Origin of the sequence: Pseudomonas abyssi, assembly GCF_003444685.1 — a bacterium.
In the GTDB taxonomy this organism is placed as follows: Bacteria; Pseudomonadota; Gammaproteobacteria; order Pseudomonadales; family Pseudomonadaceae; genus Halopseudomonas; species Halopseudomonas abyssi.
On record NZ_LMAZ01000001.1, the window covers coordinates 755,929 to 868,458 of the forward strand.

Sequence of the window (112,530 nt, forward strand, 5' to 3'; positions counted from 1 at the left end):
GCAGCTTGCAGCTGAAACCGGAGATTTCTATGAACGACATTGAACTGGTCAGCGCCAACAAGAGCTTTGGCGGCTGGATGAAGCGCTATCGCCATCGCTCCCAGGTGCTGCACTGCGATATGGTGTTTGGCATCTACCTGCCGCCACAGGCGGATCAGGGCAAGCCGCTGCCCGTGCTGTACTGGCTGTCGGGCCTGACCTGTACGGATGAAAACTTCATGCAGAAGGCCGGTGCGCAGCGCCTGGCGGCCGAGCTGGGTATGGTCATTGTTGCGCCGGACACCAGCCCGCGTGGCGAAGGCGTGCCGGATGACGCTGAGGGTGCCTATGACTTCGGTCTGGGCGCGGGCTTTTACGTCAACGCCACCGAGCAGCCGTGGGCGCAGCACTACCGCATGTACGACTACGTGGTGCAGGAGCTGCCGGGGCTGATCGAGGAGCACTTCCCGGTATCGGATCAGCGTTCGATCAGCGGTCACTCGATGGGCGGCCACGGCGCGCTGATCTGTGCGCTGAAGAATCCTGGTCGTTACCGCTCGGTCTCGGCCTTTGCGCCGATCACCAACCCGAGCGATTGTCCTTGGGGACACAAGGCGCTGGGGCAGTATCTGGGCAATGATAGCGCGGCCTGGAAAGCGTGGGATGCCTGCGAACTGCTGGCGGGGGCAACCGAACGCCTGCCGCTGCTGGTCGATCAGGGCGAATCCGATGACTTCCTGATTGAGCAGCTCAAGCCCGAGGCGCTGGAAGCGGCTGCGGCGGCCGCAGGCCATCCGCTGACGCTGCGTCGTCAGCCCGGCTACGACCACAGCTACTACTTTATCGCCAGCTTTATCGATGACCACCTTCGTCATCATGCGGCGGCGCTGGGTTTGTAGCCTGTTCCCTGTCATGTCGAGGCGGTAGAATCGCCGCCATCGACTGACGGGAGACTCCACATGCGTATTGGTCACGGCTACGACGTTCATCGCTTTGGCGATGGCGATTTCATCACTCTGGGCGGCGTACAGATTGCCCACAACCGTGGACTGGTAGCCCATTCCGATGGCGACGTGCTGCTACATGCGCTGGCCGACGCACTGCTTGGCGCGGCGGCACTGGGTGATATTGGACAACACTTTCCCGACACCGACCCCGAGTTCAAAGGCGCCGACAGCCGCGTGCTGCTGCGTCATGTCATGAGCCTGCTGCGTGAGCGGGGCTGGAAGGTAGGCAATGTGGACGCCACCATCGTTGCCCAGCGGCCGAAGATGGCGCCGCATATTCCGTTGATGCGCGAGCAGGTCGCCGCAGACCTGGGCGTCGCGTTGGATCAGGTCAACGTCAAGGCAACCACCACTGAAAAGCTCGGCTTCACCGGTCGCGAGGAAGGGGTAGCCGTACACGCGGTGGCCCTGTTGCTGGCCGATGTCTGAGACGCTGCTGGGGCCGCGTGCCTGGGGTGAAAGCTGCGGCCGGGCAACGCTGAAGGCAACGTCTGAGGACTTTCGCGTCACCGAAGTGCTGGATATCGCTCTCAGTGGTGCCGGTGAGCATCTCTGGCTGTTGCTGGAGAAGCGCGGTCTTAACACCGAAGAGGTGGCCAGGCAGCTGGCCCGCGCGGCCGGTATTTCGCTGCGCAACGTCAGCTACGCAGGCCTGAAGGACCGTCAGGCGGTGACTCGCCAGTGGTTCAGTTTGCAGCTACCGGGGCGTGCTGATCCGGATTTGAGTGCGCTCTGGAGTGACCAGTTGCACTGCCTGCAGCAGATCCGTCATCAGCGCAAGCTTCAGCGCGGCGCTCACAGTGCTAACGGGTTCTTTATTCGCCTCACTGACCTGGTTGCCGATCAATCGCAGCTGGATGAGCGGCTGCAGATTATCGCCGCTCAGGGTGTACCCAACTATTTCGGCCCGCAGCGCTTCGGCCGCGACGGCAGCAATCTGCACGATGCTCGCCGCTGGGCCGGGCAGGGCGGTTATCCGCCGGCACGCGGGACGCGTTCACGCTTGCTCTCAACCGCCCGCAGTCTGCTGTTCAATCGGATGCTCGCGGCGCGGGTGGCGGATGGCACCTGGAACCGCATTCTGTCCGGTGATTGTTTGGCCTTTACCGATAGTCGCAGTCATTTCCCGGCCAGCGAACTGGCCACCGATGACCCGCGTCCGGCGGCGCTGGATCTGCATCCAACCGCATCGCTCTGGGGAGCGGGGAGGTTGGCCAGCAGTGCGGAAACAGCCCAGTTGGAACAGCAAATCGCCGCCGCCGAGCCGCAGCTTGCCGGCTGGTTGGAAGGGGCGGGGCTGGATCAGGCGAGGCGGATTTTACGCCTCCCCATTCAGGGGCTTACGTGGCATTATCCGTCATCTGATTGTCTCGAACTGGAATTTACCCTGCCTACCGGCTGCTTCGCTACGGCGTTGCTGCATGAGCTGCTGGAGCTCTCCAGTGCCCCCGGTGGCGGGCTGGAAACGGAAAACTGATGCGAATTCTGATTGCCAACGATGATGGTGTGCTGGCGCCGGGCATCAAGGCCCTGCACGGCGCGCTGGCCGATTATGCCGACTGCGTGGTGGTTGCCCCCGCGGAAGACCGCAGCGGTGCGAGCAGCGCCCTGAGTTTGGACCGGCCGCTGCGCCCATTTACGCTGGAAAACGGCTATATCGGGGTCAACGGCACGCCGACCGATTGTGTTCACCTTGGGCTCAATGCGCTGTTTGAGGACAGCGTCGACATGGTGGTGTCGGGTATCAACCTGGGTGCCAACCTGGGTGACGACGTGCTGTATTCCGGCACTGTCGCTGCCGCGCTGGAAGGGCGTTTTCTGTCGCGCCCGGCGATGGCGTTCTCGCTGACCGGCCGTCAGGCCGACAACCTGCCGACCGCTGCGCACTTCGCGCGTCAGATGGTGGAGGCCCACGATAAACTCGATCTGCCGCCGCGTACGGTGCTTAACGTCAACGTACCGAACCTGCCGCTCGAGCACATCAAGGGTGTGCGCCTGACCCGTCTGGGTCATCGCGCGCGCGCAGCCAGGCCGGTGAAATGGGTCGATCCGCGTGGCAAGGAAGGTTACTGGATCTCGGTGGCCGGCGATGCCGAGGATGGCGGCGAAGGGACCGACTTTCACGCCATCATGCAGGGCTTTGTGTCGGTCACGCCGCTGCGCGTGGACAAGACCCTCTACGAGGTATTCGACCACTTGGAAAACTGGCTGGACGGACTGGTTTGAGAATGGCACACGACGACCTTTATCGCGCCGGCATCGGCATGACCTCTCAGCGCACGCGCGAGCGGTTGCTTGAGCGCCTGTTCGAGGAGGGCATCCGCAACCTGCATGTGCTTGAAGCGATCCGTCGAACCCCCCGCCACCTGTTTGTCGATGAAGCGCTGGCCCACCGGGCCTACGAAGATACGGCGCTGCCGATTGGCCATAACCAGACGCTGTCCCAGCCCTACATCGTGGCTCGCATGACCGAGTTGCTGCTGGGCGGCGGGCCGCTCGACAAGGTCATGGAAGTGGGGACCGGCTCGGGCTATCAGACCGCGATCCTCGCCCAGGTGGTTGAGCGCGTGTTCAGTGTCGAGCGCATCTATCCCCTGCAGGAACGGGCCAAGGGCGTGCTGCGCGACATTAATATTCGTAACGTGGTGTTTCGCCATGCCGACGGTAACTGGGGCTGGCCCCAGTACGGACCCTACGACGCCATCCTGGTGACTGCCGCGCCCGCGGAGATCCCGCCGGAGCTGCTTGGTCAATTGGCCGATGGCGGACGCCTGGTGATTCCGGTTGGCGAGCACCAGCAGCACTTGATGCTGGTCGTGCGCCAGGGTGACGAGTTTATCCATCAGCAGGTTGAGCCGGTGCGGTTTGTGCCGCTGCTGGCCGGCGCCATTCACTCCTGATTTTTTCCTGCAAGGACCTTTCGTGAAGGAATACCTGTTGATCTTTCTGCGCGGCGTTGCCATGGGCGCAGCCGATGTGGTGCCCGGCGTATCCGGCGGCACCATTGCCTTTATCTCCGGCATTTACGATCGCCTGCTTGCGGCGATCGCCGCGTGCACGCCGGACAAGCTGATCTGGTTGTTGCGCGGGCGCATCGCCGAGACATGGAGGGCGGTGGACGGCGCGTTTCTGGCGACGCTGCTGGCGGGAATCCTGTGCAGCATTGCCTCCCTGGCACGGCTGATCACCTACCTGCTCGAGCACCACGGAGTACTGCTCTGGTCGTTCTTTTTCGGGCTGATCCTGGTGTCGGTGTATCTGGTCGGGCGGGAGATCAGCCGCTGGAACGCCTGGACCTTGCTGGCGGCGGTTGCCGGTGCGCTGTTTGCCTACGTGATTACCGTTGCCTCACCGCTGGCGCTGAGCGTGACGCCGTTGAACGTCTTCCTGGGTGGTTGCATCGCCATCTGCGCGATGATCCTGCCGGGCATTTCCGGCAGCTTCATTTTGCTGCTGCTGGGGCTGTATAGCGGCGTGCTGCACGCGGTGAAAACGGCTGATCTGGGCCTGCTTGGCTTGTTTGCGCTGGGCTGCGTTGTTGGCCTGCTGAGCTTTTCCCGCTTGCTGTCCTGGCTGCTGTCCCATGCGCGCAACGTGACGCTGGCGTTTCTCACCGGTTTGCTGGTGGGCTCGCTGAACAAGGTGTGGCCCTGGAAGCAGACCCTGACCTGGCGCACTAACAGCCATGGTGAACAGGTACCCTTGACCGAGGCGAATCTGCTGCCGCAACACTACAGCCAGCTTACTGGGGAGGCGTCACTGTGGCAGGCCGGGTTGGCGTTGATGGTGCTCGGCGTGGTATTAGTGTTGTTATTGGAGTGGTGGGGACGGCGATCGGCTGCCTGAGGGCGCGCCGTAGCGAACCCTGCAGGTGATACTGAACGGGAGCCAGCCTGGAATGGGGCGGTGTGTACAAGAAGGGCGTTGGCCTGCTGCACAGGCCAAGGGTCTTACAGCTGTGTGTCTGGCGGTGATACTGACCGCCTGTGCCGGTCCGTCCGGTACCGTGCCTATTGATGAGCGCGGTCGCGGTGGTCAACGCGCTCAGTCGGTTACAACCGGGGCGCACACGGTGCAGCGCGGTGAAACCCTGTATCAGATTGCCTTCCGTTATGGCTGGGACTGGAAAGAACTGGCCAGCAACAACAACCTGCGCGCGCCCTACACTATTTATCCCGGTCAGCGGATTAGTCTGGCCAGAGGCGCCGCTGCGCCGACTCGCGTCGCCACGACGCCGGCGACCACCCCAACCTCGCGTCCTGCCCCGGTGACCAGCGCGCCAGCCGTGACCTCCACCCCGGCCCGCAGCAACACCAGCACTGCGCAGACGGCCCCTGCCACGCGCGCCCCGACCAGCTCCGCCAGTACCAGCAGCACCCCGGCAACGGCTCCGGTTATCGCACCTGGACCGGTCAGTGCCGCGGGCTGGAGCTGGCCCGCGCGCGGCACACTGCTGGCGCGCTTTCAGTCAAACGGCAGTTTGAATAAAGGGATTGATATTGCCGGGCAATTGGGTGAGCCTGTCAAGGCAGCGGCTGATGGCGCAGTGGTGTATGCAGGTCGGGGCCTGATTGGCTATGGTGACATGATCATCATCAAGCACGATGAAACCTTCCTGAGTGCCTATGCACACAACAGCCGGTTGCTGGTGAAGGAGGGCGATCAGGTCAAGGTTGGCCAGGTGATCGCCGAAATGGGCAGTAGCGGCACCGATCGGGTCAAGTTGCACTTCGAGATTAGACGCAAGGGGCAACCTGTCGATCCGTTAACCTATTTGCCGCGAACTTGATGTTAGGGTCTGTTAACGTTTCGTTCGCCCACCTGCCGGAGGCCAATTTTTTTGGCCAGGCAAGGCGGAGGAAGCGCAGTGTAGTTGATCTACATAAGCGACCGACAACGTAGCATGGCCGAAAAATGGTCCCGGCCCTGCGGGTGGGGCCGCCGAGGCTGCACCTGTAAGGCGGGCGAACGAAAGGTCAACAGACCCTAGGGTGTAGTCAGGTCTGACATCTGACTGTCATTTTTGGCAGGCAGTCTGCTGAAAAGGCAGCCGGATGGGTAGTTCATTGCAGTCGCGCAGCGGGTTCACGTTGTTTGCTGCGGCTGTTGAGATACCGCGTTTTACTGACTTGGGGCGCGTATATGGCAGTTGAAAACAAGAAGCGGCCGCTTAAAGGCCCGTCAGCAGGTACCACGTCGTCACAGCGAAACATCATGGAAGATGAGGAGGTGCAAGGTATGCCCGTATCTGTCGAACGTCCCCAGCGCGCTACCCCGCGGAATCACCGCAGGGAGAACGCCTTCGAATTTACCAAAGAGCTGGATGCGACCCAGCTCTACCTCAACGAAATCGGTTTTTCGCCGCTGCTTACACCGGAAGAAGAGGTGCACTTTGCGCGTCTGGCGCAGAAGGGCGATCCGGCTGGTCGCAAGCGGATGATCGAGAGCAATCTGCGGCTGGTGGTCAAGATTGCCCGGCGCTATGTCAATCGCGGGTTGACCTTGCTCGATCTGATCGAGGAAGGCAATTTGGGCCTGATTCGCGCGGTTGAGAAATTTGATCCGGAGCGCGGATTCCGCTTCTCGACCTACGCCACCTGGTGGATTCGCCAGACCATCGAACGGGCGATCATGAATCAGACGCGCACCATTCGATTGCCGATTCATGTAGTGAAGGAGCTGAACGTCTATCTGCGCGCCGCGCGGGAGCTGACGCAAAAGCTCGATCACGAACCCTCCCCGGAAGAAATCGCCCACCTGCTCGACAAGCCTGTCGAAGACGTCAAGCGCATGCTGGGCCTGAACGAGCGCGTGGCGTCCGTCGACATGTCGCTTGGCCCGGATTCGGACAAGACGTTGCTCGACACGCTAACCGATGAGCAAGGTGGCGACCCCTGTGACCTGCTCCAGGATGACGACCTTAACGCCAGCATCGATCAGTGGTTGGGCGAGCTGACCGACAAGCAGTGTGAAGTGGTGACCCGCCGCTTTGGTTTGCGCGGCCACGAGAGCAGTACGCTGGAAGAGGTTGGCCGCGAGATTGGTCTGACCCGTGAGCGGGTTCGGCAAATCCAGGTCGAAGCACTCAAGCGTTTGCGCGATATTCTGGAGCAGCACGGCCTGAGCGGCGAGTCGCTGTTTCAGTAACGTATCAGGAGCCGCCGCCCGGCGGTTCTGGCTTGACCATGCCACAGCGCCCGCGCCCGAGGTTCGGCGGCAATCGGTCGGTGTGGTTGTATGGTATTGATCAACACTTCATTTATAGTGTGCGCTGTGCCTTACGCCGCCAAGGTGCGCTTGCGGGTCTCGTTCATGCAAAGGAGATGGGTTGATGGAACTGACGACAGTCATTGTGCTGGTGGTGTTGGGTGTGGTCCTGCTGTACGCGATCATGCTGTACAACCAGCTGGTCAGTGTTAAGCACGCAGTGAGTCAGGCCTGGTCCAATATCGACGTGTTGCTGCGACAGCGTCACGACGAACTACCCAAGCTGGTTGAGGCCTGTCGCCGCTATATGCAGCATGAAAGCCAGACCCTTGAGCGCGTGATCGCTGCCCGCAGCGCCGTGGCCTCGGCGCGCGCAGATGAGGACGTCAAGGGGGTCGGGCGAGCAGAGAGTGTTCTGCGCGCTGGCTTGGGGCAGCTGTTTGCGCTGGCCGAGAACTACCCCGAGCTCAAGGCCAACGAGTCGTTTCAGCATCTGCATGAGCGCATCAGCGGACTGGAGAACGGCATCGCCGACCGGCGCGAGCTGTATAACGCCGCTGTGAATATCAACAACGTGCGCATTGAACAGTTTCCGGAGGTGTTGCTGGCACGCCTGTTCGGCTTCAAATCGGCCGAGTTGCTGCAGTTCTCCGATGAAGAAAAGGCAGACGTGGATGTGCGGGCGCTGTTTTCGTGATTGATGTTCACGGCGTAATGCTGCTGTCGACGCCGGCTTATTACATTTTCAGTGGCCTTGCTACCCTCGCTGCACTGATGCTGCTGGCGGCGATGTTTCGCAGCTGGCGGCGTGCGCGCTGGCTCGATGATACCCCCACCTCACGTATTCGCTCCGCTGCCCAGGGGCTGGTTGAGCTGCAGGGCAAATTGGATGCTGGCGGGCATCAGCCGTTGATCTCGCCGCTCGGCGAGGTGGACTGCCTCTGGTACCGCTTTACCGTGGAAGAGTACCGGCGCTCCGGCAAGAATAGTGAGTGGCGCACGGTAGAGAAGGGCCAGTCGGAGCGGCCCTTTTTGTTGCGCGATGATACCGGCAGCTGCTGGATTAGCCCCAAGGGAGCCGAGGTGCACCCCCGCCAGCGCCGACGCTGGGAGGGCAGTCAGCGTTGGCCGATGGGAAGCACTGTGCGTACCGGGCTGCTAGCCAGCTTGATTGGCAGCCGCTACCGCTACACCGAGGAGTGGTTCTCCGAGGGTGAGCTGCTTTACGCGCTGGGCTGGTTTGAGAGTCGCGGCGGTGGCCGTGAGGAGATTGATCAGCAGGGTATCGCCCGCCAGGTGATCAGTGACTGGAAGGCCGATTACGATGACCTGCTGGCCCGCTTTGATCGCAATGCAGATGGGCAAATCGATATGCAGGAGTGGCAGCAGGTGCGTGCCGCTGCGGATCGCGAGGCAGCGCGTCTGGCCCGCGTCGAAGGCCGCCAGCCTGTGGTGCATGTGCTGTCGAAGCCGGCTCGACGCGGCTTGCCCTTTATTCTGTCGGATCACCATGAAGAGGACCTGAGTCGCCGGCTCAAGCGCGGGTCCATCTGGTGCATGTTGGGATTCGGCGTTATGGCGCCGCTGGCGTGCTGGTTCTGGCTGGCGTAATCGCTTAGCCGGTTCGCTGATCAGTGCGTTGCCTGCTGCTGTCGTGAGCTGTTGTAGCTGCGAATCCAGTCATCGAAGGCCGAGGCCGACAGTGGCCGGCTGTAGTAGTAGCCCTGGCCCTCGTTACAGCCCAGCGCGGTGATGTAGGCTTCCTGTTCGGCCGACTCGACCCCTTCGGCAATGACCTGCATGTTGAGGCTGCGCCCGAGCTGGATGATGGCGCGGACGATGGTCGCATCGTCTTCGTCCACCAGCACGTCCTGCACGAAGCTGCGGTCGATCTTGATCTTGTCCAGGGGTAGGCCGCGCAGGTAGCTGAGCGACGAGTAGCCGGTGCCGAAGTCGTCAATGGCAATCTGCACCCCGGCTTTCTTCAGGCTGTTCAGGTGCCCGGCTGCCGCCGCGATGTCTTCCATCAGGCCGGTTTCGGTTACTTCCATTTCCAGGCAGCGGGCGGGCAGCTTGTAGCGCTGAATCAGGTTGGTCACCATGCGCGACAGCTCACTATGGTGGAGCTGTACGGTAGACAGGTTGACGGCCATGCGCAGCTCGGTCAGACCTGCATCGTGCCACTGGCGCAACTGGTGGCAAGCCTGGTCCAGCACCCACTCACCGATGCTGATGATGACGCCATTTTGTTCGGCCAGCGGAATGAACAGATCGGGCGGCACCAGCCCGCGTTCGGGGTGGTGCCAGCGCAGCAGGGCTTCAACGCCAACGACGCTGTGATCCTCGAATGACACCTGGGGTTGGTATACCAGATGAAACTCATTGCGCTCCAGCGCGCCGCGCAGCTCCTTGTCCAGCTCCCGGCGTACGCGCATCTCGCTGTCCAGGCTGGCGATATAGAACTGGTAGCGGTTCCGCGAGCGTGCCTTGGCCAGCATCATGGTTTGCTCGGCTTTTTGCAGCAGTTTCTCGGCATCGTCGCCGTCGTCAGGAAACAGGGTGATGCCGATGGTTGCGCGCAGGCTGACTGAATGCTCGCCGATTTCGAATGGGCGGCTCAGGTCATCCAGAATGGTCTGGGCCAGCTCGGCGGCTTCGTATGGTTCGCTGACGCCGGTCTGGACCAGGGCGAACTGGTCGCCGCCCAGACGTGCCAGGCTGCCCAGCCGGCCGCTGTTGGCGCGCAGACGGTCTGCCAGCGTGACCAGCAGGCTGTCGCCGGACTGATAGCTGAACTGTTCGTTGATTTCCTTGAAGTCATCCAGACCGCAGCACAATACCGCAACACCGCGCTGACGGCGTCCGGCGTCGGCAAGAATGCGCGAGAGCTGTTCCTGCAGCATGCTGCGGTTGGGCAGGCCGGTCAGATGGTCGTGCTGGGACATGTGCAACAGGTTTGCCTCTGCCTCGCGCCGCCGGCTGCTGTTGCGTTCGATGGATTCCAGTAACTCGTTGGCCTTGTTGATCCATAGGCCAAGCTCATTCTTCTCCTGCCCGGGCAGCATTGGAATATGCATCTTGCCCGGGTGGTCCGGGTTGATATTGCTGATGCGCTCGATCACCGCTGCCAGGGGTTTGGTCAACAGCAGGTGGTAGAGCAGATAGAGCGCCAGGGCCATGGCCAGTGCCCGCAGCACACCCGAGATCAGAATGATCAGCGAGTCCTGCAGAAAGTCCTGCCCGTAGGGCGCGGTGTCCAGCACGATGCGCAGGTCACCGTAGTATTCGTTGTAGGGTTCACGGCCAAACAGGCCAACGCTGTAGTGTTGCTCCACGCCAAACAGCCAGTCGGTGACGCTGCGCAGGGGCGTAGAGGCGAGGGGGCGCTCGCGGCTGGCCAGTTGGGTTTCGTCGGGGTGACCAATGGAGGCAAAGCGTACTGCGGGGTGCTCGAACAGGCCGCCAATGACTTGCAGCGCCATCTCCCGGTCCAGGCTGTAGACGGCCTGGGTGGCCGGGTCTTCGGACATCGCCAGGATCTGCTCTGCGGTGCTGTCGATCAGCTGGCGTTCCTTGCGCAGATCGAAGCTGATCTGACCGAGGCTCAGTACAACGCCGACCAGCAGTGCCCATAACAGCACCAGGCGTAACAGTTTGACTGAAAGGCTGTGTCTGCGCTCGAGCTTCAAGGTCTTCTTATTCCTGTCCTGAGAATGGGCGCGCTTGAGCAATCATGCAGGGTTTGCGACCTGCTGCGCAATATCTGCTGCAACAGGCGGGTGAACCAAAACGGCAACAGACCCTAGGGCAGCCATGACAGGAAACATTAAGTTGGCGTCAAAGTGCAATCATTTTTTCGGCCAAAACAAAAACACCCCGCCGAGGCGGGGTGTTCCTGGTAAAGCAGGCTGGATCAGGCAGCGAAGTTTTTCGCTACGAAGTCCCAGTTGACCAGATTCCAGAACGCTTCTACGTACTTCGGACGCGCATTGCGGTAGTCGATGTAGTAGGCGTGTTCCCAGACGTCGCAGGTCAGCAGCGGCGTGTCACCGCTGGTCAGCGGGCAGCCGGCGCCGATGGTGCTGGCCAGTGCCAGGGAGCCGTCGGCCTTTTTGACCAGCCAACCCCAACCGGAACCGAAGGTGCCGATGGAGACTTTGCTGAACTCTTCTTTGAATGCGGCGAAGGAACCGAAAGCCTTGTTGATGGCATCAGCCAGCTCGCCAGTCGGCTCGCCGCCGCCGTTCGGGCTCAGGCAGTTCCAGTAGAAAGTGTGGTTCCAGATTTGCGCTGCGTTGTTGAAAACGCCACCGCTGGAGGTCTTGATGATCTCTTCCAGGCTCTTGCCTTCGTACTCGGTGCCCGGAACCATGTTGTTCAGGTTGACCACATAGGTGTTGTGGTGCTTGCCGTAATGGTATTCCAGGGTCTCTGCCGAGATGTGCGGCTCCAGTGCGTTCTTCTCGTAGGGAAGTGCGGGTAGTTCAAAAGCCATGATCTATCTCCATCGTCAGGTATCAGGGTCTGCACCGGTGCGGGTGGGTGTGCCCGGGCACGGATGCTGACTGGGTTGCCGCGCGCACGCGGCGGCGCGGCCAATCTGCTACGCCTCTTGTGGGCAACCGTATGCGGTTGCGCTCTGGGCGCTGCCCGTCTTGAGATCGGGAAGACCCGATCATAGCACCTGAAAGCGTGCCTATCCACGCACCTTCAGTGTGGTTATAGAGGCCTCAAAGGGTCTGCAGCGCGGGTTGGGCCAGAGACCAGGCGACGGTGAGCATCATGCCGGCGACCAGCAGATCGATCAGGCGCCAGGTCAGCGGACGCTGCAATACCGGCGCCAGGCGAGCCGACCCGACGGCCAGCAGGGTGAACCAGAGGATGGATGCGCTGGCGGCGCCCAGTGCGAACACCAGTGGCAGGGAGTGCTGCGCGGCGAGGCTGCCGATCAGCACCATCGTGTCCAGATAGACGTGCGGGTTCAGCAGGGTCACCGCCAGGGTGGTCAACAGCACCGCACGGCGCGAGCGAGCTGGTGCGCGCATGGCTTCCAGTCCGCGCGGTGACAATGCCCGCCAGAGTGCCTGCGAGGCGTACAGCAGAAGAAAGGCGACGCCCGCCCAGCGCGTGATTTCCATCGCCAGCGGATGAGCCTGGAGCAGTGCGGCCAGACCGAAGGTGCCGGCCATGATCAGCACCCCATCACACCCCATGCAGATGAGCGCAACGCTGATGTGATGCTCGCGGCGCAACCCCTGGGCCAGTACAAAGGCGTTTTGCGCACCGATAGCCATGATCAGCCCTGCGGCGGCAATCAGACCGTGGAAATAACTGTAAAACAAGCTGGGCATGACGACTCTCTCCATTGCGATGACGCGAGTGTGCGCTGGACAGGATGATTAGGAAAACAAATAATAATCATGCTGCATTAGGAGAATTGATATGGTCGATTATAAGCTGCTGGCTGCTTTGGCGGCGGTGGTTGAGCACGCCGGTTTTGAGCGCGCAGCGGCGGCCTTGGGGCTTTCCCAGTCAGCGGTGTCCCAGCGTATCAAGCTGCTCGAGGCGCGTCTGGGCACCGCGGTGTTGGTGCGCAGCGCGCCGCCGCAAGCGACGGCCGCCGGGCAGCGCTTGCTGAATCATGTACAGCAGGTGCGGCTGCTGGAGAGGGACTTGCAAGCGGATCTGCCACAGATGGCGGACGCCGCCGGCCGCACGCGCCTGAGGGTGGCGCTGAACGCTGACAGCCTGGCGACCTGGTGGGCAGCGGCTGTCTCAGCCTGGTGCGAGCGAGAGCGGGTGCTGCTGGATCTTCAGGTCGAGGATCAGGACGTGGGGTTGCGGCGGATGCGCAGCGGCGAGGTCGCGGCCTGCCTGTGCGCGGCAGAGCAGCCGGTGGCTGGTGCGCGTAGCCTGCTCCTCGGTCAGATGCCCTATCTGGCGGTGGCCAGTCCGGCGTTTGTGCAGCGGCATTTTCCGCAGGGGGTGATGGCAGCCGATGTGGCGCGGATTCCGGCAGTCGTGTTTGGTCCTGACGATCGCCTGCAACACCGCTTCGTCCAGCAACTTGGGGTGACAGGGGAGTTCGACTACCACTTGTGTCCCTCGTCCGAGGGTTTTGTGCGCATGCTGGAGGCCGGTGTTGGCTGGGGTATGGTGCCGGCGCTACAGGTAACCGACGAGCTGCAGAGCGGACGGTTGCTGCAACTGCTGCCGGGTCAGGCGTTGCAGGTACCGCTGTACTGGCACTATTGGCGCAGCGGCGGACAGTTGCTCGCCGGTCTGACCGACGAGCTGGTGCGCGTGGTGCCAGGCCTGCTGGCGCCCGCGTGAGTTACTCGATCTGCATGCTGCCGGACCCCGGCAGCTTCTCGATACAATCGGTGCCGAGCAAGCGCGATGGCGTGTAGTAGCCGGGTGCGGGCTCCTGTTCCAGCAGGAAATTGACAGCCATCAGGGCGCCCTCGACGGTGACGTCGTAGCCGTTGGCGGTCTCGATGCGGGCCACCACCTTGCGGCCGGCGCGATTTTGCGCCTCACCCCAGACATAGCTGCGGGCCGATTCGCGTTGCTGCGAGTCTGGGCCGATGATGCGCCGTCCGACCAGGTATTTGAGTAGCGCTTGCACCGGCGCCAGGCCCAGCAGGGGGCGTATACGGTCAAGCCGCCGCAGACGAGTCGCGGCGCTGGGGGCCATCGGCAGGAAGACTTCAATATGGTCGATGCCGGTAGAAAACCAGGCCGTGGCGATATCGCCCCAGGGGATGGTGACCGCGTGTTTGGTGCCGTTGCCGAAGTCAATCTCACGGCTTTGGTAGGCCAGCGGGACGCTGACAATACGGTCATCCTTGCGAATGCGACCACCATATTTCAGGCCCTCTACCGAGGTTTTGGCAGTACCGGGAGACAGGGCGCTACGCGAGTCGAACCCCAGGGCCAACCGGTCGGCGTCGGGCAGTTCCTGTTTCAGTCTGGCGGCAATGCAATCGGTGGGGATGACATCAAAACCGACGCCGGGGCAGATCACGATATTGGCCTGTTCGGCGTCGGGCTGTCTGGCCTGGGCTGCGACAAAGGCGTCGATTTCCCCGGTGATATCCAGATAGTGGCAGCCGCTCGCCAGGCAGGCGTCAATCAGCGGCTGGCTGGTGGCGGAGAAGGGACCGGCACAGTTGAGAACGACCTTATGGTCCGCCAGAATGTGCTGCAGGGCTTGCGGGTCGTGGAGATCAAAGCTCTTGTGCGGCAGGCCCAGTGACTCGCCGAGCCGGGTGATGGCGCGCGCATTGCGCCCGGCCAGTACCGGCTTCAGGCCGCGTGCGGCCGCTGCCTGGGCCAACAGTGTGCCGGTATAGCCGTTGGCACCGTAGATCATCCATTGCGACATGCACATGCTCCTCAAGCCTTGGGAGCATTCAGGGTAATGGCGCCGGCGGAGTTGCGCCAGCGCCGAATAGCCAGCGGCAGCGCCTCAGGTGCGAATCACCTGGCCGCGATAGATGCGCACGCTGCCGGTCGGGGGGGTGCCCTGATCGGTGTCTGCTTCCAGGCGGGCGATGTTCTCCTGACGGTGCGAGAACTGCCGCGAGGCGATTGCACCCTGCGCCAGCGGTGACGGCTGGGCGACCGGGCCGGGCGTCTGCACCAGGTCCGCCAGACGTGTCCCCAGCTCGCGTATTTCTTGCAGCTGGCTGTCGCGGCTGAGGTCAATCATGTGTTCGACGGCATCCGGATCACCCAGGCGGACGGTGACGCCGAGCGAGCGCTTGAGCTGACGGCGCAGCGCGGTCATGCAATCGAGTGTGGCGCGGTTGAACTGTGCCTCTGCGATCATGTTCATACCCCCCGTAGGTCATTGGCAATGAGAAGGTGTTATAGCCAAGTGAGGTCTCGGTAAGCAGAATGTGTACCAATACGCGGTACTGCTTGGAGAATGGGGCCTTGCGGGGTCACTGAAGTGGCGTCAGTCGATTGGCGTGCAGCCTGCTGGTGCAGGCTTGCACCGCTCTGGCGCAAGGGTTTGAGTTTGTTCACGTGGGTAGGGTAGAGCAATGAAAGAGCCAGAATTGGGCGAACTGCCGAGCTTGAGTGCAACGCGCGAGCAGTCATCGGCTGACGCTGCCAGCAGCCGGCCGCGCACGCCGATCAACAACCTGCGGGCGGAGCCGCCGGTGCGTAGTGCCGGTGCGGGTAGCGGTGCTTTGTGGGCGCTGTGTGCGGCCTTGAGTCTGGCCCTGCTGGGGCTGGGTTACTGGACCTATCAGCAGCAGAACGCACTGCGCCAGCAGCTGGTATCGACCCAGAACAGCTTCGCCAGGATCAGTGAGGAGGCGTCCGGCCGGATTCAGGACATCACGGGTCAGGTCTCGGCTAGCCAGGACAGCTTTGGCGCAGCCGAGCAGGCCCGTGAAGCCGAGATAAAGCGCCTGCAGGAGCAGCTGGCGGCGCTGACCAAGCGCCAGGCGGAGCAGCAGCAAACGCTTGAGCAACTGGATCAGCGCAGCGAGCGTCGCGGCGAGCAGCTTGTCGCTCAGCAGCAGGCGCTGCAGGTGCTGCGTGAGAGCAGCGAGCAGCAGTTGGCCGAGGCCGAGACACGGGCAGAGCAGCTGGCTGCCCTGCAGACGCAGATGGGGGAGGCCGAGCAGGGACTGGAGCAGGTGCGTGGCGAGCTGGCGGGGCTGGCTGCACTGGAGTTGCAGCTGGGGCAGCAGGGCGAGCGCCTGGAGGAGCAGCAGCGGGCATTGAGCGCGCTGCAGAATCAGGATCAGTCGGCTGAGGTCGATCAGGCCCTGCTGGTCCTGCGCAGCGAGCTAGACCAGCGCCTGGCAGCAACTGATCAGGCGCTGGATGCCATCGACAGCTTCCGCCTGCAGACCAATCGCAGCCTGAGTACCTTGCAGAGCCAGCTGAGTGCGCTGCACAGTCGGGTCGAGGGTAACTGATGAACTTCCTCGCGCATCTGCTGCTTGGCTCGGCCTCGGCCGAGCAGGCGCTGGGCAGCATGCTGGGGGATTTCGTCAAAGGGCCGGTCCACCAGTTGGACCTGCCCGAAGCGGTGCGCGAGGGCGTCTGGCTGCATCGACGCATCGACAGCTACACCGATGCTCATCCGCTGGTGCTGCAGAGCAAGGCGCGGATCAGCGGCGAGCGCAGACGCTTCGCCGGGATTCTGGTCGACATGTTTTACGATCATTTGCTGGCGCGGCACTGGGCACGCTTCACCGATCGTCAGCTCGATGAGTTCAGCCAGGATGTCTACCGTCAATTGCGCGCCCAGCGGGCGTTGATGCCTGAGCGGGCCTGGACGGTAGTGAGCTATATGAGCGAGCAGGACTGGCTGGGTAGCTACGCTGAGCTGAGGCATCTGCACCGGGCGGTCGACAACATGGCGCGCCGCTTTCGCCGCGAGACGGCGCTGCCGGGTGGGGTTGCCGAACTGGAAGCGGCTTATCCGGGGTTTGAGGCCGATTTTCTGGCCTTTATGCCCGAGCTTCAGCGCTTTGCCGAGGATCAGGCTGCGGCCTTGACCTCGGCTGCTTCGCTGGCCGATTTACCGCCATCGAGGCCCAGCGCCTGAGCCACTGACTGATGCGCGCTACGCGCCAGCTGGTTGCGATTCATCGTGGTGCTGTCGAGCACCGGCAGGAAGTGAATCTCCACATCGATATCCCGCGAACTCAGCAGGCGCCAGAGATGCCGAGAAAACTCGTCATCGTCAATGAACGGCGCGAAGGTATCGCGCTGCCCAGCATGGCGGTAAGCAACGGCGATGGGCTGGGCGGGCACCTGCGCCTCAATCGCGGCGGCCAGCAGGCGGCCGTGAAAGGTGCGCACCTTATCGCCGGCGGTGGTCGTGCCCTCGGCAAAAATCACCAGACTGCGGTCTGCTGCCAGGACCTCGGTCAACTGATCCTGCACGGTGCTGGAGGTGCCCTGGCCGCGCTGAATGAAGCAGGTCCCGGCGGCGCCGGCAAGCCAGCCGATGACGGGCCAGTCGCGCACCTCGGCTTTGGACAGGAAGTGTACCGGGGCCTGCGCGCCCAGCACCACGATGTCCAGCCAGGACACGTGATTGCTGACCCACAGGGCGGTGCGCGCGGGTGGTGCGCCGGTCACGCGAACCCGCAGCGGCAGGATGCGAATCAGATTGCGCATCCACCAGCGCGTCAGCTTTTGGCGTTGCCGATCAACCCGGGCTGGGCGCAATCGCTGCATGAGTTGAACCCAGCAGACCAGCAATAGCCCGCAACTGATCCAGCTGATGACGGCGATCAGGCGCACTAGCCGCCGAGGCATGCTGACCAGACGATCGGCCATTTTCAGCTGGCCTTGAAGTGGCGGGCGTAGCGGGGGCACAGTTGTTCGCGGCGCAGCAGAATGAAGACGTCGGCGCAGTTGAACTCCGGGTCCCAGCAGGGCTCGCCGCACACCTTGGCACCCAGGCGCATGTACGCCTTGAGCAGCGGTGGCAACTGCGCGGTGACGTTGTCCGGTAGTGTGCGGTCGGGCAGCGGCAGGCGCGGGATCGCGTTCAGATAGTCGCGGCTCAGGTAGCGTCCGCGCAGGCGCTGCATGATGGCGTGAGCCTGTATGCCGCCGTCATTCATGTCGATGCTGGCACAGCCCATCAGGTAGCCGTATTGACGCTCGTTCATCAATTGCGCCAGGCCTGACCACAGCACCGAAATGGTAGCGCCGTTACGGTAGTCTGCGTGTACGCAGGTACGGCCGATTTCCATGATGTCGCCACGCAGATCGGCAAGACCGACCAGCTGGAACTCGCTTTCGCTGTAGAAGCCACCGGCAGCGCCGGCGCGGCTGCTGTCGAGGATGCGGGTAGTGGCGACGACCTGACCGCTGCGCTGATCGCGCACGATCAGGTGTTCGCAGTGCAGGTCATAGTGGTCCTGATCCAGTCCTTCGTCGGCGCTGTGCAACTGGGCGCCGCACTCCTGTCCGAATACCTGAAAGCGCAAGGCCTGTGCGGCTTGAAGTGTGGCGGCGTCGCTCGCCAGTTCTACGGTCAGGTGACGGTTGCCGGATTCTTCAAGGGCGAAAGCTGCTTGGGTCATGGACACCTCCATCTGGGCATCAGCTGCTGTTGTTCAGGCTGAGCCTATGGCGTTGCGGTGTCAGGTACGTGAATCTGCCGTGACGAAAATGTGACGTCTGCTTCGTTGATGCATGTCAGTGGGCTCGGGCGCCGAGGCAGGTATAAAGCGGCTATTTCCTGCGTCGAGGTAGTAGCAATGGCGAATTCACCCAGAGTGTTGTTTGATAATGGCGTGCACAAGGTGCTCTGCTTTGACCAACTGGTCACCGGTGATGGTGTGCAGTCAAACCAGTTTCTGATCATTGACCATGACCAGCACGCGCTGCTCGATCCGGGCGGTGACCTGACGTATACGCCGTTGTCGATGGCGGTCAGTCGGCACATTCCGCTGCGTGAGCTGACCTACGTGTTCGCGTCACACCAGGACCCGGACATCATTGCCTCGCTCGACAAGTGGTTCCTGCATACCGGCTGCCGGGTGGTGTGCTCCAAGCTCTGGGCGCGTTTTCTGCCGCATCTGAGTGCTGGTTTTCTGACCAAACACACTGGCCTGAGCACCACTGACCGCATGATTGCGGTACCGGACCGCGGTATGGATATCCCGCTCGGGCAGACCCGGATCAAGGTATTGCCGGCGCATTTTCTGCACTCGGTAGGCAATCTGCACTTCTATGATCCGGTCAGCGGTATCCTGTTTTCCGGCGATATGGGCGCATCCATGGTTGATGATGCGGAACCGGTGACCGACTTTGCTGCTCACAGGAGCAGTATGGAAGGTTTTCACCGGCGTTACATGGCCGGCAACAAGGCCTGTCGCCTGTGGGCCAATATGGTCCGTCGGCTGCAGCCGAAGATGATCGTGCCCCAGCATGGCAGCCCCTTTGCCGATGCCGAGACCATCAATGCCTTCCTCGATTGGATCAGCGAGCTGGAGTGTGGCCTCGATTTGCTGACGCAGGAGGACTACCGCATTCCAGTCTGACGGCTTTTGCTGCGCCGAAGCCGCTAGACAGCCTTAAGGATGGAGTATGCAAGCAGCGGTTTACCCATGGCGGGAAGGCAACCAGTACAGGTTGATGATTGACGGCGAGTGCTTCTTCCCGCGCCTGCTGGAAGCTATTGAGCAGGCACGCGAATCGATAGAAATCGAGTTGTATCTCATCGACTCCGGGCTCAGTACGCGGCAGTGGATCGACGCGCTGCTGGCAGCCCGCGAGCGGGGTGTGCGGGTCTATTGTCTGCTCGATGGGGTCGGCACAGACGGCTTCAAAACGGCGGAGCGGCGCGAGTTGGAGCAGGCTGGCGCGGTGCTGCGTTTTTACAACCCACCCAGTGTGCTCAGCGGCTCGCGATTGTTTCATCGTGACCACCGCAAATTGTTTCTGATTGACCGGCGTATCGCCTTTGTCGGCGGCACCGGCATCACTGACGAGTTCTGTCAGCCGGACCCGCAAACCGGCACCGCTACCTGGCATGAGCAGTTGCTGGAAATTGAAGGTCCGGTGGTCGAGGACTGGGTGTCTTTGTTCGAGTACGAATGGCAGCGTGTTGATGAGCGCGCGCGGCCGGGCCTGGCGGCAGTCAGACGTGGCCAGGTTCCACCGTTGCCGAAGGCCAAGAGCGGTCAGGGACGGGTGGCCTACATTGGGGCACGTGAGCAGAAGGAGGTGGTCGCGTCGTTGTTGGCGGCGGTCAAGCGGGCAGAACAGCGGGTCTGGCTGGCAACCCCTTACTTCCTGCCGTCGCGGCGCATTCGCTGGGCGCTGGCCAGGGCTGCTCGCCGCGGGGTGGATGTGCGGCTGCTGCTATGTGGCATGACCATCGACCATCCGCCGGTGCGTTATGCGGGGCAGCGTTATTACACGCGTCTGCTTAAGGCGGGGATCAGGATCTACGAATATCAGCCGCGCTTTACCCACTTGAAAACAGCGCTGGTAGACGATTGGGTATCGTTGGGGTCGTGCAACTTTGACCACTGGACGCTGCACTGGAATCTGGAAGCAAACCAGCAAGCGCTTGACAGTGATCTGGCTGAGGCAGTGGCGCAGAGCTTCGAGAACGACTTTGAGCAAAGCGACCTGTGGACCCTGGCTGAGTGGAAAGAGCTGCCCCGCTCGCACCGTTTCAAGATTCGCTTCTGGGGGCAGATCAACCGCTGGGTAATGTGGCTGTTCGGTATCCCGCGCTAAGGGCTAGCAGGCGGCGCTCGCCGCCTGCCGCCCATCTTCGCGAGCGGCGCCGGTCTTAGTGTTTGTGGCTGGACTCAGTTGAAGACCGGTTTGCGTTTCTCCATGAAGGCGGTCAGCGCCTCCTTGGCCTCGGCGCCGCTCAGCAACTGCGCGAAATGCTCGCCCTCGGTCTCCATGACTTCATCTGCCGTGCGGCTAACACCGTTGCGAATCAGCCGTTTGGTCAGTTGGACTGAGCTTGGTGGCAATTCGGCGATGCGCAGGGCTGCAGCGCGCGCCGCATCCAGAACGGCCTGACCGGCCGGCAGGGCCTGGTTGGCCAGGCCGATGTCGCAGGCGCGGGTACCGCTGATCTCCTCGCCCAGCAACAGCAGTTCGGCGGCACGAGGGTGACCCAGCAGGCGCGGCAGCAGGAAGCTGGAGCCGGCTTCCGGGCACAGGCCCAGATTGACGAAAGGCATTTTCAGCCGCGCGTTTTGCGCCACGTAAATCAGGTCGCAGTGCAGCAGCATGGTCGTACCGATACCCACCGCAGGACCGTTGACCGCAGCGATCAGCGGTTTGCTGGCATGGCAGACGGCCTTGAGGAAACGGTAGACCGGGCTGTCGGTGCCGGTGCGCTCGTTCTTGATGAAGTCACTGACATCGTTGCCACTGGTGAAGCAGTCGGCGCTGCCCTGAATGATGATGGCTCGGATGCTGCCGTCGTTCTCGGCGGCGGCGATGGCGTCGCCCATATCGCCGTACATCTCGCGGGTCAGCGCGTTTTTCTTGTCGGCACGGTTGAGGGTCAGGGTCAGCACGCCCTGGCTACGGTCGATCAGCAGATGGTCGCTCACGGTGTCTCCGGTGTCTGTTGTTGTTCGAGCGGCATGCTCGCACGTCTGGCAGGGTGTGGCAGCAAAGCATGGCCTGTTGAATGAGGGGGCATAACAGGGTCGCATTCAGCGTTTGGCAAACACCTCGTGCAGCACCTGGCCACGGCCCAGGCCAGCCAGAAACAGCGGTTTGCCCAGTTGCTCAACAAAAGCGCTGGCGCCACAGACCAGCGCCAATGCACGACGGGAGGGTGCCTTCAGGCGGCGCAGATCTTCGTCCAGCTGGTGCTGCTGGCGCAGCTGCAGGTGCACGCTGGGGTAGCCCTGCGCCAAGGCGTCGAGCTCCTCCTGCAGGTAGCACGAGGCCTCACCGCGCTGCCAGTGCCAGAGCGTGATACCTGCCTGGTGACCCTGGTGCAGTGCGTCCCTGGCGATGGCCTGCAGTGGTGCCAGGCCGGTGCCGCGTGCCAGCAGCAGCAGCGGGCGGTCCTGCCAGTCAGCTTGGTAATAAAGGTGACCGCTGGCGTTGCCCAGGTGACATGGCGCGCCAACACCCAGCTGCAGCAAGCGTTCACAGAACTGGCTGCCCGCGCGTTGCTGCACATGGAACTCCAGTATCGGGCTGTCGGTTTGGCTGGCGATGGAAAAGGTCCTTGCCGTACCGCAGGGTAGCCAGATGACCAGGTGCTGGCCGGGGTGAAAGCGCAGCGCTCTGGCTGGGCGTACCCGTAGACGCAGGACGCCGGCAGCCAATGCTGTCAGTGCTTCGATCTGCGCAGGAAGGCCGTCTTTGGCAGGATCGTACAGCCTGAGGTGCAAGTCCTGCTGGACCGGGCACTGGCAGGCCAGCAGCCAGCCCTCGGCCTGCAATGCGGGCGACAGGGGAGCCCTGGCCTGGTCCGGCACTGCGTGGTGCTCGGCACGCACAAGGCAGCTCTGGCAGTGGCCGCTGCGGCAGGAGTAGCTGATCGGCAGCCCCGCCTGGAGCAACTGGTCCAGCAGGTTACTGCCAGCCGGTGCGTGAAGGCAGCGGCCGGCGACGTGTATCTCAAACATAGCTGGGTTGATGTAGCTCGCAGCGATTACGGCCGGCATTCTTGGCCTGATACAGAGCCTGGTCGGCGTCGTTCAGACAAACCTCCAGGTCATCCTCCGGGCAGACGCTGGAAAGGCCTGCCGACAGGGTACAGTGCACGCCGTCTGGCAGAGAGTCAAAGTTGAGCGCGGCAAAGGCGGTGCGCAGCCGCTCCATGCAGTTGATCAGCGCCTCAGGGTTGCTGTTGCCAAGCAGGATGACAAACTCTTCGCCGCCAAACCGGGCTACCAGGTCGTCATCGCGCAAGCTGTTGCGAGCCAGCGTGGCAAAGCCTTGCAGCACCTCGTCACCCGCCGCATGGCCGTACAGGTCGTTGATACGCTTGAAGTGATCCAGGTCGATCAGCGCGATGCCCAGTTGCTGGCTCGGGCGCATCAGGGTCATGCGGCGTTGGGCTTCATTGAGAAAGTGACGGCGGTTGGCCAGCCCGGTCAGCGCATCGGTGGTGGCCAGATTCTGTAGCTGGCCCATCATGCCACGCAGGGTTTCCTGATGGGCTTGCAGGGTGTTGTGACGCTGCTGCAGGCGTTCGCGCAGCTCACGTATATAGCTGCCGGTAAGACTCAGACAGAACAGAAAACAGGCCAGCACAAACCACTCGACCAGGCTCAGGGTAAAGCTGCGTGCGCCGGGTTTGAGGTAGTGCTCAAGCGTGATCAGCAGGCCGAAGAGCACCAACGCCAGGCCGGAGTGAATATGGAAGTCGCGTCGCGACAGCTGGAAGATGCCGAACACCAGAATGTTGGCGTAAATCATGATGAGCGTGCCGCGTAGCGGCCCGGCAAAGGCCAGCAGGTAGGTTATCAGCAGCATGGCCACGACAATCTGCGCGTTGGTCATGCTGGGGTCTTTGAGGCGCAGGTTCCAGTCGCTGCGAATCAGCAGCAGGAACACCAGTTGGGTGCCGACCCCCAGCAGAATATGGCTGAGCATCAGCCAGGCAGACCCCTGATAGTGTCCTACGGCCCAGGCGACGCTGATCACCAGGTAGGTAATCAGGTAGTTGACCTGGGCCAGGTAGAAACGTTGCAGCCTTAGTGTCTGAAACTTGGCTGTCTTGGAATCGTTCGCCTCACTCACTCCATGTGTCTCCGAATGATGGCATTATGACGTCAATTTATCGATTATGCGCCGTTTTGCAACTGCTTTTCGTGTCGCAGGTGGCAAATGTGAGAAACGCCCGTCGCCGGGCGACCTTCCTATAGCGGCGAAATCGCCAGATGGCGCTGTCCAGTCCGTGCGGCTCAGGTATACTTGTGCGCGTTTTTTTGGGCCAGTTGACCTGCAGAGTCGGCGGCCCCATCCCGTGAGTCTGGTTTGGCGCGCGCTGTGCCACCAGCAGCCACAATGCAGAGGAGCTGTCCGAGATGGCCGTTATCAAGCAAGACGATCTGATCCAGAGCGTCGCCGACGCGTTGCAGTACATTTCCTACTACCACCCGGTGGACTTCATTCAGGCTGTCCACGAGGCCTACCAGCGCGAAGAGTCGCAGGCCGCCCGTGACGCCATGGCGCAGATCCTGATCAACTCGCGCATGTGCGCCACCGGCCATCGCCCGCTCTGTCAGGACACCGGTATCGTTACCGTGTTTGCCCGCGTGGGTATGGACGTGCGCTGGGATGGCGCCACCATGAGCCTCGATGACATGATCAACGAAGGCGTCCGCCGCGCCTACAATCTGCCCGAGAACGTGCTGCGCGCCTCCATTCTGGCCGATCCGGCGGGCAAGCGTGCCAACACCAAGGACAACACGCCGGCAGTGATTCACTATCAGATCGTGCCGGGCGACAAGGTCGAGATCGACGTTGCGGCCAAGGGCGGCGGATCCGAGAACAAGTCCAAGATGGTCATGCTCAACCCCTCCGACTCCATCGTTGACTGGGTGATCAAGACCGTCCCGACCATGGGCGCTGGCTGGTGCCCGCCGGGCATGCTCGGTATCGGCATCGGCGGCACCGCCGAGAAGGCTGCGGTTCTGGCCAAAGAATCGCTGATGGACTCCATCGACATCCACGAACTGCGTGCCCGTGGCCCGCAGAACCGGGTTGAAGAGCTGCGCCTGGAGATCATGGACAAGGTCAACGCACTGGGCATCGGCGCTCAGGGCCTGGGTGGCCTGACCACTGTGCTTGACGTCAAGATCAAGGATTACCCGACCCACGCAGCCAGCCTGCCGGTCTGCATGATCCCGAACTGCGCCGCCACCCGTCACGCGCACTTTGTGCTCGACGGCAGCGGCCCGGCAGTACTCGAAGCGCCGCCGATGGACGCCTACCCGGAAATCACCTGGGAAGTGGGCTCCAGCGTACGTCGAGTCAATCTCGACACCGTCACGCCGGAAGACGTCTTGAGCTGGAAGAGCGGTGAAACCGTCCTGCTGTCGGGCAAGATGCTGACCGGCCGCGACGCTGCGCACAAACGCATGGTCGATATGCTCAACAAGGGCGAGCAACTGCCGGTTGATCTGAAAGGGCGCTTTATCTACTACGTGGGCCCGGTTGATCCGGTCCGTGACGAAGTCGTCGGCCCCGCCGGCCCGACCACCGCAACCCGCATGGACAAGTTCACCCGTCAGATCCTCGAGCAGACCGGTCTGCTGGGCATGATCGGCAAGTCCGAGCGTGGCCCGATCGCGATCGAAGCGATCAAGGATCACAAGGCGGTGTATCTGATGGCCGTGGGCGGCGCAGCGTATCTGGTTGCCCAGGCAATCAAGAAAGCCGAGGTACTGGCCTTCCCGGAACTGGGCATGGAAGCGATCTACGAGTTCGAGGTCAAGGACATGCCGGTCACCGTGGCGGTAGACACCACCGGTGAGTCAGCGCATATCACTGGCCCGCAGATCTGGCAGAAGAAGATTGCCGAAAGCTTGGCGGTTGAAGTGGAGTAAGCGCTTCGTCGTAAACAAAGCCCCGCTCTGCGGGGCTTTTTTGTGCCTTGGCAGGCCGCCATGCTCTTACGCGACTGCGCGGTAGGGCGGCGAAGGCGCAGCGTCTGCGCGAGGGGGCCTCTGCCTCGTGCAATGCGCCGGTTCAGACGGTCGCGAACCTGCGTCTCAGCCAGTAATCAACACTCACCCAGCGCCCGCCGCCAGTAAAGAACAGGCTCAGCAGCAGAATGAAGTAGGTGGCGGCAAACTCGATACCGTTGTTGAGAATGACCAGGCGTCCGCTGCTGGTCAGCCAGTCGTAATTACCGTGCTCCTGCAGCAGTGCCTTGGCGCGTGCGAGCTTCTCGGCGGAGGCCGCGACGCGTTCGTTTGCAAACAACGAGCTTGGGTCTGCGATGGCTGGCCAGCCGTAGGGCCAATGCACGGCAAAGGCCGCTACCAGCATGGTGATCATCAGCGGGATGCTGATCCAGCGAGTGGCAAAGCCGATCAGCAGGAATACCGCACCTATGATTTCGGTGAGAGTGGCCAGCCAGGCCAGAAACTCGGGGAAGGGCAGGCCGAGGCCGTGTTCAAACCAGCTGATGGTCGAGTCGATATGGGCGAGCTTGCGGGTGCCGGCCATCCACATGATTGGTGCCAGATACAGGCGGATCAGCAATGGGGCGAGAAAGTCGAGGGTTTGGGTGCGGTCCAGCAGGCGCTGGGCCGGCAGCAGGATAGAAAGCATGGCATCGGGTCCTTGGTGGTGACCACCAGAAGACGCCGATGCCAGCGGGTTGTTACACCAGCTCTTCGCCCACGTGCAGCAGCTTCATCGAGTTGGTGCCGCCACGGGAGTTGTAGACATCGCCCTTGGTCAGAATGACCCAATCACCGGGCTGCACATGGCCGGCGGCCAGCAGACGGTTGACCGCTTGCTGATTGATCTCGCTGGAGGGCAGTTCCGCCGGGTTGAACGGGATGGCCTGCACGCCGCGCATCAGCGTGACCCGACCCAGTGTCTGGGCGTTGGGCGACAGCGCGAAGATCGGCAGATGCGAGCGAATGCGCGACATGATCAGTGGGGTATAGCCGCTCTCGGTCAGGGTGATGATGGCGGTGACGCCCGGGAAGTGGTTGCCGGCATACATGGCGGCCAAGGCCACGGTTTCATCACAGCGCTCGAAGGTCTGATACAGGCGATGGCCGGATTTTTTGCTGACCGGCTGCTTTTCTGCACCAACACAGACGCGGCTCATGGCGCGCACGGCCTCAACCGGATAGTCGCCGGCGGCGCTTTCGGCCGACAGCATGACTGCGTCGGTGTAATCCAGCGCGGCGTTGGCAACGTCGGATACCTCGGCCCGGGTCGGCATCGGGCTGGTGATCATTGACTCCATCATCTGGGTGGCGGTGATCACGATCTTGTTCTGCTTGCGGGCGCGGCTGATGATGTGCTTTTGAATGCCGACCAGCTCGGCATCACCAATCTCTACGCCCAGGTCGCCACGGGCAACCATGACGGCATCGCTTGCCTGGATCAGACCATCCAGCGCGGCGTCGTCGGCAACCGCTTCGGCACGTTCGATCTTGGCCACCAGCCAGGCGTCGGACTCGGCATCACGCAACAGCTTGCGCGCCAGCTCCATGTCGGCGGCATCGCGCGGGAAGGAGACGGCGACGTACTCCATCTGCAGCTCGGCTGCGAGGTTGATGTCGGCACGGTCCTTGTCGGTCAGCGCTGCGGCAGACAGCCCGCCACCGCGGCGGTTGATGCCCTTGTTGTTGGACAGCGGGCCGCCGGTGGTCACGCGGCAGCGGACTTCGTCGCGGCCGACACTCTCAACTTGCAGAACCACACGACCGTCATCGAGCAGCAGCTCGTCGCCGGCGCGGCAGTCTTTGACCAGATCCGGATAGTCCAGGCCTACGATGTCCTGGTTGCCGTCTTCCAGCCCGTGGCTGGTGGACAGACGGAAGTGATCGCCGACGTCCAGCGAAATGGGACCGTCGGCGAAGCGACCGATGCGAATCTTGGGGCCTTGCAGGTCGCCGAGCAAGGCAACGTGCTGACCGTTCTCTGCGGCGATCTCGCGGACCAGGCGGGCGCGCTGGCGGTGCTCGTCGGCACTGCCGTGGGAGAAATTCAGTCGTGCCACGTTCATGCCCGCGTTGATCAGCTCGGCGATACGTTCCGGGCTACTGCTGGCGGGGCCGAGGGTGGCGACGATCTTGGTGCGGCGCAGTGACATGCGATGGTCCTTGTGCGGTGGGTTTTTGCTGCGCCATACAATAGACCATAATGGCCCTAGACGGGTAGGTTGACGGCGAATGGAGTGGTAGCGATGCACCCCGAAGTACGAGCGGTAACAGAGCGGTTACGCGAGCGCAGCCGCCTCTCCAGGACAGCGTATCTGGCGCAGATGGCGCAGGCACCGGCCGGGCGCAGCGGTCTGTCGTGCGGCAATCTGGCGCACGGCATGGCGGCCTGCTCTGCGCAGGACAAGCAACGCATCCGCATGATCGACCAGGTCAATATCGGTATGGTCAGCGCCTACAACGACATGCTGTCAGCCCATCAACCCTACGAGCGCTATCCGCAGCTGCTGCGCGACTACCTGCGCAGCATTGGCGCCACCGGCCAGGTGGCGGGCGGGGTGCCAGCCATGTGCGATGGTGTCACCCAGGGCGAGCCGGGCATGGAGCTGTCGTTAGCCAGCCGTGACGTGATTGCCATGGGCACGGCGGTGGCGCTATCGCACAACATGTTCAATGGCGTGCTGTGCTTTGGCATCTGCGACAAGATTGTGCCGGGGTTGTTGCTCGGTGCCCTGCGTTTTGGTCACCTGCCCGTCGTCTTTGTGCCGTCCGGCCCCATGCCCAGCGGCTTGCCAAACAGCGAGAAGGTGCGGGTAAGGCAGTTGTACGCCGAGGGCAAGGTGGATCGCGAGCAACTGCTGGCCGCTGAAAGCGCGTCCTACCACAGCCCCGGCACCTGTACTTTCTATGGCACCGCCAACACCAACCAGATGCTGCTCGAAGCCATGGGATTGCAACTGCCGGGGGCGTCTTTTGTGGCCCCGGATACGCCGTTGCGTGACGCGCTGAGCCAGGCCGCGGCCAAGGCTGCGGTGACTTTGGCCCGGGCCGGGGAGGGTCGCCTGTGTCAGGTGCTGGATGAGCGCGCGCTGATCAACGCCGTGGTCATGCTGCTGGCCACCGGCGGGTCGACCAACCTGACGTTGCATCTGGTTGCCATCGGTCAGGCGGCCGGGTTGCAGTTGCGCTGGGAGGATATGGCTGACCTGTCGCGGGTGGTGCCGACGCTTGCGCACATCTATCCCAGCGGCAAGGCCGACATCAACCAGTTTCAGGCCGCGGGCGGCACGGCCTGGCTGTTCCGCGAGCTGTTGGCGGCGGGCTTGCTGCACGAGGATGTACAGACTGTCGCCGGTAGCGGATTGTCGCGCTACTGCCAGGAGCCGTACCTGCACAATGGCGAGCTTGCCTGGCGCGACGGTCCGCAGGCGAGTCTGGATGGCGACGTGCTGAGGCCGGTTAGCGCACCCTTCGCCGCCGATGGCGGCTTGCGCATGCTCGACGGCGAACTGGGCCGGGGCGTGGTGAAGGTGTCGGCGGTGGCGTCGGCGCATCGGCAGGTGACGGCGCCCTGTCGCGTGTTTGATAGCCAGGAGGGCTTTGTTGCCGCCTTTCAGGCCGGTGAGCTGGCGCGGGATGTAGTCGCCGTAGTGCGCTTTCAGGGGCCGGGAGCCAACGGCATGCCCGAGCTGCATCGCCTGATGCCCTATCTCGGCGTGCTGCAGGATCAAGGGCACCGGGTGGCTCTGGTGACAGACGGCCGTCTGTCCGGCGCCTCGGGCAAGGTGCCCGCGGCCATCCATCTGTGCCCCGAGGCACTGCAGGGCGGCGCGATCGCGCGGCTGCGAGACGGCGACGTGCTGAGCCTGGATGCCGACGCGGGTACGCTGCAGGTACAGGCCGATGGCCCTGACTGGCAGCAGCGCGAGCTGGCTACTTGCCCGCAGACGGTGCGTCGGGGCTGGGGGCGTGAGCTGTTTGCGTTCATGCGCGCACAAGCCAGCTCGGCCGAGCTGGGTGCCAGCGTCTTTACCACCGGTTTGCATGAGGCTGACCAGTGAGCCGCGCATGGCTGGCGGCATTGCGTCAGCGTGGCGTTGCCTGGGTGGAGACCTCGTCCTCGGCGGCGCACGCGCAAGGGTTGGCCGAGACGGTGGCGGCGGCCCTGCGCGAGGCGCTGGTGTTGCGCGGCGAGGCAAAGCTGGCCTTGTCGGGCGGGCGCAGTCCGATCCCTTTTCTGGATGCGTTGGCATGCCAGCTGCTTGACTGGGAGGACATCAAGCTCACCCTGGTCGATGAGCGCTGGGTGGGCAGTGATCAACCTGATAGTAACGAGCGGCTGTTGCGCTCACATCTGCAGCCAGTGTTTGATCGCGTGCACTGGCTGCCGTTGTATCGGGGCCTAAGCCCTGTGCAGGATGCAGCCGTGGCGGGGACGATGCTGCTTGAGTGGCAACCGCTGGATGTGGCGGTACTGGGTATGGGGCTTGATGGCCACACCGCCTCGCTGTTTCCTGGCCAGCCGCGGGTCAGCGAATGGCTGCAACCCGACGTCGGCACGGTGTGCGCGGCGACCTTGGCGGCGGATGAGTCGCCGAGGTTGACCCTCACCGGGCGTGCGTTACACTCCGCGCGCCGCCAGCTACTGGCGATCAGCGGTGAGCAGAAACTGCAGGTGTTGATCGGGGCGCTGGAGCGCGACCCGGCGGATTGCCCGATAGCGGCGTTCTTGCGTGCGCCGCTGGAGATTCACTATTGCTCGGACCAAGCCTGAGGACACTGATGTCGCTGCCCGAAAAGACCCGCCTGCTTGACAGTCTGTTTGCAGACTGCCGCCTGTTGCCGCTGCTTAATATTGAGCGCCTGACGGATGTGCTGCCGTTGGCCGATGCCCTCAGCGCGGGCGGCGTGAACACCCTGGAAATTACCCTGCGTACGCCCCTCGGGATCGACGCTATTGCGCTGCTGCGCGCAGAGCGCCCGACACTGACAATCGGCGCCGGCACGGTGCTGGATGCAAGCCAGTTTGCCGCGGTACAGGCTGCCGGCGCGGCGTTTGTGGTTACGCCGGGCTGTACCGAGGAACTGCTGGAAGCTGGCCGCGATGGTTTGATTCCGTTGTTGCCGGGCATTGCCACAGCATCCGAGCTGATGCAGGGCTATCGTCTGGGTTACCGGCGCTTCAAGCTGTTTCCGGCGGAAATTGCGGGCGGCGTTGGATTGCTCAAAGCTTTTGCCGGCCCGTTCCGCGACGCTGCGTTTTGCCCCACCGGCGGGATCACTGCCGACAACCTCGGCGCCTATCTGGCTCAGCCGAATGTGATGGCAGTGGGCGGCAGCTGGATAGCGCCACCGCAGCTGATCGCGGCGGGGCGCTGGCAGGAGATTACGGCGCTGGTGCAGGCGGCCGTCGCCGCCGACCAACGCGTCGATTGATGTCGGCGCGACCGAGCCTTATGGCTTGCTGGGATCGACAAACCCGTCGGGTTTGAGAATCAGCAGGTCACAGGGCGTTGCGTCGATCAGGCGCTCGGCGGTGTGTCCGATCAATGCGCTTTCCAGCCGTGAGCGTGATACGGCGCCCGTGATCAGCAGGTCAATCTTCTGCTCTTCGACAAAGCCTGGCAGTGCCTCTTCCGGGTCTCCCTCAAGCAGGTGCGTGGCGGCGCCATCGGCAGGCGAGCGCGCGACCAACTGGCTGAACGCCGTAGCGTGATGTTGCTTCACATCCTTGGCATAGCCCTCGTAGTCGGCAATGACGCTGGCGTCGAACACCATGGTGCGCGGCAGCGGCGTGTAGCAATGGGCCAGGTGCAGCTGCGCGTTGAGCTGTTGGCCGAGTTCATGGCCACAGGCAATCAGCTTGTTGTCCAGCGCGGCTGGCTTGTCCGCGCTATGCAGCGGGTCGACACTGGCGCATAGCTGCTTCAGCGGGTTCTCGCCATGCTTGACCAGCCACAGCGGCACTTCGCAGTAGCGAATCAGTTGCCAGTCGGCGGCACTCAGCAGGAGGCGCTTGAGCGGATTGCGCTGGTGGGTGGTTTTGAGCACCAGATCCGGCTTGCGCGCCTGTACCTCGCGCAGCACGTGGCGGTCCAGGCGCTTACCCCAGATTGCTGTGATGTCGACCTGCACGCCCTGGGAACGCAGCGGTGCCGCCAGCTTTTCCAGATAGCTGGTGTGATGCTCAAGTAGGGATTGGCGTGCTTTTTCCAGCGCATGCGACTCAAACAGCATGCCGCCATCCAGCGCCGGGATGTAGTCACAGAGCATCAGGGTGAGGCTGGCCTGCTGATAATGCTCAAGCAGCTGTGTTGCGCGCTCCAGGGCGGGTTGCTGTTCCTCGCGGGAGGCGTCGATGACGACCAGAATGTGGCGAATATCCATACAGCTGACTCCTGTTGTCCAAGGCTCTGGTTCGGGAATCTCTAGCCTAGCGAAGCCTGCCGGGTTTTGCACTGATCTGGGTCATCGCACGGGTTGCTGCAGAACGGCGCGCAGCTGCCGATACAGGGCCATTAGCGGAGGTAAATATGAACAGATTCTGGCTCTACCCGGCGTTGGCTGCGCTGCTTAGCGGGTGTGCGTCCACGGCCTACAATGATCACCTTGATGAGGCCTATAAGGCGTATGCCGAAGGCGACTGTAGTCGGGTGATTGCCGAGCTGTCGCGCACCGAACGGGCGATTCGGGCCAGGCCCTATCTGCAGCCCGAGGTCTCTCTGCTGCGTGGCCAGTGTTTGGAACGGCAGTCGCTGTATCTGGATGCTATTCAGATCTATCGCTTCATGCTCGACAGCTATCCCGCCAGCGAATACAGCTACCGCGCGGCGGCCCGGCTGGAAACCTTGCGGCAGCTCGGGCACTACGATCCGGCCCGGCCAGTGCCGCCGCGCGCTGAGGATTGAACGCTTGGCTGGATAGTGGCCGTCCGCTATGCTCAGAGATCTGTTTTGTCCAATCGGGGTTAGCTCACCATGCGCATCCTGGCGCTGCTACTGGCCTGCTGTGGCCTCAGCCTGCCGCTGCAGGCAGAAATCTACCGCTGGGTGGATGCCAACGGGCAGGTGCACTTTGGCGAGCGTCCACGTCCGGGTGCTGAAACGGTGGAAGTGCGCCCGCAGGTGATTGAGCGTGATCAGCGCATGCGAGACGGTGAGGCCGATATGCAGCGGCTGCTTGAGGTGCGTACGGCCGAGCGGGAGCAACGCAATGCGCAGTTGGCCGAGCGGCGGCAGCAGCAGGCGGCGCGCTGCCGGCAACTGCAACAGCGTCTGGCTGATTTCCAGCGCCGTACCTACTGGTATGAAGAGGACGCGCAGGGCAAACGGGTAGAGGTCAGCCCGGCGCGCGTGCGTGAGGCCGAAGCGGCAGTTCGCCAACAGATAGCGGAGCAATGCTGACATGCAACTGCTTCCCGACTCCGGCCCGGCCCCGGCCCCCGAGCAGCGGCGTATTCCGCGGCATCAGTTAAGCGCTTATCTGGCGGTCTACAACAGCCTGACCGGTCGCCCCTTTGGCTACATCGGTAATCTGTCCTCGCACGGCATCATGCTGCTCTGTGCGGTGCCGGTCATGCTTAACGAGGAATATCACCTGGAGCTACATCTGCCCGAGATGAGCGCCAAGGAGTACCCCCGCTGCATTCGATTTCGGGCCCGCAGCCGCTGGTGCCGGGCCGATGTCACGCCCGGTCATTACGACTGCGGTTTCAGTATCAGTCACAACCGCGAAGCCTTCGCCGGCCTCACCACAGCCCTGCAGCGCTACTTCACGTTCGGTGACTTTGCGGGTGCCTGAGGTGCTCAGGTGCGTTACCCTGCCGCTTTGCCTGCAGGGGGAGACATGAGCAAGCGCTTTTTCTGGTACGACTTTGAGTCCACCGGCATTGACCCGCGGCGTGATCGACCGGTGCAGGTGGCCGGGTTGGCAACCAACGCCGAACTGGAAGAAGTGGGCGAACCACTGTGTATTGATGCGCGCTTGCCGTCAGATGTGCTGCCGCACCCGCAGGCGTGTCTGGTCACCGGCATCACGCCGCAGCGACTGGCCAACGGTTTGCCGGAAGCGGAGTTTATCCAGCGCCTGCATGAGCAGATGATGCAGCCCGGGACTTGTAGTGTCGGCTACAACAACCTGCGCTTTGACGATGAGATGACGCGCTTCTCGTTGTACCGCAACTTTCATGACCCCTATGCACGTGAGTGGCAGGGCGGCAACAGCCGCTGGGACCTGCTCGATGCCCTGCGTGCGGCACACGCGCTGCGTCCCGAGGGTATCGAATGGCCGCAGGTGGAGGGCTTTACCAGTCTGCGTCTTGAGCTGCTGACTGCCGCCAACGGCATCGATCACGGCCAGGCTCACGATGCCCTCGCCGACGTGCGCGCCACCATTGCCATGGCGCGCCTGCTAAAGCGCGCGCAGCCGCGCCTGTTTGATTACCTGCTGGGCTTGCGTGACAAGCGCCGGGTGGCGGAATTCATCGATCTGCAGCAGGTGCGTCCGCTGGTGCACGTGTCCGGCCGTTTTGGCCGCGAGCGCAGCGGGCTATCGCTGGTGCTGCCGCTCGGTTGGCACCCGGTCAACCGCAATGCGGTGATTGTCTATGATCTGGCTGCTGATCCGGCGGCGCTGACCGATATGGCACCAGAGCAGGTACGCGAGCGGCTGTATACGCGTACCGAAGACCTGCCGGAAGGTCAGGTACGTCCCGGCCTGAAGCTGGTTCACATCAACAAATGCCCCGTGCTGGCGGACACCAAAGTGCTGTTGCCCGCAGATATAGAGCGGCTGCAGCTGGATATGCCTCTGCTGTTGGCGCGTGCCGAGCAACTGGCGCATTGGCGTGAGCAGGGGCAGGGAACCCTGGCCGAGATTTATCGAGAGCAGCCCGGTGCTGACAGCGCCGAGCAGGATGCTGAGGTACAACTGTACGATGGGTTTCTCAGTGATGCCGATCGCCGGCTAATGACAGCCATACGCGAGGCCGATGGTGCGGCGCTGGGGGCGATGCGCTGGCCGTTGCGGGATCAGCGGCTGGTGGATATGTTGCCGCGTTATCGCGCACGCAACTTCCCGGATAGCCTGAACGCCGAGGAGCGCCAGCAATGGTTGGCCTGGTGCGCCGCCAGATTGTCAGGCGCCGCCCCGGGAGCGCCTGTCACCCTGCCGGTTTTCCTGCAGGAGATTGATGCCCTGTTGCCAACCCTGGATGCGGCGCAGCAAGCGCTGCTTGCCAGTTGGCGGGCCTACGGCCTGGAGCAGGCCGCGTTGCTGGGCATCGCCACGGCCTGAGCGTGCCGTGCGCTCAGCGTGCGGCAATATTTTGCAAATAAAAAAACCCGATGCGCGGGCATCGGGTTTTTTTAGTGCTGCAGCTATCAACCCAGGATGGTGACCCAGGACTCGACAGTGTCGGCGCCGTACTTTTCTTTCCAGGCCTTCAGTGTCTTGTGGTTGCCACCTTTGGTTTCGATGACTTCGCCGGTGTTCGGATTCTTGTACTGCTTTACTTTACGTGCGCGCTTGGCGCCACCAGCGGCCTTGCCCTTGGGAGCGGCCAGTTTGTTGTCCGGGTCCAGAATGGCGGCAACATCTTTCAGGGACTTGTTGTACTGACCCATCAGGCTGCGCAGCTTTTCTTCGAACTCGATTTCTTTCTTAAGTTTGTCATCATTAGACATCGAGTCCAGACGCTCTTTAAGTTCGCGGATCTGTGCCTCAATGTTTCGGTAATCTTGCAGCATGGACATGGAAGTTTCCTTTATGTCTAGTTTGATAATCAGGACAAAAGAATAATAGGTTAAGCCTGCTCAACCTACAATAAGTTGTTTTATATCCGGACGTGCCACAATCGGCATTTTCATGTTTGTTGAGTCATTTCTTGCCTTGTTTTGCTGACGGGGAAGCACGGCAGCGTTTCCGCAAATCAAACGGCGTTAATGTCGGGTCGCCCTTTGCGTTGCGCTCGCTGACGCTTTGCTGACCGAATTAGTCCGCCCGCAACGGGGGGCAACAGGGTAGAATGGCGCGGCCCGATTTATGCCCCCAAGAGGTACGGGCAACGTCCTTTGAATACCGCACACTACAGGAGAGCAAATGCGCACTTTCAGGCTGGTAATCGCCTGCCCGGATCGGGTTGGCATCGTCGCCAAGGTCAGTAACGTACTGGCAACCTATAACGGCTGGATTACCGAAGCCAATCACCACTCGGATAACCTGTCCGGCTGGTTCTTCATGCGCCATGAAATCCGTGCCGACTCCCTGCCGTTTGATCTGGAGGGGCTGCGCACTGCCTTTGCGCCGATTGCCCGAGAGTTTCAAATGGACTGGCGGGTAAGTGACTCGGCAGTACGCAAGAAAGTGGTCTTGATGGCCAGTCGCGAGTCTCACTGTCTGGCAGATTTGTTACATCGCTGGCACAGCGGCGAACTGGACTGCGAGATCAGTAGTGTCATCTCCAATCATGATGACTTGCGTAGCATGGTCGAGTGGCACGGTATTCCCTTCCACCATGTACCGGTGGACCCGAAAGACAAAGAACCGGCGTTTGCCGAAGTTACCCGCCTGGTTGATGAACAGCAGGCTGAATGTATTGTACTGGCCCGCTATATGCAGATTCTGCCGCCGGCGCTGTGCGAGCGTTATGCGCATCGCATTATCAATATTCACCATAGTTTTCTGCCGTCGTTTGTCGGTGCGCGCCCCTACCACCAGGCTGCGCAACGTGGGGTCAAGTTGATCGGTGCCACCTGCCACTATGTCACTGAAGAACTCGATGCCGGACCGATCATCGAGCAGGACGTGGTGCGCATCACCCATCGCAACAACGCCGAGGACATGGTGCGTCTGGGCAAGGACGTCGAGAAGATGGTGCTGTCGCGTGGCTTGCGCTATCACCTGGAAGATCGCGTGCTGGTTCACGACAACAAGACGGTGGTGTTCAGCTAAGCTGTAGAGGGACGTTCGTGTTGCTGGCGTTAGTGTCGAGGCGTCAGCACCCCTTACAGGAGGCTTTATGCTCAAATCCGTCAAAGTGCGCGACTACATGACCACGGACCTGGTCACCTTTTCCCCCGAGATGGACCTGTTTCGTGCCATCGACCGCCTGCTGGCCCATCGCATTTCCGGCGCCCCGGTGCTCGACGCCGATGGACATCTGGTCGGGCTATTGTCTGAAGGCGACTGCCTGAAAGGTATTCTGGCCGGCAGCTACTTTGAGGAGGCTGGCGGCAGTGTGGCCTCGGTCATGACGGTGGTGGTCGAGACCATCGACGCCGACGCCGACATCGTCAAGGCAGCGGAGCATTTCATTACCATGCGTCGTCGGCGCCTGCCGGTGATCGATGAGGGCAAGCTGGTCGGGCAGATCAGCCGTCGCGACATTCTGCGCGCCATGCAGACCTACAACGAGCACGGTGCGCCCAAGTGAATGATGACGACGAACTCAGCCCGCTGGCAGCCGGCGCGGCCAGCCTTCCACCCACTCTGGGAGAAGGCTGTCTGTTGCGTTTTGATCCTGCCGAGCTGACGGAGGAGATGGGCGCCGATTTTTCCGAGCTGCCGGCCGATTCCGACTAGCCCTGCTGCTGCTCCGTGCCGAATGGCCTGGCCTGGTCTGGCTGACAGACTTGGCAAAGCTTCTTGCCGGGTGGCATATTGTCATCACAGCGAGGGAAGCAATCGCAGGACACGCCATGGTGTGTCGATGCGTGGGTACGGAAGCACGGCACCTACAATCATTCCAGGCCGTAACCGAACATGCTCAAAAAAATTCCGACTGCCGCCCTGCGTAAGGGCATGTTTGTTGATCAGTTTTGCGGGTCGTGGCTGGACCACCCGTTCTGGACCCGCAAGGTGCTGATCGAGGACGACAAGACACTCGATACCATCCTGAAAAGCCCGATCACCGAAGTGGTGATAGATACCGGCAAGGGCGCCGATTGGACCCCGGGCGAACTGACCGAGGCAGCTGCCGAACTCCCCAAGCAAGCCGTTGAAGCCGACCCGGTGCCGGTCACCGAGCGTCAGAGCGCGGAGGTTGCCGGCGCGTCGACCGCTGCAGTCAGCTTTGAAGGTGAGCTGCAACGAGCCAAGGCGATCTTCCGCAATGGTAAGGAAGCCGTGCGCAGCATGTTCCAGGAAGTACGTCTGGGCAAGGCGCTGGACGGTGAGGGTCTGCTGGATCTGGTCGAGGATATGAACCGCTCGCTGGCGCGCAACCCCCATGCGCTGCTCAGCGTGGCGCGCATCAAGCACAAGGATGAATACACCTACCTGCACTCGGTGGCGGTGGCCGCGCTGATGGTCGGCCTGGCACGCGCTGCGGATCAGGATGAAGCGACCGTGCGTGATGCTGGTATGGCCGGCCTGCTGCACGACCTGGGCAAGGCGGTGATGCCGGAGGCTGTGCTGAACAAGCCTGGCCGTCTGACGGATGAGGAGTATGACATCATGCGTCAACATCCCATGGAAGGGTACAAGTTGCTGCAGGAGTGGCAGGACGTACCCCCGGCCGTGCTGGATGTGTGTCTGCACCACCATGAAAAAATGGACGGTACCGGCTACCCGGAGCGCCTGGCTGGTGAGGATATCAGCCTGATGTCGCGCATGGGCGCCATTTGCGATGTGTATGACGCCATCACTTCGAACCGGCCCTATAAAGCAGGCTGGGATCCGTCTGAGTCGCTCAGCCGGATGGCCAGCTGGAAAGGGCACTTCGACCTCACGCTGTTTCAGCTGTTTGTCCGCATGCTCGGTATTTACCCGGTTGGCTCGCTGGTGCGCCTGACCTCAGGACGCTTGGGCGTGGTGGTTGAGCAGAACCCGACTGCGCTGTTGCTGCCGCGTGTGCGGGTGTTCTATTCGGCAACGCTCCGGCAGGCGGTGCCGGTCACGCTGATCGATCTGGCCGAGGCGGGGCAGCCGGAGCGCATTATCGGGCGAGAAGACCCGGAGCAATGGCCGTTCAAGAGTCTGGACAGCTTCTGGGCTGGCGACTAAATAGAAAACGGGCAGCTTATGCTGCCCGTTTCTTCTTGCGGCCCTAGGGCCTGTATCAGGCCTCGGCGACGGCTTCCTCTGCTTCTGCCTGGGCCGGATCCGGCGTGCGGATCAGGTGGTCGAAGGCGGCCAGAGAGGCGGTCGAGCCAGCACCCATAGCGATGATGATCTGCTTGAACGGCACGGTAGTGACGTCGCCCGCGGCAAATACGCCGTTCAGGTTGGTCGCACCACGCGCGTCGATCTCGATCTCGCCAAAGCGGGTCAGGTTTAGCTCGCTGTCCTTCAGCCATTCGGTGTTGGGCACCAGGCCGATCTGGACAAAGATACCGGCAACGTCCACCTGCTTGAGCTCCTCGGTGAGGCGGTCCTTGTAGGTCAGGCCCACGACCTTGTTGCTGTCACCACGCACTTCGGTGGTTTGCGCGCTCTTGATGATCTCGATATTGCTCATCGAGCGCGCCTTGCGCTGCAGCACTTCGTCGGCGCGCAGGGTGTCGGCAAATTCCAGCACGGTGACGTGCTCGACGATACCCGCCAGGTCAATCGCAGCCTCGATGCCGGAGTTGCCTCCGCCAATCACGGCGACGCGTTTGCCCTTGAACAGCGGGCCATCACAGTGCGGGCAGTAGGCCACGCCCTTACCGCGGTATTGCTGCTCGCCGGGCACGTTCATTTCTCTCCAACGCGCGCCGGTCGCCAGGATGACAGAACGGCTGCGCAGGGTCGCGCCGCTCTCCAGGCCAATCTCGACATAGTCGCCGGTCTCCAGGCTGGTGGCCTTCTGCTCGGTGATCACGTCGACGTCGTATTCCTTGACGTGTTGCTCCAGGCTGGCAACCAGCTTGGGGCCTTCGGTGTAGGGCACGGAAATGAAGTTCTCGATGCCGACGGTATCCATCACCTGGCCGCCAAAGCGCTCGGCAACGATGCCGGTGCGGATGCCTTTACGCGCAGCGTAAATAGCAGCAGAGGCGCCCGCCGGGCCGCCGCCAACGATCAGTACGTCGTAGGGGGCCTTCTCGCTCAGCTCGGCGGCCTTGCGCTTGCTCGCGCCGCTGTCGACCTTGTTGACGATCTCGGCGAGGGTCATGCGGCCCTGGCCGAAGGGCTGGCCGTTCAGGTATACCGACGGCACGGCCATGATCTGGCGCTCGTCGACTTCATCCTGGAACAGGGCGCCGTCAATCATCACGTGAGTGATGTTGGGGTTCAGTACCGCCATCAGGTTCAGCGCCTGGACCACGTCCGGGCAGTTCTGGCAGGACAGCGAGATGTAGGTTTCAAAGTGAAACTCGCCGTCCAGGTTACGAATCTGCTCCAGCAGGGCCGGATCGGCCTTGGACGGGTGACCGCCGGACTGCAGCAGCGCCAGTACCAGTGAGGTGAACTCGTGGCCCATCGGGATACCGGCGAAGCGAATGCGCGGCGTCTCGCCGGCTGGGCCGACACCCATGCTCGGGGTGCGCTTGTCTTGGTTGGCTACGAGGCCGATTTTGCCGGACATGTCGGCGATCTCGACCGCGAGCTCATGCAATTCTTTGCCCTTGGGGCTGTCATCGGTGGACACGCTGACTTCAATCGGGTTAACGATATGCTGCAGGTACGTGTCCAGTTGCTTCTTCAGGTTAGCGTCCAACATGTGCGTGTCCTTTTGAATAAGAGTCAAATTCTGGGCATAAAAAACCCGGCCCGCCGTCTGCGCGCCTGAGGCTGCGCAGCGGGCCGGGTCATCAGGCCGATCTTAGATCTTGCCTACCAGGTCGAGGGAGGGAGCCAGAGTGGCTTCGCCTTCCTTCCACTTGGCCGGGCACACTTCACCCGGGTGGGCAGCGATGTACTGGGCGGCCTTGACCTTGCGAACCATGTCCTCGGCGTTACGGCCGATGCCTTCGGAGGTGATTTCAACAGCCTGGATCACGCCCTCGGGGTCGATGATGAAGGTGCCGCGGTTAGCCAGGCCCTGATCTTCGCGCAGAACTTCGAAGTTGCGGCTGATCTGCATGGTCGGGTCACCGATCATGGCGTACTTGATCTTGCCGATGGTTTCGGAGCTGTCGTGCCAGGCTTTGTGGGTGAAGTGGGTGTCGGTGGAGACCGAGTACACTTCAACGCCCATTTTCTGCAGCTCGTCGTAGTAGTCGGCAACGTCGCCCAGTTCGGTCGGGCAAACGAAGGTGAAGTCAGCCGGGTAGAAGAAGAAGACGGCCCACTTGCCTTTAACGTCGGCTTCAGTCAGGTCGAAGAACTCGCCGTTTTTGAATGCAGACGCCTTGAACGGTTTGATTTCGGTATTGATAACGGACATGTAGAACTCCTTTGTGAGTCGTTTCGTCGGTGGTTGAGAAGACAGGTGCAATGGTATGCGCCTGGGCTAAATACTTAAAATAAATTTCAACTAAATCCTGAATAGCTTTTCGCTATATGAGCCGGCTCGGTGCTGGGGTGTCGATCATGCGTGCTGCATGTGACCGTTTTGGGGCCGTGCGGTTCTGCGCCAACGCCTATTGCAGTAAAGTAGACGCAGGTTACCTCGGAGATTAACTGTATGCTGACTCATCTGGACGCACAAGGGCGGGCGAACATGGTTGATGTGACCGCCAAGGCTGTGACGGCCCGCGAGGCGGTGGCCGAGTCCAGGGTGCGCATGCAGCCTGAAACACTGGAGTTGATCCAGGCTGGCGGCCACCCCAAGGGTGACGTGCTGGCCGTGGCGCGTATCGCCGGCATTCAAGCTGCCAAGAAAACCTCTGATCTGATTCCCCTGTGCCACCCCTTGATGCTGACCAGCGTCAAGGTCGAACTGACGCCAGTGCCGCCGGATGCGGTGCACATTCAGGCGCGCTGCAAGCTGGCCGGGCAGACCGGGGTCGAAATGGAGGCGCTGACAGCGGCCAGCGTCGCCGCATTGACGCTCTACGACATGTGCAAGGCAGTAGACAAGGGCATGGTGATTGAGCAGACGCGCCTGCTGCACAAGTCCGGTGGCAAGAGTGGTGACTACCACCTGCAGGAGTCGGGTACATGATTCAGTTGCAGTTTTTTGCCCGTTATCGGGATGTGCTGGGGCGTGACGCCGAGCAAATGCCCTGGGATGCCGAGCTGCGTACGCTGGAAGACGTCCGTGCCCGACTGCTGGCGCGGGGTGAAGCGTGGCAGGTGCTGGCCGAGCAACGCCTGATGTGTGCGCGCAATCAGGAGCTTTGCAATCTGTCTACGCCGGTTGTTGACGGCGATGAAGTGGCATTTTTTCCGCCGGTGACCGGAGGCTGATATGCGAATTGACGTGCAGATTGCCAGCTTCGATCCGGGCGAGCTGCTGAACCAGCTGCATGCCGATCACCGTGGCACGGGTGCGGTGGTGGGCTTTGTCGGCTATGTGCGCGACTTCAACGATGGTGATCCGGTCAGCGGCATGTGGCTGGAGCACTACCCGGGCATGACCGAGAAAGCCCTTGCGGACATCGTCGAGCAGGCCCAGGCGCGCTGGCTGCTGCATGAGGTCCACGTGCTGCATCGGGTCGGACAGCTGGAGCCGGGTGAGCCTATCGTCTTTGTCGGTGTGGCCAGTGCTCATCGTCAGGCTGCATTCGAGGCCAATACCTTCATCATGGATTACCTGAAAACCCGCGCCCCGTTCTGGAAGCGCGAGAGCACGCCGCAGGGAGAGCGCTGGGTCGACGCCAAGCACAGCGATGAACAGGCTTTGAGCCGCTGGCAATCACCGGGGGAGTCTTCATGAGCCTGCAGGACGGCCTGGGCCGGCGTATCGAATATCTGCGGCTGTCGGTGACCGACCGCTGCGACTTCCGCTGTGTCTACTGCATGGCCGAAGACATGACCTTTTTACCCCGCGCGCAGATCCTGACTCTCGAAGAGATCGAGCGGCTGGCCCGGCTGTTTGTTTCCCTGGGCGTGCGCAAGATTCGTCTGACCGGCGGAGAGCCGCTGGTCAGGCGCGGCATTGTTGACCTTTGCGCGCGCATCAGCGCGCTGCCCGGGCTGCGTGAACTGGTGATGACCAGTAATGGCTCGCAGCTGGTAAAACTGGCCGAGCCGCTGGCCGCAGCCGGGGTAAAGCGCCTTAACATCAGCCTGGACAGCCTGGATCCTGAGCGATTTAAAGCCATTACCCGCACCGGCGAATTACAGCAGGTGCTTGATGGTATTGAAGCCGCGCGTGCGGCCGGCTTTGAGCGGATCAAGCTGAATACCGTGGTGCTCAAGGGGCGCAATCACGATGAGGTGCCGGCGCTGACCGAGTATGCGCTGTCGCGCGGGCTGGACATCACCTTTATCGAAGAGATGCCGCTGGGCGAAGTAGGGCGCGAGCGCGGGGAGGCCTATTGCTCCAGCGACGAGGTGCGGGCCATGCTGAGCGAGCGCTATCGACTGCTCGACAGCACCGAGAGCAGCGGCGGGCCCGCGCGCTATTTGCGGGTCGAGGGTTACCCCGACAGCCGGATCGGCTTTATCTCGCCGCACTCACACAACTTCTGCGATACCTGCAATCGGGTACGCCTGACCACCGAAGGGCGTCTGTTGCTGTGTCTGGGGCATGAGAATGCGCTGGATATGCGCCGCCCGCTGCGTCAGCACCCGGGCGACGATGCCCCGGTGCGCGAGGCGCTGGAACGTGCCCTGCTGTACAAGCCGGCGCGGCATGAGTTCAGCGTGGACGGCGAGGTTCAGGTGCTGCGCTTTATGAACGCGACCGGCGGCTGAGCCAGGTGCGGCATGGGTACCGCCTCAGTCCGCCCCTGCTTATTGACACTGATCAACAACTCTCCGGCGGGGCGCGCGTAGGCTGTAGGCAAGCTAGCTACCCTCTGGAGAGCCCCCATGCTGCCTACCCTTCGCTGGGATGCGGACCTGATTCGTCGATACGACCACGCCGGTCCGCGTTACACCTCCTATCCAACCGCGGTGCAGTTTCACGATGGTGTGAAACCGCTGGATTTTCTGCATGCCGTCGACGCCAGTCGCGCCGCTAACCGCGCGCTGTCGCTGTATGTCCACATCCCGTTCTGCGCCAACATTTGCTACTACTGCGGTTGCAACAAGGTCATCACCAAGGACCGCAGTCGTGCTCGCGAGTATCTGGCATGTCTGGAACGCGAAATGGAGCTGGTCAGCGCCCATCTGGGGCCGGACCAGCTGGTGGAGCAGTTGCACTTTGGCGGTGGTACACCGACCTTTCTCAGCCATCAGGAGCTGGGCGAGCTGATGGCGGCGCTGCGCCGCAACTTCAACCTGCACGATGATGATATCGCTGACTACAGCATCGAAATCGACCCCCGCGAGGCGGATTGGGCGACCATGGGCCTGTTGCGTGAGCTGGGGTTTAACCGGGTCAGCTTTGGGGTGCAGGATCTGGACCCGGAGGTGCAGCGTGCAGTCAATCGCCTGCAGTCACTGGAACAGACTCAAACGGTCATGGATGCGGCCCGCACCCTGGCTTATCGATCGATCAATATTGACCTGATCTACGGCCTGCCCAAGCAGACGCCTGAGCGCTTTGCCCGCACGGTCGAGGCGATTATCGAGCTAAAGCCCGACCGCCTGTCAGTCTTCAACTACGCGCATCTGCCCGAGCGCTTTATGCCGCAGCGCCGCATCAACAGCGCTGACTTGCCGGCGCCGGCGCAGAAGCTGGAGATGTTTGAGAACAGCGTGCGCCAACTGATGGACGCAGGCTACCGTTATATCGGCATGGATCACTTTGCCCTGCCTGATGACAGCCTGAGCGTGGCGCAGGAAAACGGCGAGCTGCAGCGCAACTTCCAGGGCTACACCACCCACGGTCATTGCGACCTGATCGGGTTGGGGGTGTCCTCGATCAGCCAGGTAGGAGACCTCTACAGCCAGAACTCGGCTGACCTCAAGGCCTATCAACAAGCCTTGCAGCAGGACCAGCTGGCAACCCAGCGCGGGCTGGTGTGCCACACCGATGATGTCATTCGCCGCGCGGTGATCAGTCAGCTGATCTGTCATTTCAGCCTCAGCTTCAATGATATCGAGCAGCGCTTTGGCATCGACTTTCACGAGTATTTTGCCGGCTGCCTGCCGATGCTGGAGCAGATGGCGCGCGACGGCCTGATTATCCTGACGCCTGGCGGTATTCGGGTGCTGGCGGCAGGGCGGCTGCTGGTGCGCTCCATCTGCATGCTGTTCGACGCTTATCAGAGCGAGCTGAGCCAGCAGCGCTTCTCGCGGATCATCTAGACATATCCCTGCCGAACGCCCCCGTCTGCCTGCTATGCTGCGGGCAGACGGGGGCGGCAGAGGGCGGGTTATGAAGGTGTTGAAAGAGCGCAGCGGGCAACGCCGCCTGCTGCTGTTGCTGGTCGTTACGCTGCTGGTGCTGCTGTCGTGGCTCGGGCAGGGAGATCGCAGCTCCGCAGCCCACCTGGACGCCTCGCTGTTGCAGGCCTCGGTTGCCTTTGCCTCTGCCCGCGCACTCAACGCGCTTATCTCTGTTCTGCAATCCACCACCATCAGCTTCAGCCTGTTTGGCGGCGTGGCCGTCACGCTGGGCGAAATGCTGGATCCGTTCAATGATCTGATCGAACAGTACGCCTACCTCATGCAATGGGCCATCGGCTCGTTGCTGGCGCAGAAAATACTGCTTGGGCTGGTGGGGCAAACGGTCTTCAAGTGGCTGCTGACGCTCTCCGCCGTGCTGCTGGGCGCTGCGCTCTGGGTGCGCGGCGGGCGCCACGCAGGGCTGTTCTTGCGCTTGTTTCTGGCCATTGCCTTTCTGCGCTTTGTGCTGGTGGCGGTGGTGCTGGTCAACGGTGAAGTGGATCGCTGGTACCTCGCGCAGCAGAGCCGAGAGCAAATTGCTGTGCTGGATCGCCTGCCTGGGGAGGTTGAGGTGCTTGGCGCTGACGCCAATGCCGACGCCGCGCTGCTTGGTGGCTCAGCCGCAGGGCATGCGCTGGACAGTCAGTTAGCCATGCTCGACGAACAACGTAGCCGACTGATCGTCGCCCAGCGTGACGCCGGCAGGGCAATCAGCGAGCAGCGCCAGGCGCTAACCGTCCTGGAACAGCAGCTCGATTGGTCTGAGCGCCTCAACCCCCTTGCCGAGGTGCCGGCCAGGGAGGACGCTGCGAACAGGCTGGCGCTGCTGCGCAGCAGCTATCAGCGTATCAGTCAGGAGCTGAGCGAGGTCGAACAGCAGCGCGAGCAGGTGCTCAAGGAGCGCTCGGCGTTGCTACCCGACAGTGATTCCAGCTGGCGCGGCTTTGGCGAGCAATTGGCCAAGGTGGGCGATCCGCAGACCTATCTGGCGATCAAGCAGGCGCTGGATGATGCTGTCGACAGCGTGCTGCAGGTGATGACGCTGTTCGTGCTGCGCACCTTGATTCTGCCGTTGCTGTTTTTCTATCTGCTGTTGCGTGGCTTGCGCTGGCTCTGGCAGCTGGATGCGACATGCCTGCTGGATGATGGACGGGCTGCATTCGGCAAGTGATAGCCCTTTGCTGGCAGAGCCTGTTCGGGTCACCTATTCTTGGAAGGGCGGGCAGCGGCGATAAAGTTTTTGCCCATCGGGACGATACAGCGGACGTACTTCCCCAAGACTGGCTCCTTCCTCGAGGAAAACCCCGATGCCGGCCAAACTCAGCTTCAATCAAAAGATTCTCTTGGCAGCGTGTTTGGTGGTGATCGCCGCCTTTGCCGCTTTTTCCGTGTATAACGACTACCTCCAGCGCCGCACCTTGCAGGCTAACCTGGACACCTATCTCAGTGATGCCGGGACGCTAACGGCAGATAACATCAGCAATTGGCTGTCGGGCCGCATCCTGCTGTTGGAGAACCTTGCGCAGAACCTGCAAAGCGAGCCCGCTGAGCGGCTGGTGCCGTTACTGGAGCAGCGAACTCTGGCGCAGACCTTCGAGTTCAGCTACCTGGGTGGCGCCGATGGCGGCTTTACCATGCGCCCGGATGCCGAGATGCCGGCAGGCTATGACCCACGGACACGCCCCTGGTTCAAGGCGGCGCGCGAGGGCGGCAAGACGGTACTCACCAGTCCCTATGTTGATGCTGCAACCAGCGTGCTGATCATGACCATCGCAACCCCTGCGGGCAACGATGTGGTGGGCGGCGACCTGAGCCTTGCTGCGGTATCGCAAATCATCAATACCCTCGACTTCAACGGCTTGGGCTACGCCTTTCTGGTGAGTCGCGACGGGACCATTCTGGTACACCCCAACAGCAGCCTGCAGATGAAAACCCTCAGCGAGGTGTATCCGCAGAACACCCCGAAGATCGAGCGCAGGCTAAGCGAGGCGTCACTGGATGGTCAGTCGCGACTGCTCACCTTTGTGCCGGTACAAGGGCTGCCGGGTGCTGACTGGTATGTTGGCCTGTCGGTTGACCGAGACAAGGCGTTCGCCAGTCTGACGCAATTCCGCTATTCCGCGCTCACCGCAGTGCTGGTCGCGCTGGTCGGCATCGTCGTCCTGCTGGGGGTGTTGATGCGCTACCTGCTTAAGCCGCTGGTATCGCTGGGCGCTGCGCTGGATAACATCGCGGAAGGAGAGGGCGATCTTACTCGCCGTCTGCCGGTGACCAGTCAGGACGAATTCGGCCGGTTGGCGAGTGCCTTCAACCGCTTTGTACAGCGGATTCACGAATCGATCAGTCAGGTGGCCAGTACCAGCGGCGCGCTGCATGACGTTGCGCGTCAGGTGGTGGACGCCTCCAACGCCAATATGGCCAGCTCCGATGAACAGGCCAGCCGCACCAACAGTGTTGCCGCTGCCATTAACGAGTTGGGCGCCGCTGCCCAGGAGATCGCGCGCAACGCCGCTGACGCCTCTGCGCAGGCCAGTCAGGCCCGGCAGGGCGCGGAGCAGGGCTCGGCGGTCGTGAGCCAGTCGATTACAGCCATGCAGGAGCTGTCGGCCAAGATCAGCGAGTCGAGCGATACGATCCAGGCGCTCAGCCACAAGACCACCGATATTGGCCGGATTCTTGAGGTCATTCAGAGCATTTCCGAGCAGACCAACCTGCTGGCGCTGAACGCGGCCATTGAAGCGGCGCGCGCCGGTGAAGCCGGGCGCGGGTTTGCCGTGGTTGCTGATGAGGTGCGCAACCTGGCACACCGTACCCAGACCTCGGCAAGCGAGATTCACGAGATGATCGAGAATCTGCGCAGCGATGCCAGCGCAGCGGTCGGCATCATGACCGACAGTCAGCAGTACAGTCAGCACAGTGTCGAGGTTGCCGGTCAGGCGGGTACCCGTCTGACCGAGATTACCCACGGCATTGGTGATATCGATAACATGAACCAATCGGTCGCGGCGGCGACGGAGGAACAGACTTCGGTCATCGAAAGCCTCAACGTCGATATTACCGAGATCAACACCCTCAACCAGGAAGGTGTCGATAATCTGCAGGCCACCTTGCGGGCCTGTGCCTCGCTGGAAGATCAGGTTACCCGGCTGCGGCAATTGGTCGGTAGCTTCCGCATTTAGGTACGGGCCAGTTCGGCAACCGCCTGGCGCAGGCCGGTGTAGCCGGTGCAGCGGCAGAGGTTGCCCTGCAGCGCTTGCTCCAGCTCCTGTGCTGTAGCTGTCGGGTTGTTGCGCAGGGCGGCGGTCAGGGTGCTGGCGATACCCGGTGTGCAGTAGCCGCATTGCAGCGCGCCGGCATTGACCAGTGCGGCGGATACCCGCTCGAACACCGGCTCGTCGCGCAGCCCTTCAATGGTTTGCACCGAGCGCCCTTGCAACTGGCAGGCCAGCAGCAGGCAGGCGGGCGTTGATTGGCCATCGACCAATACGCTGCAGGCGCCACAGCGGCCGATGCTGCAGCCTTCTTTCGGGCCGGTCAGGTTGAGGTCTGATCGCAGGATGTCGAGCAGGCGCCGGGTGGGGGATACCTGGATTATCTGCTCGCTGCCGTTGACGGTGAACTGCAGGGTCAAGCGTGGCTCGCTCATGGGTGTTGCTCCTGCATGGCGGTGAGCAGGGTTGTCGGGCGTACCGGCAGGCTGTGCATTCGTACGCCGGTAGCGTTTTCGATGGCGGCGATCAAGGCGGGGCTGATGGCTTCAATGCCCAGCTCGCCGATGCCGCGTACCGGGTAGCATTCGCCGCCGAGGATTGCTTCGATCACATCCACCCGTTGCTCTGGCGTATCGGCCAGGGTCGGAATCAGGTAGGCGTCGAGGTTGTCGAGCAGGAATTGGCCGTTCTGCATGGGGACGTCCTCCAGCAGGGCCATGCCCATGCCCATCACGGCTGCGCCTTCGATCTGGCCCAGATAGCTGGGTGGGTGGATGACCTTGCCGCCGGCGGTGATGTGATGCAGCTGCAAAACGCGCACCCGGCCGGTCAGTCGGTCAACGGCGACACGGGCCACGCTGGCGATCAGCAGTTGCAGGTAGCGGCCGCGCGGGGTGGCGTCCGGGCCGGTAGGAAAGTCGAAATGTACCTTCAACACGGGGCGTTGTGCAGCCATCTTGGCCAGTTTGGCGTAGCTGATGCGCAGGTCTCCACTGGGTGTGCACAGGCCGCCTCGCCCTGGTGCAAGGTCGTCGGCGTGGGGCCCGGCGATATCCTGCAGTGCGGCACGCCACTGCGGCTGCAAACGGCGCAGTGCTTCTACCGCAATCACGCTGCTGCGCGAGGCGCTGGTCGGGCCCGAGTCCGGGCCGCTGGAGTCGCCGAGGCGAATATCCAGGTCGTCGGGGGCGCAGCCCAGATACTCGCAGGCCAGATGCTCTGCTGCCGCGATTACCCCCTGACCATACTCGATAAAGCCAAAGGCCAGTTCGATGCGACCGGCTGCGCTCAAGTGCAGGCGCGCGCCGCCAGAGTCCGGCAGGCCATTGCCCAGCCCGTTGCCCTGTGCTCCCAGAGCCATACCGACACCGGTCAGCCAGCGGCGGTGGTCGCTCTCTGTGGCGTTTTCCCAGAGCGGGGAGGCCAGTGCGGCATCCAGCAGTAACCGTGGATCGCAGGGCTGTTGCTGAGTCTGACCCTCGACGCCCGGGTCGTCCGGCGTACGCAGGTTGCGCTTGCGCAGCTCTGCCGGGTGCAGGCCCGCCGCCGCTGCCAGCTTGTCCAGCTGACTCTCCACGGCGAAGGTCGCCTGGTTGCCGCCGAAGCCGCGAAAGGCACCGGCAACGCTGTTGTTGGTGTAGACCAACTTGCCGGTGACCTTCACATTGGGGATGCGATACAGCGGTGCGGCGGCGTGGTCCGTCAGGTTGGTCAGCACGGCGGGGCCAAGGGTGGCGTAGGCGCCGGTATCCAGCACGGCATGCAGTTGGTGGGCGAGGATGTTGCCCTGCGCGCCGCAGCCGGTGCGGGCAACCAGTTCGACCGGGTGGCGCTTGATGCCTGCGATAGTGGATTCGCGGCGATCAAAATGGATGCGCACCGGGCGGCCGGTGCGCAGGGCCAGCAAACCGGCTGCCGGTTGCATGGTCAGTTCATCCTTGCCGCCAAAGCCGCCGCCAGTCGCCAGACCGATAACGCGTACCTTGTCCAGCGGTAGATCGAGAATGCCCGCCAGCTGCTCGCGGTCGCGGTGACCGCTCTGGCAGCCCACCCGGAAGGTCAGCCCGCCCTGGTTGTCGGGTACCGCCACACCGCCCTCGGTTTCCATGAATACATGCATTTGCCTTGGGGTGCTGTAGCGGCCCTCGACCACGAAGGCACAGGCCTTGAAGGCGGCCTCGACATCGCCGTGCTCCAGTAGCGAGCTGTCCAGCAGATTGCCACCGGGATGCAGTGGCGGCGCGCCATCGGCCAGCGCGGCGGCCGGGTCGCCGAGCACCGGCAGCTCGGTGCACTGCACCTCAATCAGGCTGAGCGCGTGCGCAGCGATCTCGGGTGTGTCGGCTGCCACCGCCGCCAGCGCATCGCCCAGGTAGCGAACGCGGTCCGTGCAGAACACCGGTTGGTCGCGAAAGACGATGCCATAGTGGTTATCACCGGGGATGTCCGCTGCGGTGACCACCGCGTGCACGCCAGGCAGCTCGCGTGCGGCGTCCACATTGATGCCGGTGATCTGCGCGTGGGGGAAAGGGCTGCGCAGGATGCGCCCATGTAGCAGCCCAGGCCACGCCAGCTCGTCGGTGGGGTAGTGCTGCTCGCCGCGGGCTTTGCTGCGCGCGTCAGGCCGCGGTTGCCAGCGATCAGCGAAGTTGTCGGCGTTCAGCTGACGAGGCGTGAAGTCGTTGGTGCTCATAAGCGGCTGGCGCTCCATTGATCGAGCAGAAGATTGGCTGCGATTGGCAGCAGCGGCTGCGCGGCCTGCTCAGGCAGGTCACGGGCAAGCAGCGGCAACAGGGTGGCGGCCGTCGGGATCAGAGTGGCGTCGTCGCTGAAGGCCTGCTCGCAACTGCGCAGACGACGCGGCGCCAGACCCGCGCCGCCGGCAGCCAGGTGCGCCTGGGCAAAGGGCTGCCATTGCCAACTGCTGGCGATGTTCAACAGCGGGGGGTTGAAGGCTTCGCGGCTGGCCAACTTCTCCATGCGCAGCTGTCTGCCGGGGCCCGGTAGGGGAATGCGAATACGGGTGATCAATGCATGCTCGGGGGCTTGGGACAACCAGTCGGAGAGGGCGCTTTGGTGCAGCGGGCCTGCACCCTGCATCCAGTCCACCTGGGTATCCAGCACCAGCAGTATGGGCATTAGATCGCCTGCAAAGCCAATATTGCCGCCCAGCGTGGCAAGGTGACGAATGCCCGGGGCGCCAACCCCCAGCAGCGCGCCGTGCAGCGTTGGCAGCTCGCGGCACAGCGCACGGTTGCTGGTCAGTTCCGATAGCCGAGTCAAGGCACCGATGGACCAGTGGTCCACTGCGCGCCGGCACCCTTGCAGTTCGTCGAGTGCGTGCAGACTGATTGCCTTCGCCGGCCAGCCTGTGTTCTTGCTCCAGCCAAGTTGCGCGGCGCTGGCGCCCGCAAGGTAGGGTGCCTGATGACGCGAGGCCAGGATGGCGGCTTCCTCGGCGCTGGACGGAAATAGAACCTGGGTGTGGCGACGGTCGGGGCAGGGCGGCAAGGTCACGGGAGCGCTCCATCGGGTTTGTGCTCCGGGCTGATGCAGAATGGGTGCCACATGTGACTGCTTGCAAGCAGACTCGCTAAATAGCTGTCTTTATGGTCAATATTTGTTTGCGTTGAAGCTGGTGACCTTTGCGATGTTTATCGAAATGGTGCATTTGAAGTGCGTAAAAGGCGTGTACTGGTCAGCGTTGGTGCAAGCCATTGGGTCGGCGTGCGCTCAAGGTAATGTTGATCAAAAGGTCAGGATTTTCTGTCGGGGCTGCACCTACGGCTCGGAGCCGACAGCGTAACGAGGTTCGGGTGGGAGGGGCGGGGGCAGATACAAAAAAGCCCCGTGGCGACGGGGCTTCTGGATTGAGGGAAGGGGTTACATCTGCGATTGCAGGTAGTTCTTCTCGCCAACCATCTTGATCAGGCGCAGCTGCTGTTCCAGCCAGTAGGCATGGTCTTCTTCGGTATCCTGCAACTGAAGCTCGAGAATTTCGCGGGTCTGGTAATCAGCGCAGCGTTCGCACAGAGCGATGGCCTTGGCCAGGTTCTCGCGTACTTCATATTCCAGCTTGAGGTCTGATTCCAGCATTTCCTGCACGGTAAAGCCGGGGGTGATCACCGACGGCCGCATGTCCGGTTTGCCTTCCAGGAACAGGATGCGCTTGAGGATGGCATCGGCGTGCTGGGTTTCTTCTTCCATTTCGTGGTTGATGCGCTCGTACAGCTTGGCGTAACCCATATCTTCGTACAGGCGCGAGTGCAGGAAGTACTGATCACGCGCACCCAGCTCTCCGCGCAACAGCTCGATCAGGCAATTGACGACGTCCGGATGACCTTGCATGGCGCTGCTCTCCCACTCATTGATAAACGATTGGGGCATTGTGACGGATGTTGCCGCAGAATGCCATGAAATCATCAAAAAATTCTAATGATTACAACGGGTTATATGTGTTTTGTTAGTAAGGGAAGTGCGAAGTAGAGCGGTTCGCGCGCGCAAAGGTTTCTCGCTTGGCAGCAAGTTATTGAAAACTGGAGATTTTAAGTAAGGGAAGCAGGGCTGCGTGGAGCGGGTGAAGGGAATCGAACCCTCGTATGCAGCTTGGGAAGCTGCCGTTCTACCATTGAACTACACCCGCGCAGGCGCTCTTTTTACCAGAGTCGCCTGCGACAGGGAAGGGGCAGATACGCTTATGCCTTGTCGCATCGGCTGCGCAATAGGGTGCTTTCTAGAGCGCCTCGGTAACCCGCTTGAGCAAGGCGTAGCTGTGCTGGCGCGCGCTCTGGTCAAAAATAGGGCTGTTGACGATCAGCTCGTTGACGCCGGTACGTTCCAGCAGTTCGGCTAACTGAGCGCCAACCGCATCAACATCACCAATTAGACTGCCGGACAGTGTCGACATGACCTGATGACGTTCATGCGGTTGCCACAGCGACTCCATGTCATGGGTCGGCGGCGGCAACTGCCCCGGCGTACCCCGGATCAGGTTGAGAAAAGCCTGTTGGTGGGAGCTGGCCAGGTAATGGGCCTGTTCGCGATCGTCGGCGAGGTAGGCGTTCATGCCCAGCATGGCGTAGGGCGTGGGCAGTTGCTCGCTCGGGGTAAAGCTTTCGCGATACAGGCGCAAGGCGCTGAACAGGTAGTCGGGCGAGAACTGACCGGCGAAGGCAAAGGGCAGACCCAATCGGCCGGCCAATTGCGCGCTGAAGGTGCTGGAGCCGAGCAGCCAGATGGGCACATTCAAGCCGGCGCCCGGAACGGCGCGCAGTCGCTGGCCGGGTTTGGCTGGTGCAAACAGCTGACGCAGTTCATCCAGCATCTGTGGAAAATCTTCGCCGTCCGTGCGGCCGCGGCGCAATGCCTGGGCGGTCATGCCGTCGGTGCCCGGTGCGCGGCCCAGACCGAGGTCAATGCGCCCCGGGTAGAGCGATTCCAGAGTGCCAAACTGCTCGGCAATCTGCAGTGGTGCGTGGTTGGGCAGCATGATGCCGCCCGAGCCAATGCGGATGCGCTCGGTGCCGGCGGCCAGATAGCCCATGACCACCGAGGTGGCGGCGCTGGCAATGCCCGTCATGTTGTGGTGCTCGGCAACCCAGAAGCGGCGGTAACCCAGCGCTTCCGTGTGCTGCGCCAGCTCCAGTGCGTTGTGCAGCGCTGTGGCGGCGGTGGCGCCTTCGGCAATGGAACAGAGGTCCAGTACGGAGAGAGAAAAATTTGAGCCGGGCATCTTGGTTCCTGCATATCGGTGTGCAATCCGGCTATGCTAGCCTCCTTTGGCATCGGGTAACACCGCAGCACGCTTATCGTCGTGAAGGGCGGGCCGTAACGGCAGTAGGCGGAGACGCGTCGAACGGGCTTCGTTTCGTTAAGGGGATAGTATTGTGCGGAAGATTAGGGATGCGGGAAGCGTAAGCCGTTTCTGGCTGCGTTTTGGTCTGCTGCTGTTGGCACAGGCGCTGTTGCTGGAATCGAGCCTTGCGGCGCAAATCAGGCTGACTGATGAGACAGGCGCACCGCTGGCCAATGCTGTGCTGTTGATTGACGGGGTGCCGCCCGCGCCGGACGACAGCTATGTGATGGATCAGGTTGATCGTCAGTTTAGGCCGCATGTACTGGTCGTGCCGGTCGGAGCACGGGTGGATTTTCCCAACAGCGATGATGTGCGTCATCACGTCTACTCGTTCTCCGAGGCAAAGTCATTTGAATTGCGTCTGTTCAAGGGTATGGATGCGCCTCCGGTGACCTTTGAGCAGGCGGGCGTAGTCGTGTTGGGCTGCAATATTCATGATGCGATGGTCGGCTACATTCTGGTTACCGGCAGCCCTCGCTTTGCAGTAAGCGATGCGTTGGGCCGTGTTTCCCTGCCCGACTTGCCTGCAGGCACCTGGCCGGTCTCCTGGTGGCATCCCAGTCGCTTCGAACAGGCGCCGGCCTCGCTAGGAGAGCTGGACCTGGGGCAGGACGGGTTGGTTTTGAGTTTGCCGCTCACGCCTGTTCCGGAAGAGCCCGCGCAACCCCTGTCGCCGCTGCAACAGCGCTTCAAGTCGGTGCAGTAGCCTATGCGCTTGGGATACCTGAGGACGCGGCTGATTCTGACGTCAGTAGGTCTGCTTGCGCTGGTCCTCGGCGCGGTGTTTCTGGTGGTTTATACCGCAACGGACCTGTCTGCCAACCGACAGGCACAGAAGCAGTTGCAGGTGGGGAGCAATGTATTCAGCAATCTGCTTGAGGCGCGTGCGCATGAATTGGTGGCTGCGACCGAGATATTGGTCGCCGATTTTGGTTTTCGCCAGGCGGTGGCCACCGGCGATCAGCCGACGATTCGTTCAGCGTTGCTCAACCAAGTCAGACGTATTGGTGCTGACCAGGCGATGCTGTTTGACGTCCAGGGAGTGATGCGTATCTCCTCGGTCAGGAAGGGCGATTCCGTTCCTGGCGATGTGCAGGCGCTGCAGCGACTGTCCGACCAGGCCATGATTGCGATTATTGACGATCAGCCCTATCTACTGGTCGAGGCGGTGGTAAAGGCGCCGGTAGTGCTCGGTCAGGTTGCGATGGCCTTCAGCCTGGATGAAGAGCTCGCGCGCGAACTGCAGAAGCTCACCGGGCTGGAAATCCGGTTTGTCAGCAGCCAGGCAGGTAACGTCATGACCAGCTTCTCAACGCTGACTGATACCACGCTTGAAATGCGCGCTGCTGACGGCGGGGAAGTGATGGAAACCGAAGGGTACCTGACCACCGTCTTCACGCTGCTCGAACAATCCGAGTATCGGGTTGAGGCCCAGTTGGCCAGCCCACTCAGCGATACCTTGGCGAGCTTCGACCTGCTCAAGCGGGAGCTATTGATCATTACCCTGGTAGCGTTGCTCGCGTCCTCGCTGCTGGCGGTACGCCTGTCGGGTAGCCTTGCCCGGCCGGTTGCGCAGTTGGCTGAAGCGGCGACCCGCATCGGTCGCGGTGACTACACCGGTCAGGTCCGACTTGATCGCAATGATGAGCTGGGGTTGCTGGCAGAGCGGATTGATGCCATGCGGGTCGGCATCGCCGAGCGTGAAGACCTGATTGTGCATAACGCTTTACACGATCCGCTGACCGGATTGCCGAACGTTGGGGTTGTCCGGGAGCAGCTCAGAAGCGCGATTGCCGGTGGGCAGGGCGGGGTGCTGGCGCAGTGCAACCTGCTGACTGCTGACCTGCTGCTGAAGGCCCGCGGGCAAGACTTCATGGATACCTTGATACGGCAGTCGGTGGCCAGCCTTGAGGGCTTTCTGCCTGCCAATGTGCTGCTGGCCTGGCAACCGGGCAGCGGCTTCTTGTTGCTGCTTAAGGGGCGCGAGCTGGAAGAGGCGGTGGTCATCATGGACGGCGTACTGGCTCGGCTCGGGGAGAAAATGCAGGTGCAGGACATCAAGCTCAGCTCGCAGTGGCTGGCGGGGCTGGTGGCCTGGCCGCTGCACGGACGTGATCCGCAGGAGCTGCTGCGGCAAGCAAGTATCGCGCTGAACGATGCTGCACCCGGTGCAGAGCGTATCGCTGTTTATCAGACGCAGAGTGATCAGGCCTATCAGCGGCGTATTCGTTTGGCACGGGATCTGCGCTACGCTCCGCAACACCATGAGCTGAGCGCGGTATTCCAACCCAAACTTGATCTGGCCTCCGGCGAGGTACGGCAGGTTGAGGCACTGATGCGCTGGCAGCACAGTGAGCTTGGCATGATCCGGCCTGACGAGTTTATTCCGCTTGCCGAGCAGACCGGCAGCATCACTATGCTCACCGAGTGGATGATCGCGGCAGTGCTGTCGCAGCTACGTGACTGGATTGACCGCGGCATTCACTTGCAAGTCGCCATGAACCTGTCAGCGCGCGACCTTGATGATCCCGAGTTCCCACGGCGCGTCGAACGGATGCTGCGTGCCCAGCAGATCAGTCCGGATTATCTCTCTTTGGAAGTGACCGAAAGTGCGGTCATGCGCGACCCGCAGGCCAGCATTGACAGTCTGCTGGCATTACGCGATCTGGGGATTACTCTGGCGGTGGATGATTACGGAACCGGCTATTCGTCGCTAGCGACGCTCAAGAGCTTGCCGGTCCAGGATTTGAAAATCGACAAGTCCTTTGTCCTGCAGCTGGCCGAAAACAGCGATGATGCGGTGATCGTGAAATCGACCATCGAGCTTGCCCACAACATGGGGCTGAAGGTCATCGCTGAGGGAATTGAAAATGCCGGTTCGCTCGCCTGGCTCAAGGCACGTCATTGCGATGTGGTTCAGGGTTACTTCATAAGCCGTCCGCTGTCTGCCGCTGATCTGGAGCGCTGGATGGATGAGACGCGCGGAACGTTTGTTTAGATGGGCTGCCATGAAAAAAACTGTTTTGTGTGGAATCGGCTTGCTGTGCCTGGCGGGCACGGTCTGCGCTGATACCGGTGGCCGCCTGCTGGCGACCGGAGGGGTGACCAACATCGAAGGCTCAGCCGGCGGCGGCATCGTGCCGTGGGCGGTACTGTCCGGCTACGGTGCTCGGGGCGAGTGGGGCGGTGATGCGTTTGCTACTCGCGTCGACACGGGGGACTATCGGCTCGACGCCTTCGGTGCTTCGCTGGCATTCAACAACCGGGTGGAACTCTCGGTGGCGCGGCAGCGACTGGATATGGATGCGTTGACCAAGGCGGCAGGCCTGCCGCATAAGAGTCTCAATCAGGATATCTTTGGCGTGAAGCTGCGGTTGTTCGGGGACCTGGTGTACGACCGCTTGCCGCAGGTCGCGCTGGGTGCGCAGTACAAGCGTCAGACTAACTTTCTGATCCCGTCGCTGGTCGGTGCCCGTCGGGATTCGGATACTGATTATTATCTCGCCGGCTCCCGCCTGTTCCTCGGCGCGGTGGGCGGCTATAACCTGCTAGTGAACGGCACACTGCGCTATTCGCGGGCCAATGAAACCGGGCTATTGGGTTTTGGTGGTGACCGGCGTGACAGTCGGACCTTGCTCAAGGAGGGGAGTGTGGCACTGCTGCTCAACCCTCGCTGGGTGGTGGGGGTTGAGTATCGGGAGAAGCCGGACAACCTGTCGTTTGCTGGCGAGAGCGATTGGCAGGATGTGTTTGTCGGTTATTTCCCGAGCAAGCGTCTGGCTCTGGCTGCTGCCTGGGCTGAGTTGGGCGAGATTGCCACGCTGGAGGACCAGCGAGGCCTCTTCCTTTCCATGCAGCTGAGTTACTGAGGTTCCCATGCGTAGACAATTACGTGCGACGGCCGGTGTTGCGCTTGTTCTGTTCGGCCTCGTCGGGTGTGCTATCAGCCCGGCGCCGGAGAACGACAGCCTGTACCAGGCGATGGGAGGCCAGGCTGGCATCAATCGCGTGGTGGAAGGACTGTTGTACCAGATCGCGGATGACGAGCGTATTGTTCATCACTTCGCTGACACCGACATAGCGCGATTGCAGGAAAAGCTGCAGGAGCAGTTCTGTGTCGAGGCGGGAGGCCCTTGTGTGTATTCCGGCGACAGCATGGCTGACGTGCATGCCGGATTTGAGCTCACCGAAGCGGACTTCAATGCGCTGGTTGAAGACCTGATTGCGGCGATGGAGGCAGAGCAGTTGCCGGTGATAGTGCAGAATCGCCTGCTGCAGCGTCTGGCGCCGATGCGCGCAGATATCATTTACCGCTAGCTGCTGGCACTCGGCTTGTCGGCGTCAAGCACCCGGATCTCGGTGATCAGGCTGGCCGAAGGCATGCCGATGGCGGCGCCCTGGGCGTGCTGGATGCCCAGAGCGCGTGCCTGATTCAGCACAGCCGGGTTGTGTACGAACTCGGCCACGGTCTGCATGCTCAACTCCTGCGCAAACTGCACAATGCCGCGGCACAGGGTCAGTGCGGTGGGGTTGCTGTCGAGTTGGCGGATCAGACTGCCGTCGATCTTGATCAGGTCCACGTCCAGGCGCAGCAGGTGCTCAAAGTTCGAGTAGCCGGTGCCAAAATCATCAATGGCGATCCGGCAACCCTGCGCCTTGGCGCGGTCAATGAACTGCCGTACCGCGCTGTAGTTCTCGATACCTTCCGATTCCAGAATCTCGAAGATGACCTGCTTGCCCATGTTGCGGGTGGCGATGGAGTCGAGGATATGGTCGGTCAGCTCCGGGTCCAGCAGGTCCTCGCAGGAGAGGTTGAGCGAAAAGCTCCACGGCTGTCCCTCGAAGCGCTCCAGCGCCAGATCAACCATGCGGCGGGTGAGGGTGCGGTAAAGACGAATCTTCTTGGCCAGGTCCAGAAAGTGAATCGGGCTGATGGGTTCGCCCTGCTCGTCGAGCATGCGAACCAGGCACTCGTACTTGTCGATCTGGCCGCTGGTCAGATTGAGAATGGGTTGGTAGAAGGCAACGATACGGCCACTCTCCAGCGCGGCGCGCAAGCGGTTGGCGCCGATCAGGTTCTGCTCGTAGCTTTCACGCACGCGCTGGCTGGCATCGTAGAACACAAAACTTTCCAGATTCAGACGCGCCAGTTCCAGGGCGATGTTGGCGCCGTGCAGCAATTGCTCGCCGCTCAGGTCGGCGGCGTTGCCCTGCTGGCTGCAGGCCACGCCCAGGCTGGCGTTGAGGGTCAGGGGCTGGTCTTCCCAGCGCACCTGCAGCTCGCCGATAAACACCAGCAGCTGTTCCAGGGCGGGCGTCAGCTGCTCGGCGTTATGGTGCCCGGGCAGCCAGATGGCCAGTTCGTCGGCGGGCATGCGGTACAACCGGGCGCCGCGCCAGTCGGGGTTGGTGTCCAGCTTCTCCTGCAGTGCGTGGGCCAGGCTGATGATTACGTGATCGCCGCAGTTGTGGCCGTAAAAGTCGTTAATTTCCTTGAACGAGTCGATATTCAGCAGGATGAGGCTGGCGGTGTGGCTTTTCTTCAGGTCGGCCAGCAGACGCTCGCGGTTGGGCAGGCCGGTCAGGCTGTCGGTGTACAGGGTCTGCAACTGGCGCAGGGTGCCGGCCACCAGGTACAGCACCAGCGCTGAAATCAGCAGCATGATGATGCCGGCGATCAGCTGAATGCGCAGGTTGCTTTCGCGCATGGGCGCCAGCACGGCGTCTATCTCGGCCTGCGGTACGCCAATGCCGAAGATCATGCCGGCCTGGCTGCGGGCAAAGAAGAGTCGGTAATCGTCGCCGGCCAGGGTCTGCTGCAGCTGCTGCAGCGGTGCCGTCAGCTGACGCGCGTTGACCACCTGAGGCAGCGCTTGAGGCTCCAGCTGGTTGCCCAGCTGGAGATCAATCACGGCGTTGATCAAGGGTTGTGCCTGCGCCTGATCGGTTGCGGCGGACAGGCTGGACAGGTTGCGGTTGGCGTGGTCCAGCAGGAACGCAAAGGTACCGGGCGTGACTTCGACCCGGCTGATGGTGCGAATGATGTCGTCGGCCAGCCAGTCGGTGACGGCCAGGCCGATCGGCATACCTGCGCTGTTGGTGATTAAAGCGGCGTGGCTGATCACGACGCTGCTGATGCTGTCCTTGTAGTAGGCCGCGGTCCAGCTCTGGCTCGGGTCGCTGTCAGTCGCCTTGTTGGCGGCTCGCAGGCGCTGGAACCACGCACGCAGCTGTACTTGTTCTGCGCCCGGGACGTCGGTCACGGCAAGGCGCTGGCCCTGTCGGTAGGCGTAGCGAGCGGGCAGGGCACCATCGGCGTACCAGAGGGTGCTGCCGTGGGTGTCGGGGAAGTCTTGCAGGGCTCGGCGCAGGCTGTCGTCCAGCTCCTCGCCCAGGCGCGGCATCAGGGCGCCGGCGCGGGCCAGGCCTGCGGTGCTTTGCGCCATCAGGCGGTGGTGGGCGTTGATGCGGTCGAGGTTGGCATAGAAGGTGTCGGCAATCTGGCGCTGGCGCAGCTGCGCCATGGCTTTTTCGGCGAACTCCAGATTCGCGCTTGCCATCAGCCAGCTGACTACCAGTACCAGCGCGACCATCAGGCTGAGCAGGATCATGATCGCGCGTTTGACTGGCAGCATTCCCTTGGCTCCGGTGTTCAGCGGCTATTGAGGCGGCGTTGTATCTGGTTGCGAGCGGCGGCCAGCTGCGTGCTGTCCAGCTGCCCCGAGAGTTGTTCAAGATAGCGCTTGCCGCGCTGTTCACCATTGACCAGTGACAGGCTCAGCCAGACGTAGGCGGTTTGCGGGTCTTCCGGGCCACCTGTGCCGCGCAGGTAGTCCAGCCCCAGGCGGTATTGCGCTTCGGCGGAGCCGCGCTCGGCGGCCTGCTCCAGCCAGTATCGTCCAGCGGCTGTGCCGTTCTTGTCGATACCAAGGGCAAGCATGGCTGGCAGGTAGCCGGCCGCGGCAGCCTGGCGCAGCTGGCTTTCGGCGCGTCCCGGGTCGGCCGCGGTGCCCTGGCCTTGCTGATAGGCCTGCGCCAGTTGGTAGTGGGCCTCGGGCAGCTGCTGGGCGGCGGCTTTCTGTAGCCAGCCAAAGGCTTCCTCGGGGGCTTGCGGTTTGAGCAGCTCGGCGAGTAGCAGTTGACCATTGGCCTGCCCCTGATCGGCTGCCAGGCGAGCCCAGCGCAGCGCCTCGGTCTGATTGCCGTTGCTGTTGCTGATGGCGGCCAGGTGATGTCGGGCTTTGGCGTCACCCGCGTTGGCTGCGGTGCGGCAGATCGATTCGGCCTGCTGGTAGTTTCTGATCGCGAACAGCAGATAGCACTCCTGCGCCTGGGCGGAGCTGCCGGTCTGCGCTGTGTTGCCGGTGTTGCTTGCGCCGGGCGACCTTGCGGCAGGCGATCCTGCGGCAGCTGTATGCTCGTCGGATGCGGCGCTTGCTGGCACGCGCTTGGCAAACTCATTGACCACCTCAGGACAGGAAAACGCGTAGCCCGCCTCAAGGCGCTGCAGCGAGTCGCGGGTGGCCGGCTGGCTGTTGTAGCGATAGGCGATAGCGCGGCAGCGACTGTCTCTTTCTGCGCGCACCACAGGCAGGTAGTCGCGGTAGTCGGGGTCGTCGGTATGGTTGTTCAGGTAGCGGGTCAGCGGGTCAATGTAGGCCTGGTCGAATAGCGCTTCGACTTCAGCATGCCGTGCTTCAGCCTGCGGGTCGCCAGTCATGTTGGCTGCCAGGTCTGCCAGTTTCTGAGCCTGCGTTTTGATGGCTTCACCCGAGCGACTCAGAACGTTGTTCCGGTCGGACAGCGTTTGACAGCCGCCAAGCGCTATGGCGAGCACCAACAGCACGGTAGTGTGGATCCGCATCATCTCTCTCTGGTGAGGTGGCGAGCGGCCTCTGTCGAGACGGCGCTGCCGGGCAAAGGCTGAAGAACAGGCGTTGTGCGCCTGTGGCCATCCTTTGCCATTGCAGCGGTGGTCAGTCTATCAGAAAGCCCGCGCAGCCCATGCATGATGGCAAATAGACAGTCGTTTTGTCGATGGGGTTCCATCGAATGGCGACAGGTTGCCGAAGAGCTGGAACGCTTTTTGCGTAGTCCCCGACAAGTATGTGAATAGCGTCAAATATTTGATTCGGGGACACTTCTGCCAATGGCTGTTGATCGTGCGCAACTGATGGGCAACATGCGGACCAATCTGGCCGGGCTGCGTCACGGCAGCCTGGGGATTCCGGTGCTGCTGCTGGTGATGCTCGGCATGATGATGCTGCCGATCCCGCCATTTTTGCTGGACGTGTTCTTTACCTTCAATATCGCGCTGTCGCTGGTGGTGCTGCTGGTTTGCGCCTACGCACTACGGCCGCTGGATTTTGCGGTATTCCCGACCATTCTGCTGATCTCCACGCTGCTGCGTCTGGCGCTGAACGTGGCCTCTACCCGCGTGGTGCTGCTGTACGGGCACGAGGGTGGCGACGCGGCCGGTAAGGTAATTCAGGCCTTTGGTGAGGTGGTGATCGGCGGTAACTATGTTGTCGGTCTGGTGGTGTTCGCCATCCTGATGATCATTAACTTTGTGGTGGTCACCAAGGGCGCGGGGCGGATTTCCGAGGTTAGCGCGCGCTTCACCCTGGATGCCATGCCCGGCAAACAGATGGCCATTGATGCCGATTTGAACTCCGGCCTGATCGATCAGGAGCAGGCCAAGACCCGTCGCCGGGAAGTGGCGCAGGAAGCCGAGTTCTACGGCTCCATGGACGGTGCCAGCAAATTCGTCCGCGGCGATGCCATTGCCGGTCTGCTGATTCTGTTTATCAACGTGCTTGGCGGTCTGGCTATTGGTATGGCGCAGCATGGCCTGCCGTTTGCCGAAGCAGGCCGCATCTATGTGCTGCTGACCATCGGTGACGGCTTGGTGGCGCAGATTCCGTCGCTGCTGCTGTCGACTGCGGCGGCCATCATGGTGACCCGTGTTTCCACTTCCGAGGACATGGGCGCGCAGGTTCAGCGTCAGATGTTCGCCTCACCCAAGGCGTTGGCAGTTGCTGCGGCGATTCTGATCGTCATGGGCCTGATCCCCGGCATGCCGCACTTTTCGTTCCTGAGCCTGGGTGCTATCGCTGCCGGTGGCGCCTGGTTTATCGCAAAGCGCCAGAAGGAAAAGGCCGAAGAAGAGGTCGAAGCCGAGCGCAAACAGGCACAACTGCCAGCCGTGCAGGCGCCGGAAACCCGCGAGCTGGGCTGGGACGACGTTACCCCGGTGGATATGGTCGGGCTGGAGGTGGGCTACCGTCTGATCCCGCTGGTGGATCGTAATCAGGGTGGGCAGCTGCTGGCGCGTATCAAGGGCGTGCGCAAAAAACTGTCGCAGGACCTGGGCTTTCTGATGCCGTCGGTACATATCCGCGACAACCTGGATCTGGCGCCCAACGCCTATCGCTTGACGCTGATGGGTGTCAGCGTGGCCGAGGCAGAGATCTACCCGGACCGCGAACTGGCGATCAACCCCGGTCAGGTGTTTGGCGATATCAAGGGTATTGCCGGCAAGGACCCGGCCTTTGGCCTGGACGCGGTGTGGATCGAGGCATCGCAGAAGGACCAGGCCCAGTCGCTGGGGTACACCGTGGTAGACGCCAGTACCGTGGTGGCGACCCACATCAACCAGATTCTGCACAAGCACGCGCATGAGCTTATTGGCCATGAAGAGGTGCAGCAGTTGATGCAGGTGCTGGCCAAGGCCTCGCCCAAGCTGGCCGAGGAGCTGGTGCCGGGCCTTATTTCGGTCTCCAACCTGCTCAAGGTGCTGCAGGGGCTGCTGCAGGAGCAGGTGCCGGTGCGGGATATCCGCACCATCGCCGAGGCCATCGCCAACAACTCGGGCAAGAGTCAAGATACCGGCGCGCTGATTGGCGCCGTGCGGGTCGCGCTGTCACGCTCCATCGTGCAAAGCATTGTGGGGCTTGACTCCGAGCTGCCTGTGATCACTCTGGAACCCAGGTTGGAACAGATGTTGCTACAGAGTCTGCAGAAGGCCGGGCAGGGCGCTGATGACGGAATGTTGTTGGAGCCGGGCATGGCCGAGAAGCTGCAACGCTCGCTGTCCGACGCGGTACAACGGCAGGAGGTGCAGGGCAAGCCGGCGATTCTGCTGGTGGCCGGGCCGATTCGCATGATGATGGCCAAGTTTGTCCGCTATGCGGCGCCCGGAGCCCATGTACTGTCCTACCAGGAAATACCGGACAGCAAGCAGGTCACCATCATTGCGACGGTTGGCCAGAACTAGCAGCACCGAATGATTGAGGCATCTGCTGCGGCAGATGACCGTTAAGCGACGAGGTCAGCCATGAAAGTCAAACGTTTCTTTGCCGCCGATATGCGTCAGGCGATGAAGCTGGTCCGCGATGAGCTGGGTGCCGATGCGTCCATCATTGCCAACCGTCGGGTGGCTGGCGGCGTCGAGCTGACGGCAGCGCTGGATTACGAGGCGCCGCGCCTGAGCGCGCCGACGCCCGGTCTGGACCAGGAGCTGAAAAAGACCCAGGAGCGCATTGTTGCGGCCCGCGCTGAGCTGGAGGACGGCCAGATGGCGTCCCACGATCAGCCGCTGGTCAACCGCCAGCTGTTTGGTGACAGCACCCGCCACGCCGCCCGTCAGGGCTCTGCCGAGGCGCGCGAGCTGCTGGATCGACTGATTCAGGAGCCGACCGAACCGGCTCCCGCCGCGCAGGCGGCACCGCGCCGTGCTCAGGCTGCGACCCCGGCGCCGGCGGCTGAAGCCGACAGCGCCGGGCTCAGTGCCATGCGCGCCGAGCTGGCGGGGCTGCGCGAGATGCTCGAATCCCAGCTGGGTGGCCTGGCCTGGGGCCAACTGAATCAGCAAAAGCCCAAGCAGGCTGGTCTCTGGCGTCGTTTGACGCAGATGGGGCTGCCGGCTGATGTCTGCCAGGGATTGCTGCGTCAGGTTTCTGACGTGAGTGACGTACGGCAAGCTTGGCGCATGCTGCTGGCGCACCTGGCGCATCGCGTCCCGGTGCTGCGCGAAGAGCCCATTGATGCCGGCGGTGTGATCGCTCTGGTTGGCCCTACCGGTGCCGGCAAGACGACGACCCTTGGCAAGCTGGCCGCCCGTTATGTGCTCAAGCACGGCAGCCAGCATGTTGCGCTGGTGACCATGGATACTTACCGGATTGGCGCGCACGAACAGCTACGCACCCTGGGGCGGATTCTCAACGTGCCGGTCAAGGTGGTTGACGACAAGCAGAACCTCAGCGACGTGTTGGCCGACTTTGCCGGCAAACGCCTGGTGCTGATCGACACCGCAGGCCTGCAGGCGAATGATCCCTACCTGCGTGGGCAGCTGGATGCACTGGCCCAGCAGGGGCGTCAGGTGCGCAATCTGCTGGTGCTGGCAGCGACCAGTCAGCATCGGGTGATGAAAGCGGCCTATCACAATTACAAGTCCTGCGGCCTCTCTGGTTGTATCCTGACCAAGGTTGATGAAGCAGCTACGCTGGGAGAGTCACTGGGGCTGGCTATGGAGCAGGGTTTGCCGGTAGCCTATCTGGCAGATGGCCAGCGGATTCCGGACGATTTGAGCAAGGCCGTGGGCCATCAGCTGGTCAGTCGTGCGGTCAGCATGGCAGGCAACGAAGCGCCGGCGGATCAGGCCATGGCAGATGTGTTTGCCGGTATGATGCACGGCCAGCGGGCAGGCTAAGTTAAGTTAAACAGACAAGGTACCAAGCGCAGATGGGCAGCAATCACCCGGTTCAGGTTATCGCAGTCACCGGCGGCAAAGGCGGCATCGGCAAGACCAACGTGTCGGTCAACCTCAGTCTGGCGTTGGCCGACATGGGGCGGCGCGTCGTGCTGTTGGACGCTGACCTTGGCCTGGCCAACGTCGACGTCCTGCTCGGTCTCAAACCCAAGGCGACGCTGGCCGATGTGCTCGAAGGCAAATGTGACCTGCGCGATGTCATGGTCACCGGCCCCGGCGGCATTCGCATCGTGCCCGCCGCCTCCGGTGCCGCCAACATGGTCAGCCTCAGCCCGCAACAGCACGCAGGTCTGATTCAGGCGTTCAGTGAAATTGGCGACAACATCGATGTGCTGGTCGTGGACACCGCCGCCGGTATTGGCGACTCTGTGGTCAGTTTTGTCCGCGCCGCGCAGGAAGCGCTGATTGTCGTCTGCGATGAGCCGACCTCCATTACCGACGCCTACGCGCTGATCAAGCTGCTCAACCGCGATCACGGCATGACCCGTTTCCGTGTATTGGCCAATATGGTGGGCACGCCGCAGGAAGGGCGTATGGTGTTTGCTAAACTCACCAAGGTAACTGACCGTTTTCTGGATGTGGCCCTGCAGTATGTTGGCGCGGTTCCCTTTGATGAGGCTGTGCGCAAGTCGGTGCAGAAGCAGCGCGCAGTGTTCGAGGCGTTTCCGCGCAGCAAGGCGTCGCTGGCGATTCGGGCCATTGCCCAGAAGGTGGATGCCTGGCCGTTGCCAGCCAACCCCCGCGGTCACCTGGAGTTCTTTGTCGAGCGCCTGGTGCAGCCGACAGGAACCGGTCTATGACAGCACAGGCTGGCAGATTGAACATGTATACACGCGCACAAGGCTCGGCTGAGCAGCAGGATCGCCTGGTCGAGCAGTATGCCCCGCTGGTCAAACGTATCGCCTACCACCTGCTTGGACGTCTGCCTTCCAGCGTCCAGGTCGAAGATCTTATGCAAGCCGGCATGATTGGCTTGCTTGAAGCCTCCCGCAAATTCGATTTTGGCAAGGGCGCCAGCTTTGAAACCTACGCCGGCATCCGCATTCGTGGCGCCATGCTTGATGAGGTTCGCAAGGGCGACTGGGCCCCGCGCTCGGTGCACCGTAATACGCGCATGGTCAGTGACGCGATGCGCGCGGTCGAGGCGCGATTGGGACGTGACGCTAAAGATCACGAGGTTGCAGCCGAACTGGATATGAGCCTGGAGGAGTATTACGCGATTCTGAGCGATACCGCCGGCAGCAAGCTGTTCAGTTTCGACGACCTGCTGGAGGCCGGGGCACCGGCTGATGTGCAAGGGGGAGAGGAGCCCTTGAGCGGTCTGCAGGACGAGCGGTTTCGCGCGGCGCTGGTAGAGGCGATCGATGGTCTGCCGGAGCGCGAACGACTGCTGCTGTCGCTGTATTATGATGAGGAGCTGAACCTCAAGGAGATCGGTGCGGTCCTGGGCGTCAGCGAGTCGCGGGTCAGTCAGCTGCATAGCCAGTGCGCCGCTCGGCTGCGGGCAAAGCTGACAAACTGGCGAAATGATTGATTTTGTCGCCAACATCCGGACAATGCTCGGATTGCCTGGCTGGCAGATGGCCGTCAGGGCGCGGTAACCGGCGTTGAACAGGGCGCATCTGAACAGGCCATTGAGATCAGTGGCCTGCTCAGAGCTTCTTCTACGGCTTGTGTGGCCATTGGCAATGGGTTTTGGGAGTGCAGGCCTGCACTTATCCTGGTTTGTACGGAGGTCGACTTGGACAAGAATATGAAAATTCTCATCGTTGATGATTTTTCGACGATGAGGCGCATCATCAAGAACCTGTTGCGCGACCTCGGGTTTACCAACACCGCAGAGGCCGATGACGGCAACACGGCGCTGCCGATGCTGCAAAGCGGCAACTTCGACTTTCTGGTAACCGACTGGAACATGCCGGGCATGAGCGGCATTGATCTGCTGCGTGCCGTACGAGCAGACGATCGGCTCAAGCACCTGCCGGTACTCATGGTGACCGCCGAGGCCAAACGTGACCAGATCATCGAGGCGGCGCAGGCCGGCGTGAATGGCTACGTCGTCAAACCCTTCACTGCGCAGGCGCTGAAAGAAAAGATCGAGAAGATTTTCGAGCGGGTGCAACCCAAATAACAATCAGCCGGGGTACAGGTTATGGCTTTGAGCAAGGATCCCGGTCAGGCGACTGCCCAGGAATTCGAACATTCTCTCAAGGACAATGCGCACCAGCTGGTTGGTCACCTTGAAAATGGCGACTTCGCCGAGGCGCTGCTGGTGATTCACGCCATTAATCAGGCGCGCGATCGTGGTTTGTATCACGAGGTCGGTCAACTGACCCGCGCCCTGCATAACGCGATTGTCAACTTCCAGATAGACACCTCCCATGCCCTGGGCGGTGATGCTGAAACGTCCAAGATTTCCGACGCCTCTGATCGCCTGGATTATGTTGTTCAACTGACCGACAAGGCGGCCAACCGCACCATGGATCTGGTCGAGGTCAGTGCGCCCAAGGTGTCCGAGCTGGGCCAGCAGGCCAGCGCACTCAAGGCAGACTGGCAGCGCCTGCAACGGCGCGAAATGGCTGCTGATGAATTTCGTGATCTGTATCGTCGCGTGGGCGAGTTTCTGGATCGTACCGAAACCACCAGTTCCGAGGTGTCAGCGCACCTCAACGATATTCTGATCGCCCAGGATTACCAGGACCTGACAGGTCAGGTGATCAAGCGCGTGATCACGCTGGTGCACGACGTCGAAGAGAGCCTTGTCAGTCTGGTGCGCATGGCTGGACAGGTGGATCGCATCACCGGTATCAGTCACGCCGAGGCCGGCGAGACAAAAAAAACCTCATCCAAGGGTGAAGGTCCGCAGATTCATGCCGATAAAAGAGAAGACGTTGTTTCCGGTCAGGACGAAGTTGATGATCTCCTGTCCAGTCTGGGCTTCTGACTCCTGCCGAAGTCGCCGTGCCTTGCTCCGGCGTGGCCCGACTGACAGCTGGCAAATCAGGCACCTGCCGGACCGCAGCGCTCAATAACAACGGTGCGCGCAGCAGGCAAGCCTGGGTGGCGCCAAGCCGTTTACCGATAACACGCCCGAGGGGAGTGGGTGCATGAGTTTCGAAGCGGATGAAGAAATTCTCCAGGACTTTCTGGTCGAGGCCGGAGAGATTCTGGAGCAATTGTCCGAGCAACTGGTCGAGCTGGAAAACCGGCCCGACGACATGGACCTGCTCAATGCCATCTTCCGCGGCTTCCACACCGTCAAGGGCGGCGCCGGCTTTCTGCAGCTTGATGCGCTGGTGGCCTGCTGCCACATCGCTGAGAATGTGTTCGACATCCTGCGCAAGGGCGAGCGTAAAGTTACCTCGGAGCTGATGGATGTCGTGCTGCAGGCGTTGGATACCGTCAACAGCATGTTTGATCAGGTGCGCGATCGGCAGGAGCCAACTCCGGCCGATCCCGCATTGCTTGAGGCCTTGTCCCAGCTGGCGCAGCCGGCTTCGGCTGACGAGGCCGCAGCCGCCCCGCAACCCGCCCCTGAGCCTGCGCCCGCTGCCGAGCCTGATGCTGCGCTTTCAGCCGGCGCAGCTGACAGCGGCGACATTACCGACGACGAGTTTGAACAGCTGCTCGACGCATTGCACGGCGACGGCGGCAGCCCCGCTGCACAGCCGGCGATACCCGAAAAGACCGCCGCTGCTGCAGACTCTGACGAGATCACCGACGACGAATTTGAAGCGCTGCTTGACCAGTTGCATGGCAGCGGCAAGGCGCCGGCCGCCGCACCGGCTGCGCCCGCCGCCGGCGCTGCAGCAGACGGCCCTGCAAGTGGCTCCGCGACCAGTGATGACATCAGCGATGACGAATTTGAAGCGTTGCTTGATGAACTGCACGGCAAGGGCTCTGCGCCGGGGCAGCAAGCCGCCGGTGAGGTGGACGCAGGCGAATCGCCAGCCACAGCGGCAGCGGGCTCGGACAACATTACCGACGATGAATTTGAGGCGCTGCTGGATCAGCTGCATGGCAAGGGCAGTGCGCCCGGCGCCGCTGCCGAGTCCGCTGGTGCGGTAACGCCGCCCAAGCCCGCCGCACCGCCAGCCAAGCCGGCAGCTAAGGCTGAAACGCCCAAACCTGCTGCCAAGTCGGCGGCCGCCCCTGCAGCCAAGGCGCCTGCTGCCCCTGCGGCGAGCAAGCCGGCCAGCGCTGCCGAAGCGCCTGCTGCGGCCGAAACCACCGTGCGGGTAGATACTGCACGGCTGGACGAAATCATGAACATGGTTGGCGAACTGGTGCTGGTGCGCAACCGCCTGGTGCGCCTGGGGCTCTCCAGCGGTGATGAGGAGCTGGGCAAGGCCGTTGCCAATCTGGATGTGGTGACAGCCGACCTGCAGATGTCGGTCATGAAGACCCGCATGCAGCCGATCAAGAAGGTGTTTGGTCGCTTCCCTCGCGTGGTGCGAGACCTGGCGCGTAACCTGAAGAAAGAAATCAACCTTGAACTGATCGGCGAAGAGACCGATCTGGACAAGAACCTGGTTGAGGCGCTGGCCGATCCGCTGGTCCACCTGGTGCGCAACTCGGTTGACCATGGCATCGAAATGCCGGACGAGCGTGAAGCGGCCGGCAAGGCGCGTACCGGCAAGGTGGTGCTGTCGGCGCAGCAGGAAGGCGATCACATCCTGCTCACCATTGTCGATGACGGCAAGGGCATGGACCCGGAAATCCTGCGTGCCAAGGCCGTAGAGAAGGGCATGATGGAGAAGGATGCGGCGGATCGTTTGAGCGACACCGAATGCTTCAACCTGATTCTGGCGCCCGGATTCTCGACCAAGACCGAAATTTCCGACGTGTCCGGCCGTGGTGTCGGCATGGACGTGGTCAAGACCAAGATCTCCCAGCTCAACGGCACCATCAATATCGAGTCAACCAAGGGGCAGGGGTCGCGCATTGCGATCAAGGTGCCCCTGACCCTGGCCATCATGCCGACGCTGATGGTCATGCTGGCCGATCAGGCGTTTGCCCTGCCGCTGGTCAGCGTGAACGAGATTTACAGCCTGGACCTGTCGCGTACCAACGTCGTCGACGGCCAGGAAGTCATCATCGTGCGCGACAAGGCGCTGCCGCTGTTCTACCTCAAGCGTTGGCTGATGCCGGGTGTCGAGGATACCAGTGACCATTCTGCCGCCAGTGTGGTGATCGTTTCGGTCGGCACGCAGCGTGTCGGGTTTGTGGTCGATCAGCTGGTTGGCCAGGAAGAGGTCGTGATTAAACCGCTGGGTCGCATGCTGCAAGGCACGGCAGGCATGGCGGGCGCAACGATTACCGGTGATGGGCGCATTGCTCTGATCCTGGATATTCCCAGTCTGCTCAAGCGCTACGCGCGGCGCATGTGATAGCCTGAGCCGGAGCCTGCAAGGGGCTCCGGCACGGCAAGCGCCCGGCATTTTGCCTGTGGTGCGGCACGACTCATATTAGTTGCAGGAAGCAGTTCGGGAGAGGGTATGGCGGTCAAGGTTCTGGTGGTCGACGATTCGGGTTTCTTTCGCCGCAGGGTGACGGAGATTCTGGCGGGCGACCCGCAAATCCAGGTGGTTGGCACCGCCAACAATGGCCGCGAGGCGATTGAACAGACCCTGGCGTTGCATCCGGACGTGATCACCATGGATTACGAGATGCCGGTCATGGATGGCATTGAAGCGGTGCGTCAGATCATGCAGCGCTGCCCGACTCCGGTCATCATGTTTTCCTCGCTGACCTACGAGGGCGCTCGCGTCAGTCTGGATGCGCTGGATGCCGGCGCGGCCGACTATCTCCCCAAGAACTTTGAAGACATCTCGCGTAACCCGGACAAGGTGCGCCAGCTGCTGTGCGAGCGAGTGCAGGGCCTGGCGCGCACCAATCGCCGCTCGCTGGGTTTGAGCAACACCCATCACGCACAGCCAGCCAGCACCCTGAGCCCGCCGGCGCGCGGTATCAGCCCAACGCCGGCCGCGCCGCCGCCGCGCCCGGTCGCAGCTCCCACTACGCCGGCCAAAACCAGTCCGGCGCCGCGCAAGCGTAGCTACAAGCTGGTAGCCATCGGCACCTCCACGGGCGGCCCGGTCGCACTGCAGAAGGTGCTGACCCAGCTGCCTGCCAACTTCCCTGCGCCGCTGTTGCTGGTACAGCACATGCCTGCTGCCTTCACCAAGGCGTTTGCCGAGCGGCTCGATAAACTCTGCCGAATCTCTGTCAAGGAAGCCGAGGACGGCGACACCTTGCGTCCTGGGCGCGCTCTGTTGGCGCCGGGCGGCAAGCAGATGATGGTGGACTCGCGTGGTGTGGTGCGCATCCTGCCCGGCGATGAGCGACTGAATTACAAACCCTGTGTCGACGTTACTTTCGGCTCTGCCGCCAAGGCCTTTCAGGACAAGGTACTGGCCATTGTCTTGACCGGCATGGGCGCTGATGGCCGCGAAGGCGCGCGCCTGCTCAAGCAGGCCGGCAGTGCGGTCTGGGCACAGGATGAGGCCAGCTGCGTGATATATGGCATGCCGATGGCCGTGGCCAAGGCCAATCTGGCCGACGGCATCTACCCGCTGGATGACATCGGTCGCTACCTGGCAGAGATTGGTTGATGGATATTCTCAGCGTCATTGGCGTCATTCTGGCCTTTGTCGCCATTATCGGCGGCAATTATCTGGAAGGCGGGCATGCCAGTGCGCTGTTGAACGGTCCGGCAGCGCTGATCGTGATCGGCGGCACCTTGGGCGCCGCCTTTATCCAGACGCCGCTGACCGTGTTCAAGCGCGCCTTGGTGATTTTGCGCTGGATTGTGTTTCCGCCTTCCAATCGTCTGCGCGAGGGCATTGCCCAGGTGATCAACTGGAGCACCATTGCCCGCAAGGAAGGTCTGCTCGGACTGGAGTCGTTGGCCGAACTGGAGCCCGACGCCTTTGCCCGCAAGGGGCTGCAGTTGCTGGTCGACGGTAGTGAGCCGGAGGCGCTGCGCAGTATTCTTGAAGTGGAGCTGGTCAATCGCGAGCATGCTGACCTGATGGCGGCCAAGGTGTACGAGAGCATGGGGGGCTACTCGCCCACCATCGGCATCATCGGCGCGGTCATGGGGCTGATTCATGTCATGGGTAATCTGGCTGATCCGTCGCGCCTGGGCGCCGGCATAGCGGTTGCTTTCGTCGCGACTATTTACGGTGTGGCGCTGGCCAACCTGTTCCTGCTGCCGGTAGCGGCCAAGCTCAAGTCGGTGGTGCTGCAGCAGTCCAAGTATCGTGAGATGATGCTGGAAGGGCTGCTGTCGATTGCTGAAGGTGAAAACCCGCGTTCCATCGAAATGAAGCTTGAAGGCTTCCTCGACTGAGTCGGAGGCTGCCAGCATGCGTCGCAAACGTCATGAAGAACACGAAAATCACGAGCGATGGCTGGTGTCCTATGCCGACTTCATCACCTTGCTGTTCGCCTTTTTCGTCGTCATGTATTCCATCTCCTCGGTCAACGAGGGCAAGTACAAGGTGCTGTCCGATACCCTGGAGGGCGCTTTCAATCAGCCTCAGCGTTCGGTCGATCCTATTCAGATCGGTGACCAGCTGCCGCGTGGCCTGACCCGCGAGAACAACGACGCCAGCGGCGCAGGTACGCCAGACTCTGGTAGCCAGGCGTTGGCCGATATCACCAGTGCCATGCAGTCCGCCTTCGGTGAGTTGATTCAGGCTGGTGAGCTGGAAGTGCGTGGCAATGAACTGTGGGTCGAGATCGAGTTGAACTCGGGGCTGCTGTTCCCCAGTGGCGATGCTCTGCCGCTGGATGCTGCCTTCGACCTGGTAGAGCGCATTGCGGACATCCTCAAGCCCTATGACAACCCGGTCCATGTCGAGGGCTTTACCGACAACATCCCGATTCGCTCGGGACGCTACCCAACCAACTGGGAGTTGTCTGCAGCGCGTGCGGCGACCGTCGTACGAATGCTCAGCAATGGCGGCGTGAACCCTGACCGACTGGCTGCGGTAGGCTATGGTGAGTTTAGACCGGTGGCCGATAACAACACGGCTGCTGGGCGGCGGGCCAATCGGCGTGTGGTGCTGCTGGTGTCGCGCTTTCTGGATCGGCGGCATGAGCCCTTTGCAGCGCCGACCGAAGGGGTGGACGAGATGCGTGAGGCGCGTTTGCCCTCCGAGGCTTCTGGCACGGGTTCTGCATCGAATCCATTCCGGTAGTCGGAAATGGATTGGTCTGTCAAAATGTTGTCGTGTTCTCACGGTGTAAGGGTGTCCATTCCATGGCACACCTGCGGAGGAAAGGTATGAGAGTCTGGGCCGTTGCCAACCAGAAAGGGGGAGTGGGTAAAACCACGTCCGCCGTGGCGCTGGCTGGCCTGCTGGCGGACCAAGGCCAGCAGGTGCTGGTGGTAGACCTGGATCCGCATGGCTCCATGACCAGCTATTTTGGTCATGATCCTGACCAGCTCACCAGCAGCGTATTCAATCTGTTCCAGCATAATGGCCAGGTACCTGACGGCCTGGCTGCCGCGTTGCTCAAGGATACTTCCCACCCAAATATCCGCCTCATGCCCTCCAGTACCTCATTGGCAACGCTGGAGCGGCAGTCGGCAGCCCAGGGCGGTTATGGGCTGGTGATTTCCCGGGCGCTGGCGCAGCTGTGGAATGACTACCAGTTCGTGATCATCGACAGCCCGCCCCTGTTGGGCGTGTCCATGATCAACGCGTTGGCGGCCTGCGAGCAGCTGATCATCCCGGTACAAACCGAGTTTCTTGCGCTCAAGGGCCTCGAGCGCATGGTACACACGTTGAATATGGTCAACCGCTCCCGCAAGCAGGCGCTGCCGTATACCATTGTGCCGACGCTGTTTGATCGGCGCACCCAGGCATCGCTGAACACCCTGCGCCTGCTGCGTCGCGATTATGCCGAGCATTTGTGGCAAGCCTATATCCCGATCGATACCAAACTGCGTGACGCCAGTCTGGCTGGTGTGGTGCCGTCGCAGCTCGATGGCAATGCGCGCGGTGTGCTGGCCTATCGCGCGTTGCTGCGTTACCTTCTGGCGCAATCTTTGAGCCGTGGCGAGCAGGTCGCCTGAGCCATGCGAAACTCCGTGACCGGAGCGGCTAATGCTTTGGCACGACAAGCCGATACACAATCAAGGCCGTGCGCGGCGTAGTGAGCTGATGTCCAGGTTATGAACAAGCCCCAGTTACCGGTACAGCAATATGTTCCTGAGCAGACCATCCAGCATTATCTGGATGCGTTGCTGCAGGATGCGGCCGACGAGCTGGCGCGCGCGGACGCCGAGGTGGCGGCGCCTGCACCGGCCCCGGTAGTGACAGAGGCGCCGCGGGCGGCGGTTGTGCATAAGCTGGAGCGCTCGGTGGAGATCGCCGAGCCGCAGATGCCGGCTGAACCGGTGATCGAGCCGCCGGCTGCGCCACCGCCGGTGCAGCAGGCCATTGCGGCCTGGCGCGAGGAGCCCTTCGAGGCGCTGCTGTTTGATGTCGGTGGCCTGAAACTCGCCGTTCCTCTGGTGCTGCTGGGCAGTATTTATCCGCTGGAGGGCGAAATCACCCCGTTGTTTGGTCAACCAGACTGGTTTCTTGGCATTCTGTCCACGCCGGCGGGCAATCTGAAGGTGTTGGATACTGCTCGCTGGGTGATGCCGGAGCGCTACACGCCGGACCTGCAGGACACCCTTGGTTTTGTTATTTCCGTGGAAGGTTACGACTGGGGGATGGCGGTGCATGGTGTGCAGCAGTCCATTCGCCTCAGCCCGGAGCAGGTCAAGTGGCGTTCGCAGCAGGGCAAGCGGCCCTGGCTGGCCGGAACGGTGATCGAACACATGTGTGCATTGCTGGATGTCTCGGCGCTGGCCGAGCTGATTGTGGGCAGTGGCGGTGCGGCTGGTAATGCCGCTGCGCCAGCATTAGGATGAGTATGGCAGGGCTGCGTCGCCAAGCGATGGGCGTGGCCTTGGACTTCAACGATGATCGGGAAGCAAGACAATGAAAAATAATTCGGGACAAGGTGCTGAAGATCCGATCCTGCAATGGGTGACCTTTCGTCTGGACAACGAGAGTTACGGCATCAACGTGATGCAGGTGCAGGAGGTGCTGCGGCACACCGAGATTGCACCGGTCCCCGGCGCGCCAACCTATGTGCTCGGCATCATCAACCTGCGCGGCAACGTGGTGACGGTGATCGATACCCGCCAGCGTTTTGGTCTGACTCCGGCTCCGATCACCGACAACACCCGTATCGTCATTATTGAAGCCGACAAGCAGGTTGTCGGCATTCTGGTCGACTCGGTCGCTGAAGTGGTTTATCTGCGTCAGTCCGAGATCGAAACCGCACCCAACGTGGGGACCGACGAGTCAGCCAAGTTTATTCAGGGTGTCTGCAACAAGAACAACGAACTGCTGATTCTGGTCGATCTGGAAAAGATGATGACCGAAGATGAGTGGGCTGAGCTGTCAGGGTTCTGATTGATGAATGAACCCTGGTTGCTGCTGGTCCTCGGCGGGCTGCTCGGTATCCTGCTGGCCGCGCTGGCGGTGCTGTTCATGCAGGTACGCCGTCTGCCGGTTGAACAGCAGCAACAGGAAGCCCGGCTGCAGGCTCGGCTGGAGCAGCTGTCGCGTGAGCTGGCGACCTTTCAGCAGGGTAGTATTCGCATGGGTGAGGAAATCACCGCGCTGCGTCAGCAGGTGAAACGTCTGGAAGACAAACAGCTCAAGCTGGAGCAGCACGACCCGCAGTCTCTCCCCTACAACCAGGCCGCGCGCCTGGTTGGCATGGGCGCGAGCATCGAAGACCTGACCCAGTCCTGTGGCCTGTCCAAGGCCGAGGCCGAGCTGTTCGTCAAGTTGCACGCCTCGCGCCAGGCATAACCTACGCGCTTTACTCTTCCTTCCTGTTTTCCAGTTGGAGCGGCTTCTCCTTGCCGCCATCGGGATCAAAGCCTTTCGGGCGTTTGCCTTTGATGTACCAGGCAAAGGCGATGATCTCGGCGATGGTGCGATAGAGCGCCTCGGGGATCTGATCACCCAGTTCCATACGCGCGAGCATGCGCGCTAGGTCCGCATTTTCGTAAATCGGCACTTCATACTGCATCGCCAGCTGAACGATCTGCTCGGCCAGGTCGCCTTCGCCCTTGGCGGTGATGGTGGGGGCCTGTTCTCCGCCGTCGTAGACCAGGGCGATCGCTTCGCGTACATCGCTCATCAGGTGACCTCGTCGATCCAGGTTTGTTGTACGGCCTGCCGTGGGGCAGGCGGTGTGCCGCAGTGGCAGCTGATCTCGCCGACATCCAGCCCCTTGGCCAGCAGGCGATCACGCAGGGTGCTCAGTTCGCTGTTCAGTAGCGCGAGTGTCGGTTGCTGTTCGGCCCACAGTTCGCTGCTGACGCGATCGTTGCGCAGCCTGGCAATGGCCTGCAGGCTGCCCAGGTGATCCAGGTTGAAGGCCAGGCGGACTTCCCAGACAGGCACCGGCTCGGGCTGCTCGCGATCCGGCGCGGGGCTGTCGCGTTGAATGCGCATCTGTACGTGGTTGAACTGCTGACCGTCGCGCAGCGGAATTTCCAGCTGCCAGGTGGTCTGAGTGCTGCCGTCTGAAAACGTCTGGGTCTGGCCCATGCTCTGCAACTGATGATGCTGGATGCGCGAGAGCAGGGCCGCAGTCAGTCGCAGCAGGCTGCCCAGATCACTGGTGTCGCCCAATGCCTGCAATGCGCGACTGGGCAGCGGGAACAGGCCGGGCTTGGCGGCCGATTGCTGCTGCGCTGCCTGTATCGCCTGCTGCCAGGGGCCTGGCGGCAGACCGGCGGTTTGCAGGCTGCCTGGCGGCAGTTGCTGTTGCAGGGTGACCAGCAGGCCGAGCAGGGCGCCTTTGAAGTCGGCGCCGGCTAGCGGCTCGGCGGCGGCCGGGCTGGCCAGACTGGCGAGCAGCGGCAGCAGCTTGTCGAGCGCGGGCAGGGGGTTGGGTATCCGGGGGGCACCCTCTGCGGTGAGGGTGGCCGGGTTGGCCACCGGCTCGCTGCCAGCAGGGGGGACTGGGGTGGGCGTGGCGGCAGCCTGGCGACCGAGAATCTGTGCTAACTGCGCCAGGTTGCTCTCCAGAAAGGCGCCGCTCTGGGCGACGGCGTTGGCCACGCCGGTCGCGGTGGTCAACTGCGGCGCGCTGACGATCTGATTGAGCACGTTCTGAATTGCCTGGTGCAACTGCGGCACCGCTGGCAGTGGCTGCGGGTTGCTGGCCAGGGTCTGCAGGCGGGCCAAAAGCGGTTCGGCAGAGCCCTGGCGTTGCAGTGCCTCACGCAGCCCTTGCAGCAGATCGGCCTGCCGCAGCTGTTCGCTGGCACTTTGCACGCGCAATTCGCCCTGGCTGCCAACGGTGGCGTTGAGTTGGGTGCCGGGGGCGACCGGGCGGGTGCTGCTCAGCTGCAGCAGGACTTGCGGAGCGCTTTGCTGCACTAGCTCAGCGACCAGCTGATAGCGGGCGATCTTGCCGTCGGGCGCGGGCACCGGTTGCTGCTCTAGAACCCTTGCCTGCAACTGGCTGCCAGCAGGGAACTGCTGCGGGTCGAGCCGCGTCAAGGGCGGTCCGGGAGCAGCGCCGGTGGCTGGCTGCAAGGCAGCCATCAACTGGTTCTGCGAGATTGCTTGAACCAGCAACTGGCTGCCGGCAGGCAAGGGCTGTGGGCTGCTGGTGGGCAAGGTCGTGCTGGTAGCGGTTGAGGGGGTAGTACCAAGGTTCTGTTTCGAGATGCGCAGCAGCAGTTCAAACTGGCCATTGGCGTTGGGCCGCTCGCTGCTCTGGATGACCTCTGCACGTGCCTGTTCGCCGCCCAGCAGAGCCAATGCGTCAATTGGCCGCAAGAGTTGCAGGGCGACCACCAGCGCGTCGGCACTGCGGGCCGGCGCCGCGCTGGCGGGCGCTGCGGGCTGGGTCGGGCTGGTCGGTGGCAGGCGAATATCAGGGCTCATGTTGTCACATGTTGACGTAAATCGAGGTCCCCGGCCAAGGGGCTGCATGTATAATGGCGCCGCTGAAATAATAGCGCTCGGCGGAGTCTGCTGGCCTGACAGAGTATAGCGGCAGCCAGCGCAAGAACATGAATAGGGTGGCGACTCGACAGGGTGGCCTACGGAGTACAGGTGGCGGCTGAGCAGATCGACATCATCGACCTGACTTGCGAGCGGGATGAGCGCGAGTTGTTTCGCGGGCTGAGTTGTCGCCTGCAGGCCGGTGAGGTGCTGCAGGTGGCCGGGCCGAATGGCGCCGGCAAGACCAGCTTGCTGCGTATTCTGGCCGGGCTGATGCCGGCGGCTGACGGTGATGTCCATTACGGCGGCCGGTCTGTGCTGGGTGGCTCGGGACGCGAGCACTGGCGCCGCAGCTTGCTGTTTCTGGGCCACGCGACTGCTGTCAAGGCGACCCTGACGGCCGAAGAAAACCTGGCCTGGTTGTGTGCGCTGGATCAGCCGGTGGCGCCTGAGGCGATCTGGGATGCCCTGGCAGCCGTTGGGCTGCGCGGCTACGAAGACGTGCCTTGCCGGCAGATGTCGGCAGGGCAGCAGCGCCGCGTTGCGCTGGCGCGGCTGCGTTTGCAGCACAAGCCGGTCTGGGTGCTGGACGAACCCTTCACGGCGCTGGATCAGGCCGCCGTACGCGCACTGGAACAACAGATTCTGGCCTTTGCCGATACCGGCGGCACCGTTGTGCTGACTACGCACCACAGCCTGGATCACCTGAGTCAGGTGCGTCAGCTGGATCTGGGGCGGGTGGCCTGATGCGCGCTGTGATCTGGCAATTGCTGCAGCGTGAATGGCAGCTCAGCTGGCGCCGGCCGGGTGATGTGCTCAACCCGCTGGTGTTCTTCGCCATGGTGATTACCCTGTTTCCGCTGGCGGTGGGCCCGGAGCCGCAGATGCTGCAACGCATGGCCTCAGGCGTCATCTGGGTGGCAGCATTGCTGGCGACGTTGCTGTCATTGGACGGCCTGTTTCGCAGCGATTTTGAGGACGGCTCGTTGGAGCAGTGGGTACTCTCGCCGCACCCGCTGACGCTGCTGGTGCTGGTCAAGGTGCTGCACCACTGGCTGATGTGCGGCGTGCTGCTGGTGCTCCTGACCCCCTTGCTGGGCATGATGCTGGCGCTGCCCTGGTCGGTGATTCCGGTGCTCTGTGTCACCCTGTTGCTGGGCACCGCGGTATTGAGTTTGCTGGGGGCGATTGGTGCGGCGCTGACGGTCGGCCTCAAGGGTGGCGGCAGCATGTTGCTGGCGCTGCTGATTCTGCCCCTGTATATCCCGGTGTTGATTCTCGGCACCGGCACCATGGATGCGGCGCTGCAGGGCTTGCCCGTGCAGGGCTACCTGCTCTGGATGAGCTGCCTGGCGGTGCTGGCGCTGAGCCTGTCACCTCTGGCCATTGCAGCGGGTCTGCGCATCGGGGTCAGCGAATGACGGTTAGCGAAGAACATGCGGAGTTGAACGGCCAATGAGCTGGACTTTTTTCCACAAGCTGGGTTCGCCCAAATGGTTTTACGAGATCAGCGGCAAACTGTTGCCGTGGGTTGCCGCCTTCAGTCTGCTGGCGCTGGTGATTGGTATCGTCTGGGGGCTGGTGTTTGCGCCCGAGGACTACCAGCAGGGCAACAGCTTTCGCATTATCTATATTCACGTGCCGGCGGCCATTCTGGCCCAGTCCTGCTACATGATGCTGGCGGTGGCGGGCGTGGTCGGGCTGGTCTGGCGCATGAAACTGGCGGATGTGGCGCTGCAGTGCGCGGCGCCAATTGGCGCCTGGATGACCCTGGTGGCGCTATTCACCGGCTCCATCTGGGGCAAACCGACCTGGGGTACCTACTGGGAGTGGGATGCCCGTCTGACGTCGATGCTGATCCTGCTGTTTCTGTACTTTGGCATCATTGCCCTGCGCATGGCGATCAGCAATCGTGATACCGCCGCCAAGGCCACTGCGGTGATGGCGATTGTCGGGGTGATCAACATCCCGATCATCAAGTACTCGGTGGACTGGTGGAATACCCTGCACCAGCCTGCCACCTTTACCATCACCGAGAAGCCGGCCATGCCGCCGGAGATGTGGCTGCCGCTGCTGGTGATGGTGCTGGCCTTCTATGGTCTGTTTACCCTGAATCTGTTGATGCGCATGCGTCTTGAAGTGCTGCGCCGCGAACACAAGACCCGCTGGGCGCGGGCCGCTCTGGAGAGCAATACATGAGCAACCTGGCCGAGTTTTTTGCCATGGGTGGCCATGGCCCCTATGTCTGGACCGCTTACGGATTGACGAGCGCGGTTCTGATTCTGTTGTTCCTCACCCCGATACTTGGACGTCGTCGGCTGGTGCAGGCTGAAGCACGCCGTCGTCGGCGAGAGGAAACCTGATGCATCCCGCACGAAAGAAGCGCCTGATCCTGATTCTCTTGGTGTTGCTGGGCGTCGGCGCTGCCGTGGCGCTGGCCCTGAGTGCGCTGCGCGAAAACATCAATCTGTTCTACACCCCCACCCAGATCGCCAATGGCGAGGTACCCGAAGGGGCGCGCATCCGTGCCGGCGGCATGGTGGTCGATGGCAGCGTCAAGCGCTCCAGCGATAGCCTGGATGTGCGCTTCGACGTCTCCGATGGCGCCAAGGCCGTAACCATCGCCTACAGCGGCATTCTGCCGGACCTGTTCCGTGAGGGGCAGGGCATTGTCGCCTTGGGCCGGGTGAATGCCGAGGGCGTGCTGGTAGCCGATGAAGTGCTGGCCAAGCACGATGAGGAATACATGCCGCCCGAAGTGGCCAAGGCCATGAGCGATGCCATGCAGAACAAGGCAGCGCAATCGGCAACAGCGGAATAAGGGGTAACTGATGATTCCCGAGCTTGGGCAAATTGCCCTGATCATTGCACTGTGCCTGGCGGTGCTGCAGGCCAGTGTGCCGCTGTACGGCGCCTGGCGTGGTGACGCGCTGGCGATGAACGTGGCGCAGCCGGCAGCCGCCGCGCAGTGCCTGTTTGTCGCCTTTGCCTTTGCCTGTCTGGTGCAGGCCTTTGTGGTCGATGACTTCAGCGTGACCTACGTCGCACTCAACTCCAATTCGGCCATGCCCTGGTATTACAAGGTCAGCGCGGTGTGGGGCGGTCACGAAGGGTCACTGCTGCTGTGGGCGCTGATCCTGGCCGGCTGGACCTTCGCGGTGGCGATCTTCTCGCGCGATCTGCCGGAGGAAATGCTGGCTCGCGTGCTGTCGGTGATGGGGATGATCAGTGTCGGCTTCTTGTGCTTCATGCTGATGACGTCCAACCCGTTCGACCGTCAACTGCCGTTCCACCCGGTGGATGGCAACGACCTGAACCCGCTGCTGCAGGACTTTGGCCTGATTGTTCACCCGCCGATGCTCTACATGGGCTATGTCGGCTTCTCCGTCGCGTTTGCCTTTGCCATTGCTGCGCTGCTGGGCGGGCGTCTGGATGCGGCCTGGGCGCGCTGGTCGCGACCCTGGACCATCGTCGCCTGGGCCTTCTTGACCATCGGTATCGTGCTCGGCTCCTGGTGGGCCTACTACGAGTTGGGCTGGGGCGGCTGGTGGTTCTGGGACCCGGTTGAGAATGCCTCCTTCATGCCCTGGCTGGTCGGCACTGCGCTGATTCATTCGCTGGCGGTGACCGAAAAGCGTGGCGTGTTCAAGAGCTGGACCGTACTGCTGGCCATCGCAGCCTTCTCGCTCAGCCTGCTGGGGACTTTCCTGGTGCGTTCTGGCGTGCTCACCTCGGTACACGCCTTTGCCAGCGACCCTGATCGCGGCGTGTTTATCCTCGGCTTCTTGCTGGTAGTGGTCGGCGGTTCGCTGCTGCTCTACGCCCTGCGTGCCCCGGTAGTGAAAAGCCAGATCGGCTTTGCCTGGAGCTCGCGTGAAGCGCTGCTGCTGGTCAACAACGTGGTACTCGTGGTGGCCGCGCTGATGGTGCTGCTGGGTACTCTGTATCCGTTGATCATGTCTGCCTTCGATACCCTGGTGTCGGTGGGGCCGCCGTACTTCAACGGCATGTTCCTGCCGTTGATGGCGATTCTGATGGCGGCGCTGGGGGTGGGTATTCTCAGCCGCTGGAAGCAAACGCCGGTCGACTGGCTGGTGGGCCAGCTGAAATGGGTGCTGCTGCTGTCGGCGATCGGCGCCGTGGCTATCGCGCTGTGGCTGGGCGCGCACCAGCTGGCCATCGGCAGTCTGCTGTTGCTGGTGTTCTGGGTTTGCGGCGCCTCGCTGCGCGACGTGCTGCACAAGACCCGCAACAAGGGCCTGGCGTCCGGTGTGCGTGCGCTGCCGCGCAGCTACTGGGGCATGACCTTGGCGCACATCGGCATTGCCGTCTGCGCTGTCGGTGTTGTCGGCGCCAGCCTGTTCGATAATCAGCGTGACCTGCGCATGGCGCCCGGTGATGCGCTGGAGCTGGGCGGCTACACCTTCATCTTTGATGGCGTACGCCACCGTGAAGGGCCTAACTGGATCTCCGATCAGGGTTCGGTCAGCGTCTACGCTGGCGACCGCCAGATCACCACGCTGCACCCCGAGAAGCGTCTGTATCGCGTCAAGAATCAGGTCATGACTGAGGCGGGCATTGATGCTGGCTTTACCCGTGACCTTTTTGTCGCCATGGGTGAGCCGCTGGAAGGAGATGCCTGGGCAATGCGGGTGCACATCAAGCCCTTCGTGCGCTGGATCTGGCTGGGCGGCCTGATGATGATGGCCGGCGGCCTGTTGGCGGCCAGCGACAAGCGTTATCGCTTGAAGGTACGCCAGCGTGCTGACAAGACAGCCCAGCCGCTGACCGGGGAGACTGCCTGATGCGCCGTGCACTGCTGATTCTGCCGCTGCTGATTTTTCTGGTGCTGGCCGGCTTTTTTCTCTCCAGCCTGATGAGCAAGGAGGCGGGGGTGACCGAGCTGGAGCTGCCGTCGCCGCTGCTGGACAAGCCTTTTCCGAGCTTTGATCTGCCGTCTGTGCTGGATGACCAGACGCGGATCACCCAGGCTGACCTCAAGGGGCCGGCGCTGGTCAACATTTGGGCAACATGGTGTGTGGCCTGCCGTGTCGAGCATCCGGTGCTCAACCGTCTGGCGGCTGAAGGCGTGGTGATCTACGGGGTCAACTACAAGGACAACAGCGCTGATGCGATCAAATGGCTCAAGGATTTTCACAATCCGTACCAGTTGAATATCAGCGATGCTGACGGCCGTCTGGGCCTGGATCTGGGCGTCTATGGCGCGCCGGAAACCTACCTGATCGATGCCCAGGGCAATATCCGCTACAAGTTTATCGGCGTAATCGATGACCGCGTCTGGGATACCAACCTGGCCGCGCGTCATCAGGCGCTGGTCGAGGAGGCCCAATGATCCTGCGACTGAGTTGGCTGGCCCTGGGCCTGCTGCTGATGGTGGGCAGCGTCAGCGCGGCGGTAGATACCTTCGAGTTCAGCTCCGAGCAGGAGCGTGACCGCTTCTACGCTATTGGCGCGGAGCTGCGTTGCCCCAAGTGCCAAAACCAGAACATCGCTGATTCTGACGCCCCTATCGCCTCTGACCTGCGCAAGGAGGTCTATCGACTGCTGGACGAAGGGCGGAGCGATGAGGAAATCGTGGATTACATGGTCGCTCGCTATGGCGAGTTTGTGCGTTACAAGCCGGCACTGAACCGCGAAACGCTGGTGCTCTGGTTTGGTCCGTTGTTTTTCCTGCTTGCCGGCGTGCTGGCCATTGTGCTGCTGGTGCGTCGCCGTCAGAAGGTCGCCGCCTCTGCGCCGGCTGCCGAGCTGTCACCGCAGGAGCAGCAGCGCCTGGACGACCTGTTGAACAAGAAGAGCCAAGATGACTGATTTGTGGTTTGCTGCCGCCGGCCTGGTGCTGGTGGCCATCGTGATGGTGCTGTGGCCCCTTTGGCGCCGTCGTCAAAGCGAGCGAGTCGATCGTACTGCGCTCAACGTGGCGCTGTATGAAGAACGGGTTGCTGAACTGGAAGCCCAGCAGCGTGCGGGTGATCTGAGCGAGGCCCAACTGGCCGCCGCCAAGGGCGAGGCCAGCCGACTGCTGCTCGAAGACACCGCCGCAGCTGACGCCCGTCAGGCGCCGCTGACCCGCCAACTGACCTGGGTGCTGATCATTGGCGCCGTTGCATTGCCATTGGCCGTGCTGGGGCTCTATCGCCAATGGGGCGCTGCCGACGGGCTGGCGCTGTATCGCGAGATGCAGGCGACACCGCAGGTGGAGACCCTGGAGGCGCTGATCGACCGGACCCAGCGCGTGGTCGAGGTGCAGCCGGAAAACGGTGAAGCCTGGTACATGCTGGGCCGGGCCTACATGAGCGCGCAAAATCCGGAGAAGGCGGCAGACGCCTTCGGCAATGCGCTGGTGCGTCTTGGCGAGCAGCCTGAGGTACTGGCACAGCTGGCCCAGGCGCGTTACTTCGCCAACGGTAACCAGCTGGATGCCGAAACGGCCCGCGCATTGGATAAAGCCATCGAGCTGGACCCGCAACAGCCCACCGCTCTGGGCCTGCTGGGGATTGCCGCCTTTGAGGCCGGTGACTTTGCCGGCTCCATCCGCTACTGGCAGACGTTGATGCAGGGCATGGACCCGGAAAGCCCCGGCGCCCAGGCCATTCAAAGCGGTATCGAGCGCGCGCGTCAGCGTATGGTCGATGCGGGTCAGACGCCGCCGCCGGCAGCCGAACCCGCCGCTGGCCCGACGATTAGCCTGCGCGTCAGCGTAGCGCCTGAGTTGCTGGCCGAGTTGCCGGCCGATGCCAGTGTGTTTGTCTTTGCCCGCGACCCCAACGGCCCGCCGATGCCGTTGATCGCCAAGCGCCTGAGCCTCTCGCAGCTGCCGCTGGAGATTACCCTCAGCGCTGATGACGCAATGTTGCCGGGTGTCACCCTGGATTCCGCGACCGCGCTGCAACTGGTCGCCCGCGTATCGCCCACGGGCGATGCACGTGAAGGGACGCATCTGGGACAGCTGGATGAGGTGCATGCTGGGCAGGATGGGACGCTGGAGCTGGTGATCGATCGCGCGATTAACTGATCTGTCAGGCCGCTGTTCTCAATCGCCCCGTGTGCTTCGGCCCGCGGGGCGATTTCGTTTTGGGCTGAACCAGAAGCACGGCTGTAGAGTCCATGCTGTAACAGGACCTTTACAGCGCCTGCAGGGCAGGCGGGAGGCGTGCGCTATGTTGACCCATATTCCCTTTGCCAACAGCAAGGTGCTGGGCTTTCGCGTTGAGGGCAAGATCAGCGCCGAGATGCTCGACGAGATGCTGGGGTTGATCGAGGCCAAGCTGCGCGAGCACGCCAAGGTGCGGCTGTACGTCGAGATGCCGGCCTTTGGGGGCATGGCTGTCGAGGCGCTGTACAAGGACCTGAAGTACGGCATCAGCCACTGGAACCGCTTTGAACGTGAGGCGGTTGTAACCGATCAGGGCTGGTTGGAGAAGCTGGTCGGGCTGGCCGATCGCCTGGTGCCGGGTCTCGACGCGCGGGTCTTTCCGGTCGCCGAGAAAGACGCTGCGCGGGACTGGATTCAGGCGTTGGAGTGAGGCGGGCAGGTCAGTCCTGCTGCACCTCGGGCAGGCTGACCGCCAGCAGTGCGCCGGCCAGCCCCACGCCGGACAGCAACAGCAGCATGCCGGCGGCGCCAATCAGCGAGCTGAGCAGGCCGAACAGGCCGGTCGCCAGCAGAATCAGGCCGATAGCGCTGTTGCTGACAGCAACATAGTCAGTGCGCTTGTTGCCGCCGGCCATGTCCAGTACGTAAGTCTTGCGGCCCACACGCACGCCAGCGTGGGCAATTCCCAGTACAAAGAAGGCTACCGGGAACAGCCATGCATGCAGGTTGTCCGGTAGTGGCGCCCAGCGATCAACGGCAATCACTACCGGGCCCAGCAGGCTGGCCAGCAGCGCGGCGCGGATCAGCACCTGACGGCTCGATGCATCCGACATGCGGCCCCAAACGCCCGCACTCAGGCTGCTGGCCAACCCGTTGGCGACCAGAAAGGCGCCGAGCATGCCGAAGCTGGTTTCCACTTCTTGGGCCATGACCACGTAGTAGGGCGCCGACAGGGCTGAGCACAGCAGCAGTGCGCGGGTCACCACAAAACGGCGAAACGGCGCGTCGTCGCGCAGCAGGCTGATGCGGCCAAGGGCGTGGGTCAAAGCGTTGCCGCCGCCCTCGGTGGCGCCGGGCGCCTCGTCGATGCCGCGATACACCAGTGCTGCCGCCACCCAGAGCATCGCTGCGCCGATCAGCAGGGCAGCGTAGAACAGCATGTCGTCATCGCTGGGCGGGTAGATCAGGCAATACACCCCGAAGGCCAGTGCCAGCCAGCCCGAGAGGCTGGTCGCGACCCCGTTCAGCCGCCCGCGCCGGGTCTTGGGCACGGTCTTGCCGATCACATCCTTGCTGGCCACCGAGCACAGGCCGCGCGCCAGACTGAAGACAATCAAACAGGCAATGATCAACGCGCCGGCCAGCGTGCCCTCGAAGCACCAGGCCACCGCACCCATGGCCAGCAGCGCGGCGGCCTGCAACAGGCTGCCGACAATCCACACGCCGCGCCGGTAGGGCATGCGACGAATCCAGGCGGCGATCAGCAGCTGCGGGAGCATGGAGCCGGATTCGCGAATCGGCACCAGCCAGGCAATCAGCGCCACCGGCGCACCGACCACGCCCATCAGCCAGGCCAGGGTGGTTTTCGGGTTGGTCAGGGTATCGCCGAGGCTGGTCAGCGTATTGGCCAGCACCTGACGGAAGAAGTTCTGCGGCACATCTGAGCAGGCGGCGTCGGGAATGTCTTTGCAGACGCGCGCGTCCTCTTCGTTCATCAGCTTGCTGTAAAGGTCGTCTAGGCGTGGTGTCTGGGGCATGGTCGGTTTCCTGCTGAACCTGTGCTGCGGCGCTGGCAAGTGTGCCGCAAGCCAGGGTTTCAGACCAGTCTCACAGGTATTTGCCGGCAACCCTTCTCATACAGGCACCGTCCGGGTAACAATGCGGGTTTGGCCTCAGGCAGCAAGGACAACGCCCCTTTCATGCGACTCAAATGCATCAAGCTGGCCGGCTTCAAATCCTTTGTGGACCCGACTACCGTCTATTTCCCGACCAACATGGGAGCGGTGGTGGGGCCGAACGGCTGTGGCAAGTCCAATATCATCGATGCGGTGCGCTGGGTCATGGGCGAAAGTTCGGCCAAGAACCTGCGCGGCGAGTCGATGACCGATGTCATTTTCAACGGCTCCAACTCGCGCAAGCCCGTGGGCCAGGCGTCCATCGAGCTGGTATTCGACAACAGCGATGGCACCCTGCAGGGCGAATACGCCGGCTACAACGAGATTTCCATTCGCCGCAAGGTGACCCGCGAAGCGCAGAACCAGTACTTCCTTAACGGCACCAAGTGCCGTCGTCGTGACATTACCGACATTTTCATGGGCACGGGTCTTGGGCCGCGCAGCTATTCCATCATCGAGCAGGGCATGATTTCGCGCCTGATCGAAGCCAAGCCCGAAGAACTGCGCCTGTTCATTGAAGAAGCCGCCGGTATTTCCCGTTACAAGGACCGCCGCCGCGAAACCGAAAACCGTATTCGTCGCACCCAGGAAAACCTCTCTCGCCTGACCGATCTGCGCGAGGAACTGGAGCGTCAGCTGGCGCACCTGCATCGCCAGGCCCAGGCGGCGGAGAAGTATAAGGAGTTCAAGGCTGAGGAACGTCAGCTCAGGGCTCAGTTGCAGGCGCTGCGCTGGCAGACCCTGAATGAGCAGGCCGGCCAGCGTGAACACCGCGTGCGCGACCTTGAGGTCGCGCTGGAGGCCTTGATTGCCGAGCAGCGCAACGCCGACAGCGAGATTGAAAAGCAGCGCGACCAGCACAGCGACCTTACCGAGTCCTTTAACCGGGTGCAGGCGCAGTACTACAGTCTGGGCGCAGATATCAGCCGCATCGAGCAGATTCTGCAGTTCAACCGTGACCGCCAGCGGCAGCTGCACAGCGACATTGAAGAGACCGAGCTGGCCTGGCAGGAGGCGCAGAGCCATCTGACCCAGGACGAGGCGCTGCTGGCCGATTTGCAGACCGAGCTGGACGGTATCGAGCCCGAACTGGAGATGGCCGGCGCCGCCGAGGAAGACACTGCCATGGCGCTGCAGAGCGCTGAAGACGCCATGCAGACCTGGCAGGGCGCCTGGGACCAGTTCAACCAGCGCGCCGCCGAGCCACGCCAGCAGGCCGAGGTAGAGCAGTCGCGTATCCGCCATATGGAGCAATCGGTCGAGCGTCTGGGCGAGCGTATTCAGCGCTTGGAAGACGAGCGCGCCGGGCTCAGCGCCGGCAGCCTGGACGAGGAACTGGCGGAGCTGTCCGAACAACTGGCCGAGCTTGAACTGCGCAGCGAGAGCGAGCAGCTGCAGCTGGCCGAGGTGGGAGAGCGTCTGCAGCAAGATCGTGACACGCTGTCTGCGCTACAGCAGGAACAGGACATTCTTCGCGGCGAGTTGCAACGCGGTAACGGCCGACTGGCGTCGCTGGAGGCGCTGCAACAGGCGGCTCTGGCGCAAGGCAGCGATGTCGGCGACTGGCTCAGTGGCCAGGGCTTGCAAGGCCGTGGCCTGCTGGCCGAGCAACTGCAGGTCGAAGCCGGCTGGGAAGCGGCTGTTGAGGCGGTGTTGGCTGATGACCTGCAGGCCATTGCGCTGGATGACCTTGGCGCGCTGGAGGCCACCCTGGCCCAGTTCGAGCAGGGCAGTCTGCGATTGCTGCAGCGCGGCGCGCCCGGGCAGGGCAGTCCCGGCAGCTTGCTGGATAAAGTCGATAGCCCGCTCGACCTGCGCCCCTGGCTGGCGGCTATTCGCCCGGTCGACTCGGTTGCCGAGGCGCTGGCGTCGCGCGGCAGCCTGGCCCCCCACGAATCGCTGATCACCCGCGAAGGCCATTGGGTTGGCCCCAACTGGCTGCGCTTTCGCCGTGGCGAGGCGAGTGAAGGCGGGGTGCTCGCCAGACAGCAGGAGATGGAGCAACTGCAGGCCAGCCTGGACGAGCAGCAGTCCGCGCTGGACCGTGGCCAGGAACGTATTGATCAACTGCGTGAAGGTATCCGTGCGCTGGAGCTGCAGCGCGATGGCCTGCAGCAGACGCTGGCTGCCAGCGGCCGTCAGCAGGGCGAAATCAAGGCCCAGTGGTCCGCGCGGCAGGTACGGCTTGAGCAAGTTAACGCGCGCCGCCAGCGCATTGGCGAAGATCTGGAAGAACTCAAGCGTCAGCGCGGTGAAGAGCTGGAGCAGATTGGCGAGGCACGTCTGACCCTGCAGGACGCATTGGACAGCATGGCGGCCGACACCGGCCAGCGCGAAGAGCTGCTGCGCCAGCGCGATCTGGCGCGCGAAACCCTGGACCTGGCCCGCCAGCAGGCGCGCCAGCATAAGGATCGCGCCCACCAGCTGGCATTGCGCGCCCAGTCGCTGAATGCACAGCTGAAAAGCACGCGCCAGGGACTGGAACGTCAGCAGAGCCAGGCCGAGCGGCTGTCCGAGCGTCGCGAGCAGCTACGCATGACCCTGGAAGAAAGCCAGGCGCCGGAAGACGACCAACGTATCGAGTTGGAAAGCCTGCTCGAACAGCGGGTTGAGGTGGAGCAGTCGCTCAGTGCCGCCCGCCAGGCACTCGAAGGCGTCGACCAGCAAATGCGTGCGCAGGAGACCCGTCGGGTGCAGGCCGAGCAGCAGGCTCAGGTACTGCGCACCCAGCTCGACGAGCAGCGGCTTGACGCCCGCGACCTGCAGACCCGCCGTCAGGGCTTGCAGGAACAACTGACCGAGGCCGGTTACGATCTGCATGGTGTGCTGGCCACCTTGCCGCAGGACGCCAACGAGAGCGATTGGGAGCAGCAGCTGGCGCAGCTGGATGCGCGGATTCAGCGCCTGGGCGCGATTAACCTCGCGGCGATTGAAGAATACGAGCAGCAGTCGGAGCGCAAGCGCTATCTGGATGCGCAGAACAGTGATCTGGAAGAGGCCCTGAGCACCCTGGAACAGGTGATTCGCAAGATCGACCGGGAAACACGTGCGCGCTTCAAGGAAACCTTCGACAAGGTCAACCACGGCCTGCAGTCGTTGTTCCCCAAGGTCTTTGGTGGCGGTCACGCCTACCTGGAGCTGACCGGCGATGACCTGCTGGATACAGGCGTGGCCATCATGGCGCGTCCGCCGGGCAAGAAGAACAGCACCATTCACCTGCTCTCCGGGGGTGAAAAGGCGCTGACGGCGATTGCGCTGGTGTTCTCGATCTTCCAGCTCAACCCCGCGCCGTTCTGCATGCTGGATGAGGTGGATGCGCCGCTGGATGACGCCAACGTGGGCCGTTATGCCCGTATGGTGAAAGAGATGTCGGCGCGGGTGCAGTTCATTTATATCACCCACAACAAGATCGCCATGGAAATGGCCGATCAGTTGCTGGGTGTGACCATGCATGAACCTGGCTGTTCGAGGCTGGTCACAGTAGACGTAGAAGAGGCGGCTGCGTTGGCGGCAGTGTAGTTTTGATGGCGGGCATGCTAGCATCCGGCCAGACGAGAGGCGGGTTGCCAGCCGCCCGAATAGCATAGTGAAAACAGGAACGGGTATTCATGGATTTCGGTTTGCGTGAGTGGCTTTTCATCTTCGGCCTGCTGGTCATCGCAGGCATCTTGTTTGATGGCTGGCGGCGCATGGGCGGGCGGTCAAAAATCCGCTTCAAACTCGAACGCAATCTCTCCGATCTGCCCGAGGAGGGCGGTAGCGACGAACTGCTTGGCCCGCCGCGTGTCGTCAACCGCAACGAGCGTGCCGAGCCGTCCTTTGGTGGCGACGCGGCAGACACTCTGGCGGGTGACGATCAGTGGCATGAGCCGGAGCAGGTCGGTCTGGATCTGGACGAGCCGCCAGTGCTGGTAGACCCTGTCGCCGCCGAGCCGCGCAGCAAAAAGTCCGCTGCCGACAAGCCCGCGCGCAAAGCCGACGCCGAGCCCAAGCCCGAACAGCAGTCGCTGCCAGTGGAGCTGGTGCTGGTAATCAACGTGGTTTCGCGTGACGAGCAGGGTTTCTCCGGCTCGGCCCTGCACCAAAGTATTCTGGAAAGCGGCCTGCGCTTTGGCGACATGAATATCTTCCACCGCCATGAGAGCATGAGTGGCAACGGTGACGTGCTGTTCTCCATGGCCAACGCCCTCAAGCCGGGTGTCTTTGACCTGGACGAGCTGGATCAAAGCCACGTGCGTGCCGTCAGTTTCTTCATGGGCCTGCCTGGCCCGCGTCACCCCAAGCAGGCGCTGGACCTGATGATTGCCGCCGCCCGCAAACTCTCCCACGAGTTGGGTGGTGACCTGAAAGACGAACAACGCAGCGTCCTCACCGCCCAGACCATCGAGCACTACCGTCAGCGTATTGCCGAGTACGAGCGGCTGAATTACAGCCAGCGGCGTTAAGCGCAGCGCCCGTAGGGCGCTTCGCTAGCTGCACGCTACAAGCCTCAAGCTGCAAGATAAGACCAAAAGCGGCCCGTGCCTGAGTTTGCTTGCCGCTTGAGGCTTGCAGCTTGAAGCTTCCGCGGGCGCATCGGTTAGAATAGCCCTCTGACTTCCCTGACCCCGCGGTTCCCCATGCCCCAGCACGTCACCCCTGCCGAGCGCGCCCTTGCCCTGCGTGAAGAAATTGCGCAGCACAATTACCGTTATTACGTGCTCGATGAGCCGGCGGTGCCGGATGCCGAGTACGATCGGCTGTTCAATGAACTCAAGGCCATTGAGGCGGAGCACCCTGACCTGATTACCCCGGATTCACCGACCCAGCGTGTGGGCGGCGCGCCGGCGTCCGGGTTTGGCGAGGTAAAGCACGAAGTGCCGATGCTGAGTCTCGGCAATGCCTTCGCTGAGCAGGACATGCTCGACTTTGATCGGCGTGTGCGCGAGGGATTGGACCTGCCAGTTGGCGACCTGTTTGGCGGCGGCGCTGAGGTGGAATATTGCTGTGAGCCCAAGCTGGATGGCTTGGCGGTCAGTCTGCTGTACGAAAATGGCGTGCTGGTGCGCGGTGCCACCCGGGGGGACGGCGCCACCGGTGAAGATATCTCCACCAATGTACGCACCATTCGCAATATTCCGCTGAAGCTTCGTGGTGAAGGCTGGCCGGCAGTGCTGGAAGTGCGTGGTGAAGTGTTCATGAGTAAGGCCGGCTTTGAGGCGCTGAACGAACGCGCACGTGAAGCCGGTAGCAAGACCTTCGCCAATCCCCGCAACGCCGCCGCCGGTAGCCTGCGCCAGCTTGATCCGACCATTACTGCCAGCCGTCCGCTGGAATTCTGCTGCTATGGCTTCGGCCGTGTCGACGGCGAGCTGCCTGATAATCAGTACGCCATTCTGCAGGCATTCAAGGGCTGGGGTATGCCGATCAGCCGTGAATTGAAACTGATGAAAGGCGTCGACGGCACGCTGGCCTACTACCGCGATATCGGCGAGCGCCGCGCCGCGCTGGAATACGAGATCGACGGCGTAGTGTTCAAGGTCAACCAGCTGAGCTACCAGCGTGAGCTGGGTTTCCGTGCTCGCGAGCCGCGCTGGGCGATTGCCCACAAGTTTCCGGCCATGGAGGAGCTGACCGAGCTGCTGGACGTCGAGTTTCAGGTGGGTCGCACCGGTGCGGTGACGCCAGTGGCACGGCTCAAGCCGGTCCAGGTCGCAGGCGTGACGGTATCCAATGCCACCTTGCACAACATGGACGAAGTCGCCCGGCTGGGCGTGATGATCGGCGATACCGTGATTATCCGCCGCGCCGGGGATGTGATCCCGCAGGTGATGCAGGTGGTTACCGAGCGCCGCCCGGCGGATGCGCGGCCGGTGGAGGTGCCGAGCAATTGCCCGGTCTGCGGCTCGGCGGTGGAGCGCACGCAACTGGTCAAGCGCGGCAAGTCGGGCTCGACCACCAGCGAAGGCTCGGTCTACCGCTGTGTCGGCCGTCTGACCTGTCAGGCGCAGCTTAAACAGTCGATCATTCACTTCGTCTCCCGCCGCGCCATGGATATTGATGGCCTGGGCGAGAAGAGTGTCGAGCAACTGGTTGATACCGGCCTGGTGGCCTCCCCGGCGGACCTGTATCGCCTGACCTATGAGCAGGTGCTGGCGCTGGACGGCTTTGCCGAGCTGTCGACCAAGAATCTGCTGACGGCCATTCAGGCCAGTAAGTCGCCGACCTTGGCGCGTTTCATCTACGCCTTGGGCATTCCCGATGTGGGAGAGGAAACCGCCAAGCTGCTGGCGCGCGCGCTGGGCACGCTGGAGCGCATCGAGCGTGCCTTGCCCGAGGTGCTGGTGTATCTGCCGGATGTGGGGCTGGAAGTCGCCCACGAGATTCATTCCTTCTTCGCCGATGCGCACAACCGACAGGTCATCGACCAGTTGCTGGAGCGCGGTGTCACCCCCGAGGAGCCGGGCGAGCTGGCGGCTGAATTTGCCGCCTGTGTCTCGCTGGCCGATTTTCTGGCGCGCTTGAATATTAGCGGCATTGCCAGCACCGGCGCCGAGCGCCTGGCCAGCACGTTTGGCAGTCTGGATAAAATCCTCAGCGCCGACTGGCTGGACCTGAAGCAGGTTGAGCGTCTGAATGACAAGGCGATCAAGGCGCTGCGCGAGTTCGCGGAGAATCCAGAGCAGCGCGCCCACGCCGAGGCGGTTGAGCAGCAGTTGCGGGATTTCGGCATGCACTGGGACAGCCCCCGTGCAGAAGCCGCTGGTGGCCTGTCACTGGCCGGGCAAACCTGGGTACTGACCGGCACCCTGGAAGCCATGTCCCGCGATGTTGCAAAAGCGCATCTGGAAAGCCTGGGTGCCAAGGTGGCAGGTAGTGTGTCGGCCAAAACTCACTGCGTGGTGGCAGGCCCGGGTGCCGGCAGCAAGCTGGCCAAGGCCGAGCAACTGGGCGTAACCGTCTGGACCGAGCAGCAGCTGCTCGACATGCTGGCGGAGCAGGGCATCAGTGCATGAGCAGCCTTGAGCGTGTGAGCAGCCCTGAGCGCATCAGCGGCCCGGTCGTGCTGGCCCCCATGGAGGGGCTGGCCGACGCACCCATGCGCGACGTGCTGACCCGCATCGGCGGTATCGACTGGTGTGTCAGCGAGTTTATCCGCGTGACCGAGGGCCTGCTCAACGTCGCCACCATTCGCCGCAGCGTGCCGGAAAGTGAACATAGCTGGCGGACCCGCGCAGGTGTGCCGGTGCGCCCGCAGCTGCTCGGCTCCGACGTGCGCTGGATGGGCGAGAACGCGGCGCTGCTGGCGTCGATGGATGCGCCGGCAATTGATATCAACTTCGGCTGCCCGGCCAAGACGGTCAACCGTCATCGCGGCGGCGCGGCGCTGCTGACCGAACCGGAGCTGTTGCGCGAGATTGTCGCCAGCGTCCGTGCGGCGACGCCTTTACAGATTCCGGTGACCGCCAAGATGCGCTTGGGGCTGACCGATACCAGCCAGACGCTGGAATGCGCGCAGGCGCTGGCCGACGGCGGCGCCTGCGAGATTACCGTGCATGCCCGCACCAAGGTCGAAGGCTACAAGCCGCCGGCCCATTGGGAGTGGCTGGCGCGCATTCGCGAAGCGGTAGCGGTGCCGGTGATCGCCAACGGCGAGGTGTGGACCACCGAGGATTATCGTCGTATTCGTGAGGTCAGTGGCTGTGATGCGGTGATGATCGGTCGCGGCCTGGTGCGCTGCCCGGATCTGGGGCTGCGCATTCTGCAGGATAGCGATGAGGCCGTGCTTGGCTGGGATGAGCTGTGGCCCTGGCTCGGTGACTTCTTCCGTCAGACCCGGTTGCGGGTGGTAGATCGTCACTCGCCGGGGCGGCTAAAGCAGTGGTTGGCCATGCTCGGTCAGCATTACCCGCAGGCGCGGGAGCTGTTTGACAACCTGCGCCGGGAAACCAGTGCGGACGCTGTGACCCGTCGGTTGGAAGGGCCGTTTGAGTCGGCTGCCTGATCTTGGTGTTTCGGTGTTCTGGCTTAACGCTGGCTCGTGCGCGGCGCGGGTTATGGTGGATACGCTGCGCTTAATCCACCCTGCGGTCGGGCATGAACTTCCGTAGGGTGGTGAATGCCGCAGGCCTCACCACCACCGGCCTATTGCTCCGGCTTATACCCCAACCGTAGTCCGCCCCAGTGATCGCCGTTTACCATGATCGGCACCGACAAATCATGCATCACTTCACCGGTATCGCGTTTGTAGGTTTGCAGCAGCAGGGTTTGTTCGTGGCTGCCGCAGCGCCGTCCGGTGGGGTCGTCGAACAAGCGCTTGCTGCGGCAATGCAGGGTGTCGTGCTGCACATCGCCGGTGGGCTGCTTGCTGAACCGCTGGTTGTGGGTCGGCACATAGCCTGAGGGAATGGCGGCAATCGCGTACACCAGCTCGGCGTGCTGCTGCAGCAGGGGCTCCTGCAGGGCCGGCAGCACCTGATCGGTATAGCTGTCAAAGGCGCTGTGATAGCGCGCCGGGTTGCTGCCGGCGATCGGCGTAAGGTTGCGGTCGAACAGTGCCGAGCGCTGAATCTTGCCGCTGGCCAAGTCTGCCTCGAAGCGCGCTGCGATGGCGGCGGCGGTTTGCTGGGCGGCGTCGAAGAAGCGCTGGTGATATTCATCCAGCGCTACGTCGGCCAGCATTTCGCTGACCTGTTCGGCCAGTGACACCAGATTGACGGCTTCGCCGCCCAAGCGCTGGGTCTGATCGTCACTCTGTTCAATATCGCTGCGTACCTGCTCCAGAGCGGTACTCAGGCTGGACAGTTGATCGCGGTTGGTCAGGCTGCTGTCGGCAATCTGTTCGGTGACGGTTTTTACTTCGCTGCCCTGGGCGCTGATCTCTTCCAGCTGGCCGGCGGCATCCTCAATCAGACAGACACCGCCGCGCACCTGTTCTACCAGTGTTGCGAAATCGGCGTTCACCCGCTGGCTTTGCTGATGCATGCGCTCGATGATCTCGCCCACCTCGGAGGTCGAGGTCGCCGTACGACCGGCCAGGGCACGCACCTCGTCAGCCACCACGGCAAAGCCTCGTCCCATCTCGCCGGCACGGGCCGCTTCGATGGCCGCATTGAGGGCCAGCAGGTTGGTCTGACTGGCGATGGCTTCGATTACCCCCGTGACCTGCACGATCTTTTCAGTCTGCGCGTTCAGCTCGGCCAATACCGCATTGGACTCATCCGCCTGAGCGGCTAGCCGATGCATGACCCGCGTGGCTTCTTCCAGCGCTTGCCGCCCTTCCTGACTACGACTGCGTGCCTGCTCAGCGGCGTTGTCTGCGCGCTCGGCGTAGCGGGTGGTGGCGTCCACTTCGAGCGCAATCTGTTGCGCGCTGTCGGTTACCTGACGAATGGCCTGCAACTGCGATTGCTGGCGCTGGCGCAGTTGGTCTACCGAATGGGCCACTTCGGCCGCTGCAATGGCATTCTGGCTGGTGGCGCGTGACAGACGGGCACTGAGGTCGGCGTTGTCGGTCGTGCTGGCGGTTTCTTGCGCCGGGCGAGGGTGGTCGGCAGGAGGGTAGAACCAGGGTAGTCCGAGCCAGGGTAACAGGCAGAGAATGAGCGCAGGGCCGAGTGCCTCGACGCCCGCGGCGTGGTAAAGCCAGCCGAGAGTCGCCAACTGCAGCAGGAGCAGAATTGTCTTGCCGAGAAATCCGGTGCGCATACGGGTGTCCATTCCGGGCTCGCAGGCCTCTTTGTTTTAATTTGCCTACTATTTAGCCACCTGTATCAACGCTAGACAATCGATCTTTGGTCGGGGGTCGAAAGGCTAGCTCACCTGCAGGCTGCGCATGAAGCCGGAGTCGAGATGGTCCTTGAGTCGTCGTGCTGCTCGACTGCGCAGCGCGAGGGGGCCGTAGCAGGCCAGCGCCTGGGCATCGGCGGTGGCCAGCAGAGCGAGCGCCCGGGGCTGTGGCTGGAAGTGATGGAGCGCCGGGCTGCCGGTCAACAGGGCGCGCAGGTTATGCCCCAGTACTGCGCCCTGGCGTACGGCGTAGACACCTGAGTGTGGACAGCCGGCGAGTGTCGCGCAGTCGCCGCTGGCCAGGATGTGCGGATGAGACTGGCTTTGCAGGGTGTCCGTGATACGGATAAAACCGGCCCCATCGGTTGCCAGGGCGCTGGCCTCTTGCCAAGGTGCCGCCGCCGTGCCGGTCGCCAGAACCACTGCGTCGGTGCGCACCGCGCGACCGTCGCCGGTAAGCAGGGAGCCGTCTTGGATCCGATTGATCTCATGCTGCTCATACAAGGGGATGCCCCGTTTGGTCAGCAGGGTTCTGGTGATGCGTGCTGCGCGGTGCGGCTGGGCGCCGAGTAACGGTCCTGCGCAGATCAGCGTGAGCTGGCAGCTGGGCAGGGCTCGCTGCAACGCCAGCACCAGCTCCACGGCAGCCGGGCCGCCGCCCAGCACGGCGATGCGTGCCGGCGTGGCGGCGTCACGCCATTGCCGCCAGCGGCGGTATAGCGTCCCGAAAGGCTTTGCGCCGATCAGCTCTACGCTGCCGTCGCTGTTTGCAGGGGCTGGAGTGCCGGCGCCGCAATCCAAGGAAATCACCTGACCCGTGAGCAGCGCTCCGCTGGCCAGTTGCAGCGTGCCGCGCTCGGCATCCAGTGTGCTCAGACGATCAAGCTGCAACGAGATACCGGCGGCCCGGCACAGCGGTGCCAGCGCGGCGCGGCATTGCTCGGCCTGCCAGCGGCCGGCCAGCAGCCCGGGCATCATGCCTGAGTACCAGGCGTCAGACTCCGGCGTGACCAGCAGGCTGCCGGCGGGCGCGCGGTAGCCCTGCTTTATCCAGTCGCGCAAGGTGACCAGATGCGCATGGCCGGCACCGACCATAATCAGTGGCGCGGCCATCATTCAGGCCTTCTGGCTGGCGGGTTGTGGAAAGAGGTTGAGCGGTTCATAGCCCTCGGTGATAGGTACGCATTGAAGTGGTTGATCAGTTTATTTCGAAATCGACTTTCGCTGTGCGAACCTGATAGTCTCAAACAGCTGATAATTTTAACTACAAAAAATGGAGCATAGCGTGGACGAGAATAATAGCTATCCGTCGCCCAAGCGGGCTTGGCTGACTGTCGGTATTCTGCTGATTGCCTATGTTCTGTCTTTTGTCGACAGACAGATTCTGAACCTGCTGGTGGAGCCGATTCGCCGCGACCTGCAGATCAGTGACACCGAGATGAGCCTGTTGATGGGGTTGTCTTTCGCGATTTTTTACACCGTCGCCGGGATTCCGCTGGGCCGGATCGCCGACTCCAAGAGCCGTCGCGGCCTGATTGCCGGGGGCGTTGCGGTATGGAGTCTGATGACCGCTTTTTGCGGCCTGGCGCAGCAGTACTGGCATTTTATTATCGGCCGTATCGGCGTGGGTGCCGGTGAGGCGGCGTTGTCGCCGGCGGCCTATTCATTGATCGCAGACAGCTTTGCACCCAACCGTCGGGCCACCGCGATCAGCGTGTACGCGATGGGCATTTATCTGGGGGCCGGTGCCGCGTTTCTGCTGGGCGGTATCGTTGTTACCTGGGCAAATGCGCGTGGTGCCATGGTGTTGCCGGTCTTTGGTGAGGTGCGCCCCTGGCAGTTGATCTTCCTGGTGCTGGGCGCGGCTGGCCTGATGTTCTGCCTGGTGCTGCTGGCGATCAAGGAGCCGACGCGCAAAGGTATTGGTGCAGGTGTTGCCGTGCCGCTCAAAGATGTCGCGAAATACCTGGTGGGCATCCGCAAGGCGGTGCTGTGTCACAACTTCGGCTTTGCCTGCCTGTCGTTTGCGTCTTATGGGGCGTCGGCGTGGATTCCGACCTTCTTCATCCGCAACCACGGGCTGACAGCGGGTGAGGTGGGCATTTATTACGGCTCGCTGGTGATGGTGGCCGGCTCGCTGGGGATCGTATTTGGCGGGCGCCTGGCGGATTATCTGGCGCATCGTGGCTGTCTGGATGCCAACATGCGGGTCGGCCTGCTGTCGGCTATCCTGACCCTGCTGTGCAACGTGGTGTACCTGGTCGACAACATGCCGCTGCTGTGGACCATCATGTTCTTTAACGTCTTTACCGTGGCGATGCCCTTTGGCGTTGCTCCGGCGGCCATTCAGGAGATCATGCCCAACGCCATGCGCGGACAGGCATCGGCGATCTACCTGTTCACCATCACCCTGATTGGCCTGGGTATCGGCCCGACCGCCGTTGCCCTGTTTACCGACTATGTGTTCCAGGACGACATGGCGGTGCGGTATTCCATATTCATCGTTGCCAGCGTGATAACCGTGGGCTCTATCATCCTTCTCGCCATGGGCCTCAAACCCTACCGAGAGGCACGGGACACGCTGACACGCTGGGGTGAACAGCAGGGCCAGCCGGGCTGAGGACAACCTTGGCTGCAGGCTGATGACTTGAATTACAACAGGAGCAAAACACATGACAGACGCAGTTATCGTATCTACGGCCCGTACCGGCCTGGGCAAATCCTATCGCGGCGCACTGAACAACACCCATAGTGTTGACATGGCCGGCTTCGTCATCGAAGAAGCGGTCAAGCGCGCAGGTATCGACCCGGCGCTGGTTGAAGACGTGATCCTCGGCGCAACCTTCCACGAAGGTGCCCAGGGCAAGAACATGGCGCGTCTGGCTGCTATCCGTGGCGGTCTGCCGGTTACCACCGCGGGCATGTCGCTGAACCGTTTCTGCAGCTCCGGCCTGCAGTCCATCGCCATCGCTGCCCAGCGCGTTGTCAGCGAAAAGATTCCGGCTATCGTTGCCGGTGGCGTTGAGTCCATCAGCCTGTGCCAGAACGACAAGATCAACATGTTCCACGGCACCAACGAGTGGATCATGAAGAACAAGCCGGAGCTGTACCTGTCCATGATCGAAACCGCCGACATCGTAGCCCAGCGCTACAACGTCAGCCGCGAAGCGCAGGACGAGTACTCCCTGCTGAGCCAGCAGCGCGTTGCTGCCGGTCAGCAGAGCGGCAAGTTCGCCGACGAAATCGTTCCGTTCAAGACCATCATGAAGGTCCAGAACAAGGAAACCGGCGAAGTCTCCGATCAGGAAGTGGTACTGGATCGCGACGAGTGCAACCGTCCGAGCACCACTCTGGAAGCACTGTCCGCTCTGCAGGCGGTTCGTGGCCCAGGCAACTTCGTCACCGCCGGTAACGCCAGTCAGCTGTCTGACGGTGCCTCTGTCTGTACCGTGATGAACAGCAAGGTGGCCGAGCAACTGAACGTTGAGCCGATGGGTATCTTCCGTGGCTTTGCCGTTGCCGGTTGCGAGCCTGACGAAATGGGCATCGGCCCGGTCTTCGCCATTCCGCGTCTGCTGGAGCGTAACGGCCTGAAAATGGACGACATCGGCCTGTGGGAACTGAACGAAGCCTTTGCTTCTCAGGTTGTCTACTGCCGCGACAAACTGGGCATCCCGGCTGAAAACCTGAACGTCAACGGCGGCTCCATCGCTATCGGTCACCCCTACGGTGTAACCGGTTCCCGTCTGACTGGTCACGCGCTGATCGAAGGCAAGCGCCGCGGCGTCAAGTACGTGGTTGTCACCATGTGCATCGGCGGTGGCCAGGGCGCAGCCGGTCTGTTCGAGATCGTCTGATCCCTGCCGCAAGCTGCAAGCCGTAAGCTGCAAGCAAACCCGGGCCATGCTCGGGTTTCGCTTTTCGGGCTTGGCTTGTTGCTTGAGGCTTGGCGCTTGTAGCTAAAAATTCCAGAGGAATTTTCCGTGTCCCAAAAAATCATCAATACCGACGATCTCGCGTTTCTGCTCTATGAGATGCTGGATATCGAGCGTTTTACCCAATTTCCGCGTTACGAAGACCACAGCCGCGATACCTTTGACGCTGCCATCGAGCTGGCGCTGAAGGTCGCGAGCGAAACCTTCGCACCGCACAACCGCCTGTGCGATGAAGACGAGCCGCGTTTCGAGAACGGCAAAGTCGTGATTCGCCCGGAAGTCTCCGAGGCGCTGGCCGTGCTGCGTGACACCGGCCTGATGGCGGCCTCGCAGGATTACGAGCGCGGCGGTATGCAGCTGCCGGCGGCCGTTGCCCAGACCTGTATCGGCCTGATCAAGGGCGCCAACGTCAGCACCCAGGCCTACGCCGGTCTGACCATCGCCGCCTGCAACCTGATCATGGCCCACGGCACCGACGAGCAGAAGCAGCGTTACGCCGAGCCGATGATGGCCGGCCGCTTCTTCGGCACCATGTGCCTGACCGAGCCGCACGCCGGCTCCTCGCTGGGCGACATCAAGTCCCGCGCGATTCCGCAGGACGACGGCACCTACCGCATCAGCGGCAACAAGATCTTTATCTCTGCCGGTGACCACGAGCTGAGCGAGAACATCGTGCACCTGGTGCTGGCCAAGCTGCCCGACGCACCGCCGGGTGCCAAGGGCATCTCGCTGTTTATCGTGCCCAAGTTCCTGGTCAACGACGACGGCAGCCTCGGCGAGCGCAACGACGTTCAGCTGGCGGGTCTGATTCACAAGATGGGTTACCGCGGCACTACCTCCACCATGCTCAACTTCGGTGAGAAGGGCGGGGCGGTCGGCTATCTGGTCGGCGAGCCGCACAACGGTCTGGCCGGCATGTTCCACATGATGAACGAGGCGCGCATCGGCGTGGGTCTGGGTTCGGTCATGCTGGGCTACACCGGTTACCTGCACGCGCTGGAGTACGCTCGTGAGCGTACCCAGGGCCGTGGTCTGGCCGAGCGTGATCCGGCAACCCCGATGATCCCGCTGGTGCAGCACGCCGACATTCGTCGTCTGCTGCTGGCGCAGAAAGCCTTCGTTGAGGGTGGTCTGTCGCTGTGCCTGTTCTCCTCGACCCTGGTCGACGAGAAGAAGCACGCACCGGATGCCGCGGCGCGCGAAGAAGCTGCTGGTTTGCTAGACCTGCTCACACCGATCGTCAAATCCTGGCCGTCGCAGTTCTGCCTGGAAGCCAACAGCCTGGCGATTCAGGTGCACGGTGGCTACGGCTACACCCGCGAATACCCGGTCGAGCAGTTCTACCGCGACAATCGCCTGAACCCGATCCACGAAGGTACCCACGGTATTCAGGGGCAGGATCTGCTGGGCCGCAAGGTGAGCATGGCCGGTGGCCGTTTCTACCAGAGCCTGCTGACCCGCATCCGCGCCACCCTAAGCGAGTGCGCCAACGTCGCCGAGCTGAAGGCCAATGCCGAGCTGCTGAGCACCGCGCTGAGCACCGTCGAAGGCATCACCGATGCGCTGCAGGCGATGAAGAAGAGCGACCCGGATCGCGCCCTGGCCAACGCCTACCTGTACATGGAGTGCTTCGGCCATCTGGTTGTCGGCTGGCTCTGGCTGCGTCAGGCGCAAGCAGCTTTGCGCGGTCTGCAGAACGGCGGCGAGCGCCCGGCGAGCTTCTACCAGGGCAAGCTCAACGCCTGCGACTACTTCCTGCGCTACGAACTGCCCAAGCCGCTGGCGCTGGCAGAGGTGCTGCGCAGCGCCGATCGCACCACGCTGGACATGCCGCTGGATTGTTTCTGATCTGGTTGGTGAAAAAAAACCGGGCCCTTGTGCCCGGTTTTTTGTGCGTCCTAAACAATAGCCTGCCAACTAATGCCGACTACGAGGCTGCCAAATACGCCTGTGTCGACGTCACGGCGCAATAGCCGAACTCGAAGGCCGCCATCATGGCGGCGTGTACCTGCGCCGCTGGCGTTGTTACCCCGTTGAACTCAAGGTCCAGTGTGGCGCAGGCGTCGTGTACCACAGTGGCGGGGTAACCCATGTCTACCGCGGCCCGCACACAAGCGTCGACGCACATGTGGCTCATCGCGCCGATCACCACAACCTCTTCAATGCCGTGCTGGTCCAATTGGTGCTTGAGGTCGGTTTCCCGGAAGGCGTTAATATGCCGTTTGATGATTACCGGCTCATCGCCTGCGGGTGCCACGCATGTTTGGATTTGTGCGCCTGGCGAGCCAGCTGCGAACAGCGGAGCATCGGCATCGACCGATTCATGGCGTACGTGAAACACCGGGATACTCCTGGCTCGGGCATCGGCGATGATGCTGGCGGCGTTGCTGGCGGCAGCCTCGATGCCGGTTAGCGGCAGCTTGCCGTCAGGTAAATAGTCGTTTTGCAGATCGATGACAATCAAGCCGGTGTGTTTCATGACGTACTACCTCTGGTGTTGGGGAGCTGCCATGTTCGGCGTTTGACGACGGGCTGATAAGTGGCGCTAAAGACATTAAGCGTGTTGATAACGACACAAGCTGTGCCGCAGCGCGCGGCAGCTGTTATGAAACACCCGCTCGCGGACTGCTGCTGAAGCGGCGGCGATAGTCGCTGGGTGACAGGCCGACAATCCGGGTGAACACCTTACGAAACGCACCCGTGTCGCTGTAGCCAACGTCCCAGGCCACGCGCTCCACCGACGCGGTGTCAAACTGCAGCAGTTCTTGTGCCCGTCCCACGCGCAAGCGCTGGCAGTACTCGGTAGTGGTCATGCCGGTGGCTTTCTGAAAGCGGCGCAGCAGCGTGCGTTCTTGCAGTCCGGCCTGCGCCGCCAGGATTGGTAACGCCATCTCTTTGGCCTGAGTGGCTTGCAGCCAGTGCTGCAGTTTTAGTACCGCCGCGTCTGCGTGGGTCAGGCGCGGTGAAAACAGGCTGTAATAACGCTGCTCGCGGCCGGGTGGATCGACCAGCAGTGTGCGTGCTGTCTCGATCATAACGGTCGGTCCCAGCAGCCGATCAACCAGCCTTAGCCCCAGATCAGTCCAGGCCATCAGGCCGCCGGCGGTGATAATGTCGCCATCGTCGATGATGAGTTGATCGATATCGACGATGACGTCCGGATGGCGCTCTTGCAGCAACGTCGCGTAGGCCCAGTGGGTGGTCATCTTGCGGCCCGCCAGCAGTCCGGTGGCGGCGAGCGGAAAAGCACCCGCGCAAACCGACGTCAGGGTTACGCCTTCGGTGTGCCGTGCACGCAGCCAAGCGCTGAGTGTCCCCGTTTTTGCCACGCCAACGGGGTCATCTAACGTGGGCGGTAGTATCAGCGCTGACAATATCGCCGGGGCTGTGGAGTCTGGAGCACTATCAAAGACGCGCCTGGGCAGGGTGTCAGGGCTGCTCTGCTGCCAGTGGGTTACGCGCAGCGGAGGCTCGGCGTGCGGCAGGTGCGATAGTGCCTCACGGTTGGCTACGGCAAACAGGTCGGTCAGGCCGAGCACAGCCGCCTGCTGTGCGCCGGGATACAGTACCAACCCGATCTCAACGGCCTGTGTTGTTTGCATATAGCCCCGGTTTGAGGTTGTTCATCTAGGCGCTCCTGCTTGCAACCGTTGGCTTCTCGGCTGCTTGGTCAGATGCGGCCAATATTAGAGGGTCGAATAGAGCCGGGATACCGGTTGTTGCCAGAATTTTTCTGCCGACAACGTGGCTTTGGCTGGGCTTCTCAGTACTGTATGCAGCGTGGCTACCGGGTTATCCTAGCGCCATGTACAGTCTTGCTCAGCCCGTCTCCCACACGCTGGAAATCCGTAAAAGCCGCTTCCTTGCCTGCGTCGAACCCTGCACCGATCGCGCCGCAGCGCAGGTGCGGGTGAATGAGTTACGCGCGCAGCACCCCGGTTGCGCACATGTCTGCTGGGCGTTGTTGGCGGGTGGTCACAGTGCGGCGGTGGACGATGGTGAACCCTCGGGCACGGCGGGGCGGCCGATGCTGGATGTGCTGCGGCATCAACAGCTCGATGGTGTGCTGGCGACGGTCGTGCGCTACTTCGGCGGCGTCAAGCTGGGTGCTGGCGGGCTGGTGCGGGCCTATACCGATGCGGTAGCACAGGCGTTGCTGCAGGCGGAAAAAATCCAGCACATTCCTGTTCAGACCCTGAACTGCGAGCTGGCCTATGCCCATGAAGGTGTCGCCCGCAACCTGATTGCCGAACTCGGCGGTGAGCTGCTTACGGTCAGTCACGGGCAGGCTGTGCGTTTACATCTGCGCTTGCCCACGACTGCAGTCGATGCGCTACAAGAGCAGCTGTTATCGATCACTCGGGGCGAACTCGGGTGGGAGGTTGCCGCTCCCTCAGCGGATTGATGAAGCGGCATGGCTGCGTGTGTTGCGGTGCTTAGAGGTTCATCCCTACCGCGAGTCGATTGAAGGCGTTCATCAGGGCGGCCGCCAGGGTCAGATCAGATATTTCGTTATCGCTGAAGTGCGCTTTCAGCGGTTCGTATACCGCGTCTGGCGCACCGTTTTCGCTGATGCCGGTGAGCGTCTCTGCCCACTCCAGGGCGGCGCGCTCGCGCTCGTCAAACAACGCGCTCACCCGCCAGCCTGCTAGGCAATCCAGCTTGTCCTGCGGCACGGCAACTTCGCGCAATGCCTGCGAGTGCTTTTGCAGGCAGAAAGCGCAGCCGTTGATCTGTGAGATACGCAAATACACCAGTTCCAGCAGTGGCAAGCCAAGCGCGCTCTTGGCCAGCGCCGTGTTGGTAGCGAGCAGGCCCTGGTAGGCTTCAGGTGATAGCGACTGGAACGGCAGTCTAAGTTGGCTCATGGTTAACACTCCGTATGAGAGAAAGGTCTAGCCAGGTCATGGCGGTCGAGTGATGGGGCTTGCCACAGCGAAGTTCGGGCGCCTTCAACCGCTGTGAGCACGGCGTCGTCATCAAACGCCAGTCCCTCCAGATACGTGAAGCGCAGATTGAAGAGCCCCAGTGTGTTGAGCACCTGACGCAGGTAAGGGGTCAGGAAGTCCGGTTGGCGTGCCTGCTCGCCCCGGTGAAACCCGCCGGAGCTGACCAGGACATGTACCGGCCGGTCGCTGAGCAGGCCTATTTTGCCCTTCGGTGTGGAGCTAAACGTCCGGTGAATACGCAGGACGTAGTCGATCCAGAGTTTGAGCGCGGCGGGCACCGTGAAGTTATGCATAGGCGTCGTGATAAGCAGCATGTCGCTGCGTTCCAGTTCGCCGATCAACTCTTCGGATACCTTGAATACTGGCGAAGCAAATAGCTCGGCACTGGTCAGGGCGTGAGCGTAGTCCACATCGAGTGGTGGCAATGGCTCTGTGCTGAGGTTGCGCTCAATCAGCTCAAGGCCGGGGTGCTGGCGGCGTAACGACGCCAGCCATTCAAGCGCCAGCTGACTGGCATGGGAGTGCTGTCCATACGGACTCGCGTTGATCAGTAACAGGCTCTTCATGGCAGGTTTTGCGCTCGCAGACTCTCGCTGAAATGTAACCCTCGCGCCAGCAGGCCCTGGCGGAAATAGAAACGCTGGGCCAGCGGCATATGCAGGCCGGTGTCCAACACCAGATGGTCGCAGTCGCGTTGTTCTGCGACCTCGCGCACTGCCTTTAACAGCTGCCGTCCCAGGCCGCTGTTCTGGATACTGGGTTTCACCACAAGGTCGTCGACGTAAATGAAACGGCCATAGAGCAGATTCTCCAGTTCACGGTATCCGATCAGGCCAACGATGCCCTCGGTGCCTGAGGCCGCCAGCAGCCGGTAGCCCTGCCTGCTCTGGCGAGCGAGCTGCGCTTTGTAATCGTCCAGCCGGGTGAGATGCGGGCGCAATACGCGCATCAGTTCAAAGCTGGCAGCAAACGCATTGTCACCCTCCAGGTGTTCAAGTGTGTACGGCACGGTCGTCGCCTTTTGATAAACAGGAGCCCAGCTTATAAACGCGATGGCTTAAGCTATAGAGCCAAAAAATGCTTAAACGAGTAGGCCATGTTTGTTCCCAGCGATCTTGACCGTCGACAGTCAACGCCGATCTATCGCCAGCTTTATCAGCGGGTTCGTGACGCCATTACTGACGGTCGTATGCAGCCCGGTGATCGAGTGCCCGCCGCGCGTGCGTTGTCGGCGGAGCTGAACGTGGCGCGCGGCACTGTTGAGTCCGCCTATCAATTGCTGATTGGCGAGGGGTATCTGATCGCCCGCGGGGCGGCCGGCACCTTTGTCGCTCCGCAGCTGGCGCCGGTTGCCAGCTGTGTGCCTCGCGCGCCCGCTATCTCGACCGCCTATCCAGCCATTCATGACGGCAAGCCGCCGCTACCGCTGCAAATGGGCCTTCCCGCGCTGGATGCGTTTCCTCGCAAGCTCTGGGTAAGGTTGGCAGGTCGGCAATTGCGCCAGGCCGGCCTTGACGGCCTTGTTTACCCTGACTCGCACGGCTACGCGCCGCTGCGCGCAGCCATTGCGTCCTACCTGGGAATTGCACGCGGGATCAGCTGCCACCCGGATCAGATTTTCGTGTGCGCGGGCTATCGAGCCTGTCTCGATTTGATTTGCCATACGCTGATGGGGCAAGGCGATGCGTGCTGGCTGGAGGAACCGGGCTACTTTCTGGCCCGCAACGCGCTGCTGGAGGCTGGCGCACAGCTGGTGCCAGTGCCGGTAGATGAGCACGGACTGGACGTCTCTCAGGGTGTCGCCCGTTCCCCGCACGCACGCTTTGCGCTGGTCACGCCGACCCATCAGAGTCCGTTGGGCGTATCGTTGTCACTGGCGCGTCGGCTGGCGTTGCTGGCGTGGGCAGAACGGCAAGGTAGCTGGATCATCGAGGATGATTACGACAGTGAATACCGTTACCAGGGCAAGCCGTTGCCGGCACTCAAAAGCCTCGACCAGCAGGGGCGGGTACTCTACACCGGCACCTTCAGCAAGGTCCTGTTCCCGGGGCTGCGGCTGGCCTATCTGGTAGTGCCTGCGGAGCAGAGTCAAGCCTTTGCCCGGCAAGCGGATCGCCTGCACAGCCACTGTCCTCAGGTGTTGCAGGCGACGGTGGCTGCGTTTCTGAATGAAGGTCACTTCGCGCGGCATCTGAAGAAAATGCGCAGCCTCTATGCCGAGCGACGGCAATGGCTGGTCGATGCGCTGCAGCAGCAATTGGCTGACCGTATCCGCATCCACCTCCAGGCGGGCGGCATGCACCTGCTGGTGGAGCTGTGCGAGGGTGGTGACATTGAGCTGGCTGTGCGTGCCGAGGCCGCAGGGCTGGCGGTCCAGCCCTTGTCAAAATGGTATCTGGAAGGCAATCACAGGTGCGGCTTAATGCTGGGTTTTACCAATATCACCAGCCCCGAACAGGCGTCTCAGTTGGTCGGCCGTTTGGCGCGTGTCTTCTAGTGGGCTAGCCCTGAAAGAGCTGCCGGCGCGCCCGGTTTAGCCAAGCTGTCGCTCGATAGGCACGGTTCGGGCGCTGACTTCGTCGCCCGTGTGGCGGGTGGTCACGGTTTCAATCAAGACGATGCCACATTCCTCAGCGGCGACCGGGTTGTGTGGCGTGCCCTTGGGGATTACGTAAAAATCGCCAGGGCCAAGGGTGACCTCCGACTGTTCCAGTTGAATCTTCAGCTCGCCGTATACCACCCAAAACAGCTCGTCTTCATCGGTGTGGGAATGCCACATCAGTTCGCCTTTGAGCTTTGCCACCTTGATGTACTGATCATTGACCTGGCCAATGATCTGGGGTGTCCAGTACCGGGTAATACGAGCCAGCGCTGCCTCGACGTTGGTGCTGTTCTTACTCGCGATCATAACCATGGCTCCGTGCAAAAGAAGGCTACCTTAGCTGGACGGAACAGCACCGCCTATCGAATGTTTATACTGGGGGTATTAGTAATCGTAATGGCCACTCACATGTCCCTGGTTCGTCATATTGACCTTGTCCTGCTTCGTGCCTTCGTTGCCGTAGCGCAAACCGGCAGCATCAGCGCCGCCGCGGGTCAGTTGCATTTGACCCAAGGCGCAATCAGTCAGCAGGTGAAGCGGTTGGAAGCGTTTTTTGCCTGCAAACTGTTGGAGCGCGATTCGCGTGGAGCGCAGTTAACCGCCCAGGGCGTCGAGTTCTTGCCCAAAGCGCGGCGGCTGCTGGATCTCAATGACAGTCTGTGCGCTTCGATGGCTGGCGCGACCATCACTGAGATCCTACGGATCGGCATACCCTATGATATGGCCGGCGCGTACCTCGCTCCCGTGCTCAAGGCCTTTTCTCAAGCGTATCCGCATGTTGAAGTCATCGTTGTGTCCGGTTCATCCGTTGATCTGATGAGTGACTTTGCCAAGGGGCTGATTGACCTGATCATCCGGCAGTGTCCAGAAGCCGAGAGCACGGAAGAACGCCTGGCGTTGGCGCCGCTGGTTTGGCTGGCCAGCGCAGAGGACGTGTTTACCCAAAGGCCGTTGCCGTTGTGCTTTGTAACCCCGACCTGCGCCTTTCGTCCTGTGGTGTTCTCTCGTCTGGCCGAGGCTGACATAGGCTGGCGTGTGATATTTGAAAACGCCTCAGTCGACACCACCCTAGCGACAGTACAGAGCGGTCTGGCTTTGACCCCGTGGCTGCGCCCATTGGTGCCGGATGGCTTTCGGGTACTGGGAACAGAGGCCGGCTTGCCATCATTGCCTGACTTTGCGATCGAGCTGCATGTTCCGCAACACGCAAGCGAAGATGCTCAGGGTATGGCAACGCTCATTCGTCAGCACATCAGCGGGGTGTACGGCTGAGCGGTACGGCAGGTAAAGAAAGGGCGTAGCAGATCACAGTGGAAGCATCTTGCCGCGATGACACGGCTAAACCAGCCAGTGTGGCGCCAAAGCCGGATTCCAGCTGTGGTATAACGGGGCGGCAGGTTTCAATCAAATAGTCACCAGTAAGGATACGTCGTGAAGAAACTCCTCCTGTCTATCGCTTTTACCTTGATTTCACCGATCGCCATGGCGAATCCACCCAGCGACGAATCCATTCGTGAACTGATGACCATCACCGAGACCCGTGAGCTGATGGAAGGCGCCATGGCCCAGGCCGATCAGATGATGCGCGCCACCATGGAGCAAACCATGCAGGGCAAGGAAATCTCGGCCGAGGACCGTAAGGTGCTCGATGAGATGCGCACCGACATGATCGCGGTGCTGGATGAGGCGCTAGGTTGGGACGCCATGGAGCCGCTGTTCATTGATGTTTACCAGCGCTCGCTGTCACAATCTGAAGTGGACGCCATGCTCGAGTTCTACCGCTCCGATGCGGGCAAGGCGGTGATCGCCAAGATGCCGCTGATCATGCAGAACACCATGGGTGTCATGCAGCAGCGTATGGCCAGTGTCGGCCCGCGTATCCAGCAGATTCAGGACGAGGCAGTGGCGAAGCTGCAGAACAAGTCGGCTGCTCAGTAATCCCTCCTGCTGATCCGCGCTGTGGCATCCACGCGGCGCGGTCTCTGGTATGGCGTCTAAGCCGCTGGCCGGGCGCCATGCAATATTGCTATACATTCCCAATTGAAAATATTTCTCATTAAAAATATGATGCGGCCTTCCATCGCCCGAACTCAGGGGGCTGCGATTGTCGGATCTGGATATCAAGGGCCTGTTTCTGAAGCATGCATCCGCCGTGCAGAGCTTTCTGTTGCGCCGAAGCAATGATTCACAGTTGGCAGCGGACCTGACCCAAGAGAGCTTTCTGCGCCTGGCCGAGCAGGGCGAGGACGGGCGTATCGACAACTCGCCTGCCTACCTCTACCGCACCGCCCGTAATCTGCTGATTGACCACCAGCGTCAGCAACTGCGCCGCAAGACCGACCTGCTCGCCGATGAACAGTTGGCCGAGATTGTCGATGCCGGTGCCTCGGTCGAGGAGATTGCCGCCGCCCGAGAAGGGGTAGAGACCTTGCAGCAGGTGATGGCCCAGTTGCCCAAGCGCACTCAGGAGATATTCCATCTCAACCGTATCGAAGGGCTGACTCACGCCGAAGTGGCCCGCGAACTGGGTATTTCTGACAGCTCGGTGCAAAAACATCTGGCCAAGGCGCTGGCGCATGTCATGGCGCATCTGCAGGGAGAAAGCGAGCAATGACTGGCGCGATTACCGACTTCCTGCTGATCGAACGTCTTTACACGGTATGCCCCTTAATCCCGGAACCACACCCGAATCACAGAGAGCGCGCGTGACTAGCCAGCATTCCACTCCGCGAGAGATACGCGAACAGGCCGCTGAATGGGCCGTGCTGCTGAGCGATGGCCCGCTGGCGGCCGAGCAGGAAGCTGCGCTGGCGCTTTGGCTGGAGGCAGACCCGCGTCATGCGCAGGCGCTGACCTTTGCCCGCGATACCTGGGCCGCGTTGGCGCAGGCACCGGCGTCGCCGTTGCAGCCTCGGCGTCAGCGCAGTGCTGCGCAGCGCCAACGCCCTGCGCGGCGGCGCTCGCGGGTCCGTCGCTGGGTCGCCGCCGCCTGCGTATTTGCCATGCTCGGCGGGTTGGGCTGGAGCCAGCAGCAGCGCATCATGCTGCCGCTGATCGCCGACCACCATACCGCTGCAGGTGAGGTGCGCAGTCTGACGCTGGCTGATGGCAGCGAGGTACTGCTCGATAGCGCCAGCGCCATCCGCGTGAACTACTCCAGTGCCCAGCGGCAGGTGGAGCTGCTGGCCGGCGCAGCCATCTTTCAGGTTGCCGCGCAGGCTGATCGGCCCTTTGTTGTCGCGGCGGACGGCGGCACCACCCGCGCTTTGGGCACCCGCTTTGTGGTGCAGCGACAAGACGACGGCGCCGCTCTGGTCGGTGTGCTGGAGCACAGCGTAGAGGTGTCCGCTGGCGGCCACCAGTGGCAGCTGGCAGAGGGCGAAAGTCTGCGCTACGACGCGCAGGGTCTCAGCCCACTGGCGCTCGACTTGCCGCGCCTGACCAGCTGGCAGCGCGGCCTGCTGGTGTTTGATCGCACCCCCCTGGCCCAGGCCGTCGCCCAGCTGAACCACTACCGTGCCGGGCATCTTCTGATTGCCGACCAGGCCCTGGGCCAACGCGAGGTCAGCGGTGTCATCCGGCTGGATGATCTGGATAACGCCCTGAGTACGCTGACCCGCGAAATGGACCTGCGGCAGCTGCAGATGCTGGGTGTGACGCTGGTTTATTAGTTCATGGCGCTGTGCCACTCCAATGCTCCCGAGTGCAAAAACGACTTTTTTTGAAAAAGAGTTACTGACTTTCTACCGGTGA

Annotated in this window: 109 protein-coding genes, 1 tRNA gene and 1 pseudogene; 76 read left to right on the top strand and 35 right to left on the bottom strand. The window is 62.2% G+C overall.

Going from position 1 to position 112,530, the window contains the following annotated elements; genetic code table 11:
* Nucleotides 1-29: 29 nt before the first annotated feature.
* The 10 genes from fghA (at nt 30) to ASB58_RS03585 (ending at nt 8,804) form a co-directional block, all read left to right on the top strand.
* Nucleotides 30-878: an S-formylglutathione hydrolase gene (gene fghA / locus ASB58_RS03540; protein WP_118129352.1), complete on the top strand. Its 849-nt coding sequence runs from the start codon at nt 30-32 to the stop codon at nt 876-878.
* Nucleotides 879-938: 60 nt separating this feature from the next.
* Complete coding sequence (ispF, locus tag ASB58_RS03545) at nt 939-1,415, top strand: 2-C-methyl-D-erythritol 2,4-cyclodiphosphate synthase (protein WP_118129353.1); 477 nt, start codon at nt 939-941, stop codon at nt 1,413-1,415.
* Nucleotides 1,408-2,463 carry a tRNA pseudouridine(13) synthase TruD gene (gene truD / locus ASB58_RS03550; RefSeq protein WP_118129354.1) on the top strand — a complete coding sequence of 352 codons (1,056 nt, stop codon included), beginning with the start codon at nt 1,408-1,410 and terminating at the stop codon, nt 2,461-2,463. The genes ispF and truD overlap by 8 nt, the downstream gene beginning before the upstream one ends.
* Nucleotides 2,463-3,212, top strand: a complete 750-nt coding sequence (gene surE / locus ASB58_RS03555; protein WP_118129355.1) for a 5'/3'-nucleotidase SurE — start codon at nt 2,463-2,465, stop codon at nt 3,210-3,212. Before truD ends, surE begins: the two co-directional genes overlap by 1 nt.
* A 2-nt stretch (nt 3,213-3,214) precedes the next feature.
* Nucleotides 3,215-3,886 (top strand): protein-L-isoaspartate(D-aspartate) O-methyltransferase, encoded by a 672-nt coding sequence (locus ASB58_RS03560; protein WP_096003603.1) that lies wholly within the window; start codon nt 3,215-3,217, stop codon nt 3,884-3,886.
* A gap of 22 nt (nt 3,887-3,908) precedes the next feature.
* Nucleotides 3,909-4,832, top strand: a complete 924-nt coding sequence (locus tag ASB58_RS03565; protein ID WP_096003604.1) for a polyprenyl-phosphate transporter — start codon at nt 3,909-3,911, stop codon at nt 4,830-4,832.
* A 52-nt stretch (nt 4,833-4,884) separates the two neighbouring features.
* A complete protein-coding gene (locus tag ASB58_RS03570) occupies nt 4,885-5,775 on the top strand; it encodes a peptidoglycan DD-metalloendopeptidase family protein (RefSeq protein WP_118129356.1) in 891 nt (296 codons plus the stop codon).
* 449 nt (nt 5,776-6,224) lie between these two features.
* On the top strand, nt 6,225-7,133 hold the full coding sequence (rpoS, locus tag ASB58_RS03575; protein WP_407920653.1) for an RNA polymerase sigma factor RpoS: 909 nt from the start codon (nt 6,225-6,227) through the stop codon (nt 7,131-7,133).
* A gap of 184 nt (nt 7,134-7,317) precedes the next feature.
* Nucleotides 7,318-7,890 carry a LemA family protein gene (locus tag ASB58_RS03580; RefSeq protein ID WP_096003607.1) on the top strand — a complete coding sequence of 191 codons (573 nt, stop codon included), beginning with the start codon at nt 7,318-7,320 and terminating at the stop codon, nt 7,888-7,890.
* Nucleotides 7,887-8,804, top strand: coding sequence for a GIDE domain-containing protein (locus ASB58_RS03585; RefSeq protein ID WP_118129358.1), 918 nt, complete (start codon nt 7,887-7,889; stop codon nt 8,802-8,804). Before ASB58_RS03580 ends, ASB58_RS03585 begins: the two co-directional genes overlap by 4 nt.
* 20 nt (nt 8,805-8,824) lie before the next feature.
* Here the strand turns inward: ASB58_RS03585 and ASB58_RS03590 are convergent, their stop codons facing one another.
* From ASB58_RS03590 to ASB58_RS03600, 3 genes are all read right to left on the bottom strand, one after another.
* Nucleotides 8,825-10,882, bottom strand: coding sequence for a putative bifunctional diguanylate cyclase/phosphodiesterase (locus tag ASB58_RS03590; protein WP_118129359.1), 2,058 nt, complete (start codon nt 10,880-10,882; stop codon nt 8,825-8,827).
* A gap of 224 nt (nt 10,883-11,106) precedes the next feature.
* Nucleotides 11,107-11,688 (bottom strand): superoxide dismutase [Fe], encoded by a 582-nt coding sequence (sodB, locus tag ASB58_RS03595; protein WP_118129360.1) that lies wholly within the window; start codon nt 11,686-11,688, stop codon nt 11,107-11,109.
* 235 nt (nt 11,689-11,923) lie between these two features.
* Nucleotides 11,924-12,535, bottom strand: a complete 612-nt coding sequence (locus ASB58_RS03600) for a LysE/ArgO family amino acid transporter (protein ID WP_118129986.1) — start codon at nt 12,533-12,535, stop codon at nt 11,924-11,926.
* A gap of 100 nt (nt 12,536-12,635) precedes the next feature.
* On the opposite strand from ASB58_RS03600, the gene ASB58_RS03605 reads away from it, so the two are divergent.
* Nucleotides 12,636-13,526: a LysR family transcriptional regulator ArgP gene (locus ASB58_RS03605; protein ID WP_118129361.1), complete on the top strand. Its 891-nt coding sequence runs from the start codon at nt 12,636-12,638 to the stop codon at nt 13,524-13,526.
* Between the two features lies 1 nt (nt 13,527).
* Here the strand turns inward: ASB58_RS03605 and ASB58_RS03610 are convergent, their stop codons facing one another.
* Together ASB58_RS03610 and ASB58_RS03615 are read right to left on the bottom strand one after the other, a co-directional pair.
* A complete protein-coding gene (locus ASB58_RS03610; protein ID WP_118129362.1) occupies nt 13,528-14,586 on the bottom strand; it encodes a saccharopine dehydrogenase family protein in 1,059 nt (352 codons plus the stop codon).
* 78 nt (nt 14,587-14,664) lie between these two features.
* The gene (locus tag ASB58_RS03615; protein WP_118129363.1) at nt 14,665-15,033 is read right to left on the bottom strand and encodes a hypothetical protein; all 369 of its coding nucleotides are present in this window, start codon (nt 15,031-15,033) and stop codon (nt 14,665-14,667) included.
* A gap of 211 nt (nt 15,034-15,244) precedes the next feature.
* Between ASB58_RS03615 and ASB58_RS03620 the strand changes: the two genes are divergently transcribed.
* Together ASB58_RS03620 and ASB58_RS03625 are read left to right on the top strand one after the other, a co-directional pair.
* Nucleotides 15,245-16,135, top strand: coding sequence for a coiled-coil domain-containing protein (locus ASB58_RS03620; protein WP_147336788.1), 891 nt, complete (start codon nt 15,245-15,247; stop codon nt 16,133-16,135).
* The gene (locus ASB58_RS03625; RefSeq protein WP_118129365.1) at nt 16,135-16,770 is read left to right on the top strand and encodes an acyl carrier protein phosphodiesterase; all 636 of its coding nucleotides are present in this window, start codon (nt 16,135-16,137) and stop codon (nt 16,768-16,770) included. The genes ASB58_RS03620 and ASB58_RS03625 overlap by 1 nt, the downstream gene beginning before the upstream one ends.
* Here ASB58_RS03625 and ASB58_RS03630 read toward each other — a convergent pair.
* On the bottom strand, nt 16,704-17,510 hold the full coding sequence (locus tag ASB58_RS03630) for a lysophospholipid acyltransferase family protein (protein ID WP_235827197.1): 807 nt from the start codon (nt 17,508-17,510) through the stop codon (nt 16,704-16,706). The genes ASB58_RS03625 and ASB58_RS03630 overlap by 67 nt on opposite strands.
* A 2-nt stretch (nt 17,511-17,512) precedes the next feature.
* Entirely contained in the window at nt 17,513-18,265 is a 753-nt protein-coding gene (locus tag ASB58_RS03635; RefSeq protein WP_096003614.1) for a GNAT family N-acetyltransferase, read from the bottom strand.
* 177 nt (nt 18,266-18,442) lie between these two features.
* Between ASB58_RS03635 and ASB58_RS03640 the strand changes: the two genes are divergently transcribed.
* On the top strand, nt 18,443-19,228 hold the full coding sequence (locus ASB58_RS03640) for an oxygen-binding di-iron domain-containing protein (RefSeq protein WP_096003615.1): 786 nt from the start codon (nt 18,443-18,445) through the stop codon (nt 19,226-19,228).
* Between the two features lie 46 nt (nt 19,229-19,274).
* The gene (locus tag ASB58_RS03645) at nt 19,275-20,435 is read left to right on the top strand and encodes a phospholipase D-like domain-containing protein (RefSeq protein WP_096003616.1); all 1,161 of its coding nucleotides are present in this window, start codon (nt 19,275-19,277) and stop codon (nt 20,433-20,435) included.
* Nucleotides 20,436-20,509: 74 nt separating this feature from the next.
* On the opposite strand, the gene ASB58_RS03650 is transcribed toward ASB58_RS03645, so the two are convergent.
* The 3 genes from ASB58_RS03650 to ASB58_RS03660 form a co-directional block, all read right to left on the bottom strand.
* Nucleotides 20,510-21,274: an enoyl-CoA hydratase gene (locus ASB58_RS03650; RefSeq protein ID WP_118129366.1), complete on the bottom strand. Its 765-nt coding sequence runs from the start codon at nt 21,272-21,274 to the stop codon at nt 20,510-20,512.
* A gap of 105 nt (nt 21,275-21,379) precedes the next feature.
* Nucleotides 21,380-22,309 carry a 2Fe-2S iron-sulfur cluster-binding protein gene (locus ASB58_RS03655; RefSeq protein WP_181977855.1) on the bottom strand — a complete coding sequence of 310 codons (930 nt, stop codon included), beginning with the start codon at nt 22,307-22,309 and terminating at the stop codon, nt 21,380-21,382.
* Nucleotides 22,302-23,429: a GGDEF domain-containing protein gene (locus ASB58_RS03660; RefSeq protein ID WP_118129368.1), complete on the bottom strand. Its 1,128-nt coding sequence runs from the start codon at nt 23,427-23,429 to the stop codon at nt 22,302-22,304. Before ASB58_RS03660 ends, ASB58_RS03655 begins: the two co-directional genes overlap by 8 nt.
* A gap of 287 nt (nt 23,430-23,716) precedes the next feature.
* Here ASB58_RS03660 and ASB58_RS03665 point away from each other — a divergent pair, with 287 nt between their 5' ends.
* Nucleotides 23,717-25,240, top strand: a complete 1,524-nt coding sequence (locus ASB58_RS03665) for a fumarate hydratase (RefSeq protein WP_118129369.1) — start codon at nt 23,717-23,719, stop codon at nt 25,238-25,240.
* Nucleotides 25,241-25,382: 142 nt separating this feature from the next.
* On the opposite strand, the gene ASB58_RS03670 is transcribed toward ASB58_RS03665, so the two are convergent.
* Both ASB58_RS03670 and pyk read right to left on the bottom strand, forming a co-directional pair.
* Entirely contained in the window at nt 25,383-25,970 is a 588-nt protein-coding gene (locus ASB58_RS03670) for an HvfX family Cu-binding RiPP maturation protein (RefSeq protein WP_096003621.1), read from the bottom strand.
* A gap of 52 nt (nt 25,971-26,022) precedes the next feature.
* Nucleotides 26,023-27,474 (bottom strand): pyruvate kinase, encoded by a 1,452-nt coding sequence (gene pyk, locus ASB58_RS03675; RefSeq protein ID WP_096003622.1) that lies wholly within the window; start codon nt 27,472-27,474, stop codon nt 26,023-26,025.
* Nucleotides 27,475-27,567: 93 nt separating this feature from the next.
* Here pyk and edd point away from each other — a divergent pair, with 93 nt between their 5' ends.
* From edd to eda, 3 genes are read left to right on the top strand one after another with little or no spacing between them, the layout of a single operon-like run.
* Nucleotides 27,568-29,382, top strand: coding sequence for a phosphogluconate dehydratase (edd, locus tag ASB58_RS03680; protein WP_118129370.1), 1,815 nt, complete (start codon nt 27,568-27,570; stop codon nt 29,380-29,382).
* Nucleotides 29,379-30,095 carry a 6-phosphogluconolactonase gene (pgl, locus tag ASB58_RS03685; RefSeq protein ID WP_118129371.1) on the top strand — a complete coding sequence of 239 codons (717 nt, stop codon included), beginning with the start codon at nt 29,379-29,381 and terminating at the stop codon, nt 30,093-30,095. Before edd ends, pgl begins: the two co-directional genes overlap by 4 nt.
* An 8-nt stretch (nt 30,096-30,103) precedes the next feature.
* Complete coding sequence (gene eda, locus ASB58_RS03690; RefSeq protein ID WP_118129372.1) at nt 30,104-30,757, top strand: bifunctional 4-hydroxy-2-oxoglutarate aldolase/2-dehydro-3-deoxy-phosphogluconate aldolase; 654 nt, start codon at nt 30,104-30,106, stop codon at nt 30,755-30,757.
* 18 nt (nt 30,758-30,775) lie between these two features.
* Here eda and ASB58_RS03695 read toward each other — a convergent pair whose 3' ends face one another.
* Nucleotides 30,776-31,708, bottom strand: a complete 933-nt coding sequence (locus ASB58_RS03695) for a universal stress protein (RefSeq protein WP_118129373.1) — start codon at nt 31,706-31,708, stop codon at nt 30,776-30,778.
* A 146-nt stretch (nt 31,709-31,854) separates the two neighbouring features.
* On the opposite strand from ASB58_RS03695, the gene ASB58_RS03700 reads away from it, so the two are divergent.
* From ASB58_RS03700 to sbcB, 4 genes are all read left to right on the top strand, one after another.
* Nucleotides 31,855-32,229, top strand: a complete 375-nt coding sequence (locus ASB58_RS03700) for a hypothetical protein (protein ID WP_096003627.1) — start codon at nt 31,855-31,857, stop codon at nt 32,227-32,229.
* Between the two features lie 69 nt (nt 32,230-32,298).
* Nucleotides 32,299-32,724 carry a DUF4124 domain-containing protein gene (locus ASB58_RS03705; RefSeq protein ID WP_096003628.1) on the top strand — a complete coding sequence of 142 codons (426 nt, stop codon included), beginning with the start codon at nt 32,299-32,301 and terminating at the stop codon, nt 32,722-32,724.
* Nucleotide 32,725: 1 nt separating this feature from the next.
* Nucleotides 32,726-33,121, top strand: a complete 396-nt coding sequence (locus ASB58_RS03710) for a PilZ domain-containing protein (RefSeq protein ID WP_096003629.1) — start codon at nt 32,726-32,728, stop codon at nt 33,119-33,121.
* Between the two features lie 45 nt (nt 33,122-33,166).
* Nucleotides 33,167-34,615 carry an exodeoxyribonuclease I gene (gene sbcB / locus ASB58_RS03715; protein ID WP_118129374.1) on the top strand — a complete coding sequence of 483 codons (1,449 nt, stop codon included), beginning with the start codon at nt 33,167-33,169 and terminating at the stop codon, nt 34,613-34,615.
* Between the two features lie 86 nt (nt 34,616-34,701).
* On the opposite strand, the gene mvaT is transcribed toward sbcB, so the two are convergent.
* A complete protein-coding gene (gene mvaT, locus ASB58_RS03720; protein WP_118129375.1) occupies nt 34,702-35,073 on the bottom strand; it encodes a histone-like nucleoid-structuring protein MvaT in 372 nt (123 codons plus the stop codon).
* Nucleotides 35,074-35,419: 346 nt separating this feature from the next.
* Here mvaT and purU point away from each other — a divergent pair, with 346 nt between their 5' ends.
* From purU to ASB58_RS03735, 4 genes are all read left to right on the top strand, one after another.
* Nucleotides 35,420-36,271, top strand: coding sequence for a formyltetrahydrofolate deformylase (purU, locus tag ASB58_RS03725; protein WP_096003632.1), 852 nt, complete (start codon nt 35,420-35,422; stop codon nt 36,269-36,271).
* Between the two features lie 67 nt (nt 36,272-36,338).
* Nucleotides 36,339-36,752, top strand: a complete 414-nt coding sequence (locus tag ASB58_RS03730; RefSeq protein WP_083726938.1) for a CBS domain-containing protein — start codon at nt 36,339-36,341, stop codon at nt 36,750-36,752.
* Nucleotides 36,749-36,901 (top strand): hypothetical protein, encoded by a 153-nt coding sequence (locus tag ASB58_RS19995; RefSeq protein WP_165771217.1) that lies wholly within the window; start codon nt 36,749-36,751, stop codon nt 36,899-36,901. The genes ASB58_RS03730 and ASB58_RS19995 overlap by 4 nt, the downstream gene beginning before the upstream one ends.
* A gap of 180 nt (nt 36,902-37,081) precedes the next feature.
* Nucleotides 37,082-38,323 (top strand): HD-GYP domain-containing protein, encoded by a 1,242-nt coding sequence (locus tag ASB58_RS03735; protein ID WP_118129376.1) that lies wholly within the window; start codon nt 37,082-37,084, stop codon nt 38,321-38,323.
* Between the two features lie 55 nt (nt 38,324-38,378).
* Here the strand turns inward: ASB58_RS03735 and ahpF are convergent, their stop codons facing one another.
* Both ahpF and ahpC read right to left on the bottom strand, forming a co-directional pair.
* On the bottom strand, nt 38,379-39,965 hold the full coding sequence (gene ahpF / locus ASB58_RS03740) for an alkyl hydroperoxide reductase subunit F (RefSeq protein WP_118129377.1): 1,587 nt from the start codon (nt 39,963-39,965) through the stop codon (nt 38,379-38,381).
* Nucleotides 39,966-40,067: 102 nt separating this feature from the next.
* The gene (gene ahpC, locus ASB58_RS03745) at nt 40,068-40,631 is read right to left on the bottom strand and encodes an alkyl hydroperoxide reductase subunit C (protein ID WP_096003635.1); all 564 of its coding nucleotides are present in this window, start codon (nt 40,629-40,631) and stop codon (nt 40,068-40,070) included.
* Nucleotides 40,632-40,871: 240 nt separating this feature from the next.
* On the opposite strand from ahpC, the gene moaC reads away from it, so the two are divergent.
* The 8 genes and pseudogenes from moaC (at nt 40,872) to ASB58_RS20495 (ending at nt 47,808) form a co-directional block, all read left to right on the top strand.
* Entirely contained in the window at nt 40,872-41,351 is a 480-nt protein-coding gene (moaC, locus tag ASB58_RS03750; RefSeq protein WP_118129378.1) for a cyclic pyranopterin monophosphate synthase MoaC, read from the top strand.
* A complete protein-coding gene (locus ASB58_RS03755) occupies nt 41,348-41,596 on the top strand; it encodes a MoaD/ThiS family protein (protein ID WP_096003637.1) in 249 nt (82 codons plus the stop codon). Before moaC ends, ASB58_RS03755 begins: the two co-directional genes overlap by 4 nt.
* 1 nt (nt 41,597) lies before the next feature.
* Nucleotides 41,598-42,065: a molybdopterin synthase catalytic subunit MoaE gene (gene moaE / locus ASB58_RS03760; protein ID WP_118129379.1), complete on the top strand. Its 468-nt coding sequence runs from the start codon at nt 41,598-41,600 to the stop codon at nt 42,063-42,065.
* A complete protein-coding gene (gene moaA / locus ASB58_RS03765; protein ID WP_118129380.1) occupies nt 42,062-43,048 on the top strand; it encodes a GTP 3',8-cyclase MoaA in 987 nt (328 codons plus the stop codon). Before moaE ends, moaA begins: the two co-directional genes overlap by 4 nt.
* Before the next feature lie 117 nt (nt 43,049-43,165).
* Complete coding sequence (hemN, locus tag ASB58_RS03770; RefSeq protein WP_118129381.1) at nt 43,166-44,548, top strand: oxygen-independent coproporphyrinogen III oxidase; 1,383 nt, start codon at nt 43,166-43,168, stop codon at nt 44,546-44,548.
* Between the two features lie 70 nt (nt 44,549-44,618).
* Nucleotides 44,619-45,800, top strand: a complete 1,182-nt coding sequence (locus ASB58_RS03775; protein ID WP_118129382.1) for a hypothetical protein — start codon at nt 44,619-44,621, stop codon at nt 45,798-45,800.
* A gap of 136 nt (nt 45,801-45,936) precedes the next feature.
* Nucleotides 45,937-46,953 (top strand): annotated as a pseudogene (locus ASB58_RS20490) (HAMP domain-containing protein); the annotation flags it as partial.
* A gap of 90 nt (nt 46,954-47,043) precedes the next feature.
* The gene (locus tag ASB58_RS20495; protein WP_425221166.1) at nt 47,044-47,808 is read left to right on the top strand and encodes a methyl-accepting chemotaxis protein; all 765 of its coding nucleotides are present in this window, start codon (nt 47,044-47,046) and stop codon (nt 47,806-47,808) included.
* Here the strand turns inward: ASB58_RS20495 and ASB58_RS03785 are convergent.
* The 6 genes from ASB58_RS03785 to ASB58_RS03810 all read right to left on the bottom strand — a co-directional run bounded on the left by ASB58_RS03785 (nt 47,805) and on the right by ASB58_RS03810 (nt 53,572).
* Nucleotides 47,805-48,275 (bottom strand): (2Fe-2S)-binding protein, encoded by a 471-nt coding sequence (locus tag ASB58_RS03785; RefSeq protein WP_118129384.1) that lies wholly within the window; start codon nt 48,273-48,275, stop codon nt 47,805-47,807. The two genes, ASB58_RS20495 and ASB58_RS03785, sit on opposite strands and share 4 nt — an antisense overlap.
* Complete coding sequence (locus ASB58_RS03790; protein WP_181977856.1) at nt 48,272-50,533, bottom strand: xanthine dehydrogenase family protein molybdopterin-binding subunit; 2,262 nt, start codon at nt 50,531-50,533, stop codon at nt 48,272-48,274. The genes ASB58_RS03785 and ASB58_RS03790 overlap by 4 nt, the downstream gene beginning before the upstream one ends.
* Nucleotides 50,530-51,357: an FAD binding domain-containing protein gene (locus tag ASB58_RS03795; RefSeq protein ID WP_181977857.1), complete on the bottom strand. Its 828-nt coding sequence runs from the start codon at nt 51,355-51,357 to the stop codon at nt 50,530-50,532. The genes ASB58_RS03790 and ASB58_RS03795 overlap by 4 nt, the downstream gene beginning before the upstream one ends.
* Nucleotides 51,358-51,723: 366 nt before the next feature.
* Nucleotides 51,724-52,188 carry a bacterioferritin gene (gene bfr / locus ASB58_RS03800; protein WP_083726964.1) on the bottom strand — a complete coding sequence of 155 codons (465 nt, stop codon included), beginning with the start codon at nt 52,186-52,188 and terminating at the stop codon, nt 51,724-51,726.
* 221 nt (nt 52,189-52,409) lie between these two features.
* Nucleotides 52,410-52,483, bottom strand: a tRNA-Gly gene (locus ASB58_RS03805).
* A gap of 90 nt (nt 52,484-52,573) precedes the next feature.
* On the bottom strand, nt 52,574-53,572 hold the full coding sequence (locus ASB58_RS03810) for an LLM class flavin-dependent oxidoreductase (protein ID WP_118129387.1): 999 nt from the start codon (nt 53,570-53,572) through the stop codon (nt 52,574-52,576).
* Nucleotides 53,573-53,726: 154 nt separating this feature from the next.
* On the opposite strand from ASB58_RS03810, the gene ASB58_RS03815 reads away from it, so the two are divergent.
* The 4 genes from ASB58_RS03815 to ASB58_RS03830 are packed head-to-tail and all read left to right on the top strand — an operon-like array spanning nt 53,727 to nt 58,012.
* On the top strand, nt 53,727-54,401 hold the full coding sequence (locus ASB58_RS03815) for a methylamine utilization protein (protein ID WP_118129388.1): 675 nt from the start codon (nt 53,727-53,729) through the stop codon (nt 54,399-54,401).
* 3 nt (nt 54,402-54,404) lie between these two features.
* On the top strand, nt 54,405-56,693 hold the full coding sequence (locus ASB58_RS03820) for a putative bifunctional diguanylate cyclase/phosphodiesterase (protein ID WP_118129389.1): 2,289 nt from the start codon (nt 54,405-54,407) through the stop codon (nt 56,691-56,693).
* 10 nt (nt 56,694-56,703) lie between these two features.
* Nucleotides 56,704-57,564 carry a DUF3034 family protein gene (locus ASB58_RS03825; protein ID WP_118129390.1) on the top strand — a complete coding sequence of 287 codons (861 nt, stop codon included), beginning with the start codon at nt 56,704-56,706 and terminating at the stop codon, nt 57,562-57,564.
* A 7-nt stretch (nt 57,565-57,571) separates the two neighbouring features.
* Nucleotides 57,572-58,012, top strand: coding sequence for a group I truncated hemoglobin (locus ASB58_RS03830; RefSeq protein WP_118129391.1), 441 nt, complete (start codon nt 57,572-57,574; stop codon nt 58,010-58,012).
* Here the strand turns inward: ASB58_RS03830 and ASB58_RS03835 are convergent.
* Together ASB58_RS03835 and ASB58_RS03840 are read right to left on the bottom strand one after the other, a co-directional pair.
* On the bottom strand, nt 58,009-60,330 hold the full coding sequence (locus tag ASB58_RS03835; RefSeq protein WP_118129392.1) for an EAL domain-containing protein: 2,322 nt from the start codon (nt 60,328-60,330) through the stop codon (nt 58,009-58,011). The genes ASB58_RS03830 and ASB58_RS03835 overlap by 4 nt on opposite strands.
* Before the next feature lie 17 nt (nt 60,331-60,347).
* Nucleotides 60,348-61,562 carry a tetratricopeptide repeat protein gene (locus ASB58_RS03840; RefSeq protein ID WP_118129393.1) on the bottom strand — a complete coding sequence of 405 codons (1,215 nt, stop codon included), beginning with the start codon at nt 61,560-61,562 and terminating at the stop codon, nt 60,348-60,350.
* Nucleotides 61,563-61,844: 282 nt separating this feature from the next.
* Between ASB58_RS03840 and flhA the strand changes: the two genes are divergently transcribed.
* The 14 genes from flhA to ASB58_RS03910 all read left to right on the top strand — a co-directional run bounded on the left by flhA (nt 61,845) and on the right by ASB58_RS03910 (nt 76,354).
* Nucleotides 61,845-63,971, top strand: a complete 2,127-nt coding sequence (flhA, locus tag ASB58_RS03845) for a flagellar biosynthesis protein FlhA (RefSeq protein WP_118129394.1) — start codon at nt 61,845-61,847, stop codon at nt 63,969-63,971.
* A gap of 60 nt (nt 63,972-64,031) precedes the next feature.
* Nucleotides 64,032-65,405 carry a flagellar biosynthesis GTPase FlhF gene (gene flhF / locus ASB58_RS03850; protein WP_096003652.1) on the top strand — a complete coding sequence of 458 codons (1,374 nt, stop codon included), beginning with the start codon at nt 64,032-64,034 and terminating at the stop codon, nt 65,403-65,405.
* A gap of 32 nt (nt 65,406-65,437) precedes the next feature.
* Complete coding sequence (gene fleN, locus ASB58_RS03855; protein ID WP_096003653.1) at nt 65,438-66,265, top strand: flagellar synthesis regulator FleN; 828 nt, start codon at nt 65,438-65,440, stop codon at nt 66,263-66,265.
* A complete protein-coding gene (locus tag ASB58_RS03860; RefSeq protein WP_096003654.1) occupies nt 66,262-66,999 on the top strand; it encodes an RNA polymerase sigma factor FliA in 738 nt (245 codons plus the stop codon). Before fleN ends, ASB58_RS03860 begins: the two co-directional genes overlap by 4 nt.
* 219 nt (nt 67,000-67,218) lie before the next feature.
* Complete coding sequence (locus tag ASB58_RS03865) at nt 67,219-67,596, top strand: chemotaxis response regulator CheY (protein WP_174704239.1); 378 nt, start codon at nt 67,219-67,221, stop codon at nt 67,594-67,596.
* Nucleotides 67,597-67,617: 21 nt separating this feature from the next.
* Nucleotides 67,618-68,409, top strand: coding sequence for a protein phosphatase CheZ (locus tag ASB58_RS03870; protein WP_096003655.1), 792 nt, complete (start codon nt 67,618-67,620; stop codon nt 68,407-68,409).
* A 163-nt stretch (nt 68,410-68,572) separates the two neighbouring features.
* A complete protein-coding gene (locus ASB58_RS03875) occupies nt 68,573-70,855 on the top strand; it encodes a chemotaxis protein CheA (RefSeq protein WP_118129395.1) in 2,283 nt (760 codons plus the stop codon).
* Nucleotides 70,856-70,963: 108 nt separating this feature from the next.
* Entirely contained in the window at nt 70,964-72,079 is a 1,116-nt protein-coding gene (locus ASB58_RS03880) for a protein-glutamate methylesterase/protein-glutamine glutaminase (RefSeq protein ID WP_096003657.1), read from the top strand.
* A complete protein-coding gene (locus ASB58_RS03885; protein WP_096003658.1) occupies nt 72,079-72,819 on the top strand; it encodes a flagellar motor protein in 741 nt (246 codons plus the stop codon). The genes ASB58_RS03880 and ASB58_RS03885 overlap by 1 nt, the downstream gene beginning before the upstream one ends.
* A 16-nt stretch (nt 72,820-72,835) precedes the next feature.
* Nucleotides 72,836-73,672: a flagellar motor protein MotD gene (gene motD, locus ASB58_RS03890; RefSeq protein ID WP_096003659.1), complete on the top strand. Its 837-nt coding sequence runs from the start codon at nt 72,836-72,838 to the stop codon at nt 73,670-73,672.
* An 86-nt stretch (nt 73,673-73,758) separates the two neighbouring features.
* The gene (locus ASB58_RS03895) at nt 73,759-74,553 is read left to right on the top strand and encodes a ParA family protein (protein WP_083727002.1); all 795 of its coding nucleotides are present in this window, start codon (nt 73,759-73,761) and stop codon (nt 74,551-74,553) included.
* A gap of 99 nt (nt 74,554-74,652) precedes the next feature.
* Nucleotides 74,653-75,399: a CheW domain-containing protein gene (locus ASB58_RS03900; RefSeq protein ID WP_118129396.1), complete on the top strand. Its 747-nt coding sequence runs from the start codon at nt 74,653-74,655 to the stop codon at nt 75,397-75,399.
* A 70-nt stretch (nt 75,400-75,469) separates the two neighbouring features.
* Nucleotides 75,470-75,949 (top strand): chemotaxis protein CheW, encoded by a 480-nt coding sequence (locus ASB58_RS03905; RefSeq protein WP_096003661.1) that lies wholly within the window; start codon nt 75,470-75,472, stop codon nt 75,947-75,949.
* A 3-nt stretch (nt 75,950-75,952) separates the two neighbouring features.
* Complete coding sequence (locus ASB58_RS03910) at nt 75,953-76,354, top strand: DUF2802 domain-containing protein (RefSeq protein WP_118129397.1); 402 nt, start codon at nt 75,953-75,955, stop codon at nt 76,352-76,354.
* A 10-nt stretch (nt 76,355-76,364) separates the two neighbouring features.
* On the opposite strand, the gene ASB58_RS03915 is transcribed toward ASB58_RS03910, so the two are convergent.
* Together ASB58_RS03915 and fliK are read right to left on the bottom strand one after the other, a co-directional pair.
* Nucleotides 76,365-76,688 (bottom strand): EscU/YscU/HrcU family type III secretion system export apparatus switch protein, encoded by a 324-nt coding sequence (locus ASB58_RS03915; RefSeq protein ID WP_118129398.1) that lies wholly within the window; start codon nt 76,686-76,688, stop codon nt 76,365-76,367.
* Entirely contained in the window at nt 76,688-78,451 is a 1,764-nt protein-coding gene (fliK, locus tag ASB58_RS03920) for a flagellar hook-length control protein FliK (RefSeq protein WP_181977859.1), read from the bottom strand. The genes ASB58_RS03915 and fliK overlap by 1 nt, the downstream gene beginning before the upstream one ends.
* A 171-nt stretch (nt 78,452-78,622) precedes the next feature.
* Here fliK and ccmA point away from each other — a divergent pair, with 171 nt between their 5' ends.
* From ccmA to ASB58_RS03970, 10 genes are all read left to right on the top strand, one after another.
* Nucleotides 78,623-79,258 carry a cytochrome c biogenesis heme-transporting ATPase CcmA gene (gene ccmA / locus ASB58_RS03925; protein WP_118129400.1) on the top strand — a complete coding sequence of 212 codons (636 nt, stop codon included), beginning with the start codon at nt 78,623-78,625 and terminating at the stop codon, nt 79,256-79,258.
* Nucleotides 79,258-79,932 carry a heme exporter protein CcmB gene (gene ccmB / locus ASB58_RS03930; RefSeq protein WP_096003665.1) on the top strand — a complete coding sequence of 225 codons (675 nt, stop codon included), beginning with the start codon at nt 79,258-79,260 and terminating at the stop codon, nt 79,930-79,932. The genes ccmA and ccmB overlap by 1 nt, the downstream gene beginning before the upstream one ends.
* 34 nt (nt 79,933-79,966) lie before the next feature.
* Entirely contained in the window at nt 79,967-80,710 is a 744-nt protein-coding gene (locus ASB58_RS03935; RefSeq protein WP_118129401.1) for a heme ABC transporter permease, read from the top strand.
* Nucleotides 80,707-80,874, top strand: a complete 168-nt coding sequence (gene ccmD, locus ASB58_RS03940; protein ID WP_118129402.1) for a heme exporter protein CcmD — start codon at nt 80,707-80,709, stop codon at nt 80,872-80,874. Before ASB58_RS03935 ends, ccmD begins: the two co-directional genes overlap by 4 nt.
* Nucleotides 80,874-81,332 carry a cytochrome c maturation protein CcmE gene (gene ccmE, locus ASB58_RS03945; protein ID WP_096003668.1) on the top strand — a complete coding sequence of 153 codons (459 nt, stop codon included), beginning with the start codon at nt 80,874-80,876 and terminating at the stop codon, nt 81,330-81,332. The genes ccmD and ccmE overlap by 1 nt, the downstream gene beginning before the upstream one ends.
* Nucleotides 81,333-81,342: 10 nt before the next feature.
* A complete protein-coding gene (locus ASB58_RS03950; RefSeq protein ID WP_118129403.1) occupies nt 81,343-83,316 on the top strand; it encodes a heme lyase CcmF/NrfE family subunit in 1,974 nt (657 codons plus the stop codon).
* Entirely contained in the window at nt 83,316-83,864 is a 549-nt protein-coding gene (locus ASB58_RS03955; protein WP_118129404.1) for a DsbE family thiol:disulfide interchange protein, read from the top strand. Before ASB58_RS03950 ends, ASB58_RS03955 begins: the two co-directional genes overlap by 1 nt.
* Nucleotides 83,861-84,343, top strand: a complete 483-nt coding sequence (locus tag ASB58_RS03960; protein WP_118129405.1) for a cytochrome c-type biogenesis protein — start codon at nt 83,861-83,863, stop codon at nt 84,341-84,343. Before ASB58_RS03955 ends, ASB58_RS03960 begins: the two co-directional genes overlap by 4 nt.
* Nucleotides 84,336-85,547: a c-type cytochrome biogenesis protein CcmI gene (gene ccmI, locus ASB58_RS03965; RefSeq protein ID WP_118129406.1), complete on the top strand. Its 1,212-nt coding sequence runs from the start codon at nt 84,336-84,338 to the stop codon at nt 85,545-85,547. Before ASB58_RS03960 ends, ccmI begins: the two co-directional genes overlap by 8 nt.
* A gap of 145 nt (nt 85,548-85,692) precedes the next feature.
* The gene (locus ASB58_RS03970) at nt 85,693-86,058 is read left to right on the top strand and encodes a SpoIIAA family protein (RefSeq protein WP_118129407.1); all 366 of its coding nucleotides are present in this window, start codon (nt 85,693-85,695) and stop codon (nt 86,056-86,058) included.
* Nucleotides 86,059-86,068: 10 nt separating this feature from the next.
* On the opposite strand, the gene ASB58_RS03975 is transcribed toward ASB58_RS03970, so the two are convergent.
* Nucleotides 86,069-87,385 (bottom strand): MFS transporter, encoded by a 1,317-nt coding sequence (locus tag ASB58_RS03975; RefSeq protein WP_118129408.1) that lies wholly within the window; start codon nt 87,383-87,385, stop codon nt 86,069-86,071.
* A gap of 162 nt (nt 87,386-87,547) precedes the next feature.
* On the opposite strand from ASB58_RS03975, the gene smc reads away from it, so the two are divergent.
* The 4 genes from smc (at nt 87,548) to ASB58_RS03995 (ending at nt 95,507) form a co-directional block, all read left to right on the top strand.
* Complete coding sequence (gene smc, locus ASB58_RS03980; protein WP_118129409.1) at nt 87,548-91,042, top strand: chromosome segregation protein SMC; 3,495 nt, start codon at nt 87,548-87,550, stop codon at nt 91,040-91,042.
* An 89-nt stretch (nt 91,043-91,131) separates the two neighbouring features.
* The gene (gene zipA / locus ASB58_RS03985; protein WP_118129410.1) at nt 91,132-91,968 is read left to right on the top strand and encodes a cell division protein ZipA; all 837 of its coding nucleotides are present in this window, start codon (nt 91,132-91,134) and stop codon (nt 91,966-91,968) included.
* 174 nt (nt 91,969-92,142) lie between these two features.
* Nucleotides 92,143-94,518, top strand: a complete 2,376-nt coding sequence (gene ligA, locus ASB58_RS03990; RefSeq protein WP_118129411.1) for an NAD-dependent DNA ligase LigA — start codon at nt 92,143-92,145, stop codon at nt 94,516-94,518.
* Nucleotides 94,515-95,507 carry a tRNA dihydrouridine synthase gene (locus ASB58_RS03995; protein ID WP_118129412.1) on the top strand — a complete coding sequence of 331 codons (993 nt, stop codon included), beginning with the start codon at nt 94,515-94,517 and terminating at the stop codon, nt 95,505-95,507. Before ligA ends, ASB58_RS03995 begins: the two co-directional genes overlap by 4 nt.
* Nucleotides 95,508-95,647: 140 nt before the next feature.
* Here ASB58_RS03995 and ASB58_RS04000 read toward each other — a convergent pair whose 3' ends face one another.
* Nucleotides 95,648-97,222: a methyl-accepting chemotaxis protein gene (locus ASB58_RS04000; protein ID WP_118129413.1), complete on the bottom strand. Its 1,575-nt coding sequence runs from the start codon at nt 97,220-97,222 to the stop codon at nt 95,648-95,650.
* Nucleotides 97,223-97,315: 93 nt separating this feature from the next.
* Entirely contained in the window at nt 97,316-98,407 is a 1,092-nt protein-coding gene (locus tag ASB58_RS04005; RefSeq protein WP_118129414.1) for an FAD-dependent oxidoreductase, read from the bottom strand.
* A gap of 169 nt (nt 98,408-98,576) precedes the next feature.
* Here ASB58_RS04005 and ASB58_RS04010 point away from each other — a divergent pair, with 169 nt between their 5' ends.
* The 3 genes from ASB58_RS04010 (at nt 98,577) to ASB58_RS04020 (ending at nt 103,074) form a co-directional block, all read left to right on the top strand.
* Complete coding sequence (locus ASB58_RS04010) at nt 98,577-99,911, top strand: spinster family MFS transporter (protein ID WP_235827203.1); 1,335 nt, start codon at nt 98,577-98,579, stop codon at nt 99,909-99,911.
* Nucleotides 99,912-99,963: 52 nt separating this feature from the next.
* Nucleotides 99,964-101,148 carry an acetyl-CoA C-acyltransferase gene (locus ASB58_RS04015; RefSeq protein WP_096003682.1) on the top strand — a complete coding sequence of 395 codons (1,185 nt, stop codon included), beginning with the start codon at nt 99,964-99,966 and terminating at the stop codon, nt 101,146-101,148.
* A 126-nt stretch (nt 101,149-101,274) separates the two neighbouring features.
* Nucleotides 101,275-103,074, top strand: coding sequence for an acyl-CoA dehydrogenase (locus ASB58_RS04020; protein WP_118129415.1), 1,800 nt, complete (start codon nt 101,275-101,277; stop codon nt 103,072-103,074).
* Between the two features lie 79 nt (nt 103,075-103,153).
* Here the strand turns inward: ASB58_RS04020 and ASB58_RS04025 are convergent, their stop codons facing one another.
* Together ASB58_RS04025 and ASB58_RS04030 are read right to left on the bottom strand one after the other, a co-directional pair.
* On the bottom strand, nt 103,154-103,705 hold the full coding sequence (locus ASB58_RS04025; RefSeq protein ID WP_118129416.1) for a cysteine hydrolase family protein: 552 nt from the start codon (nt 103,703-103,705) through the stop codon (nt 103,154-103,156).
* Between the two features lie 124 nt (nt 103,706-103,829).
* The gene (locus tag ASB58_RS04030) at nt 103,830-104,828 is read right to left on the bottom strand and encodes a GlxA family transcriptional regulator (protein WP_118129417.1); all 999 of its coding nucleotides are present in this window, start codon (nt 104,826-104,828) and stop codon (nt 103,830-103,832) included.
* A gap of 203 nt (nt 104,829-105,031) precedes the next feature.
* Between ASB58_RS04030 and ASB58_RS04035 the strand changes: the two genes are divergently transcribed.
* Nucleotides 105,032-105,631, top strand: a complete 600-nt coding sequence (locus ASB58_RS04035; RefSeq protein ID WP_118129418.1) for an IMPACT family protein — start codon at nt 105,032-105,034, stop codon at nt 105,629-105,631.
* Between the two features lie 31 nt (nt 105,632-105,662).
* Here ASB58_RS04035 and ASB58_RS04040 read toward each other — a convergent pair whose 3' ends face one another.
* Genes ASB58_RS04040 through ASB58_RS04050 form a run of 3 tightly spaced genes read right to left on the bottom strand, consistent with a single transcriptional unit; the run spans nt 105,663 to nt 107,184 of the window.
* A complete protein-coding gene (locus ASB58_RS04040; protein ID WP_118129419.1) occupies nt 105,663-106,094 on the bottom strand; it encodes a carboxymuconolactone decarboxylase family protein in 432 nt (143 codons plus the stop codon).
* Nucleotides 106,095-106,096: 2 nt separating this feature from the next.
* On the bottom strand, nt 106,097-106,741 hold the full coding sequence (locus ASB58_RS04045) for an FMN-dependent NADH-azoreductase (protein ID WP_118129420.1): 645 nt from the start codon (nt 106,739-106,741) through the stop codon (nt 106,097-106,099).
* The gene (locus ASB58_RS04050; RefSeq protein ID WP_104737798.1) at nt 106,738-107,184 is read right to left on the bottom strand and encodes a GNAT family N-acetyltransferase; all 447 of its coding nucleotides are present in this window, start codon (nt 107,182-107,184) and stop codon (nt 106,738-106,740) included. Before ASB58_RS04050 ends, ASB58_RS04045 begins: the two co-directional genes overlap by 4 nt.
* A gap of 87 nt (nt 107,185-107,271) precedes the next feature.
* Between ASB58_RS04050 and pdxR the strand changes: the two genes are divergently transcribed.
* On the top strand, nt 107,272-108,672 hold the full coding sequence (gene pdxR, locus ASB58_RS04055) for a MocR-like pyridoxine biosynthesis transcription factor PdxR (RefSeq protein WP_118129421.1): 1,401 nt from the start codon (nt 107,272-107,274) through the stop codon (nt 108,670-108,672).
* Between the two features lie 36 nt (nt 108,673-108,708).
* On the opposite strand, the gene ASB58_RS04060 is transcribed toward pdxR, so the two are convergent.
* Nucleotides 108,709-109,083: a cupin domain-containing protein gene (locus ASB58_RS04060; protein ID WP_118129422.1), complete on the bottom strand. Its 375-nt coding sequence runs from the start codon at nt 109,081-109,083 to the stop codon at nt 108,709-108,711.
* 102 nt (nt 109,084-109,185) lie between these two features.
* Here ASB58_RS04060 and ASB58_RS04065 point away from each other — a divergent pair, with 102 nt between their 5' ends.
* From ASB58_RS04065 to ASB58_RS04080, 4 genes are all read left to right on the top strand, one after another.
* A complete protein-coding gene (locus tag ASB58_RS04065; protein ID WP_118129423.1) occupies nt 109,186-110,049 on the top strand; it encodes a LysR family transcriptional regulator in 864 nt (287 codons plus the stop codon).
* A gap of 159 nt (nt 110,050-110,208) precedes the next feature.
* Nucleotides 110,209-110,715 (top strand): DUF2059 domain-containing protein, encoded by a 507-nt coding sequence (locus tag ASB58_RS04070; RefSeq protein WP_118129424.1) that lies wholly within the window; start codon nt 110,209-110,211, stop codon nt 110,713-110,715.
* Between the two features lie 166 nt (nt 110,716-110,881).
* On the top strand, nt 110,882-111,391 hold the full coding sequence (locus ASB58_RS04075) for an RNA polymerase sigma factor (RefSeq protein WP_118129425.1): 510 nt from the start codon (nt 110,882-110,884) through the stop codon (nt 111,389-111,391).
* Nucleotides 111,392-111,482: 91 nt separating this feature from the next.
* A complete protein-coding gene (locus ASB58_RS04080) occupies nt 111,483-112,448 on the top strand; it encodes a FecR family protein (protein ID WP_235827205.1) in 966 nt (321 codons plus the stop codon).
* Nucleotides 112,449-112,530 lie beyond the last annotated feature (82 nt).

Coding starts and splice junctions, on each gene's coding strand:
- moaE (WP_118129379.1), top strand. CDS start 41,598: ATGCGAATTGACGTGCAGATTGCCAGCTTCGATCCGGGCGAGCTGCTG.
- ASB58_RS20495 (WP_425221166.1), top strand. CDS start 47,044: ATGGCCAGCTCCGATGAACAGGCCAGCCGCACCAACAGTGTTGCCGCT.
- edd (WP_118129370.1), top strand. CDS start 27,568: ATGCACCCCGAAGTACGAGCGGTAACAGAGCGGTTACGCGAGCGCAGC.
- ASB58_RS03710 (WP_096003629.1), top strand. CDS start 32,726: ATGCAACTGCTTCCCGACTCCGGCCCGGCCCCGGCCCCCGAGCAGCGG.
- moaA (WP_118129380.1), top strand. CDS start 42,062: ATGAGCCTGCAGGACGGCCTGGGCCGGCGTATCGAATATCTGCGGCTG.
- ASB58_RS04000 (WP_118129413.1), bottom strand. CDS start 97,222: ATGGACACCCGTATGCGCACCGGATTTCTCGGCAAGACAATTCTGCTC.
- ccmE (WP_096003668.1), top strand. CDS start 80,874: ATGCATCCCGCACGAAAGAAGCGCCTGATCCTGATTCTCTTGGTGTTG.
- ASB58_RS03755 (WP_096003637.1), top strand. CDS start 41,348: ATGATTCAGTTGCAGTTTTTTGCCCGTTATCGGGATGTGCTGGGGCGT.
- ligA (WP_118129411.1), top strand. CDS start 92,143: ATGCCCCAGCACGTCACCCCTGCCGAGCGCGCCCTTGCCCTGCGTGAA.
- ASB58_RS04025 (WP_118129416.1), bottom strand. CDS start 103,705: ATGAAACACACCGGCTTGATTGTCATCGATCTGCAAAACGACTATTTA.
- ASB58_RS03785 (WP_118129384.1), bottom strand. CDS start 48,275: ATGAGCGAGCCACGCTTGACCCTGCAGTTCACCGTCAACGGCAGCGAG.
- ASB58_RS03735 (WP_118129376.1), top strand. CDS start 37,082: ATGCTCAAAAAAATTCCGACTGCCGCCCTGCGTAAGGGCATGTTTGTT.
- ASB58_RS03825 (WP_118129390.1), top strand. CDS start 56,704: ATGAAAAAAACTGTTTTGTGTGGAATCGGCTTGCTGTGCCTGGCGGGC.
- moaC (WP_118129378.1), top strand. CDS start 40,872: ATGCTGACTCATCTGGACGCACAAGGGCGGGCGAACATGGTTGATGTG.
- smc (WP_118129409.1), top strand. CDS start 87,548: ATGCGACTCAAATGCATCAAGCTGGCCGGCTTCAAATCCTTTGTGGAC.
- ASB58_RS03935 (WP_118129401.1), top strand. CDS start 79,967: ATGAGCTGGACTTTTTTCCACAAGCTGGGTTCGCCCAAATGGTTTTAC.
- ASB58_RS03880 (WP_096003657.1), top strand. CDS start 70,964: ATGGCGGTCAAGGTTCTGGTGGTCGACGATTCGGGTTTCTTTCGCCGC.
- ASB58_RS03830 (WP_118129391.1), top strand. CDS start 57,572: ATGCGTAGACAATTACGTGCGACGGCCGGTGTTGCGCTTGTTCTGTTC.
- ASB58_RS03885 (WP_096003658.1), top strand. CDS start 72,079: ATGGATATTCTCAGCGTCATTGGCGTCATTCTGGCCTTTGTCGCCATT.
- eda (WP_118129372.1), top strand. CDS start 30,104: ATGTCGCTGCCCGAAAAGACCCGCCTGCTTGACAGTCTGTTTGCAGAC.
- ASB58_RS04065 (WP_118129423.1), top strand. CDS start 109,186: ATGTCCCTGGTTCGTCATATTGACCTTGTCCTGCTTCGTGCCTTCGTT.
- sodB (WP_118129360.1), bottom strand. CDS start 11,688: ATGGCTTTTGAACTACCCGCACTTCCCTACGAGAAGAACGCACTGGAG.
- ASB58_RS03705 (WP_096003628.1), top strand. CDS start 32,299: ATGCGCATCCTGGCGCTGCTACTGGCCTGCTGTGGCCTCAGCCTGCCG.
- ASB58_RS03730 (WP_083726938.1), top strand. CDS start 36,339: ATGCTCAAATCCGTCAAAGTGCGCGACTACATGACCACGGACCTGGTC.
- ahpF (WP_118129377.1), bottom strand. CDS start 39,965: ATGTTGGACGCTAACCTGAAGAAGCAACTGGACACGTACCTGCAGCAT.
- motD (WP_096003659.1), top strand. CDS start 72,836: ATGCGTCGCAAACGTCATGAAGAACACGAAAATCACGAGCGATGGCTG.
- ASB58_RS03875 (WP_118129395.1), top strand. CDS start 68,573: ATGAGTTTCGAAGCGGATGAAGAAATTCTCCAGGACTTTCTGGTCGAG.
- ccmI (WP_118129406.1), top strand. CDS start 84,336: ATGACTGATTTGTGGTTTGCTGCCGCCGGCCTGGTGCTGGTGGCCATC.
- ASB58_RS04015 (WP_096003682.1), top strand. CDS start 99,964: ATGACAGACGCAGTTATCGTATCTACGGCCCGTACCGGCCTGGGCAAA.
- ASB58_RS03865 (WP_174704239.1), top strand. CDS start 67,219: ATGAAAATTCTCATCGTTGATGATTTTTCGACGATGAGGCGCATCATC.
- ahpC (WP_096003635.1), bottom strand. CDS start 40,631: ATGTCCGTTATCAATACCGAAATCAAACCGTTCAAGGCGTCTGCATTC.
- ispF (WP_118129353.1), top strand. CDS start 939: ATGCGTATTGGTCACGGCTACGACGTTCATCGCTTTGGCGATGGCGAT.
- hemN (WP_118129381.1), top strand. CDS start 43,166: ATGCTGCCTACCCTTCGCTGGGATGCGGACCTGATTCGTCGATACGAC.
- ASB58_RS03840 (WP_118129393.1), bottom strand. CDS start 61,562: ATGATGCGGATCCACACTACCGTGCTGTTGGTGCTCGCCATAGCGCTT.
- ASB58_RS03895 (WP_083727002.1), top strand. CDS start 73,759: ATGAGAGTCTGGGCCGTTGCCAACCAGAAAGGGGGAGTGGGTAAAACC.
- fghA (WP_118129352.1), top strand. CDS start 30: ATGAACGACATTGAACTGGTCAGCGCCAACAAGAGCTTTGGCGGCTGG.
- ASB58_RS03580 (WP_096003607.1), top strand. CDS start 7,318: ATGGAACTGACGACAGTCATTGTGCTGGTGGTGTTGGGTGTGGTCCTG.
- zipA (WP_118129410.1), top strand. CDS start 91,132: ATGGATTTCGGTTTGCGTGAGTGGCTTTTCATCTTCGGCCTGCTGGTC.
- ASB58_RS03810 (WP_118129387.1), bottom strand. CDS start 53,572: ATGCCCGGCTCAAATTTTTCTCTCTCCGTACTGGACCTCTGTTCCATT.
- purU (WP_096003632.1), top strand. CDS start 35,420: ATGCGCACTTTCAGGCTGGTAATCGCCTGCCCGGATCGGGTTGGCATC.
- ASB58_RS03955 (WP_118129404.1), top strand. CDS start 83,316: ATGCGCCGTGCACTGCTGATTCTGCCGCTGCTGATTTTTCTGGTGCTG.
- ASB58_RS04005 (WP_118129414.1), bottom strand. CDS start 98,407: ATGATGGCCGCGCCACTGATTATGGTCGGTGCCGGCCATGCGCATCTG.
- fliK (WP_181977859.1), bottom strand. CDS start 78,451: ATGAGCCCTGATATTCGCCTGCCACCGACCAGCCCGACCCAGCCCGCA.
- sbcB (WP_118129374.1), top strand. CDS start 33,167: ATGAGCAAGCGCTTTTTCTGGTACGACTTTGAGTCCACCGGCATTGAC.
- ASB58_RS03640 (WP_096003615.1), top strand. CDS start 18,443: ATGGCGAATTCACCCAGAGTGTTGTTTGATAATGGCGTGCACAAGGTG.
- ASB58_RS04060 (WP_118129422.1), bottom strand. CDS start 109,083: ATGATCGCGAGTAAGAACAGCACCAACGTCGAGGCAGCGCTGGCTCGT.
- ccmB (WP_096003665.1), top strand. CDS start 79,258: ATGCGCGCTGTGATCTGGCAATTGCTGCAGCGTGAATGGCAGCTCAGC.
- ASB58_RS04035 (WP_118129418.1), top strand. CDS start 105,032: ATGTACAGTCTTGCTCAGCCCGTCTCCCACACGCTGGAAATCCGTAAA.
- ASB58_RS03655 (WP_181977855.1), bottom strand. CDS start 22,309: ATGTTTGAGATACACGTCGCCGGCCGCTGCCTTCACGCACCGGCTGGC.
- ASB58_RS03615 (WP_118129363.1), bottom strand. CDS start 15,033: ATGAACATGATCGCAGAGGCACAGTTCAACCGCGCCACACTCGATTGC.
- ASB58_RS03570 (WP_118129356.1), top strand. CDS start 4,885: ATGGGGCGGTGTGTACAAGAAGGGCGTTGGCCTGCTGCACAGGCCAAG.
- ASB58_RS03975 (WP_118129408.1), bottom strand. CDS start 87,385: ATGCCCCAGACACCACGCCTAGACGACCTTTACAGCAAGCTGATGAAC.
- ASB58_RS03665 (WP_118129369.1), top strand. CDS start 23,717: ATGGCCGTTATCAAGCAAGACGATCTGATCCAGAGCGTCGCCGACGCG.
- ASB58_RS03775 (WP_118129382.1), top strand. CDS start 44,619: ATGAAGGTGTTGAAAGAGCGCAGCGGGCAACGCCGCCTGCTGCTGTTG.
- ASB58_RS03820 (WP_118129389.1), top strand. CDS start 54,405: ATGCGCTTGGGATACCTGAGGACGCGGCTGATTCTGACGTCAGTAGGT.
- surE (WP_118129355.1), top strand. CDS start 2,463: ATGCGAATTCTGATTGCCAACGATGATGGTGTGCTGGCGCCGGGCATC.
- ASB58_RS03960 (WP_118129405.1), top strand. CDS start 83,861: ATGATCCTGCGACTGAGTTGGCTGGCCCTGGGCCTGCTGCTGATGGTG.
- pyk (WP_096003622.1), bottom strand. CDS start 27,474: ATGTCACTGCGCCGCACCAAGATCGTCGCCACCCTCGGCCCCGCCAGC.
- ASB58_RS03970 (WP_118129407.1), top strand. CDS start 85,693: ATGTTGACCCATATTCCCTTTGCCAACAGCAAGGTGCTGGGCTTTCGC.
- ASB58_RS04045 (WP_118129420.1), bottom strand. CDS start 106,741: ATGAAGAGCCTGTTACTGATCAACGCGAGTCCGTATGGACAGCACTCC.
- bfr (WP_083726964.1), bottom strand. CDS start 52,188: ATGCAAGGTCATCCGGACGTCGTCAATTGCCTGATCGAGCTGTTGCGC.
- ASB58_RS03625 (WP_118129365.1), top strand. CDS start 16,135: ATGAACTTCCTCGCGCATCTGCTGCTTGGCTCGGCCTCGGCCGAGCAG.
- rpoS (WP_407920653.1), top strand. CDS start 6,225: ATGCCCGTATCTGTCGAACGTCCCCAGCGCGCTACCCCGCGGAATCAC.
- pdxR (WP_118129421.1), top strand. CDS start 107,272: ATGTTTGTTCCCAGCGATCTTGACCGTCGACAGTCAACGCCGATCTAT.
- truD (WP_118129354.1), top strand. CDS start 1,408: ATGTCTGAGACGCTGCTGGGGCCGCGTGCCTGGGGTGAAAGCTGCGGC.
- ASB58_RS03910 (WP_118129397.1), top strand. CDS start 75,953: ATGAATGAACCCTGGTTGCTGCTGGTCCTCGGCGGGCTGCTCGGTATC.
- ASB58_RS03630 (WP_235827197.1), bottom strand. CDS start 17,510: ATGGCCGATCGTCTGGTCAGCATGCCTCGGCGGCTAGTGCGCCTGATC.
- ASB58_RS03915 (WP_118129398.1), bottom strand. CDS start 76,688: ATGAGCGATGTACGCGAAGCGATCGCCCTGGTCTACGACGGCGGAGAA.
- ASB58_RS03610 (WP_118129362.1), bottom strand. CDS start 14,586: ATGTGCATGTCGCAATGGATGATCTACGGTGCCAACGGCTATACCGGC.
- ASB58_RS03635 (WP_096003614.1), bottom strand. CDS start 18,265: ATGACCCAAGCAGCTTTCGCCCTTGAAGAATCCGGCAACCGTCACCTG.
- mvaT (WP_118129375.1), bottom strand. CDS start 35,073: ATGTCCATGCTGCAAGATTACCGAAACATTGAGGCACAGATCCGCGAA.
- ASB58_RS03620 (WP_147336788.1), top strand. CDS start 15,245: ATGAAAGAGCCAGAATTGGGCGAACTGCCGAGCTTGAGTGCAACGCGC.
- ASB58_RS03950 (WP_118129403.1), top strand. CDS start 81,343: ATGATTCCCGAGCTTGGGCAAATTGCCCTGATCATTGCACTGTGCCTG.
- ASB58_RS04030 (WP_118129417.1), bottom strand. CDS start 104,828: ATGCAAACAACACAGGCCGTTGAGATCGGGTTGGTACTGTATCCCGGC.
- ASB58_RS03995 (WP_118129412.1), top strand. CDS start 94,515: ATGAGCAGCCTTGAGCGTGTGAGCAGCCCTGAGCGCATCAGCGGCCCG.
- ccmD (WP_118129402.1), top strand. CDS start 80,707: ATGAGCAACCTGGCCGAGTTTTTTGCCATGGGTGGCCATGGCCCCTAT.
- ASB58_RS03605 (WP_118129361.1), top strand. CDS start 12,636: ATGGTCGATTATAAGCTGCTGGCTGCTTTGGCGGCGGTGGTTGAGCAC.
- ASB58_RS03835 (WP_118129392.1), bottom strand. CDS start 60,330: ATGCTGCCAGTCAAACGCGCGATCATGATCCTGCTCAGCCTGATGGTC.
- ASB58_RS03860 (WP_096003654.1), top strand. CDS start 66,262: ATGACAGCACAGGCTGGCAGATTGAACATGTATACACGCGCACAAGGC.
- ASB58_RS03905 (WP_096003661.1), top strand. CDS start 75,470: ATGAAAAATAATTCGGGACAAGGTGCTGAAGATCCGATCCTGCAATGG.
- ASB58_RS03695 (WP_118129373.1), bottom strand. CDS start 31,708: ATGGATATTCGCCACATTCTGGTCGTCATCGACGCCTCCCGCGAGGAA.
- ASB58_RS03560 (WP_096003603.1), top strand. CDS start 3,215: ATGGCACACGACGACCTTTATCGCGCCGGCATCGGCATGACCTCTCAG.
- flhA (WP_118129394.1), top strand. CDS start 61,845: ATGGCTGTTGATCGTGCGCAACTGATGGGCAACATGCGGACCAATCTG.
- ASB58_RS03700 (WP_096003627.1), top strand. CDS start 31,855: ATGAACAGATTCTGGCTCTACCCGGCGTTGGCTGCGCTGCTTAGCGGG.
- ASB58_RS03670 (WP_096003621.1), bottom strand. CDS start 25,970: ATGCTTTCTATCCTGCTGCCGGCCCAGCGCCTGCTGGACCGCACCCAA.
- fleN (WP_096003653.1), top strand. CDS start 65,438: ATGGGCAGCAATCACCCGGTTCAGGTTATCGCAGTCACCGGCGGCAAA.
- ASB58_RS03645 (WP_096003616.1), top strand. CDS start 19,275: ATGCAAGCAGCGGTTTACCCATGGCGGGAAGGCAACCAGTACAGGTTG.
- ASB58_RS04040 (WP_118129419.1), bottom strand. CDS start 106,094: ATGAGCCAACTTAGACTGCCGTTCCAGTCGCTATCACCTGAAGCCTAC.
- ASB58_RS03900 (WP_118129396.1), top strand. CDS start 74,653: ATGAACAAGCCCCAGTTACCGGTACAGCAATATGTTCCTGAGCAGACC.
- ASB58_RS03870 (WP_096003655.1), top strand. CDS start 67,618: ATGGCTTTGAGCAAGGATCCCGGTCAGGCGACTGCCCAGGAATTCGAA.
- flhF (WP_096003652.1), top strand. CDS start 64,032: ATGAAAGTCAAACGTTTCTTTGCCGCCGATATGCGTCAGGCGATGAAG.
- ASB58_RS03790 (WP_181977856.1), bottom strand. CDS start 50,533: ATGAGCACCAACGACTTCACGCCTCGTCAGCTGAACGCCGACAACTTC.